106 protein-coding genes and 3 tRNA genes (2 of these 109 running past the window's edge) are annotated in these 111,038 nt (G+C 63.2%); 52 read left to right on the top strand and 57 right to left on the bottom strand.

What is annotated here, in order from left to right; genetic code table 11:
• A protein-coding gene (locus AC2FNA_RS01900) for a TRAP transporter large permease (RefSeq protein ID WP_496824011.1) crosses the window boundary here: on the top strand, positions 1-854 show its 3' portion. 406 nt of this gene lie to the left of the window's left edge; 854 of the gene's 1,260 nt are visible here — the last part of the coding sequence; the start codon falls outside the window, past its left edge; its stop codon occupies positions 852-854.
• A 25-nt stretch (positions 855-879) separates the two neighbouring features.
• Here the strand turns inward: AC2FNA_RS01900 and AC2FNA_RS01905 are convergent, their stop codons facing one another.
• On the bottom strand, positions 880-1,452 hold the full coding sequence (locus AC2FNA_RS01905; protein WP_496824012.1) for a hypothetical protein: 573 nt from the start codon (positions 1,450-1,452) through the stop codon (positions 880-882).
• Positions 1,453-1,570: 118 nt separating this feature from the next.
• Between AC2FNA_RS01905 and AC2FNA_RS01910 the strand changes: the two genes are divergently transcribed.
• A complete protein-coding gene (locus AC2FNA_RS01910; protein ID WP_496824014.1) occupies positions 1,571-2,587 on the top strand; it encodes a GT-B fold glycosyltransferase domain-containing protein in 1,017 nt (338 codons plus the stop codon).
• 56 nt (positions 2,588-2,643) lie between these two features.
• Here the strand turns inward: AC2FNA_RS01910 and AC2FNA_RS01915 are convergent.
• A tRNA-His gene (locus AC2FNA_RS01915) sits at positions 2,644-2,720 on the bottom strand.
• A 46-nt stretch (positions 2,721-2,766) separates the two neighbouring features.
• Positions 2,767-3,249 (bottom strand): GNAT family N-acetyltransferase, encoded by a 483-nt coding sequence (locus AC2FNA_RS01920; protein WP_496824016.1) that lies wholly within the window; start codon positions 3,247-3,249, stop codon positions 2,767-2,769.
• Between the two features lie 78 nt (positions 3,250-3,327).
• On the opposite strand from AC2FNA_RS01920, the gene AC2FNA_RS01925 reads away from it, so the two are divergent.
• A complete protein-coding gene (locus AC2FNA_RS01925; protein WP_234136517.1) occupies positions 3,328-3,519 on the top strand; it encodes a DUF6324 family protein in 192 nt (63 codons plus the stop codon).
• Positions 3,520-3,595: 76 nt separating this feature from the next.
• Here AC2FNA_RS01925 and AC2FNA_RS01930 read toward each other — a convergent pair whose 3' ends face one another.
• Together AC2FNA_RS01930 and AC2FNA_RS01935 are read right to left on the bottom strand one after the other, a co-directional pair.
• Entirely contained in the window at positions 3,596-4,042 is a 447-nt protein-coding gene (locus AC2FNA_RS01930) for an MmcB family DNA repair protein (protein WP_496824018.1), read from the bottom strand.
• A 278-nt stretch (positions 4,043-4,320) separates the two neighbouring features.
• Positions 4,321-4,626 carry a hypothetical protein gene (locus tag AC2FNA_RS01935; RefSeq protein WP_496824020.1) on the bottom strand — a complete coding sequence of 102 codons (306 nt, stop codon included), beginning with the start codon at positions 4,624-4,626 and terminating at the stop codon, positions 4,321-4,323.
• 96 nt (positions 4,627-4,722) lie between these two features.
• On the opposite strand from AC2FNA_RS01935, the gene AC2FNA_RS01940 reads away from it, so the two are divergent.
• The gene (locus AC2FNA_RS01940; protein ID WP_496824022.1) at positions 4,723-5,499 is read left to right on the top strand and encodes a response regulator transcription factor; all 777 of its coding nucleotides are present in this window, start codon (positions 4,723-4,725) and stop codon (positions 5,497-5,499) included.
• Between the two features lie 174 nt (positions 5,500-5,673).
• On the opposite strand, the gene nusB is transcribed toward AC2FNA_RS01940, so the two are convergent.
• The 5 genes from nusB to AC2FNA_RS01965 form a co-directional block, all read right to left on the bottom strand.
• Positions 5,674-6,156 (bottom strand): transcription antitermination factor NusB, encoded by a 483-nt coding sequence (nusB, locus tag AC2FNA_RS01945; protein ID WP_234220053.1) that lies wholly within the window; start codon positions 6,154-6,156, stop codon positions 5,674-5,676.
• Positions 6,153-6,704, bottom strand: coding sequence for a 6,7-dimethyl-8-ribityllumazine synthase (locus AC2FNA_RS01950; RefSeq protein ID WP_496824024.1), 552 nt, complete (start codon positions 6,702-6,704; stop codon positions 6,153-6,155). The genes nusB and AC2FNA_RS01950 overlap by 4 nt, the downstream gene beginning before the upstream one ends.
• Before the next feature lies 1 nt (position 6,705).
• The gene (ribB, locus tag AC2FNA_RS01955) at positions 6,706-7,827 is read right to left on the bottom strand and encodes a 3,4-dihydroxy-2-butanone-4-phosphate synthase (protein ID WP_496824026.1); all 1,122 of its coding nucleotides are present in this window, start codon (positions 7,825-7,827) and stop codon (positions 6,706-6,708) included.
• 198 nt (positions 7,828-8,025) lie between these two features.
• Entirely contained in the window at positions 8,026-8,565 is a 540-nt protein-coding gene (locus tag AC2FNA_RS01960; RefSeq protein ID WP_496824027.1) for a hypothetical protein, read from the bottom strand.
• A 36-nt stretch (positions 8,566-8,601) separates the two neighbouring features.
• Positions 8,602-9,189 (bottom strand): riboflavin synthase, encoded by a 588-nt coding sequence (locus AC2FNA_RS01965; RefSeq protein ID WP_234145089.1) that lies wholly within the window; start codon positions 9,187-9,189, stop codon positions 8,602-8,604.
• A gap of 171 nt (positions 9,190-9,360) precedes the next feature.
• Here AC2FNA_RS01965 and AC2FNA_RS01970 point away from each other — a divergent pair, with 171 nt between their 5' ends.
• The 3 genes from AC2FNA_RS01970 (at position 9,361) to AC2FNA_RS01980 (ending at position 13,889) form a co-directional block, all read left to right on the top strand.
• Complete coding sequence (locus AC2FNA_RS01970) at positions 9,361-10,653, top strand: capsule polysaccharide biogenesis protein (protein WP_496824030.1); 1,293 nt, start codon at positions 9,361-9,363, stop codon at positions 10,651-10,653.
• A gap of 95 nt (positions 10,654-10,748) precedes the next feature.
• The gene (locus AC2FNA_RS01975) at positions 10,749-11,882 is read left to right on the top strand and encodes a polysaccharide biosynthesis/export family protein (protein WP_496824032.1); all 1,134 of its coding nucleotides are present in this window, start codon (positions 10,749-10,751) and stop codon (positions 11,880-11,882) included.
• Between the two features lie 3 nt (positions 11,883-11,885).
• Positions 11,886-13,889, top strand: a complete 2,004-nt coding sequence (locus tag AC2FNA_RS01980) for a capsule polysaccharide biogenesis protein (protein ID WP_496824033.1) — start codon at positions 11,886-11,888, stop codon at positions 13,887-13,889.
• Positions 13,890-14,093: 204 nt separating this feature from the next.
• Here AC2FNA_RS01980 and ribD read toward each other — a convergent pair whose 3' ends face one another.
• From ribD to AC2FNA_RS02045, 13 genes are all read right to left on the bottom strand, one after another.
• On the bottom strand, positions 14,094-15,182 hold the full coding sequence (gene ribD, locus AC2FNA_RS01985) for a bifunctional diaminohydroxyphosphoribosylaminopyrimidine deaminase/5-amino-6-(5-phosphoribosylamino)uracil reductase RibD (protein WP_496824035.1): 1,089 nt from the start codon (positions 15,180-15,182) through the stop codon (positions 14,094-14,096).
• A 2-nt stretch (positions 15,183-15,184) separates the two neighbouring features.
• Entirely contained in the window at positions 15,185-15,655 is a 471-nt protein-coding gene (nrdR, locus tag AC2FNA_RS01990) for a transcriptional regulator NrdR (protein WP_234136505.1), read from the bottom strand.
• A gap of 128 nt (positions 15,656-15,783) precedes the next feature.
• Entirely contained in the window at positions 15,784-16,194 is a 411-nt protein-coding gene (locus tag AC2FNA_RS01995) for a secondary thiamine-phosphate synthase enzyme YjbQ (RefSeq protein WP_496824037.1), read from the bottom strand.
• 19 nt (positions 16,195-16,213) lie between these two features.
• Positions 16,214-16,627, bottom strand: a complete 414-nt coding sequence (locus AC2FNA_RS02000; protein ID WP_496824039.1) for a hypothetical protein — start codon at positions 16,625-16,627, stop codon at positions 16,214-16,216.
• Between the two features lie 360 nt (positions 16,628-16,987).
• Positions 16,988-18,970: an RNA polymerase sigma factor RpoD gene (gene rpoD / locus AC2FNA_RS02005; RefSeq protein WP_496824041.1), complete on the bottom strand. Its 1,983-nt coding sequence runs from the start codon at positions 18,968-18,970 to the stop codon at positions 16,988-16,990.
• Between the two features lie 111 nt (positions 18,971-19,081).
• Positions 19,082-21,031, bottom strand: a complete 1,950-nt coding sequence (dnaG, locus tag AC2FNA_RS02010; protein WP_496824042.1) for a DNA primase — start codon at positions 21,029-21,031, stop codon at positions 19,082-19,084.
• A 92-nt stretch (positions 21,032-21,123) separates the two neighbouring features.
• Positions 21,124-21,420 carry a hypothetical protein gene (locus tag AC2FNA_RS02015; RefSeq protein ID WP_496824043.1) on the bottom strand — a complete coding sequence of 99 codons (297 nt, stop codon included), beginning with the start codon at positions 21,418-21,420 and terminating at the stop codon, positions 21,124-21,126.
• 35 nt (positions 21,421-21,455) lie between these two features.
• Entirely contained in the window at positions 21,456-22,001 is a 546-nt protein-coding gene (locus tag AC2FNA_RS02020) for a sarcosine oxidase subunit gamma (RefSeq protein ID WP_496824045.1), read from the bottom strand.
• Positions 21,994-24,927 (bottom strand): sarcosine oxidase subunit alpha family protein, encoded by a 2,934-nt coding sequence (locus tag AC2FNA_RS02025; RefSeq protein ID WP_496824047.1) that lies wholly within the window; start codon positions 24,925-24,927, stop codon positions 21,994-21,996. Before AC2FNA_RS02025 ends, AC2FNA_RS02020 begins: the two co-directional genes overlap by 8 nt.
• Entirely contained in the window at positions 24,924-25,187 is a 264-nt protein-coding gene (locus tag AC2FNA_RS02030) for a sarcosine oxidase subunit delta (RefSeq protein ID WP_496824049.1), read from the bottom strand. Before AC2FNA_RS02030 ends, AC2FNA_RS02025 begins: the two co-directional genes overlap by 4 nt.
• 55 nt (positions 25,188-25,242) lie before the next feature.
• The gene (locus AC2FNA_RS02035) at positions 25,243-26,496 is read right to left on the bottom strand and encodes a sarcosine oxidase subunit beta family protein (RefSeq protein ID WP_496824051.1); all 1,254 of its coding nucleotides are present in this window, start codon (positions 26,494-26,496) and stop codon (positions 25,243-25,245) included.
• A 208-nt stretch (positions 26,497-26,704) separates the two neighbouring features.
• Entirely contained in the window at positions 26,705-27,604 is a 900-nt protein-coding gene (locus tag AC2FNA_RS02040) for a hypothetical protein (protein ID WP_496824053.1), read from the bottom strand.
• Between the two features lie 123 nt (positions 27,605-27,727).
• Positions 27,728-29,158: a Glu/Leu/Phe/Val family dehydrogenase gene (locus AC2FNA_RS02045; RefSeq protein WP_496824055.1), complete on the bottom strand. Its 1,431-nt coding sequence runs from the start codon at positions 29,156-29,158 to the stop codon at positions 27,728-27,730.
• 325 nt (positions 29,159-29,483) lie between these two features.
• On the opposite strand from AC2FNA_RS02045, the gene AC2FNA_RS02050 reads away from it, so the two are divergent.
• Genes AC2FNA_RS02050 through AC2FNA_RS02060 form a run of 3 tightly spaced genes read left to right on the top strand, consistent with a single transcriptional unit; the run spans position 29,484 to position 32,243 of the window.
• On the top strand, positions 29,484-31,157 hold the full coding sequence (locus AC2FNA_RS02050; RefSeq protein ID WP_496824057.1) for a pilus assembly protein TadG-related protein: 1,674 nt from the start codon (positions 29,484-29,486) through the stop codon (positions 31,155-31,157).
• Entirely contained in the window at positions 31,154-31,687 is a 534-nt protein-coding gene (locus AC2FNA_RS02055) for a TadE/TadG family type IV pilus assembly protein (protein WP_496824058.1), read from the top strand. The genes AC2FNA_RS02050 and AC2FNA_RS02055 overlap by 4 nt, the downstream gene beginning before the upstream one ends.
• Before the next feature lie 4 nt (positions 31,688-31,691).
• The gene (locus AC2FNA_RS02060) at positions 31,692-32,243 is read left to right on the top strand and encodes a TadE/TadG family type IV pilus assembly protein (RefSeq protein WP_496824060.1); all 552 of its coding nucleotides are present in this window, start codon (positions 31,692-31,694) and stop codon (positions 32,241-32,243) included.
• Between the two features lie 3 nt (positions 32,244-32,246).
• On the opposite strand, the gene AC2FNA_RS02065 is transcribed toward AC2FNA_RS02060, so the two are convergent.
• Positions 32,247-32,732 (bottom strand): hypothetical protein, encoded by a 486-nt coding sequence (locus AC2FNA_RS02065; RefSeq protein ID WP_496824062.1) that lies wholly within the window; start codon positions 32,730-32,732, stop codon positions 32,247-32,249.
• 100 nt (positions 32,733-32,832) lie between these two features.
• Here AC2FNA_RS02065 and AC2FNA_RS02070 point away from each other — a divergent pair, with 100 nt between their 5' ends.
• Entirely contained in the window at positions 32,833-34,014 is a 1,182-nt protein-coding gene (locus AC2FNA_RS02070) for a 4Fe-4S double cluster binding domain-containing protein (protein WP_496824064.1), read from the top strand.
• Positions 34,015-34,127: 113 nt separating this feature from the next.
• Positions 34,128-35,039 carry a pirin family protein gene (locus tag AC2FNA_RS02075; protein ID WP_496824066.1) on the top strand — a complete coding sequence of 304 codons (912 nt, stop codon included), beginning with the start codon at positions 34,128-34,130 and terminating at the stop codon, positions 35,037-35,039.
• Positions 35,040-35,114: 75 nt separating this feature from the next.
• Here AC2FNA_RS02075 and AC2FNA_RS02080 read toward each other — a convergent pair whose 3' ends face one another.
• The gene (locus AC2FNA_RS02080) at positions 35,115-35,699 is read right to left on the bottom strand and encodes a TetR/AcrR family transcriptional regulator (RefSeq protein WP_496824067.1); all 585 of its coding nucleotides are present in this window, start codon (positions 35,697-35,699) and stop codon (positions 35,115-35,117) included.
• Positions 35,700-35,801: 102 nt separating this feature from the next.
• On the opposite strand from AC2FNA_RS02080, the gene AC2FNA_RS02085 reads away from it, so the two are divergent.
• The 12 genes from AC2FNA_RS02085 (at position 35,802) to AC2FNA_RS02140 (ending at position 46,073) form a co-directional block, all read left to right on the top strand.
• Positions 35,802-36,074 (top strand): hypothetical protein, encoded by a 273-nt coding sequence (locus tag AC2FNA_RS02085; RefSeq protein ID WP_496824069.1) that lies wholly within the window; start codon positions 35,802-35,804, stop codon positions 36,072-36,074.
• A gap of 101 nt (positions 36,075-36,175) precedes the next feature.
• Positions 36,176-37,462 (top strand): homoserine dehydrogenase, encoded by a 1,287-nt coding sequence (locus AC2FNA_RS02090; protein ID WP_496824071.1) that lies wholly within the window; start codon positions 36,176-36,178, stop codon positions 37,460-37,462.
• Positions 37,463-37,558: 96 nt separating this feature from the next.
• Positions 37,559-38,512 carry a class II fructose-bisphosphatase gene (gene glpX / locus AC2FNA_RS02095; RefSeq protein ID WP_234170086.1) on the top strand — a complete coding sequence of 318 codons (954 nt, stop codon included), beginning with the start codon at positions 37,559-37,561 and terminating at the stop codon, positions 38,510-38,512.
• A 108-nt stretch (positions 38,513-38,620) separates the two neighbouring features.
• Positions 38,621-40,360: a single-stranded-DNA-specific exonuclease RecJ gene (gene recJ / locus AC2FNA_RS02100; protein WP_496824073.1), complete on the top strand. Its 1,740-nt coding sequence runs from the start codon at positions 38,621-38,623 to the stop codon at positions 40,358-40,360.
• Positions 40,361-40,471: 111 nt separating this feature from the next.
• Positions 40,472-40,546, top strand: a tRNA-Glu gene (locus AC2FNA_RS02105).
• A 189-nt stretch (positions 40,547-40,735) separates the two neighbouring features.
• Positions 40,736-40,810 (top strand) — tRNA-Glu (locus tag AC2FNA_RS02110).
• A 133-nt stretch (positions 40,811-40,943) separates the two neighbouring features.
• A complete protein-coding gene (metA, locus tag AC2FNA_RS02115; RefSeq protein ID WP_496824075.1) occupies positions 40,944-41,882 on the top strand; it encodes a homoserine O-acetyltransferase MetA in 939 nt (312 codons plus the stop codon).
• 6 nt (positions 41,883-41,888) lie between these two features.
• Complete coding sequence (locus AC2FNA_RS02120) at positions 41,889-42,836, top strand: alpha/beta fold hydrolase (protein ID WP_496824077.1); 948 nt, start codon at positions 41,889-41,891, stop codon at positions 42,834-42,836.
• Positions 42,837-42,890: 54 nt separating this feature from the next.
• On the top strand, positions 42,891-43,760 hold the full coding sequence (gene ppk2 / locus AC2FNA_RS02125; protein ID WP_496824079.1) for a polyphosphate kinase 2: 870 nt from the start codon (positions 42,891-42,893) through the stop codon (positions 43,758-43,760).
• Positions 43,753-44,364, top strand: coding sequence for a TetR/AcrR family transcriptional regulator (locus tag AC2FNA_RS02130; protein ID WP_496824080.1), 612 nt, complete (start codon positions 43,753-43,755; stop codon positions 44,362-44,364). Before ppk2 ends, AC2FNA_RS02130 begins: the two co-directional genes overlap by 8 nt.
• A gap of 67 nt (positions 44,365-44,431) precedes the next feature.
• Complete coding sequence (locus tag AC2FNA_RS02135; RefSeq protein WP_496824082.1) at positions 44,432-45,175, top strand: FkbM family methyltransferase; 744 nt, start codon at positions 44,432-44,434, stop codon at positions 45,173-45,175.
• Between the two features lie 466 nt (positions 45,176-45,641).
• Positions 45,642-46,073: a VPLPA-CTERM sorting domain-containing protein gene (locus AC2FNA_RS02140; protein ID WP_496824310.1), complete on the top strand. Its 432-nt coding sequence runs from the start codon at positions 45,642-45,644 to the stop codon at positions 46,071-46,073.
• Here the strand turns inward: AC2FNA_RS02140 and AC2FNA_RS02145 are convergent.
• Together AC2FNA_RS02145 and AC2FNA_RS02150 are read right to left on the bottom strand one after the other, a co-directional pair.
• Positions 46,011-47,129: a reverse transcriptase domain-containing protein gene (locus tag AC2FNA_RS02145; RefSeq protein ID WP_496824084.1), complete on the bottom strand. Its 1,119-nt coding sequence runs from the start codon at positions 47,127-47,129 to the stop codon at positions 46,011-46,013. The genes AC2FNA_RS02140 and AC2FNA_RS02145 overlap by 63 nt on opposite strands.
• A gap of 265 nt (positions 47,130-47,394) precedes the next feature.
• Positions 47,395-47,817 carry a hypothetical protein gene (locus AC2FNA_RS02150; protein ID WP_496824086.1) on the bottom strand — a complete coding sequence of 141 codons (423 nt, stop codon included), beginning with the start codon at positions 47,815-47,817 and terminating at the stop codon, positions 47,395-47,397.
• Between the two features lie 117 nt (positions 47,818-47,934).
• Here AC2FNA_RS02150 and AC2FNA_RS02155 point away from each other — a divergent pair, with 117 nt between their 5' ends.
• The 3 genes from AC2FNA_RS02155 to AC2FNA_RS02165 all read left to right on the top strand — a co-directional run bounded on the left by AC2FNA_RS02155 (position 47,935) and on the right by AC2FNA_RS02165 (position 49,781).
• A complete protein-coding gene (locus tag AC2FNA_RS02155) occupies positions 47,935-48,567 on the top strand; it encodes a hypothetical protein (protein WP_496824088.1) in 633 nt (210 codons plus the stop codon).
• Between the two features lie 195 nt (positions 48,568-48,762).
• The gene (locus AC2FNA_RS02160; protein ID WP_496824090.1) at positions 48,763-49,050 is read left to right on the top strand and encodes a DUF6626 family protein; all 288 of its coding nucleotides are present in this window, start codon (positions 48,763-48,765) and stop codon (positions 49,048-49,050) included.
• A 152-nt stretch (positions 49,051-49,202) separates the two neighbouring features.
• The gene (locus AC2FNA_RS02165) at positions 49,203-49,781 is read left to right on the top strand and encodes a tyrosine-type recombinase/integrase (protein ID WP_496824091.1); all 579 of its coding nucleotides are present in this window, start codon (positions 49,203-49,205) and stop codon (positions 49,779-49,781) included.
• A gap of 397 nt (positions 49,782-50,178) precedes the next feature.
• On the opposite strand, the gene AC2FNA_RS02170 is transcribed toward AC2FNA_RS02165, so the two are convergent.
• The 5 genes from AC2FNA_RS02170 to AC2FNA_RS02190 all read right to left on the bottom strand — a co-directional run bounded on the left by AC2FNA_RS02170 (position 50,179) and on the right by AC2FNA_RS02190 (position 56,366).
• Entirely contained in the window at positions 50,179-52,119 is a 1,941-nt protein-coding gene (locus AC2FNA_RS02170; RefSeq protein ID WP_496824093.1) for an acyltransferase family protein, read from the bottom strand.
• A 169-nt stretch (positions 52,120-52,288) separates the two neighbouring features.
• On the bottom strand, positions 52,289-53,683 hold the full coding sequence (locus AC2FNA_RS02175; protein ID WP_496824095.1) for a tyrosine-type recombinase/integrase: 1,395 nt from the start codon (positions 53,681-53,683) through the stop codon (positions 52,289-52,291).
• Positions 53,684-53,851: 168 nt separating this feature from the next.
• Positions 53,852-54,334, bottom strand: a complete 483-nt coding sequence (gene rpsI, locus AC2FNA_RS02180; protein ID WP_234136480.1) for a 30S ribosomal protein S9 — start codon at positions 54,332-54,334, stop codon at positions 53,852-53,854.
• A gap of 5 nt (positions 54,335-54,339) precedes the next feature.
• Positions 54,340-54,798: a 50S ribosomal protein L13 gene (gene rplM / locus AC2FNA_RS02185; protein WP_011047426.1), complete on the bottom strand. Its 459-nt coding sequence runs from the start codon at positions 54,796-54,798 to the stop codon at positions 54,340-54,342.
• A gap of 164 nt (positions 54,799-54,962) precedes the next feature.
• Positions 54,963-56,366, bottom strand: a complete 1,404-nt coding sequence (locus AC2FNA_RS02190) for an aminotransferase-like domain-containing protein (RefSeq protein WP_496824097.1) — start codon at positions 56,364-56,366, stop codon at positions 54,963-54,965.
• 101 nt (positions 56,367-56,467) lie between these two features.
• Between AC2FNA_RS02190 and AC2FNA_RS02195 the strand changes: the two genes are divergently transcribed.
• A complete protein-coding gene (locus AC2FNA_RS02195; protein ID WP_234136478.1) occupies positions 56,468-56,695 on the top strand; it encodes a DUF1127 domain-containing protein in 228 nt (75 codons plus the stop codon).
• A 63-nt stretch (positions 56,696-56,758) separates the two neighbouring features.
• On the opposite strand, the gene AC2FNA_RS02200 is transcribed toward AC2FNA_RS02195, so the two are convergent.
• Positions 56,759-57,202, bottom strand: a complete 444-nt coding sequence (locus AC2FNA_RS02200) for a PaaI family thioesterase (RefSeq protein WP_496824099.1) — start codon at positions 57,200-57,202, stop codon at positions 56,759-56,761.
• Positions 57,203-57,260: 58 nt separating this feature from the next.
• On the opposite strand from AC2FNA_RS02200, the gene AC2FNA_RS02205 reads away from it, so the two are divergent.
• The 3 genes from AC2FNA_RS02205 to gluQRS all read left to right on the top strand — a co-directional run bounded on the left by AC2FNA_RS02205 (position 57,261) and on the right by gluQRS (position 60,584).
• Complete coding sequence (locus AC2FNA_RS02205; protein ID WP_496824101.1) at positions 57,261-58,046, top strand: enoyl-CoA hydratase; 786 nt, start codon at positions 57,261-57,263, stop codon at positions 58,044-58,046.
• A 320-nt stretch (positions 58,047-58,366) separates the two neighbouring features.
• Positions 58,367-59,716, top strand: a complete 1,350-nt coding sequence (gene trmFO, locus AC2FNA_RS02210) for a methylenetetrahydrofolate--tRNA-(uracil(54)-C(5))-methyltransferase (FADH(2)-oxidizing) TrmFO (RefSeq protein ID WP_496824103.1) — start codon at positions 58,367-58,369, stop codon at positions 59,714-59,716.
• A 28-nt stretch (positions 59,717-59,744) separates the two neighbouring features.
• On the top strand, positions 59,745-60,584 hold the full coding sequence (gluQRS, locus tag AC2FNA_RS02215) for a tRNA glutamyl-Q(34) synthetase GluQRS (protein ID WP_496824105.1): 840 nt from the start codon (positions 59,745-59,747) through the stop codon (positions 60,582-60,584).
• 3 nt (positions 60,585-60,587) lie between these two features.
• Here gluQRS and hisI read toward each other — a convergent pair whose 3' ends face one another.
• On the bottom strand, positions 60,588-60,947 hold the full coding sequence (hisI, locus tag AC2FNA_RS02220; protein ID WP_496824106.1) for a phosphoribosyl-AMP cyclohydrolase: 360 nt from the start codon (positions 60,945-60,947) through the stop codon (positions 60,588-60,590).
• A 67-nt stretch (positions 60,948-61,014) separates the two neighbouring features.
• On the opposite strand from hisI, the gene AC2FNA_RS02225 reads away from it, so the two are divergent.
• On the top strand, positions 61,015-61,467 hold the full coding sequence (locus tag AC2FNA_RS02225) for an iron-sulfur cluster assembly scaffold protein (RefSeq protein ID WP_496824107.1): 453 nt from the start codon (positions 61,015-61,017) through the stop codon (positions 61,465-61,467).
• 316 nt (positions 61,468-61,783) lie between these two features.
• Here AC2FNA_RS02225 and AC2FNA_RS02230 read toward each other — a convergent pair whose 3' ends face one another.
• The 5 genes from AC2FNA_RS02230 to sciP all read right to left on the bottom strand — a co-directional run bounded on the left by AC2FNA_RS02230 (position 61,784) and on the right by sciP (position 67,561).
• Entirely contained in the window at positions 61,784-61,906 is a 123-nt protein-coding gene (locus AC2FNA_RS02230) for a hypothetical protein (protein WP_011047417.1), read from the bottom strand.
• A 115-nt stretch (positions 61,907-62,021) separates the two neighbouring features.
• Positions 62,022-64,112 carry an ATP-dependent DNA helicase RecG gene (gene recG / locus AC2FNA_RS02235; RefSeq protein WP_496824109.1) on the bottom strand — a complete coding sequence of 697 codons (2,091 nt, stop codon included), beginning with the start codon at positions 64,110-64,112 and terminating at the stop codon, positions 62,022-62,024.
• Entirely contained in the window at positions 64,109-66,328 is a 2,220-nt protein-coding gene (gene ligA, locus AC2FNA_RS02240) for an NAD-dependent DNA ligase LigA (protein WP_496824111.1), read from the bottom strand. Before ligA ends, recG begins: the two co-directional genes overlap by 4 nt.
• Before the next feature lie 138 nt (positions 66,329-66,466).
• On the bottom strand, positions 66,467-67,183 hold the full coding sequence (gene ctrA, locus AC2FNA_RS02245; protein WP_234136469.1) for a response regulator transcription factor CtrA: 717 nt from the start codon (positions 67,181-67,183) through the stop codon (positions 66,467-66,469).
• 99 nt (positions 67,184-67,282) lie between these two features.
• Positions 67,283-67,561 (bottom strand): CtrA inhibitor SciP, encoded by a 279-nt coding sequence (sciP, locus tag AC2FNA_RS02250; RefSeq protein ID WP_496824113.1) that lies wholly within the window; start codon positions 67,559-67,561, stop codon positions 67,283-67,285.
• Between the two features lie 130 nt (positions 67,562-67,691).
• Here sciP and mnmA point away from each other — a divergent pair, with 130 nt between their 5' ends.
• Positions 67,692-68,837, top strand: a complete 1,146-nt coding sequence (gene mnmA, locus AC2FNA_RS02255; RefSeq protein WP_496824115.1) for a tRNA 2-thiouridine(34) synthase MnmA — start codon at positions 67,692-67,694, stop codon at positions 68,835-68,837.
• On the top strand, positions 68,827-69,318 hold the full coding sequence (locus tag AC2FNA_RS02260) for a GNAT family N-acetyltransferase (RefSeq protein WP_496824117.1): 492 nt from the start codon (positions 68,827-68,829) through the stop codon (positions 69,316-69,318). Before mnmA ends, AC2FNA_RS02260 begins: the two co-directional genes overlap by 11 nt.
• A gap of 17 nt (positions 69,319-69,335) precedes the next feature.
• Here the strand turns inward: AC2FNA_RS02260 and lpxB are convergent, their stop codons facing one another.
• The 13 genes from lpxB to pyrH all read right to left on the bottom strand — a co-directional run bounded on the left by lpxB (position 69,336) and on the right by pyrH (position 81,435).
• Positions 69,336-70,493: a lipid-A-disaccharide synthase gene (lpxB, locus tag AC2FNA_RS02265; protein WP_496824118.1), complete on the bottom strand. Its 1,158-nt coding sequence runs from the start codon at positions 70,491-70,493 to the stop codon at positions 69,336-69,338.
• Positions 70,493-71,287 carry an LpxI family protein gene (locus AC2FNA_RS02270; protein ID WP_496824120.1) on the bottom strand — a complete coding sequence of 265 codons (795 nt, stop codon included), beginning with the start codon at positions 71,285-71,287 and terminating at the stop codon, positions 70,493-70,495. The genes lpxB and AC2FNA_RS02270 overlap by 1 nt, the downstream gene beginning before the upstream one ends.
• A 1-nt stretch (position 71,288) precedes the next feature.
• Entirely contained in the window at positions 71,289-72,074 is a 786-nt protein-coding gene (lpxA, locus tag AC2FNA_RS02275; RefSeq protein ID WP_496824122.1) for an acyl-ACP--UDP-N-acetylglucosamine O-acyltransferase, read from the bottom strand.
• On the bottom strand, positions 72,071-72,544 hold the full coding sequence (gene fabZ / locus AC2FNA_RS02280) for a 3-hydroxyacyl-ACP dehydratase FabZ (protein WP_234136461.1): 474 nt from the start codon (positions 72,542-72,544) through the stop codon (positions 72,071-72,073). Before fabZ ends, lpxA begins: the two co-directional genes overlap by 4 nt.
• 81 nt (positions 72,545-72,625) lie before the next feature.
• Entirely contained in the window at positions 72,626-73,171 is a 546-nt protein-coding gene (locus AC2FNA_RS02285; protein ID WP_496824124.1) for an OmpH/Skp family outer membrane protein, read from the bottom strand.
• A 34-nt stretch (positions 73,172-73,205) separates the two neighbouring features.
• Positions 73,206-75,569: an outer membrane protein assembly factor BamA gene (bamA, locus tag AC2FNA_RS02290; RefSeq protein ID WP_496824126.1), complete on the bottom strand. Its 2,364-nt coding sequence runs from the start codon at positions 75,567-75,569 to the stop codon at positions 73,206-73,208.
• A 128-nt stretch (positions 75,570-75,697) separates the two neighbouring features.
• Positions 75,698-75,823: a hypothetical protein gene (locus AC2FNA_RS02295; RefSeq protein ID WP_496824128.1), complete on the bottom strand. Its 126-nt coding sequence runs from the start codon at positions 75,821-75,823 to the stop codon at positions 75,698-75,700.
• A gap of 99 nt (positions 75,824-75,922) precedes the next feature.
• Complete coding sequence (rseP, locus tag AC2FNA_RS02300) at positions 75,923-77,293, bottom strand: RIP metalloprotease RseP (RefSeq protein ID WP_496824130.1); 1,371 nt, start codon at positions 77,291-77,293, stop codon at positions 75,923-75,925.
• Positions 77,294-77,297: 4 nt separating this feature from the next.
• On the bottom strand, positions 77,298-78,485 hold the full coding sequence (dxr, locus tag AC2FNA_RS02305) for a 1-deoxy-D-xylulose-5-phosphate reductoisomerase (RefSeq protein WP_496824131.1): 1,188 nt from the start codon (positions 78,483-78,485) through the stop codon (positions 77,298-77,300).
• A complete protein-coding gene (locus tag AC2FNA_RS02310) occupies positions 78,485-79,267 on the bottom strand; it encodes a phosphatidate cytidylyltransferase (RefSeq protein ID WP_496824133.1) in 783 nt (260 codons plus the stop codon). The genes dxr and AC2FNA_RS02310 overlap by 1 nt, the downstream gene beginning before the upstream one ends.
• Complete coding sequence (uppS, locus tag AC2FNA_RS02315) at positions 79,264-79,995, bottom strand: undecaprenyl pyrophosphate synthase (RefSeq protein WP_496824135.1); 732 nt, start codon at positions 79,993-79,995, stop codon at positions 79,264-79,266. The genes AC2FNA_RS02310 and uppS overlap by 4 nt, the downstream gene beginning before the upstream one ends.
• A gap of 10 nt (positions 79,996-80,005) precedes the next feature.
• On the bottom strand, positions 80,006-80,569 hold the full coding sequence (gene frr / locus AC2FNA_RS02320) for a ribosome recycling factor (protein WP_234136454.1): 564 nt from the start codon (positions 80,567-80,569) through the stop codon (positions 80,006-80,008).
• Between the two features lie 110 nt (positions 80,570-80,679).
• Entirely contained in the window at positions 80,680-81,435 is a 756-nt protein-coding gene (gene pyrH, locus AC2FNA_RS02325; protein ID WP_496824136.1) for a UMP kinase, read from the bottom strand.
• A 116-nt stretch (positions 81,436-81,551) separates the two neighbouring features.
• Here pyrH and miaA point away from each other — a divergent pair, with 116 nt between their 5' ends.
• From miaA to AC2FNA_RS02355, 6 genes are all read left to right on the top strand, one after another.
• Positions 81,552-82,427: a tRNA (adenosine(37)-N6)-dimethylallyltransferase MiaA gene (gene miaA, locus AC2FNA_RS02330; RefSeq protein WP_496824138.1), complete on the top strand. Its 876-nt coding sequence runs from the start codon at positions 81,552-81,554 to the stop codon at positions 82,425-82,427.
• Positions 82,428-82,468: 41 nt separating this feature from the next.
• Entirely contained in the window at positions 82,469-83,275 is an 807-nt protein-coding gene (locus tag AC2FNA_RS02335) for a helix-turn-helix transcriptional regulator (RefSeq protein ID WP_496824140.1), read from the top strand.
• A 228-nt stretch (positions 83,276-83,503) separates the two neighbouring features.
• Positions 83,504-85,171, top strand: coding sequence for an ABC transporter substrate-binding protein (locus AC2FNA_RS02340; protein ID WP_496824142.1), 1,668 nt, complete (start codon positions 83,504-83,506; stop codon positions 85,169-85,171).
• A 144-nt stretch (positions 85,172-85,315) separates the two neighbouring features.
• Positions 85,316-86,362, top strand: coding sequence for an ABC transporter permease (locus AC2FNA_RS02345; RefSeq protein WP_496824143.1), 1,047 nt, complete (start codon positions 85,316-85,318; stop codon positions 86,360-86,362).
• Positions 86,363-86,376: 14 nt separating this feature from the next.
• Positions 86,377-87,579 (top strand): ABC transporter permease, encoded by a 1,203-nt coding sequence (locus AC2FNA_RS02350; protein WP_234145040.1) that lies wholly within the window; start codon positions 86,377-86,379, stop codon positions 87,577-87,579.
• A gap of 106 nt (positions 87,580-87,685) precedes the next feature.
• Complete coding sequence (locus AC2FNA_RS02355; protein ID WP_496824145.1) at positions 87,686-89,773, top strand: dipeptide ABC transporter ATP-binding protein; 2,088 nt, start codon at positions 87,686-87,688, stop codon at positions 89,771-89,773.
• 85 nt (positions 89,774-89,858) lie between these two features.
• On the opposite strand, the gene AC2FNA_RS02360 is transcribed toward AC2FNA_RS02355, so the two are convergent.
• Complete coding sequence (locus tag AC2FNA_RS02360; RefSeq protein WP_496824146.1) at positions 89,859-90,437, bottom strand: lytic transglycosylase domain-containing protein; 579 nt, start codon at positions 90,435-90,437, stop codon at positions 89,859-89,861.
• A gap of 208 nt (positions 90,438-90,645) precedes the next feature.
• Here AC2FNA_RS02360 and ssb point away from each other — a divergent pair, with 208 nt between their 5' ends.
• Complete coding sequence (ssb, locus tag AC2FNA_RS02365) at positions 90,646-91,170, top strand: single-stranded DNA-binding protein (RefSeq protein WP_496824148.1); 525 nt, start codon at positions 90,646-90,648, stop codon at positions 91,168-91,170.
• A 15-nt stretch (positions 91,171-91,185) separates the two neighbouring features.
• Positions 91,186-92,256 (top strand): site-2 protease family protein, encoded by a 1,071-nt coding sequence (locus AC2FNA_RS02370; RefSeq protein ID WP_496824150.1) that lies wholly within the window; start codon positions 91,186-91,188, stop codon positions 92,254-92,256.
• 11 nt (positions 92,257-92,267) lie between these two features.
• On the opposite strand, the gene aroB is transcribed toward AC2FNA_RS02370, so the two are convergent.
• Together aroB and AC2FNA_RS02380 are read right to left on the bottom strand one after the other, a co-directional pair.
• Positions 92,268-93,380, bottom strand: coding sequence for a 3-dehydroquinate synthase (gene aroB, locus AC2FNA_RS02375; RefSeq protein ID WP_496824152.1), 1,113 nt, complete (start codon positions 93,378-93,380; stop codon positions 92,268-92,270).
• Position 93,381: 1 nt separating this feature from the next.
• Positions 93,382-93,969 carry a shikimate kinase gene (locus AC2FNA_RS02380; protein ID WP_234145034.1) on the bottom strand — a complete coding sequence of 196 codons (588 nt, stop codon included), beginning with the start codon at positions 93,967-93,969 and terminating at the stop codon, positions 93,382-93,384.
• A gap of 78 nt (positions 93,970-94,047) precedes the next feature.
• Between AC2FNA_RS02380 and AC2FNA_RS02385 the strand changes: the two genes are divergently transcribed.
• The 5 genes from AC2FNA_RS02385 (at position 94,048) to AC2FNA_RS02405 (ending at position 99,699) form a co-directional block, all read left to right on the top strand.
• A complete protein-coding gene (locus AC2FNA_RS02385) occupies positions 94,048-94,197 on the top strand; it encodes a hypothetical protein (RefSeq protein WP_496824154.1) in 150 nt (49 codons plus the stop codon).
• A gap of 28 nt (positions 94,198-94,225) precedes the next feature.
• Positions 94,226-95,737, top strand: coding sequence for a hypothetical protein (locus AC2FNA_RS02390; protein ID WP_496824156.1), 1,512 nt, complete (start codon positions 94,226-94,228; stop codon positions 95,735-95,737).
• 3 nt (positions 95,738-95,740) lie between these two features.
• The gene (locus AC2FNA_RS02395; RefSeq protein ID WP_496824158.1) at positions 95,741-96,700 is read left to right on the top strand and encodes a tyrosine recombinase; all 960 of its coding nucleotides are present in this window, start codon (positions 95,741-95,743) and stop codon (positions 96,698-96,700) included.
• A 63-nt stretch (positions 96,701-96,763) separates the two neighbouring features.
• The gene (locus AC2FNA_RS02400) at positions 96,764-98,071 is read left to right on the top strand and encodes an HlyC/CorC family transporter (RefSeq protein ID WP_496824160.1); all 1,308 of its coding nucleotides are present in this window, start codon (positions 96,764-96,766) and stop codon (positions 98,069-98,071) included.
• Entirely contained in the window at positions 98,068-99,699 is a 1,632-nt protein-coding gene (locus tag AC2FNA_RS02405) for an MFS transporter (RefSeq protein WP_496824162.1), read from the top strand. Before AC2FNA_RS02400 ends, AC2FNA_RS02405 begins: the two co-directional genes overlap by 4 nt.
• On the opposite strand, the gene AC2FNA_RS02410 is transcribed toward AC2FNA_RS02405, so the two are convergent.
• Positions 99,683-100,897: a DUF2254 domain-containing protein gene (locus AC2FNA_RS02410; protein ID WP_496824164.1), complete on the bottom strand. Its 1,215-nt coding sequence runs from the start codon at positions 100,895-100,897 to the stop codon at positions 99,683-99,685. The genes AC2FNA_RS02405 and AC2FNA_RS02410 overlap by 17 nt on opposite strands.
• Positions 100,898-101,054: 157 nt before the next feature.
• On the opposite strand from AC2FNA_RS02410, the gene AC2FNA_RS02415 reads away from it, so the two are divergent.
• Entirely contained in the window at positions 101,055-103,463 is a 2,409-nt protein-coding gene (locus tag AC2FNA_RS02415) for a GcvT family protein (protein ID WP_496824166.1), read from the top strand.
• A gap of 31 nt (positions 103,464-103,494) precedes the next feature.
• Complete coding sequence (locus tag AC2FNA_RS02420; RefSeq protein WP_496824167.1) at positions 103,495-104,091, top strand: nucleotidyltransferase family protein; 597 nt, start codon at positions 103,495-103,497, stop codon at positions 104,089-104,091.
• 89 nt (positions 104,092-104,180) lie between these two features.
• Here AC2FNA_RS02420 and AC2FNA_RS02425 read toward each other — a convergent pair whose 3' ends face one another.
• Entirely contained in the window at positions 104,181-107,996 is a 3,816-nt protein-coding gene (locus AC2FNA_RS02425) for a Hint domain-containing protein (protein ID WP_496824169.1), read from the bottom strand.
• A 420-nt stretch (positions 107,997-108,416) separates the two neighbouring features.
• On the opposite strand from AC2FNA_RS02425, the gene AC2FNA_RS02430 reads away from it, so the two are divergent.
• The 3 genes from AC2FNA_RS02430 to AC2FNA_RS02440 form a co-directional block, all read left to right on the top strand.
• Entirely contained in the window at positions 108,417-108,740 is a 324-nt protein-coding gene (locus AC2FNA_RS02430; RefSeq protein WP_496824171.1) for a hypothetical protein, read from the top strand.
• Positions 108,741-108,834: 94 nt separating this feature from the next.
• On the top strand, positions 108,835-110,271 hold the full coding sequence (locus AC2FNA_RS02435; RefSeq protein WP_496824173.1) for a DegQ family serine endoprotease: 1,437 nt from the start codon (positions 108,835-108,837) through the stop codon (positions 110,269-110,271).
• Between the two features lie 163 nt (positions 110,272-110,434).
• Positions 110,435-111,038, top strand: partial view of a response regulator transcription factor gene (locus AC2FNA_RS02440; RefSeq protein ID WP_496824174.1) — the 5' portion only. It continues 77 nt past the right edge of the window; the window shows 604 of its 681 coding nt (coding positions 1-604); the start codon lies at positions 110,435-110,437; the stop codon falls past the right edge of the window.

The following is a 111,038-nucleotide window of genomic DNA, read 5'->3' on the forward strand; positions in this document are numbered from 1 at the left end:
CCACCGCCGCCGGCGGGCTGCTGGCACCGGTGATCCCGCCCTCGATGCTGTTCGTGATCTATGGCGTGCTGGCGCAATTGCCGATCGGGGATCTGTTCATCGCGGGCATCATCCCCGGCCTGATCATGGCGGGCTCGTTCTTTGTGGTGGTGGCGCTGATCGGGCTCAGCCAACAGTTTCCCAAGGGCGACTGGATGACCATGCCGCAGGCCTTGCGCGCCCTGCGCGACGCCCTGCCCGCCTTTCTGATCCCGCTGGCCATTGTCGGCGGCATCCTTTTCGGCATCGCCACCCCCACCGAAAGCGCCGCCGTCGCCTCGCTGATCGCCTTTGGCGTGGGCTGGCTGGTCTATCGCGAGATCCATATCCGCGATCTGGGCGCCATGTTCGCGCGCACCGCCACCAATTCCTCGCTGGTGATCTTCATGATCGCGGCGGCCAATGTGTTCGGCTGGGTGGTGATCTACGAGGAACTGCCGCAGAAGCTGGCGGCGTTTCTGTCCACCGTCACCTCAGACCCGTTCACCTTTCTACTGATCGTCAACCTGTGCCTGCTCTTTGTGGGCATGCTGATCGACGGCATCGCGGCACTGATCCTGATCACGCCGATCCTGCTGCCGATCGCGATGAACAGCTATGGCATCAGCCCCTATCAATTCGGGGTGGTGATCAGCCTGAACCTGGTGTTGGGCCTGCTGACGCCGCCGGTAGGCGTGGGTCTCTATATCGCCTCGGCCATGTCAGGGGTGCGCCCCTTTACCATCTTCACCGCGCTTTGGCCGTTCCTGCTGGCGGTGGCGGTGGTGCTGGTGATGCTGAGCTATTTCCCCATCCTGAGCACCGCGCTGATTTGACCACCCTCGATAGCGGCATGACCCGTCAGGGCATCAGCACCTGTGCACGCGCGAAACTGGCACTGTCGGCGCTCAGATCGTCATAGATCAGTTCGACATCAATTTGCGCCACCGAACCCGCAGGGAAACTGCGGAATGGCAGCCCATCGCTGTCGATGATCGCATTGGGCGCGGCGGTTTCGGCATGACAGGGCGGCAGGGGCCAGATCTCGGGCGCGGCCCCGTTGATCGAGACCGACATCTGCGCCAGCCCGCAGCGCCAGGACCACAGATGCGTGACATAGAGCAGGTCCTGCCCGTCATAGTCGCGCAGCGCCACCCAGTTGCCGCGCGTGGCATTCAGGATCGGCTTCACTTCGGTCGCGGTGGTGAACTTGCCGCTGGGCACCTGCGGCTCGGCCACCAGTTGGGGCGCGGGCGACAGAAAGGCCGGCGTCGCGGGGGCCTCGGCTGTTGGTTCGGGCTTCAGGAACGCAGGGGCCGCAGGCGCGTCGGCAGGGGCCGTAACAGCGGCGCTTTCGGTTGGCGTCGGCGCCTTGCCCTCATCCTGGGACGACTGCGCCGCGCCGGCGATGAGGAAAAGCAGAATATCGAGCATCTGGAACGGGCCTTTCAAAATCAGTTGGCGGGAAATCCGGGCTTTTGGCGCCCGGCCCCTGCCCCTATACTACGTCAAAACAGGGGCGCCGCATCACCAAATCCGGCGGCGGGCAGAGATGACAAAACAACAGGTCGCGAAAACGACGGAGCGCAGACCCTTTAACATCGTGGTGGTGGGTCAGAACAACCGCCTGCAATACGAGGCGGTACTGTTTGCCGCCTCGCTGCGCCATTCGACACCCGATTTTGACGGCCGCCTGTTCGTCGCCCACCCACAGCCCGGCCCGAAATGGGATGAGGACCCAAGCATCCAGAGCGACGAGCTGCGCGCCGCGCTCGACATGCTGGGGGCCGAGCTTTTGCCGTTTGACAACAAGGTTTTCGGCCAGACCTATCCGCATGGCAACAAGATCGAGGCGCTGCTGGCCCTGCCCGAGGGTGAACCTTTTGTCTTTTTCGACACCGATACGCTGATCACCGGCGACCTGATGTCGGTGCCCTTCGATTTCAGCCGCCCCACCGCCTCGCTCAAACGCGAGGGCACCTGGCCCCAGCCCACTCTCTATGGTCCCGGCTATACCGAGATCTGGCGGGCGCTTTACACCAGGTTTGGGCTGGATTTCGAAAGCTCGCTGGATTTCGATCAGCCAGACGAATACTGGCGGCGCTATCTCTATTTCAACGCCGGTTTCTTCTATTATGAATGCCCCCACAAGTTCGGGCACCGGTTCCTGACCTATGCCCGCTCGATCCGCGATACACCACTGACCGAACTGGTCTGCCAAAGCCTCAATCCTTGGCTCGACCAGGTGGCGCTACCGCTGGTAATCCATTCGTTTGGCGGCGGGCGCGACAGCCTGCCCGAGGGGCTGCTGGACGGAACGGTCAGCTGCCACTATCGCCTGTTCCCGCTGCTCTACGCGCGCGAGACCGATCGGGTGGTCGAGGTGCTGGAAGAGGTCTGCGCGCCCAACAAGATCAAGAAAGTGCTGAAGAATTACGAACCGCTAAAAAAAATGGTCTATCAGGGCAAGGGGGAAAAGATCCGCGAGATGTTCGACCGCGAGAACCTGCCGCACAAGGAACAGGCAATCCGCAACCGGATCAAATCCAAGGGGCTGTGGCTGCGTTGAAACGCGGCAGGGGCGCCAGAATGCGCACCATCATGCGATATGGGGGAAGCCGTTTATGGTACCGCCTCCCTGGCTTGAACAGGGGACCTCTGGATCCACAATCCAGCGCTCTAACCAACTGAGCTAAGGCGGCACCGTGAGGGGCGATGTACCCAACCGGGTTGCGGATTGCAAGAGGGTCAGAGTGTAATTTTCCAGCTTTGTTCGACCAGGTCGACGCCAAAGGAATGGACCGGTTTGCTGTCGACCAACTGCCAACCGGTGGCCGCGTAAAGGGCACAGGCGGCGCGGTGGCTTTCATGGGTCCAAAGCTGCATTTGCACATAACCCTTGCTGCGTGCAAAGCCCATGCAAGTGTCGATCAGACGCCGGCCCAGGCCCCGCCCGCGCGCCTCGGGCACCAGCAGGAACAGGCGCAGCTTGGCGGTGCTCTCGTCCAGCCGGACACAGAAGATGCTGCCCAGCCGCTGACCATCCGCCTCGGCGATCCAGCCTTGTTCGCGATCGGGGTCGTGATTGGCGATGAAATCGTCGAGGATGCGCGCAACCAGCGGCCCGAAACTGTCATCGAACCCCTCGTCCTGCGCATAGAGCGTGCCATGCCGCTCGACCAACCAGGGGGCGTCTTCAGGGCGAAAGGGGCGAAGGTTGATCGTGTCCATGGGATATCAGACCCCGGAACCGGCTTGATTCTCAACCCGGCCCGGTCTAGTCCGGCAGCAGTTTTCCCGGAGGACGAGATGGGCATCAATACCGAACGCGATATCGAGGCGAATCTTCAGATCGGCCCGACCGATGCCGGGATGGTGCGGCTCTTTGTCGAGGCGCACGGAGTCGAGGTGCCGATGGATTTCGATCCCGAGGAGGCCGAGGAAATCGCGGATGAAATCCGCGCCGCCGCACAGGCCGCCCGCCTGATGTCCAAACGCTGAGGCGGCGCCGGAAAACGACACGTTTTCCGGGCCGTTTTCCGGTGCGGAAAACGGCGCTGGCCGCTCTCGACGCGCTTCATTCGAAAATCCCGTGGCCCTCGGGGTCGCGCAGCGCCTGCAGGCGCCGTGCCGCATGGGTGGCGAATTTCTGGATCAGCACCTTACGCCGGGCCGGGGCGAGCTTTTGCTCGGGCGCCATCCGCACGATCTCTGCATCATAGGCATCGGCAATCAGCAGCCCGCTTTCCGCAGGCAGCAATTCGGCCGGAAATTCCACATCCACCGCCCAGAAATAGCGGTCACACCACTCCAGATACCCCTGCCATTTCGAATCCGCCTGAAAATCGGCGCGGCTCGACTTGCATTCGACCACCCAGATCTCGCCCTTGGGGCCCAGCCCCATCACATCGACACGCAGCCCGCGGGCGGGCACGAACTCTTCGACCGAGACGAATCCATGCGCCCTGAGGTGACGTGAAACGCCACGCGCCAGCCGCTGTCCGGGTAACAAATCCAGTGTCATGGGCACATGGTGAACAATAGGTGAACAAAATTCAAGCCCGTTCCCGTCATCTGCCCCCTTGCGGGCGGTAGCGGTGCGCCCTACCTATGGGGGCGGCGGGTTCTGCCCTTCTCGTGACAGGTAGCATTCCGGTGGCCTTAAACATTTCCGAGGGGGCTGGCTCTGTTCAGGTCCTGGCCTGATTACCTGGCGCCCACCTGTATATACAGGTCCTCGGGAATCGAACCGCACGGTCGACACTTGGTGGTTCCCGCCGCATACCACCCGATGACCCGGGATCAGCCCCGCTGCGCGGCCGCTTCCTGCCGGGCCGGCACCGGGCGCAGGTCGGACACCTTGCTGCCACCGCGCGGCGGCGTGTCGTCCTCGGCCAGGCTCATGATCTTCCAGGCGAATTGCACCCCGGCAAAGACGATCCCGTTCATGAACCACAACATGAACACGGCAAGCAGCGCCGAATCGGACCGGGCGATCAGCCCCCGGAGGCCAGCGATATCGAGCCACAGGAGACCCGCGATGAACACCGCCGATATCGAGAAACCAACCAGAACCTGGGTGATGTAGAGACGGATCAGACGGGGCATGGTCTTACTCCTTGTTGTTTCTTCTCATCTTAGCGCAGAATGATCTGAAAGGCAGGGTATCCCAGCGTATCTGCGACAATATATGCCGGAGACGGAATGCGAAATCTCACCGAGTTTGCGCTCGATCTTTTGGAAAGCCTCTCGCACATCTTCGACGACGACGCCCGCTGGGAGCACACGGTTGCCCGCCTGAACGCCTTTGGTTTCAAGGCGCTCAACATGGGGCAGTTTACTCCCAAGACCGGGATCCTGCACTGGGCGCACAGTTCGATGGCGCCGGACTGGCTGAAAACCTATGCCGAGGGCGGCTATTCGGATGCCGATCTGGTACTGGCCCAGACCGTCCAGGGGCCGGAAAGCCTCTATATCGATTCGGGCCGCCGCTTGCAGGAGAGCAACTCGACCACCGCCACGGCGCTTTATTCGGGGTTGGTCGAACATGGGTACCGACATGTCTTTAGCCTGGTGGTGCCCTGCCCCGGCAATCTGGCCATGCTTGTGGCGCTGTTTACCGATCACCCCGAAGCCGGGGCCTGGATGACCGAACAGGCCACCGGAATGCGTATCCTGGCCACCGTGATCGGCACCAATCTGGGTCCAGGAACCGCCCGGGGCTTGCGCCCCGGACAGGACCTGACCCCGATTCTGGGCACGACCGCGCCCCTGTCGCGCCGTGAAAGCGAGGTGCTGCATTTGCTGGCCGACGGCCTGCGCAACGAACAGATCGCCGACGCGATGAAGATCAGCGAGATCACCGTGCGCATGCACCTGAAATCGGCCCGCGACAAGCTGCGCGCACCCACGCGCGAGGCGGCGCTGGTTCGTGCGGTGCAGATGGGACTGCTGACCAATCCCCCCTATCGGAACAGATAGGTATCCACCGCCGGGTCCGTAAGCTAGCGTTCACGGGCCGGGTATCAGTCGTGAGTGGTGGCCCCGGTGAATTTTATCCAAATATTTCAATATGCGGCGGCGGTGTAGTCCCTTGGACAACCCGCCGCCGGTTTGCCTGCTCTTCGCGCCGCCAACACAAGGCGACAAGGCGCTTCAGAACGCCTCGGGACGCGCCTCGCGCGCCATGTGATCCAGCACCGCGTTCACGAAACTGGTCTCACGCCCCTCGGGAAAAAACGCGCGCGCGATATCGACGAATTCGGTGATCACCACCTTGGGCGGTGTGTCGTTCTGGCTCAACTCGGCCCCCGCGGCGCGAAACAATGCACGCAGCGTCGGGTCGATCCGCGCGATCGGCCATTTCGCCACCAGCGCGCGGTCGGTCATCTGATCGATAAGCGCCTGATTGTTGACAGCTTCGCCCACCAGCGCGCGAAACAGCTTCGTATCCCCTTCGGCCAGTTCGTCACCCTCGTAGACGGCGCCGAAACGGTGGTCGAGAAACTCGGACACGACGGATTCGACCGTCTGGCCCGAATGCTCCATCTGGAACAGCGCCTGCACGGCATAAAGCCGCGCGGCGGATTTCATCTGGCGTTTCCGGTTGACCGGTTTGGGGGTGTCGCTCTGGCTCATGCGGTGCGGGATCCGTTCTTGTCCTCGGCGAGAAGAATGTCCTCCGCCTTGGGGCGGAAACCCACATCCTTTCTCGAAGCGCCCCACTTACGTCCGAGCGCGATCAGATGCAAGGCCGCAGCAGCCGCGCCGCCACCCTTGTTCATCGCCGCCGGATCGGCACGCACCTCGGCCTGGGGGCGGTTCTCGACCGTGAGGATGCCGTTGCCGATGCACAGGCCCTGAAGCCCCATCAGCTGGATCGCGCGGCTGCTGTCGTTGCAGACGGTGTCGTAATGGGTGGTCTCGCCCCGGATCACGCAGCCAAGCGCCACGTAGCCGTCGAAATTGCTCTGCCGGTCGGCCATGGCGATGGCGGTGGGCACCTCAAGCGCGCCGGGCACCTCGACAAGGTCCCAGCTGCCGCCCACCGCCTCGATCTCGGCCTTGGCGCCGGCGACCAGATTGTCGGCGACATCCTTGTAATAGGGCGCCACCACGATCAGCAGTTTCACCGGCTTGTCGAATTCGGGGCGCGGCAGGGTGTAATGGGTCTCGTGTCCGGCCATGTCAGGCGTCCTTCAGAATGGGGCGGGTGCCGACGATGGTCAGGCCATAGGCGTCGAGCCCGAGATACTTGGTTTGCGGAGAGTCGGTAAGCAGAACCAACTCGTGCAGGCCCATCTTGGACAAGATCTGGGCGCCCAGACCGGTCTGCTTGATGGTGCGCACGCCGTCCTCGTCGCTGGCATAAAGCGCGTTGCGCGGCTGGCGGAACAGGCAGACGACGCCGCGCCCTTCGGCGGCGATCTTCTCCATCGCGCGGGGCAGTTCCTGCGTCGGCTTGGGGCCGAGGCCCAGCACATCGGACGCCTCGTGCAGCGCATGGGTGCGGGTCAGCACCGGTTCGGGGGTCGAGATGTCGCCCTTGACCAACACCACATGTTCGATGCCGTGGGTCTGGTCGGTAAAGATGCGCATCTCCCACGCGCCACCATATTCCGAGGTGACGGTGCTGCGGGATGTTTCGTCCACCAGATTGTCGTTGCGGGCACGATAGGAGATCAGGTCGCTGATGGTGCCGATCTTCATTCCGTGCCGCTCGGCGAAATCGACCAGGTCCGGCAGGCGGGCCATGGTGCCGTCTTCCTTCATGATCTCGCAGATCACGCCCGAAGGGTTCAGCCCGGCCAGACGCGAGATATCCACCGCCGCCTCGGTATGACCGGCGCGCACCAGCACCCCGCCCCGTTTGGCGCGCAGCGGAAAGATATGGCCGGGTGTGGCCAGGCTTGCCATGGTGTTCTGTTCGTTGATCGCGGTGGCAACCGTCAGCGCCCGGTCGGCGGCGGAAATGCCGGTCGACACCCCCTCGCGCGCCTCGATCGAGACGGTGAAGGCGGTTTCGTGGCGAGAAGAGTTGTTGACTGCCATCATCGGCAGGCCGAGACGGTCGATCCGGTCGGCGGTCATCGGCAAGCAGATCAGCCCGCGCCCATGGGTGGCCATGAAATTGATCGCGGCGGCATCGGCAAACTCGGCGGCGATGCACAGGTCGCCCTCGTTCTCGCGGTCCTCGTGATCGACCAGGATATACATCCGGCCCTTGCGCGCCTCGTCGATGATCTCCTCGATCGGACTGATCGCGTCGCGCAGGCGGGCCTCGACGGGTCCGGGCGTCTCAAAGCTCATGGGGCGGCCTTTCAGCTGTCTTGTCTGCCTGCGCAGATAGACCACCGCGCGCGCGAATGCCAGTGCACAAACGGCAGGCAAGGTGCGGGACGCGGCGTTCAGGCCTGGCTGCGGGGGGTGGATTGGGGGCGCTGCCCCCGGCGCCTGTGGCGCCTCCCCCGGAGTATTTTTGGCGAAATGAAGGGGCGAAGGTCTACGCTAGCCCGCCTGATGGGCGAAATACTCGGCCGAGGGCAGGTATCCAGCCGCGCGCCCGGCGGCGGCCCAGTCGGCCTCGAGCGGGGCGTCACCGATGATCAGCACGCCCGAGGCGGGCAGGCGCTGACTGTGGATCAGCCCCTGCACCCGGTCGCGCATCTGCGCCCAGCTGTCGGAAAGATGCGGTGCGCGATCGGCGGCGGCCAGTGCGCGATTGGTCGCCAGCACCGCCTGTGGCGTGGCGGGAGGATACACCAGGGTCAGGCGCGTGGCGCTTTTCACCTGTTCGATCTGACGCGCTTCGGGCGCGGCAATCTCGCCGTCCGAGCCAAAGATACGCAGCGCGTTGGACGAGAACAGCAGGCCCAGGATATCCTGGCCCGAATACTGCCGTACCTTTGCATAGGTGCGGTAGGTCATACCCAGTTCAGCCGCTCGGCGCATGCGCATCCGCAAAACCAGCATCGGGATTGCCTCAGGCATCAGCGCCTTTTGCGCCTGCCGCCAGGCATGGGTGCGCCAGAGGCGCCCGCTCTCCATCGACGGACCCCCATTATGCCCGATCCCGGCCATGGCTTAGAGCGCCTCGGCCAGCCGCGCCACGTAGCGCGCCAACATGTCGATTTCCAGGTTGACCCGGTCACCTACCGCCACGCTGCCCCAGGTGGTCGCCTCTTTGGTATGAGGGATGAAGTTGATGCCGAATTCGGCCCCCTCGACCGCATTCACGGTCAGCGAGGTTCCGTTCAGCGCCACAGACCCTTTGGGCGCGATGAAACGGGCCAGTTCAGCGGGTGCACGCAGGGTGACGCGGGTGCTGTCGCCCTCGTCGGCGATGGCCACAACCTCGGCCACCCCGTCCACATGGCCCGACACGATATGGCCGCCCAGCTCGTCGCCCACCTTGAGCGCGCGTTCGAGATTCAGCCGCTTGCCGACCGACCAATCGCCCAGATTGGTCTTGGACACGGTTTCGGCGCTGATCTCGACATCGTACCAGTCCTCTCCCAACGCGATCACGGTCAGGCAGACCCCGTCGCTGGCGATCGAGGCGCCGATGTCGATACCCCCAGTATCGTATCCGGTGCGGATGCGCGCACGCAGGTCGCCGCGCTGTTCCAGTTCGACCACGGTGCCGATATCGGTGACGATGCCCGTAAACATGGTTCTTACCCTTGCTATGCCATTCCTGAACCGGGGTAGCGCCCCGCCGGGCGCACGGCAAGCCCCCGCTTGCTCCGCTGCCCCGCCCCGGTCATAGTTTCGCCCGATTGGCCGGTCAGGATGTCGGCCATGCCCAACAACCGGGCGGCGTTAACCATGAAAGGCGCAGGTATGCCCGCACCGACCCAGACCAGACGGGTCTTTCTGTTCCTTCAGGGGCCGCATGGCCCCTTCTTCCACGCGCTTGGCCGGATGCTGCGCGCGGCGGGAGCCGAAGTCTGGCGCGTGGGGTTCAACGCGGGCGACCGTGCGTTCTGGTTCCATCCGCCAAGCTTCATTCCCTACAAGGGCGCGCATGAGGACTGGCCGCAAGCGTTCGAGGAGTTGCTGGAGCGCAAGGGCGTCACCGATATTGTCCTCTACGGCGATACCAGGCCCATCCATGCCAACGCGGTCACGGCGGCCCGGGCGCGCGGTCTGGGCATACATGTGTTCGAGGAAGGCTATCTGCGGCCCTATTGGGTCACCTATGAGCGCGAGGGCTCGAACGGCAATTCACGCCTGATGCAAATGACGCTGGAGGACATGCGGGCGGCGTTGGCGCTGTCGGATCTGGAAACGCCGCTGCCGCCTTCGCATTGGGGCGACATGCGCCAGCATATCTTCTATGGCGCGCTCTATCACTGGTTCGTCATGTTCACCAATCAAGGCTATCGCCGGTTCAAGCCGCATCGCGACCTGCCGGTAACAAAAGAATTTCAGCTTTACCTGCAAAGGCTGCTGCTGATGCCTGTGCTGGCGGTCGAACGGATGCTGGCCACCGCGCGGATCCGCAATGGCGGTTTCCCCTATCACCTGGCCCTGTTGCAGCTGGAACATGACAGCTCGTTCCAGCAACACTCGCCCTTTTCCACGATGACCGATTTTCTGGAAGAGATCTTTGACGGCTTTGCCCGCGGCGCCCCCCGGCACCACCATCTTGTCGTCAAGGCGCATCCGCTGGAGAACGGTCGGGTGCCGCTCAGGCGCGAGGTGCGGCGACTGGCCCGCCAGCATGGACTGGCCGGTCGGGTCCACTACGTGCGTGGCGGCAAGCTGGCTCAGCTCTTGAACGATGCGCGCAGCGCGGTCACGGTGAACTCCACCGCCGGCCAGCAGGTGTTGTGGCGCGGTATCCCACTCAAGGTGTTCGGCCGCGCGGTGTATGACAAACCCGAATTCGTCTCGACCCAGCCCGCAACCGAGTTCTTTGCCGCCGCCAACCGGCCCGACGCCCGCGCCTACAAGGAGTATCGCCGCTATCTGCTGGAAACCAGCCAGTTGCCGGGCGGCTTCTATTCGCGCAAGGGTCGGCGCCAGTTGCTGCGACAGGTCGTCGACATGATGCTGTCACCGGAAGATCCCTATGACGCGTTGAAATCAGGCAAAGCGGCACCTCGGCAACAGTTGCGTCTGGTGAACTGAAACCAGATGCAGCCGGGACTGGATTTTTCATCCGGATTCCGATAGTTTGACAAAAAAACTGAGGCAGAAACATATAAGGTCGAGGAGACCGAGCAGTGAAACTGATCCCCGTCCGCTGGGCGAAGCCCGTTCTTGTGCTGGCTGCGATGTCTGTCGCGGCCTCATGTTCGTTGCCGAAAGTCGGCCCCAACAAGCGGGAAATCTTCGCCGGATCCGTTCAGAAGGAGGGCGACGCCTTTATCGTCGCCGTCAATGACCGCGTCACCCGTGCCACCGCCGTCGTGCCGGCGCTGGGCTTTTCGGATTCGTTCAAAAATGCATCCCCCCTCACCTCGGACACGATCAGGCCCGGTGACGTGCTGGGCCTGACCGTCTGGGAAAACGTCGATGACGGGCTGCTGGCCAACGAGGCCACCAATGCCACCATCCTTGACGAAGTGCAGGTGGACAGCGCCGGTTTCATCTTTGTGCCCTATGCCGGGCGTCTGCGTGCCTCGGGCAATACGCCCGACCAGCTGCGCGAGATCATAACCTCCAAGCTCGAAGAGCAGACCCCCGATCCGCAGGTGCAGGTGCGCCGCCTGGCCGGTGACGGCTCGACCGTGTCGCTGACCGGCGCGGTGGGCGGTCAGGGCATCTATCCGATCGAACGCCCCACCCGCACCCTATCGACCATGCTGGCCCAGGCTGGCGGCGTGACCATCCAGCCCGATATCGCCGAGGTGACCGTGATCCGCGGCAACCAGCAGGGCAAGGTCTGGTATCAGGATCTGTTCAATCATCCCGAGCTGGACATCGCCCTGCGTGGCGGCGACCGCATCCTGGTCGAAGAGGATACCCGCTCGTTCACCGCGTTGGGAGCCACCAACACCCAGGCGCGCGTGCCGTTCGAAACACAGGACCTGTCGGCGCTTGAGGCGATCGCCCAGGTCGGCGGCCTGATCTCGGCGGCCTCGGATCCGACCGGCGTCTTTGTCTTCCGCAACGAACCGGCCGAGATCGCCGGCCAGGTGCTGGGCCGTGACGACCTGCAAGGCGCGCAGCGCATGGTCTATGTGTTGAACCTGACCGAGCCGAATGGCCTGTTCACCGCCCGTGATTTCGTGATCCGGGACGAGGATACGCTCTATGTCACCGAGGCGCCTTATGCCCAGTGGACCAAGACCATCTCGCTCATCTCCGGCGGCCTGACCCCGCTGGCCAACCTGCAGACGATCGCTGGCGGCTGACGTATGTCGCCCAGTGGCAAGAACCGGGCAGCCGGGGGCGAGCGCTCTCGGCTGTTCGTTTATAACGGCGGCTTTCTGACTCAGCGCCGCCTGCGCCGGATCCTGTCGCTGGCCGGATACGACATCCGGCTCGGCCTGCCGGGTGACGGCGACCCGGTTGGCATCTGGGGCAACAGCCCGACCGCCCATCGCGGGCTTGCCGTGGCCGCACGCCGTTCGGCCCCCCTGCTCCGGGTCGAGGACGCCTTTCTGCGCTCGCTCTTTCCCGGCCGCGCGGGTGAGCCACCCCTTGGCTTGCTGCTCGACCGAGCGGGCGTGCATTTCGACCCCACAACGCCCAGCGATCTGGAACAGATGCTGGCAACCTACCCACTAGACGATACCGCGCTGCTCAACCGGGCACGTGACGCCATGGTGCGCATCCGCGAAAGCCACCTGAGCAAGTATTCCGCCACCGATCCCGACCTGACACCGCCCGAACCGGGCTATGTGCTGGTGGTCGACCAGACCCGAGGCGACGCCTCGGTCACCGCCAGCAAGGGCACCGATGCGCTGTTTCGCGAGATGCTGGTCTTTGCGCAAGAGGAACATCCCGGTGCAAGGGTGCTGATCAAGACCCACCCCGAAACCGCCGCCGGATTCCGCCCCGGTTATTACGGTGACAGCGATGCCACTGCGCGGGTCAGCCTTTTTGATGCGCCCGTCAGCCCCTGGGCGCTGCTCGAAGGCGCGGTGGGAGTCTATACGCTGTCTTCGCAACTGGGGTTCGAGGCGATCCTGGCCGGGCACAAACCCCGCGTCTTTGGCCAACCCTTTTACGCGGGCTGGGGGCTGACGCTGGACGAACACCCGGTGCCCCGCCGCGAGCGCCGCCTGACCCGGGCGCAGCTCTTTGCTGCCGCGATGATCCTCTATCCCACCTGGTACGATCCGTTTCGCGACCGGCTGTGCGAGCTTGAAACCGTGCTCGACACGCTCGAGGCGCTGACCCGTGCCTGGCGGCAGGACCTCACCGGCTGGACCGCCGGCGGGATGCGACTGTGGAAGCGCAAGCCGCTGAAACAAATGTTCGGGCAATACGGCAAGGTCAGTTTCACCGACAGCCCAGCCCCAAGCGACCCCCGCCCGCATATGGTCTGGGCCGCCCGCGCCTCCGGTGTCAACGAGATCACTCGGGTCGAGGACGGGTTCCTGCGCTCTCGCGGGCTGGGCGCAGAGCTGGTCCCCCCCCTGTCACTGATCACGGATGAAAGCGGCATCTACTACGATCCGACCCGGCCCAGCGATCTGGAAACGCTGATCGCCCGCCGCGCGACCCTGCGCAACGATCAACGCCAAAGGGCCGAGACGCTGGTCCGCACGCTGACCACGGCGCGCATCAGCAAATACAATCTCGGCGGCACCCTGCCTGATCTGCCCCCCGGCCACCGCATCCTGGTGCCCGGCCAGGTCGAGGACGATGCCTCGATCCTGACCGGCACCGGCGAGATACGCAGCAATCTCGAGTTGTTGCGGGCCACCCGCGCCGCCAATCCCCAGGCGGTGATCGTCTACAAGCCACACCCGGATGTCGAGGCGGGGCTACGTGTCGGCGGCATCGAGCCCGGAGAGCTGGCCGACGTGGTCGCAACCAAAGCCGACCCGATGCAGCTTCTGGATAAGGTGAACGAGGTCTGGACGCTGACCTCGCTCTTGGGGTTCGAGGCGCTTCTGCGCGGCCTGCCGGTGACCACTCTGGGGGCGCCGTTCTACGCCGGCTGGGGACTCACGCGCGACCTGGGTCCAGTGCCGGCCCGGCGCCAGGCCCGGCCAGACCTGGCCGGTCTCGTCCATGCCGCGCTGATCGACTATCCGCGCTACTGGGATCCGCGTACTGGCCAGCCTTGCCCGGTCGAGGTCGCCGCCCAACGCCTCGCCTCGGGCGCCATCCCCCATCCCGGCGCCGCCAACCGGCTGCTGTCAAAGCTGCAAGGTCTGCTGGCCACCCATGCCCATCTGTGGCGTTGAGATCCGCATCACCTGCGCCCGTGACAAATTCGGAGATGAGTATTTACAACCAGAAAGAAGCAGCAGTCCCTTCACTTTGCTCCAAATACTCCCGCCGGAGGCATCCGCCCTTGCAAGAACACTCTTCTCCCGGAAACCGGCGATGCCAAGCCTCAAAGCCCAAGATAAAGCGCGCCGAAGGCGCTCAATGGGATCAAGGCAGGGTTATGGGCGCTGCCAGCGGTGCAGGATGTCGGCGCCGATGGCGCGAGCCTCAATCAGGTTGAACCGCGCCGCCTCTGACAGCTGCTCCAACCCCAGCACGCCCACGGCGGGCAATCCCTCGGCCCCGATCGCGAGACCTGCGGTAAAGCCCACCAGTTCATCGACCAGATCGGCCGCCAAAAGCGAGGCGGCAAGCGACGCGCCGCCTTCGCAGAACACACGCGTAAGCCCCTGCCCACCCAGTTGCCGCAGCAGGTCGGTCGCGCTGATCTGGCCGGCCTCGACCGCACAGGGGATCAGCCGTGCGCCGGTACCTTCCCAGGCGCGGGCGCGGTCGCCATCCACGCCGGGCCCATGGCAAAGCCAGACCGGCACCTGCCGCGCGGTCCGGGCCAGCTGGCTCATCAGTGGCAGGTCGAGATAGCGCGACACCACCACCCGCACCGGCTGTTGTGCCACGCCCATGTCACGCACCGTCAGCGAGGGGTCATCTGATCGCGCTGTCCCCGCCCCCACCAGCACCGCATCGTGACGCGCGCGCATGGCATGCACCGCGCGCCGCGCCTCGGGGCCTGTGATCCATTGGCTTTCGCCCGAGGCGGTGGCAATACGACCGTCAAAACTACTTGCCAATTTCAGGGTGACCCAGGGCCGGCCGAGCTCGGTATTCAGGAAGAAGCCCGCAAGATCGCGCGCCGCCTCGGCTTCACCGATGCCGACCGACACTTCGATCCCGGCCTCGCGCAGCATTTCAAACCCGTTCCCCGCCACGCGCGGATCGCTGTCCTCGATGGCCGCGACCACCCGTGCCACACCGGCACCGATCAGTGCCTCGGCGCAGGGCGGCGTCTTGCCGTGATGGGCGCAGGGTTCCAGCGTGACATAGGCGGTGGCGCCGCGCGCCGCGGCGCCCGCCTGGGCCAGTGCCACCACCTCGGCATGGGGCCGCCCGCCCGGCTGGGTCCAGCCCCGCCCGACGATGCGACCCTCGTTGACGATGACGCAGCCCACCGCCGGGTTGGGCCAGCAGACACCCTGCCCACGCCGGCCCAGCGATAGGGCCAGCGCCATGTATCGCGCGTCAGACATGCTCACTCTTCGGTTGGCGGGCTTGGCGGGCGCAGTTCATGAACGAAGTCCTCGAAATCGTCTGCCGCCTGGAAGTTCTTGTAAACGCTGGCAAAGCGCACATAGGCAACGGTGTCGATCCGGGCCAGAGCTTCCATCACGATCTCGCCGATCTTCTTCGACGGAATATCTGTCTCGCCCATGCTTTCCAGCCGCCGCACGATGCCGGAAATCATCTGGTCGATCCGCTCGGGGTCGATGGGGCGTTTCTGCATCGAGATGCGGATCGAGCGTTCCAGCTTGTCGCGGTCGAAATCCTCGCGTTTGCCGCTGGACTTGATCACGACGAGATCTCGCAGCTGCACCCGTTCATATGTCGTGAACCGGCCGCCACACGCGGGGCAGAACCGGCGTCGGCGGATCGAAACATGATCCTCTGCCGGGCGTGAATCCTTGACCTGAGTGTCGATATTTCCGCAAAACGGGCAGCGCATCCGCCGTCTCCTCGTCCGTTAATCCGCCTCTTTTGTGAACGCTTCGGCTCACTTATCCACAACTATAGGACCAACGCTAGGATTTGGGTAGAGGAGATTTGCAGCCCCAACATAATGGGCGGCAAGCGTCAGGCGAAATGGGCGGCGATCCGTCGATCATGGGGCGCAAGGCGGTGTTCGACCAGATAGATGCCCTGCCAGGTGCCCAGCAGCATCGCCCCCGCCCGCACCGGAATGCCCAGCGACACCGGCATCAGCGCTGCCTTGATATGGGCGGGCATGTCGTCGGGGCCTTCGTAAGTATGGCGCAGATAGGCCATCGAGGGGTGGTCGGCGGGCGGCACGAGACGGTCGAAAAAGGCGGTCAGATCGGTCTGCACCTCGGGATCGGCGTTTTCCTGGATCAGCAACGAACACGAGGTATGCCGCACCATCAGAGTCAACAGCCCGTCCCCCTGCCCCGTGAGCCAGCGGCTCACCTCGCCGGTAAACTCGTAGAGGCCCACGCCCCGGGTCGAGATCGAAAACTCGGTCAGCACGGCACCCGCGCCCTTGGCCTCAGGGCCGCACCGGGCCAAACTCGCAATAGCTGTTGCCCTGATTGACGGTCATGTTGTCCCCGACCTTCAACCCGGTGCGGATGGTGGTCAGCTCGTTTTCCAGCGGCGTCACGCCCACCGCCTCGGGCGTCATCGAGAATTGCACCGCCGTCTTGCGCCCGGTGGTCACGCTGGGCCCGCGCCCGCGCACCAGATAGATGCGGTCATTCCAGCCCGCACCCAGCTCGCGCCGGGCATATTCCGAGGCCGCGCACCAGAAATCGCCGACCCGCTGCTTGCCGCGCGGAACAACCTCGAACACCGCGTCATTGACCGGCAGAACCCGGTGTCCCATCCGCGTGGTCAAGGCCTGGGCTTGAGCGCCGGTCACCAGAATTGCGGTCACCGTGAGAATCTTTGTCAGTCCGGTCATGGTCTCGATCCGTTTTGCTTATATGCTCTATCTAGGGTGCATCTGTGGACAGAGACAGGGGAGAGCACGCAGAAATTACCCCGCCGCATTGATTTGCCGCAGGAAATTTAGACAAGAACGGCGCCTCTGGCCTCTCTGATGAAACAGGGGCGCTGCCCCTCTGGAGCCCTTGGCCCCATTCACCCCGGGATATTTTGGGCAAGAGGAAGCGGAATGCATGCTCTGTCGCAAAAAAGGGGCACGTCCGACCAAGCGTTGCGACAGAGGCAACTGCACAGGATTGGCAGACGGCGTTGCGCTCTGTTCATGTCGTGCAAGCCGCGCCCCAAAAGAAAACGCCCCCTTGCGGGGGCGCCTTGATCACTGATCCAGGAAGCTGCGCAGCTTGCGCGAGCGGCTGGGGTGTTTCAGTTTCCGGAGCGCCTTGGCCTCGATCTGGCGGATGCGCTCGCGGGTGACGCTGAACTGCTGGCCCACCTCTTCCAGCGTGTGGTCGGTGTTCATGCCGATGCCAAAGCGCATGCGCAAAACCCGTTCCTCGCGCGGGGTGAGCGAGGCCAGCACGCGGGTCGTGGTTTCCTTGAGGTTTTCCTGAATGGCGCTGTCCAACGGCAGAACGGCATTCTTGTCCTCGATGAAATCGCCCAACTGGCTGTCTTCCTCATCCCCGATCGGGGTTTCGAGGCTGATCGGCTCCTTAGCGATCTTCATCACCTTGCGGACCTTTTCCAGCGGCATCTGCAGCTTTTCGGCCAGTTCCTCGGGCGTGGGTTCGCGGCCGATCTCGTGCAGCATCTGGCGCCCGGTGCGCACCAGCTTGTTGATCGTTTCGATCATGTGCACCGGGATACGGATGGTGCGGGCCTGATCGGCGATGGAGCGGGTGATCGCCTGACGGATCCACCAGGTCGCGTAGGTCGAGAACTTGTAGCCTCGACGATACTCGAACTTGTCCACCGCCTTCATCAGGCCGATGTTGCCTTCCTGAATGAGGTCGAGGAATTGCAGGCCGCGGTTGGTGTATTTCTTGGCGATGGAGATCACCAGGCGCAGGTTGGCCTCGACCATTTCCTTTTTCGCCTGACGGGCCTCTTTCTCGCCCTTCTGCACCTGTTGCACGATGCGGCGGAATTCCGAGATATCCAGACCCACATACTGGCCGACCTGGGCCATGTCGGCGCGCAGCTCTTCGACCTTGTCGCTTGAGCGTTCGATGAACATCTGCCAACCGCGACCGGGCTTTTCACCCATCTCGGCCAGCCAGTTCGGGTCCAGTTCGCGCCCGCGATAGGCGTCGATGAATTCCCGGCGGTTGATACGGGCCTGGTCGGCGAGCTTGACCATCGAACTGTCGATGGACATGACCCGCTTGTTGATACCGTAAAGCTGGTCGATCAGCGCCTCGATACGGTTGTTGTGCAGGTGAAGTTCGTTCACCAGCAGCACGATTTCCGAGCGCAGCGATTGATAGGTCGCCTCGTCGTTGTCACTGAACGAACCATCCTCGTTCAATGTGGCCGAGATACGGCTGTCCTGCATCTCGCTCAGCTGCGCATAGTCGGACGAGATCCGCTCGAGCGTGATCAGCACCTTGTCCTTGAGCGCGGCCTCCATCGCGGCCAGCGACATGTTGGCCTGATCGTCCTCGTCATCGTCGTCTTCGGTGGCAATCGGGTTGCCGTCGGCGTCGTATTCCGGCGTTTCCTCGCGCTGCGGCTTGGCGGTCTGCACGGCGCTGGTGGACACCACCGGCTCTTCGTCCTCGTCATCCAGCTGGTTGCCGAACGTGGCCTCCAGGTCGATGACGTCGCGCAGCAGGATGTCTTCGGAAAGAAGTTCGTCATGCCAGATCGTGATCGCCTGAAAGGTCAGCGGGCTTTCGCACAGCCCGGCGATCATCGTGTTCCGACCCGCCTCGATCCGCTTGGCGATGGCGATTTCGCCCTCGCGGCTGAGCAGTTCGACCGACCCCATTTCGCGCAGATACATGCGCACCGGGTCGTCGGTACGGTCGAGCTTCTCGGTCTGGGCGCCCGCGAGCGCAACCTCGCGATTGCTTTCGGTGGTGACCAGATCGGTCGAGCCCTTCTGCTCTTCCTCCTCGACCTCCTCGTCCTCGATGATGTTGATGCCCATCTCGGAGAGCATCGACATCACGTCTTCGATCTGTTCGGAACTCACCTGATCCGGCGGCAGCACCTGGTTGAGCTGATCGTAGGTGATGTAGCCCTTTTCCCGGGCCTCGGCGATCATCTTCTTGACTTGTGCCTGACTCATGTCGAGCGAGACTTCGTCTTCCTGGTCTTCGGGCTTCTGGTCTTCGGCGGTGTCCTTGGCGGCCATTCAGTGCTCCTGCAGGGATGGGCGATTCGTGTAAGCCGAATCATTAGTGCTCAGAATTGATTCGGCCACCCGTTTACCGGTTTTATTTTGCCTTTTCCTTAGGAAAACGCCCTAGCGGCGTTTCCGGCGAAAATCGATTCCCGCCATGATCGCGTCAAAGGCCTCGCGTTCGTCGCGCTTGATTCGCGCGCCATTGTCGGCCACGTCGAACAGCGCCTTGTCCTCGTTCTGGCTGCGCGCAGCGCGCTGTTTCTCTTCGGCGGCCTGTGCAACGCGCCAAGTCAGCGACTCGTCGGCATCCTCGGCGATGTCCTCTCGGGCCTCCTCGATCTCGGCGTCATACCCCCTCAGCGCCTGGAGTTTTGCGAGTTCCTCCGCCAGCGTCATTTCCGCCAGCTCAACATCGCCCGGTCTGCGCACACAGGGGATAATCTGGACATGGCGCAGCGCGTAGAGGTTTTCAAGGGCCTCGGGGCCGAGATTGTCGTCAATCCTGTCACGCAGCCCCTGCGGGTCGTCAATCCCGATGCGCAGCGCCAGATCGCGCAGCATCGCCAGGTCGGCATCGCGGCAGTCGAGCCGTTCCAGCGCGTGTTCGAACCGCACGATCACCTCAGGTGTGGCAATGGCGGCTGCCAGGATCACCGTCTCGCGCAGCCGGATCTGCGCCGCGTCGTCGGAGCTGGCCAAGAGCGAGGCCCGCGTGCCCGGCGTGGCCGCAACCGGCGCCGCCTTCCATGTACCGCGCGGCTGCCAGGGCTGTTTCGGGCCGCGCTGTGGCCGGAACAGCTGCCAGCGCAGGTCCTTGATCTCCTGCCCGTAATGGGCGCGGATCGAGGGGTCGCGGATCAGCTTGATCTTGTCGCGCAGCGCCTTGTCCAGCGCCGCCTTGCGCTCGGGGCTGTCGAACACGCGGCCTTCGGTCTCGCGCTGCCACAAGAGCTGCACCATGGGCCGGGCCTGATCCAGCACGCTTTGCATGGCTGCGGCTCCTTCGGCGCGGATCAGGTCGTCGGGGTCCTTGCCCTCGGGCATTATTGCAAAACGGACCGACTTCCCCGCTTCCAGCAGCGGCAGCGCCAGATCGACCACCCTTAGCGCCGCACGTAGCCCGGCAGTGTCGCCGTCGAGCGCCACGATGGGTTCATCCGCAATACGCCAGATCATCTGCAACTGATGCTCGGTGACGGCCGTGCCCAGCGGCGCCACCGCGGCGCCGAACCCGGCCTCGGACAGCGCGATCACGTCCATATAACCCTCGGCCACGATCAGCGGCTGGCCCTGCCCCGCCGCCGTCCGGGCGGGACCGTGGTTGAACAGGCTGCGGCCCTTGTCGAAGAGCGCGGTTTCGGGCGAATTCAGGTATTTGGCATTGTCCTTGGGATCCATTGCCCGCCCACCAAAGGCGATGCAGCGCCCGCGCGCATCCCGGATCGGGAACATGATCCGGTTGCGGAAGGTGTCATAGGGCTTGCCGCCCTTGGTCGAAGGCTTGGCCAGCCCTGCACCGATGATCAGCTCCTCGCCCACGCCTTTGCCGCGCAGGTGGTCCCACAACCCCTGCCAGCCATCGGGGGCAAAACCGATCTCCCAGCGTTCCAGCGCCTGTGCGCTGAGGCCGCGCCGGGCCAGATAGTCGCGCGCCGCTCCGCCGCCCCCGGCGCTCAGGTTCAGGCGGAAGAAGCGCACCGCCTGTTCCATCACCTCGGCCAGCTGGCCGCGGTGGTCCTGTTTCTCCTGCGCCTTGGGGTCGCGCGCGGGCATCGTCATACCGGCCTCGCGGGCCAGGATCTCGACCGCCTCCATGAAACCGACATTCTCGGTCTGCTGGACAAAGGTCAGCGCGTCGCCCTTGGCCTGACAGCCGAAGCAATAATAGAACCCCTTGCGGTCATCCACGTGGAACGAGGCCGACTTTTCATGGTGGAACGGACAAGGCGCCCACATGTCGCCCTTGCCCTGGTTCGACTTGCGCATGTCCCACATGACCTTGCGCCCGACAACCTGTGTCAGGCTCAGGCGGTTTCGCAGCTCGTCCAGAAATCCGGGGGGCAGTGACATGGGACCACGATGGCAGAAAGCGCAAGGCGCGCCAAGCGGGCGGCGCGCCTTATCCACAGCGAAGACGGCCCATCAGGGCCGGACAAGCGCGCCTATTGCTTGAGGCAAAGCTCCAACCAGGCGGCCGACAGGTCCTGATCGCGCACATCGCGCATCTTCTGCTGATAGACCCAGGGCGCGATCAGCGGGATGGCGGCGTTGTAATTGTCGGGCCAGGTCGGGTTGGTGGCGGCCACCGCGGCGGGCACGTCACGTTCCTTGACCCGGTCCAGCCGCGCTTTCTGGATCGCAGCCACCACATCGGCCTGATATTGGCAGCTCTGCTGCTTGGTCTCGGCCGCCGCCAGCGGCGAGGCCGCAAGCAGCGCAACAAGGGCGTAACGGTTCATGGGTCGTCTCCCGGGATTCGAAGGTTCCCCGGACCTTACCCGCGCGCGACCACCGCTTCCATCGCCGATTTCAGGTCATGCAGCAGGGTTTGCGCCATCGAGCGGAACACCATCAGCAGAAATCCGCCATCCTCCAGCCGCGTGACCGAGCCCGCCATATGCCCGATCCGGCAACGCGCCGTGGCGCCCGGACCAAATCCGGGCGCGCGCAGATCGACCGGCACCAGCCGCGCCAGAACCGCCTCGGCGCCGGTGCCGTCAAGACGCACCACCGTCCAGGCATCCGACTGATCGACCAGCACACCCGGCCCGGCCAGCTCCGCATCCGGCGCGGCGCCGGTCAGCAACACGCTGTCATGGCCGAACCAGATCGCACGCGCGTCACCTGCCGCCGTGGCCCGGCCCGCGCCGGGCCAGTCCAGCCCATGCGCCGCGCCCAGCGCCCTGGCCAGTGCGGCCCCCTGCCCTTTGCGCGGCGACAGCGCCGTCATATGGCCCGGTTCCACCTCGCTCACCGTCATGCCGCCGATACTCAGCGGCAATTGCCCCGCACAGGGCGTCTTTGCGAACAACCTATCCACGCATCCGCCCTCCCTCGGGGTCAAAGAAAACCGGACTGACCACCTCGCAATAGGTGGTCACCCCGCGCAGCCCGTCGACCATCTTGACGATCTCTCCGATCCGCTCGGGCCCATCGGCCAGAAAGCCCAGCCCGATCATGCAGCCCAGAACCGGCGAATGGCAAACCGAAGTCACATAGCCCTGATCATGCTCGCGCCGGGCGGCATCCTCTTGCCGATAGAGATGCGCGCCCGCCAGCAGCTTGCCCTCGGCGGCGATGGGTTTAAGCCCCACCAGACGCTCGCGCCCCGGCTCCTCCAGCCCCGGACGCTGCGCCATGGTCTTGCCGATACAATCCTTCTTGGCCGAGACCATGCCGCCCATGCCGATGTCATACGCGGTGACGCGGCCATGGATCTCGGCATGGGTGATGAAGCCTTTCTCGATCCGCAGCACGTTCAGCGCCTCCATCCCGTAGGCGCCGCCGCCCAGCGCCTCGGCCCGACGGACCAGCAGGTCAAACAGGCTGGCGCCATAGCGCGCGGGCACCGCGATCTCGTACCCCTCCTCACCCGAGAAAGAGATCCGGAACAGCCGGCCGACAACCCCCAGGACCGACACCGCGCCGCAGGACATGAACGGCCAGTCGGACGGATCGATCGGCGTGTCCATCAGCCCGTTCAGCACCTCGCGCGCCCTGGGGCCAGCGACGGCGAACTGCGCCCATTGCTCGGTCACTGAACAGATCGACACGTCCCACTCGGGATAGAGGCCCTGGGTCACGAATTCCAAATGCGCCATCACCTGTCCGGCGGCGGCGGTGGTGGTGGTCATCAGGTAATGATCCTCACCCAGCCGCGCAGTGGTGCCGTCATCCATCACATGACCGTCCTCGCGCAGCATCAGCCCATAGCGCACGCGCCCGACTTTCAGCGTCGAGAACATGTTGGTATAGACGAAATCCAACAGCCGCGCCGCGTCCGCTCCCTGAATGTCGATCTTGCCCAGGGTCGAGACATCGGCCACACCCACCGCGTTGCGCACGTAACCGACCTCGCGGTCGCAGCTCTGCTGCCAGTCGGTCTCACCCGGCTGCGGGAAATAGCTGGGCCGGTACCACAGCCCCGCCTCGATCATCGGTGCGCCGCGCGCCACAGTGGCGGCGTGCGAGGTGGTGAAGCGCTCGGGCTGGAACCCCTTGCCCTCACCCCCCGCGCCCAGCGCCGCGATGGCAATCGGGCTGTAGGGCGGGCGAAACGTGGTGGTGCCGGTCTCGGGGATGCCGCGCCCGGTGGCATCAGCCAGCACCGCCAGCGCCGCCACGTTCGAGCTCTTGCCCTGATCTGTCGCCATGCCCTGCGTCGTATAGCGCTTCATATGCTCGACCGAGCGGAAGTTCTCGACCGCCGCCTGTTTCACATCCTTGACCGTCACGTCGTTCTGAAAGTCGAGCCAGGCGCGCCCGCGCCCCGGTACCGCCCAGAGCGGCTCCAGAGCATAGGGCGTATCCTCGGCCACCGGCAGTGCGCCTTGCGCCGCCTTGATCCCCAGCGCGCCCAGAGCCTCGATTGCAGCCTCGGCCCCCTCGCGCAGACAGGCCATGGTCGAAAAGGCGCCGTTGCAGGCGCCTGCCGCGCGCAGGCCGGGCACCATGCCCGCCACCGGCACAAAGGCTGCAATGTCGCGGCGCCATTCGGGCCGCCCGTTCATGTGGCAGGTCAGGTGCAGGCTGGGGTTCCAGCCGCCCGACATGGCCAGGCAATCGGTGGCGATGCGTTCTTCGCCGCCGGGGTGGCGAACGGTGATCCGCTCCAGCCCCTGACGCCCGCCGCTGCCACAGACATGACCGCCCCGGATCATCCGCACCCCATCAAGGCGCGGCGCGTCATGGCGGCTGTCGATCAGGGCCGCCACATGCACCCCCGCCGCCAGCAGGTCGCGCACGGTACGATGGGTATCGTCATTGTTGCCGAACACGGTGACCGCACGGCCCGGGCTGACGCCCCAGCGGTTCAGATAGGCACGCACCGCGCCAGCGGTCATGATACCGGGCCGGTCATTGTCGGCAAAGGCGATGGGGCGTTCCAGCGCGCCCGCCGCCAGCACCGCGCGCCGCGCCACGATACGCCAGAAACATTCCAGCGGCGCGCCCGCGCCCCGGTCGGCGCGGTGATGCGAGACCCGCTCCAGCGCCGCATAGGTGCCCTGATCATAGGCGCCCGCGATGGTGGTGCGCGTCATCAGGCGCACATTCTCCATCCCGCGCAGCTCTGCCAGCGCCTCTTCGGCCCAGACCGCCCCCGGCTTGCCGTCGATCTCATAGGTCTCGGCCAAGAGGCGCCCACCCATGCGCGCGTCCTCGTCGGCCAGGATCACATCGGCCCCGGCCCGGCCCGCCACAAGCGCGGCCATCAACCCCGCAGGCCCGGCCCCGATCACCAGCAGATCACAAAAAGCAAATGCGCGCTCGTAGCGGTCGGTATTGTCCTGCCCAGACAGCGCGCCCAGCCCGGCGGCGCGGCGGATCACCGGCTCATACAGTTTCTCCCAGAAACTGCGTGGCCACATGAAGGTCTTGTAATAGAACCCCGCCCCCAGGAACGGCGCAGCCAGGTCATTGATTGCCATCAGGTCAAAGCTCAGCGAGGGCCAGCGGTTCTGGCTCTGCGCCTCCATCCCCTCATAAATCTCCTGCACCGTGGCGCGCACATTGGGGTCCTGTCGCCCACCGTGTCCCACCGTAACCAGCGCGTTGGGCTCTTCGCTGCCCGCCGTCAGAATGCCGCGCGGGCGGTGATACTTGAACGAGCGCCCGACCAGCCGGACCTCATTGGCCAGCAAGGCCGAGGCCAGCGTGTCGCCCTGATACCCGCTGTAGCCCACCCCGTCGAAGGTGAACGAGACCGGCCGGTCCCGCTCGATCAGCCCCTTGTCCTGAACCCTCATCGCCGTGCCTCCGAGGCCAGTTCGCAGCCCAGCACCTCATGGGTCAGCGTGTTGCGGGTGACCACCAGCCAGGCGCCGCAGCCATAGTGGTGATGCCACAGGTCGCGGGTCTCCCCGGCCGGGTTCTCGCGCAGATGCACATAATCGTCCCAGGCCTCGGCCCCTGCCTCAGGCGCCGGACGCTCCAGCGCCAGCGCGTGGCCCTTATAGGAAAACTCGCGGCTGTCACGACCGCCGCAATGCGGACAGGTAATCCTCATCGCCGTCCCCCAATCTTCATTCCGCCAAAAATACTCATATCCGGCCTCTCCCCCCTCAATGCAGGTTGTGTTGAGAGCCGGTGCCCTCTTCATCCAGGATGCCGCGCCCGGTGCGGAAGCGGTCCAGCTGGAACCGTGTTGCCGCCGGGTGGTACTGGTCCGTTGCCAAGAGATGCGCAAACACGTTGCCCGAAGCCGGTACCGCCTTGAACCCGCCGTAGTTCCAGCCGCAATTGACATAAAGCCCGTCGATATGGGTGCGGTCGATGATGGGCGAGCCATCGGGAGACATGTCCATGATGCCGCCCCAGCTGCGCAGCACCCGCGCCTTGCCGATCATCGGCATCAGCGCCATGCCCGCCTCCATCACGTGCTCGACCGTGGGCAGGTTGCCGCGCGCCGCGTAGGAGGCATAGAAGTCAAGGTCGCCGCCAAAGACCAGCCCGCCCTTGTCGGACTGGCTGATATAGAAATGCCCCATGCCAAAGGTGATCACGTGGTCGATCACCGGTTTCAAGCCCTCGGTGACAAAGGCCTGGAGGATATGGCTCTCGATCGGCAGGCGCATGCCCGCCATCGCCGCCACCTGACTGGAGCGGCCCGCCGCCACCATCGCCACCTTCTTGGCGCGGATCGGGCCGCGCACCGTCTGCACGCCCGTCACACGCCCGTTCTCGACGTCGATCCCCGTCACCTCGCAATTCTGGATCAGGTCGACGCCGCGACTGTCCGCCCCCCGCGCATAGCCCCAGGCCACCGCGTCATGACGGGCGGTGCCGCCGCGCGGGTGATAAAGCGCGCCATAAAGCGGAAAGCGCTGATCGTCGAAATTGAGGAACGGTACCTTGGCGCGCAGTTCCTCGCGCCCCAGCAGGATGGCATCGTCGCCCTGGCTCAGCATCATGTTGCCACGGCGCGCCGCCGCATCGCGCTGGCCGTCGGAATGGAACAGGTTCAGGATGCCGCGCTGCGAATGCATCACGTTGTAGTTCAGGTCCTCTTCCAGCCCCTCCCAAAGTTTCAGCGAATGCGAGTAGAATTCGGAGTTGCCCTGAAGAAAGTAGTTGGCCCGCACGATGGTGGTGTTTCGGCCAATGTTGCCCCCACCGATATAGCCGCGCTCCAGCACTGCGACATTGGTCAGCCCGTGATTGCGCGCCAGGTAATAGGCGGTGCTCAGCCCGTGGCCGCCGCCGCCGATGATGACAAGGTCATATTCCGGCTTGGGAGCCGGGTCGCGCCAATGCGGCCGCCAGCCCTTGTTGCCGGTCAGCCCCTCCTTCAACACCCGAAGGCCCGAAAACCGCATCGCCGTCTCTCCCAACCTGGTATCGCCGTCATAACGAGTAACACTGATGGGCAAGGTCTCAAGGCCGTAATCGACAGAGACTGGTCTGTCCGCGACTAATCCTGTCGCTCACACGACAGAGACCAATCCCGGCAACGTCGACCCGAAGCCAAGTCAAACCATATCGGGGATCAGAGGTGCCGGTTCAGCGGCCTCGGGGTCCGCGCGATCAGAAGCGGATCCGAAAGGCAATGCCTGCGACCGGAGCGGTGCCATAGGATTGGCGACTGATTTCAGCCCCTGCGGCATTCTCCAGCTTCAGTTCCCCGTCCAGTTCGACCCCCGCGAAAACCGTCAGGCTGGTTCCAGGATTGGGCGCATAGTCCAGCGACAGCACGACCGGGATGCTGGTTTCCTCGCCCACGCCCCCCGGAGCGGGGCCGCTTCCGTCCAGCCGGAACCGCACGCTTTCCGACCGGGCGCCCAGCGAAAGGCGCATTTCATCTGACAGGGCATAGCTCAGGGACAACCCCGGCCCCTGCGTCGCGCCAAGACCGGTCCCGGTGCTCAGCGACCAGCGGTCGTCTATCTGCCAGTCGACCAGCAAAGCCGGAAAGACCTGCAACCCGCTGTCACCCAATTCGGAGAAAGCGCCAAAAGCGGGGCCGATCCTGAGACGGTCATTCACCTGCCACGCCAACCCCGCGAACATGCCCCAGGTACGCCCGTCCGAGGCGCTGGCCCCGGCTTCGTAGTTCCACCGCACCTGCGGCGCAAGGAACAGGCTGGTTCGATCACCAACCGGCAGGCGCAGGGGGGCCGAGACCCGGATATCGCGAATATCCCCCCAGGGCTGAACCGCGACTCCGCCCGAAAAATCGTAATCGACCTGCCCGTAGCTGACCAGCAGACCGGCCGAAGCACCGCTATCGAAACGGTAGAGAGCCCCGGCCCGCAGGAATGTGCGCGCCGCCGACATTTCGCCGCCACCCGAGAGACCGGCCTCGCCCTGATAGAGCGCCATACCATCGACAACCGGCGCCCAGCCTGATTTCGGCTGCGCCTGTCCGGCCTGCGCTCCGAGGAGCGAAAGCAACGCAATTGAGATCGCGTAAAATATTCTGGGCATGGGACACTCTTTCGATGCAAGACTCTGAATAGGATAGCGCCCGGATACCCCCTGCCCAGCCCACCGGCTGCGGAAACGAAAAAGGCGTACCGAAGTGCGCCTTTCCCAACACGGTCGCCGGGTTCAGAGGCCCTTGGCGCGATAGCTCTTGGCGACCCGGTCGATCGAGACCAGATAGGCGGCGGTGCGCAGATCCTCGACATCGCCCCGTTCATGCCAGACATCGCGCATGGCCTGATAGGCGATGCGCATGGTGTCATCTAGCCCCGAGCGCACCAGCTCCAGTTCGTCGGCGCCGCGCAGGTATTTCTCCTTGAACTGCGGCGTCATCGACCAGGCATCGCCCAGATAGCGGTCCAGCCGTTCCAGCTCGTCCACCACCAGCTGGTGGCGCGCCTCTTCCTGGCGGCGCTGCATGCGGCCGAACCGGATATGGCTGAGGTTCTTGACCCACTCGAAATAGGACACCGTCACACCGCCCGCGTTGGCATACATGTCGGGAATGATCACGCATCCCTTCTTGCGCAGGATCTCGTCGGCACCGGCGGTGACCGGGCCGTTGGCGGCCTCGATGATCAGCGGCGCCTTGATCCGGTCGGCATTGTTGAGGTTGATCACCCCCTCCAGCGCCGCCGGGATCAGGATGTCGCACTCCTCTTCCAGTACCTTGGGGCCATCGGTCACATGAGTGCCGTCCGGGAAACCGGTAACGCCGCCATGCTTGACGATCCAGTTGTGCACCGCCTCGACATCCAGCCCCTCGTTGCTGACCAGGGCACCGTCGCGCTCGATAATGCCGGTGATAACACAGCCGTCTTCCTCGCTCAGGAACTTGGCCGCATGATAACCCACATTGCCGAGGCCCTGCACGATGACGCGCTTGCCGTCGAGCTTGCCCTCGAGGCCCGATTTGCCAACCCCGACGCGGTCGCGGAAGAATTCCTGCAAGGCGTATTGCACGCCGCGACCGGTGGCCTCGACCCGGCCATGGATGCCGCCCGCATTCAGCGGCTTGCCGGTGACACAGGCGCGCGCGTTGATGTCGGTGGTGTTCATGCGTGCATATTGGTCGGCGATCCAGGCCATCTCGCGCTCGCCCGTACCCATATCGGGGGCAGGCACGTTCTGGGACGGGTTGATCAGGTCGCGCTTGGCCAGCTCATAGGCAAAGCGGCGGGTGATCTGTTCCAGCTCGTGCTCTTCGTATTGCCGCGGGTCGATACGCAACCCTCCTTTCGAACCGCCAAAGGGCGCCTCGACCAGGGCACATTTATAGGTCATCAGCGCCGCCAGCGCCTCGACCTCGTCCTGATTCACCGCCATCGCGTAGCGGATACCACCCTTGACCGGTTCCATATGCTCCGAATGGACCGAACGATAGCCGGTAAAGGTCTGTATCTGGCCGCGCAGGCGCACACCGAACCGGACCGTGTATGTGGCGTTGCATACCCTGATCTTCTCTTCCAGTCCCGGCGGCAGGTCCATCAGGGCCACCGCCCTGTTGAACATCATATCCACGCTTTCTCTGAAACTGGGCTCGTTCTTGCGGGTCATTAACCAAAAACCTCCATGACCTTCTCCGACTCGGGTGATGACACCTTGTCGCAGGCAACATATGACGCTTCGTCACAGGAGTGCGACATTTTTAATCGCTTGAAGAAATCGAAACCGGTCAAAACGGCGATTCGAGCGGGTATCTGGCTTCATTGTCAGCACAGGGGAAACAAAGCCGACGCAACCAGTCGGAATGTCTTTAACACACGGTTAACATTCACCCTTTCGGGCGAATTGCGCCCCAATCCTGCCATCTTTGCCGGGCACAAACCGTAAGTGGAACTGTGATCTCCGGCTGGGGTTCTGCCGGGAAGGTAGGTGGAAGATGTTCGATACGCTGATCAGCATCGGTGCGGCAACGCGTCGTGTTCATACCCGGCTCAGGGACCGCGGCCATGCATTTGCGCGCGAAGAAGACGGGCTGATGACCGTGATGGCGCTGTTTCTGTTCCTGGCCCTTGTCGGTGCCGCGGGAATAGGCGTGGACCTGATGCGCTATGAGCAGAAACGCGCCGCATTGCAATATACGATGGACCGCGCCGTTCTGGCCGCGGCCGACCTCGACCAACAGGTTTCGCCCGAAACCGTGGTGCGCTCGTATCTCGAAAAGGCCGGGTTGCTCGAATATCTCTCCAGCATCTCGGTTGAAGAGGGTCTCGGCTATCGAAAGGTTTCCGCGACCGCCACCGCAGATCTGCCCACCCATTTCATGAAACTCTCGGGCTATGACACCCTGACGATTCCCGCCGCCAGCACCGCCGAGGAAAGCATCGGAAACGTTGAAATCTCGCTGGTGCTCGACGTGTCGGGTTCGATGAACAGCAGCAGCCGGCTCTATAACCTCAAGAACGCGGCCAAGGAATTCATCGATCACATGCTGTCCGCGACCGAACCGGGCGCGGTTTCGATCTCGATCATTCCCTATGCAACCCAGGTCAATGCCGGCCCCGACATCCTGCCCTATTACAATGTCAGCACCGAGCACACCTACTCGCATTGCGTGAACTTCATCGATGACGAATTCAGCCAGCCCGGCCTCTCGCGTGTGACGCCGCTGGAACGGACGATGCACTTCGACCCGTTCACCTATTCCAAGGATCCGATTACGACGCCGGTCTGCCCGGTGCGCGCGAGCACCGCGATCCTGCCGTTCACCAACAACCAGACGGTGTTGGAAAACTATATCGACGGGATGACCGGTCGCGGCAACACCTCGATCGATATCGGCACCAAGTGGGGGGTCGTCATGCTGGATCCCGGCACCCAGAGCGTGATCAGCGGCCTGATCGCCGACAACAAGGTTCCCGCGATCTTTCAGGGTCGCCCCAGCGCCTATGACTCGGGCGATGTGCTCAAGGTGCTGATCGTCATGTCGGACGGTGAGAACACCGACCAGTACATGCTGAACCCGTCGCTGCGCACCGGAAACTCACCGGTCTGGTACAACGCGGCCGAAGATGTGATCAGCGGGTCGCCCGACAACAACACCACCGATGCGTTCAGCATCTATCACGACAACGGCGGCGACTCTTACTACTGGCCGGACCAGAACCGCTGGTCGGACCACCCCTATGGCAACGGTCAGAGCGAGGTCTGCGGCTACAATTCCAATGGCCAATACAACTGCGCCATGCATGACGAGCCGGGAACCGCCGTTCAACTGACCTATGCCGATCTCTTTGCCAAGGTATCGCTGGCCTATAACGCCTATTACAACTTCGAATTCACCAGCAACGCCTGGGCGGAATGGTACACTGCCGCCATGACGCACAAGGAGGCCACGGCCAAGGACCAGCGCACGGACCATGTCTGCGACGCGGCCAAGGACGAGGGTATCATCGTCTATACCGTCGGCTTCGAGGCCCCCGCGAACGGCCGCCGCGTACTCAAGCGCTGCGCCAGCTCGGACAGTCACTACTATGATGCCGTAGGGCTGGAGATCAGCGACGCCTTCACCTCGATCGCCTCGTCGATCCGCAAGCTGAGGTTGACACAATGATACGGCGACTGAGCACTTTCCTGCGCCGGTTCCGCAAGGGCGAGGACGGCAACGCAACGGTGGAATTCGTTATCGTGTTCCCGGCGGTGATCGGGGTGATGCTGGCGGGGGTCGAGTTGACCTTCATGACGCTGAACCACGCGATGCTGGAACGGGCGGTGGATATTGTGGTGCGCGATCTGCGCCTGAACACGGGCTCCAACCCCGGTCACAACGAGCTCAAGTCGCGGATCTGCGACAAGGCCGTGTTCATCCGCAGCTGCAGCACCAACCTCAAGCTCGAGATGATCCGCCAGGACCCCTATGCCGGTATCACCCTACCGGCAACGCCGGACTGCACCGACCTGTCCGCCGAGGCGCGCCCGGTGCGTAACTTCGAGAACGGTCAGGCCAACGAGCTGATGGTGCTGCGGGCCTGTGCCAAGATTGACCCGATCTTTCCGACCTCGACGCTGGGGGCGACGCTGGCCAACGAAGAAGGTCAGTATGCCCTGACCGCCATGTCGGTCTTTGTGCAGGAGCCGTTGTAACGCCATGCTGATGACACGCATTCTAAACTCTCTGCGCCTGTTCCGCCGTAACGAAGAAGGTTCGATCGCGGTCGAGGCACTGCTGACGGTGCCGATGCTGTTCTGGACCATCATGATCGGCTATACCTATTTCGATGGGTACCGTGAGGCGGCCTCGAACGTGAAAGCCGCCTATACGATCGGCGATCTGATCTCGCGCGAGACGCGCACCATTGACGATGCCTATATCGATTCGATGGTCGATCTGTTCGAACATATGGTGCAGGACACCGACAATCTTCAGGTTCGCATCTCGCTGCTGCGCTATGACCAGAAGCAGAACCGGCACCGGGTACGCTGGTCGGCCAATCGCGGCTTTGATGGTACGTTGAGCAACGCCAATGTCGCTACGGTCAGCCCGCGCCTGCCGCCGATGTCCGATCAGGACACGCTGATCCTGGTCGAAACGAGGAACGTTTACCGATCACCCTTCCGGGTCGGGCTGGAAGACACCGACATGGAAACCTTCATCTTTACCCGTCCGCGTTTCACCAACGAGATCGCCGGCAGCGTCTGACGCTTAGCGCGGCAAGGTTCCATCGCGTTCCGCCATCATGGCCGAGAGCATCTCGGCCATGAATTTCGTCTGCGACCCGGGGGTGACGCCGCCGATGCCGATCCGGCGGCCCATCCGCCACCACAGGCCCGGCTGCCATATGCGCCCGCCCGGCACAGAGGTACGCAGCAGGAACCCGTTCGACGGCTTGAACGCAAAGACGCCCCGGTCCAGGGCCTCGATATCGGCAATGCGCGCGATCACGGTGCCGTCACTGCCGCGCAATTCCGTCGCAGTCATCTCGACCCGCCCCGCCGTCGCCTGGAACATGCGCTGCGCCAGCCACAGCGTCAGCGCCCCCAGCACGATCAGAAAGACCTGCCAGACCAGCGCGGGCGGTGTTACGACCGCCACATAGATCAGCAGCGCGCCCAAAATCGTCAGCACCGCCAGCGCCAGCCAGCGCCGGGGCGCCGATGCCTCGATCGTAGCTAAAACCTCATCCTGCATCTGCTTGCGTCCCCTTGTCCGTTGCGCCTGCATAACCGATTGCGCAGGCGCCGAACAGGCATCTTGCCCTACCCACAAACCCCGAGTTAGCGTGGTGGCCATGAGCTATCCCGCCAACCGGCCCGACCGTACCCGTCCGACCGATGCCGCCGCCGGGATCGAGACCACCGAGGCGTTCGAGCGCTTTTCCCAGCGCAATGACGTGTTCACCCGCGCCATGTGGGATCCGTCGGTGCGGTCGAAACAAACGGATGCCTTCTTTGCCTCCTACCGGATGGAGGCGGCGCCGCGCCGGGGCGATGGGTTCACCCAGCGTGATTTCGCGCTGCGCAACGCCGCCTGGCTGATCTCGGACGTGGTCACCAACCGGTTTGCTGCCGAGGGGCGGCGCGAGGGGTTCCAGGCCCCGATCAGCTATGACACGCCGGTGGCGCCGCAACAGGTCGAGGTCGACGATCCCGCCGCCATGCGCGCCGAGATCAAGCGCGTCGCTCACTTCTTTGGTGCCGATCTGTGCGGCGTGACCGAGCTGGACGAACGCTGGCACTATACCACCCGCGTCGATACCCGCGACATGAGCGAGGCGCCGTTGGGCCTGCCGGAGGGTCTGACCTCGGTCATCGTGCTGGGCCACGAGATGGAGCGCGACCTGGTGGCCACCTACCCCTCGGCGTTGGCCGGGGCCGCCACCGGGCGCGAATACAGCCACGAGGCAGCGGTGGTGATGCAACTGGCCGCCTATATCCGCAATCTGGGATACGAGGCCGTGGCCTCGATGAACGACACCGGGCTGGTGATCCCCTATGCGGTCAAGGCGGGCTTGGGCGAATATGCCCGCAACCAGATGGTGATCACGCCGGAATTCGGCCCCCGGCTGAGGTTTTCCAAGGTGTTCACGAACCTGCCACTGGCCCATGATGTGCCGCGCCCACGGGGCGTGCGCGCCTTTTGCGACATCTGCACCGCCTGTGCCGATGCCTGCCCGGTCAAGGCGCTGCCCTATGGGCCGCCCTCGGATGTGGCGCCGAATGTCTCGGCCATCCAGGGTGTGCGCAAATGGACCTCGGATGCCGAGAAATGTTTCGGCTTCTGGGCCAAGCTCGCCTCGGATTGCGCGATCTGCATGCGGGTCTGCCCGTTCAACCGCGACTATGCGCGGCGGCGCAACCGATTATGGCTGCGGCTCGCGCTGTCGCCGCTGCGCCACCTGGCGCTGCGGCTGGCGCGCGGGCACGGCAAGCGGCGCAAGCCTGCGGAGTGGTGGGCCAGAACCCGAACCTGACAATCCGGCGGCTGTGCGCCGCTGCACAAGCCCGGTGGCGCGACGCGGAATTGCCTTGGCGACCGCGCCTCCTATCTTTTCACCAGCTTTCACAGCCCAAGCGAGACCCCACCATGTCCATTCGTCCCATCCTTGAAACCCGCCGCGCAACCCCCGCGCTCGAAGGTGCGGGGGTCAAGCTGCACCGCGCCTTTGGCTTTCATGACCCGACCGAGCTGGACCCGTTCCTGCTGTTTGACGATTTCCGCAACGAACATCCGCAGGATTACCTGCGCGGGTTTCCATGGCATCCCCATCGCGGCATCGAAACCATCACCTATGTGCTGGCTGGCACGGTGGAGCACGGGGATTCGCTGGGCAATACAGGCACGCTGGGCGCGGGCGACGTGCAATGGATGACCGCCGGGTCGGGCATCCTGCATCAGGAGATGCCGAAAGGAAATCCGCAAGGGCAGATGCACGGTTTCCAGCTTTGGGGCAACCTGCCCGCCAGCCAGAAGATGACGGCACCCCGCTATCAGGATGTGGCCGGCAGCGAAATCCCCGAGGTGATCGACGATGACGGCACAAGGGTACGGGTGATCGTCGGTAGCTTCTGGGGCAAGACCGGCCCGGTGGACGGGATCGCCGCCGATCCGCAATATCTCGATGTCTTTGTTCCGGCGGGGGTGAAGAAGACGTTCCGGATCGACACCTATCGCCGCGCCTTTGCCTATGTGTTCGAAGGCGCAGGCGCGTTTGCCGATGCCTCGGCGCCAACCGGTGTGCTGCTGGAAAAGGAGGTGGCGGGCGAGGAGGTCAATATCCGTGACCTGTCCGGCGACCGCACCCTGATCCGCTTCGGCACAGGCGACGAGGTGACGGTGCAGGCCGGGCCGGAGGGGGTGCGTTTCCTGTTGATCTCGGGCGCGCCGATCGCCGAGCCGGTGGCCTGGCACGGGCCGATCGTGATGAACACGCAGGAAGAGCTGATGCAGGCCATGCGCGACCTGCGCAACGGCACCTTCATTCGCCCCGCGCATTGAGGCGCGCGGAATTCTGCAAGAATTCCGGCCCGGAAAACATGCGTTTTCCGGGCCGTTTTCCGAAACGGAAAACGACTAGGCCGCCACCGCCTTGCGCACCATATCCCAATAGATGCCTTCCACCTGGTCGAGCGACAACCGCCCCTCGGCCCGGTACCAGGTATTGACCCCGTTCAGCATCGCGATCACCGCCAGCGTCGCGATCTTGGTATCGGGCACCGCAAAGGCGCCCTCGGCGACCCCGGCCCGCAGGATCGCCTCCAGATCATCCTCATAGCATCTCCGCAGCCCTTCGATGGTCGCGAAATTCTCGGGCGTCAGGTTGCGGAGTTCCATATAGGCGATGAAAACCTCGTCGGGCCTGTTCAGGTGGAACCGGATGTGAAAGCCCACGAAATCGCGCAACCGGGTCAGCGCATCGCCACGCACCCGATCTTGGCGCGCCGACAGGAGTTCGTCCATGTGCCGGTGCATCAGCCCAAACAGCAGGCTCTGCTTGTCCGGTGTATAGTTGTAGAGCGCGCCCGCCTGCACCCCCACCTCGCCGGCGATCTGGCGCATCGACACCGCGGCAAACCCGTGCCGCGCAAACAGCCTGAGCGCCGCGTCCTGAATGCGCGGGCCGGTGATATCGGAATGAGAGCCTTGGGTACGTGCCATGGGGTCACGCTATCTGAACATACGTTCAGATAAAAGCCCCGCTTGCGCCGCAGCCCGCAATTTACGACAAAAGGGGCACCCTTCAACAGGTCCGGTGGCCGCATGCCTAGATCCGCATTTCTTTCTTTGCTGCTGCTGGCGGCGGCCTGCACACAGGTGCCTGAGTTGAACGAGCGGATCGGCCCCGATCTGCGCAAAGCGGAATTTCCCAAACTGGTGCCACTGGACGAGGCTCTTGGCCCGCCCGCCGACCCCGAGGGCGAGGCCCTGGCGGTGCAGAAGTCCCTCGAAGCGCGCCGCGACGCCTTGGCCCAGCGCGCCCGGCGCCTGCAAGAGGCGACCGACCAAGACACCTCGCAGACTGAGACCGAATAACACGCCCGACGATTGCACGCCCGCCCCGAACGGGCTAAGGCACGCGGCAAGGGACCGGCCCGGCAGGACCGGTCCAGGCACGAGCAGAAAGGACAGACAGCATGAAACCGGCATTGCGGCTTGGGATCGCGGGATTGGGAACCGTGGGCGTCGGCGTTGTGCGCATCATCCGCCGTCAGGCCGATCTGCTGGAGGCGCGCACCGGGCGCCGGATCGAGATCGTGGCCGTTTCGGCCCGCGATGCGGGCAAGGACCGGGGCATCAACCTGTCCTCTTACGCGTGGGAAACCGACCCGGTCGCCCTCGCCCGCCGCGACGATGTCGATGTGTTCGTCGAATTGATGGGGGGCGAGAACGGCCCCGCCAAGGCCTCGATCGAGGCCGCGCTCGCTACCGGCAAGGACGTGGTCACCGCCAACAAGGCGCTGCTGGCCATCCATGGCCAGGCCCTGGCCGAACAGGCCGAGAACGCAGGCCGGGTGATCCGGTTCGAGGCCGCGGTCGCCGGTGGCATCCCGGTGATCAAGGCCCTGACCGAAGGGCTGGCCGGCAACGAGATCACCCGCGTGATGGGGGTCATGAACGGCACCTGCAACTATATCCTGACGCGGATGGAATCGCAGCGTAAAGGCTATAACGCGCTGTTTCAGGAATGCGCCGAACTGGGCTATCTCGAGGCCGATCCGACGCTGGATGTGGGCGGGATCGACGCGGCGCACAAGCTGGCACTGCTGGCCGCAATCGCCTTTGGCACCAAACCGCATTTCGACGGAATCGACATCGAGGGGATCGAGCGCATCAACCTCGAAGATATCGCCTATGCCGCCGATATGGGCTATCGGATCAAGCTGCTGGGCGTGGCCCAGCGCAGCGGGCGCGGGCTGGAACAGCGGATGCGGCCCTGTCTGGTGCCGGCGGACTCACCGCTTGGCCAGCTCGAGGGCGGCACCAACATGGTGGTGATCGAGGGCGACGCCGTGGAACAGATCGTTCTGCGCGGCCCTGGCGCGGGTGAAGGCCCCACGGCCAGCGCCGTGCTGGGTGATATCTGCGATATCGCGCGCGGCTTCCGCCTGCCGGTCTTTGGCCAGCCCGCCGCCACGCTGGCCGAGGCTGACAGCGCGCAATCAAACTCTCCGGCGCCGTATTACCTGCGCCTGCTGCTGCCCGACCGTCCGGGTGCGCTGGCCAAGGTGGCCGCCGCGCTGGGCGATGCCGGGGTCAGCATCAACCGGATGCGCCAGACCGGCCATGACAGCGCCGAGGCGCCGGTGGTGATCGTCACTCACAAGACCCAGCGCGCCGATCTGGACGCCGCACTCAATGCCATGACGGCGGCGGGTGTTCTGGCCGCCGAACCTGTGGCGCTGAGAATCGAGGCGGTCTGACCCGCCCGAACCGTTTTCGCAAACATGCTTGTGGAACCCCGCCGCGCTGCGCTAGAGGGTCAGTAAGCCATCTGCAAGGAATTATTCATGTCCTCCATGCCCGAATTTCATGACCGTATGCTTTCCCTGGGTCTCGCGCGCGTGGCCGAACAGGCCGCGCTGGCCTCGGCCTCGCTGATCGGACGCGGCGACGAGAAGGCCGCCGACCAGGCCGCGGTGAACGCGATGCGCGAACAGCTGAACCTGCTCGACATCGCCGGTGTGGTGGTGATCGGCGAAGGCGAACGCGACGAGGCGCCGATGCTGTATATCGGCGAGGAAGTGGGCACCGGCAACGGTCCGGGCGTCGATATCGCGCTGGATCCGCTGGAAGGTACTACGCTGACCGCCAAGGACATGCCCAACGCGCTGACCGTCATCGCCATGGGCCCGCGCGGCTCGATGCTGCACGCGCCCGACGTCTATATGGACAAGCTGGCCATCGGCCCGGGCTATGCCGATGGCGTCGTGTCGCTCGACATGTCGCCGCGCGAACGGGTCGAGGCGCTGGCAGCGGCCAAGGGCTGCAAGCCGTCAGACATCACCGTCTGCATTCTGGAGCGTCCGCGCCACGAGGCGATGATCGCCGAAGTGCGCGAAACCGGCGCGTCGATCCGGCTGATCACCGATGGTGACGTCGCCGGGGTGATGCATTGCGCCGAGGCCGAGACCACCGGCATCGACATGTATATGGGCTCGGGCGGCGCGCCCGAGGGGGTGCTGGCGGCGGCTGCGCTGAAATGCATGGGCGGGCAAATATTTGGCCGGCTCCTGTTCCGCAACGATGACGAGCGCGGCCGCGCCGCCAAGGCCGGCATCACCGATCTGAACCGCGTCTATACCCGCGACGAGATGGTGACGCAGGACGTGATCTTTGCCGCCACCGGGGTGACCGGCGGGTCGCTGTTGCCGCGCATCAAGCGCGAGCCCGGCTGGGTCGAGACCACGACGCTGCTGATGCGGTCCAAGACCGGCTCGGTGCGGCGGATGAGCTATCGTACCCCGGTCTGAGCCTTTGGCGGGGAATGCGGCTGACGCCGCAGCCTCCGGCGGGAGTATTTGAGGCGAAATGAAGGGCCGGGTCCGGGGCGGGTCCGGCCTTTGCGCATGAGGTGAGTGGTGAGCTATCTGGGCATCGAACAGTCCCTGAGCGGGCGGCGCTGGGTCGGCCCCGATCTCGAGACCGAGCGGGCGGCGCAGATGATGCGGCAGCAGACCGACCTCCCGCAGGCGGTGTGCCAGGTGCTGGCCCGGCGCGAGGTCCCGGCGATCGAGGCGCGCGGCTTCCTTGACCCCAAGCTCAAGGAACTGCTGCCCGATCCGCGCAAGCTGAAGGATATGGAAATCGCGGCGACACGGTTCCTGGCCGCGGTGGCCCGGCGTCAGCGGATCGCGGTCTTTGCCGATTACGACGTGGATGGCGGCAGTTCGGCGGCGCTGCTGATCTGCTGGCTGCGCGAGATGGGGTTGGGAGCCACGCTGTATGTGCCCGACCGTATCGACGAAGGCTATGGCCCCAACGAGGCCGCGATGGCGGACCTGGCCCGGGGCCATGACCTGATCGTATGTGTCGATTGCGGCACGCTCAGCCATGGCCCGATCGCCGCCGCCAAGGGCGCCGATGTCATCGTGCTGGACCACCATCTGGGGGCCGAGACCCTGCCCGACTGCGTGGCGGTGGTGAACCCCAACCGACAGGACGAGAGTGGCGATCTGGGCTATTTCTGCGCCGCCGGCGTGGTATTCCTGATGCTGGTCGAGGCAGGCCGCCAACTGCGCACGCGTGGGCAACGCGGGCCGGACCTGATGGCGATGCTCGACCTGGTGGCGCTGGCCACCGTGGCCGATGTGGCGCCGCTGATCGAGGCGAACCGGGCGCTGGTGCGCCAGGGGCTGAAGGTGATGGCGCAGCGGCAGCGGCCCGGCCTGGTGGCGCTGGCCGATATCGCGCGCATGGACGCCATGCCCAACACCTATCACCTGGGCTTTCTGCTGGGGCCACGCGTCAATGCCGGGGGCCGCATCGGGCAAGCCGATCTGGGCGCCCGCCTGCTCGGCACCGACAACATGAGCGAGGCGCAGGCCCTGGCCGAGCGGCTGGACCTGCTCAATACCGAGAGGCGCGAGATCGAGACCGCCGTGCGCGCCGCAGCACTGGATCAGGCCGAAACCCGCGGGCTTGAGGCGCCGTTGGTCTGGGCGGCGGGCGAGGGCTGGCATCCGGGCGTGGTGGGCATTGTCGCCTCGCGCCTGAAGGATGCCGCCAACCGGCCCGCCATAGTCATCGGTTTCGACGGCGACGAGGGCAAGGGCTCGGGCCGCTCGGTGGCGGGTGTCGATCTGGGCGCTGCAATCCAGCGGCTGGCATCCGAGGGGCTGCTGGTCAAGGGCGGCGGTCACAAGATGGCCGCCGGGCTGACGGTGCTGCGCGACCGGCTGGAGCCGGCGATGGAACGGCTGTCAGAACTGCTGGCCAAACAAGGTGCGGGCCAAGGCGGGCCGGCGGATTTGCGGCTGGACGGCGTTCTGATGCCGGGGGCGGCCACGGTCGAGCTGCTGGAACAGATCGAGCTGGCAGGCCCTTATGGCGCCGGCGCCCCTGCCCCGCGCTTTGCCCTGCCCGACCTGCAAATCCGCTTTGCCAAACGGGTCGGCGCATCGCATTTGAAACTGTCGCTGGCCGACGGGATGGGCGGCGGGCTGGACGCGATCCTGTTTGGCGCCTTCGATGGCGAGATCGGTCCGATGCTGGAAAACCACGGCGGCGCCCGGTTCCATTTCGCGGGCCGGCTCGAGATCAATTCCTGGGGCGGCAGGCAGAGCGTGCAGTTGCGTGTCGACGACGTCGCGCGCGCCTGAGCAATTGAAAACAAAGACTTTTCAGGGCCTTGCAAAAAAGTTTCACAAATTGCGTTTTTCCGCTTGCGAGGGGCAAGGGGACACCATAAAACGCCCTCCACAAGCCAGCGTGGCCCGTTCGTCTATCGGTTAGGACGCCAGGTTTTCAACCTGGAAAGAGGGGTTCGATTCCCCTACGGGCTGCCATTTCTCCCTGATATCCTCTTGGTCTACCCCGCATCGCCGCCGATGCAGCGGCTGTTCCGCTTATGTTGTGCTGCCCGAATGCGGGCCTTTCCAGAGCAGCCAGGCAGGCGACAAATGCCGAGAGAATTTCGCATTTCCCCTCTTGCGCCGTGCCGCGACTCTCCGTAAAAGCCGCCTCACGCCAAGCGCGGCCCGTTCGTCTATCGGTTAGGACGCCAGGTTTTCAACCTGGAAAGAGGGGTTCGATTCCCCTACGGGCTGCCATTTCACCCGATCAACAGGCCCTTGCGGACAGCCCGGTCATCGAGCGCGGCGTGGCAGCCACAGGACCGTGATAGGGGCTGGCACTTTTGCATGTGATGGCTTACCTCAAAATCTCGGAAAGGAAGCCCGCGACATGCCTATCAAGATCCCCGCACATCTGCCCGCCTATGACATTCTGACCCGCGAGGGGGTCATGGTCATGTCCGAGGACCAGGCCGCGCGGCAGGATATCCGGCCCCTGCGGATCGGGCTTCTGAACCTGATGCCCAAGAAGATCCAGACCGAGACCCAGTTCGCCCGTCTGATCGGCGCCACGCCGCTGCAGATCGAACTGAGCCTGATCCGGATGACCGAGCATCAGACCAAGACCACCGCCGCCGAACATATGGAAGAATTCTATCGCCCCTTTCAGGAGGTGCGCGACGAGAAGTTCGACGGGCTGATCATCACCGGCGCCCCGATTGAACATCTGGAGTTTTCGGACGTCACCTATTGGGACGAATTGCGCGAGGTGTTCGCCTGGAGCCAGACCAACGTGCATTCAACATTCGGCGTCTGTTGGGGCGGGATGGCAATGATCAACCATTTCCACGGCATCCGCAAACATATGCTGGACCACAAGGCATTTGGTTGTTTCCGGCACCGTAATCTGGACCCGGCCTCGCCCTATCTGCGCGGATTCTCCGATGATTTCGTGATCCCGGTCAGCCGCTGGACCGAGATGAAACAGGCCGAGATCGACGCGGTGCCCGAGCTGGTGACACTGTTGGGCAGCGACGAGGTCGGCCCCTGCCTGGTCGCCGATCCGGAGCATCGCGCGCTCTATATCTTCAACCATTTCGAATATGACAGCGACACGCTCAAACAGGAATATGACCGCGACGTCGCGGGCGGCACCGCGATCAACGTGCCGATCAACTATTATCCCGACGACGATCCCTCGCGGCAGCCGCTCAACCGCTGGCGCAGCCATGCGCATTTGCTCTATGGCAACTGGATCAGCGAAATCTACGAGACCACGCCCTATGATATGGCGCGGATCGGGTTGGAATCCACCGACCTGCGGGGCTGAGCGGTCATGCGGGTGCTGCTGATCCTATTGTTGCTGGCGGGGGGATTCTGGGCGCTGACCCTGTGGCGTGCCGCCCGGCACGAGGCACGCGCGCAGGCCAGCCATCCCCCGCAGGGCCAGTTTGTCACCGTGGACGGGACGCGCATCCATGCCGAGGTCATGGGCAGCGGCCCGGAACTGGTGATGATCCACGGCTCGAACGGCAATACCCGCGATCTGAGCTTTGTACTTGCGCCGATCCTGGCCGGGCATTTCCGCGTCATCCTGCTGGACCGGCCCGGGCTGGGCTATTCCGATCCTGCCCCCGCCGGGGCCGAGGATATCGCCGGTCAGGCGCAGCTGTTGATGCGGGCGGCGGTGCAACTGGGCGCCGAACGTCCCATCGTGCTGGGCCACAGCTATGGCGGCGCGGTGGCGCTGGCCTGGGCGGTGCATCACCCCGACCGGCTGGCGGCGCTGGTACCGGTGGCCGCCGCGTCGAACCCCTGGACCACGCCGCTCGACCTGCTCTATCGGATCACCTCGACCCGGCTGGGCGCGGCGGTGGCAGTGCCACTGATCACCGCCTATGTGCCCGACAGCTATGTCGCCCGCGCGCTGGACGACGTCTTCGCCCCGCAACCGGCACCCGCAGGCTATGACGCGCATTTCGGCCCCGGCCTGTCCCTGCGTCGCGGCTCGCTCAGGGCAAATGCGCGACACCGGGCCAGCCTGTTGGAGGAAATCAAGGCGCTGCATCCGCGATATCGCGAAATCGCGGTGCCCACCGAGATCGTGCATGGAACCGAAGATGACACCGTGAATTTCGACCTGCATTCGGCCACCCTGTCGCGGCAGATCCCCGGCGCGGTGCTGACCGCCCTGCCCGGCATCGGCCACATGCCCCAACATGTGGCGGCCGAGACAGTCGCCGAGGCGGTCCTGCGCGCCGCGACACGTGCGGGTTTGCGTTAATCGCCAACAGCTTCCATATTGAACCCAAACGGCAGCACAAGGGAGCGCGGGCAAATGATGGGCGCGGCAACAGGCGAGATTTCCCGCTATTTCAACGACAAGGCGCCAAAGGACATCCGCCGCGCCATCGAGAAGGCGGACAAGGACGATATCCTGAACCCCAGCTATCCCTATGACGCGGAAATGTCATCGAAAGCCTACCGGGCCGAGATGGAGGCCTTGCAGATCGAACTGGTCAAGCTTCAGGCCTGGATCAAGCAGAGCGGCGCCCGCGTCGCCATCCTGTTCGAAGGGCGTGACGCCGCCGGCAAAGGCGGCACCATCAAGCGGTTCCGCGAGAACCTGAACCCGCGCGGCGCCCGGGTGGTGGCGCTGGCCAAACCAACCGAGGCCGAGCGCAGCCAATGGTATTTCCAACGCTACATCCAGCATCTGCCCTCGGCGGGGGAATTGGTTTTCTACGACCGCAGCTGGTACAATCGCGGCGTGGTCGAACATGTGTTCGGCTGGTGCAGCGAAGACGAGCGCGAGCGCTTCTTTCGCCAGGTTCTGCCCTTTGAACATGACCTGACCGATGACGGCATCTATCTGTTCAAGTTCTGGCTGAACGTGGGCCGCGCCGAACAGCTGCGCCGGTTCCACGACCGCGAGCGCGACCCGTTGAAACAATGGAAGCTGAGCCCGGTCGACATTGCCGGGCTGGACAAATGGGAGGCCTATTCCGCCGCCATCTCGCAGACCCTGACCCGCAGCCATTCCGACAGGGCGCCCTGGACCGTGATCCGCTCGGACGACAAGAAACGCGCGCGGCTGGCGGCGATCCGCACCGTGCTTGCGGGCATCGACTATGACAACAAGGACCGGGACGCGACCGGCCAGCCCGATGCGGCGATCTGCGGAGGCCCCGACATCTGGAATGCGTAAGCAGGGCTATCATCACGGCAATCTGAAACAGGCGCTGATCGACGCGGCGCTGGAGTTGATTCGCGCCAAGGGTCCAACCGGGTTCACCCTGTCCGAGGCCGCCAAGACCGCCGGGGTCACCCCCGCTGCAGTCTATCGCCATTTCGACGGGCGCGAAGAGCTGATCGCCGAGGCCGCCCGCCAAGGGTTCGAGATCTTTGCCGACCTGATGCAATATGCCTATGACAAGGGCCAGCCCTCGGCACTGGCCGCGTTCGAGGCGACAGGCCGCGCCTATCTGGCCTTTGCCCGCAAGCATCCGGGCCATTACATCGCCATGTTCGAAAGCGGCATCTCGGTCAACCGCAGCCCGGAACTGGCCGCCGCCGCCAATCGCGCCAAAGCGGTGCTGGAACAGGCCGCCGCCGATCTGAGCGACCACATTCCCCCCGAAAAACGACCGCCCGCCGCCATGGTCTCGGCCCATATCTGGGCGATGAGCCACGGGGTGGTCGAGCTCTACGCCCGCAATGCCGGCGCCACCGCCCCCTTTGCGCCCGAGGATCTACTGGAATCCGGGGTCGGAATCTATCTGCGCGGGCTGGGCCTGATCCCGCCCGACTGACAAAGCCCCTTGTCTCGGGTGGGGTGTCCCGCTACCCAGACAGGGACATTGACGGAGTAAACTTGCCGTGAGCCATTCGATTTCCAACACCACCCTTGTCCGCCGCGACCGCCTGCGCCAGTTGCAACAACGGGAAAAAGCCTGGTTCGACCTGGAATTCCTCAAGGCCATGGCGCCCGACGATCGCAGCCGCTGCATCGACCTGTTGGACCAATCGAAATCGCAGCTGCGCCAGGACCTGTTCGCGCTGTGCCAGACCGGGTTCAAAGAGGGCGGTTTCTTTGTCGAATTCGGTGCCACCGACGGGATCGAGCTGAACAATTCCTACCTGCTGGAGACCGGCTTCGGCTGGAGCGGCATCCTGGCCGAACCGGCACGCGGCTGGCATGCCGCGCTCAAGGCCAACCGCGCCGCCACCATCGAAACCCGCTGCGTCTGGCACACATCAGGCGAAACGCTGGGCTTTACCGAGGCGCCGCGCGGCGAAAACTCGGGCATCTCGACCTTCGTCAAATCCTCGCGCCGCATCCGCGGCCAGAACTACAAGGTCGAAACGATCTCTCTGGTCGAGCTGCTGGAAACCCACAAGGCGCCCGCGCATATCGACTATATCTCGATCGACACCGAGGGCAGCGAGTTCGACATCCTGAACGCCTTCGACTTCGACCGCTGGACATTCGGGGTAATGACAGTGGAACACAACCACGCCCCCCAGCGCGAGGACATCCACGCCCTGCTGACATCCAAGGGGTATCGCCGGGTGCTGCCAGACATCTCGCGCTTTGACGACTGGTACCTGCGCGACGGGTGAGACCTCCCCTTTCTGGTTCGGACTGGATGGCCGCTGGTTCGCGCGTGATTTTGCGTTTTTTGGAGAAGCGTCGAGTTTCGCGCGTAATCAGTGCGGCGGCCGGGTTTTGCGCGCCATCAGACGGCGGCAAACAGGCGGAACTGGCGATGGGCGGGGAACGGTCATTCGCTAGTTCGATCATCAGAAGCAGCTTTGAAGCAGCTTTGCGGACAATCCCGTCGTTAGCACATTTACGACAATGTCCGCTTAACGGGAGGCTGTCACGTGCGGCCTCAAAGCCGGTTGGCTGTAGCTGCACGACAGTCTTGCTCAGTGCTCGACACTGTTTATGAAAATGGTTGCTTCCTTTCCGAAGACTTGGCGAGTACGATGATGATCTATCGGACATTATTCGTACACATGTGACTGGGGGATTAAGATGTTACGGATGAAAACTTTCGTTGCTTCGTTTTGCTTGGCGCTTGGGATGTCAACCGCAGGTTACGCTGCGACAATAACGGGGGCGTATTCGGGAATCACGCGGCTCGAGATTTATTTCGATGATAGCAATCTCAACGGCTTGTTGGATTTTCCGGAGTTCACGGGTTGGAGGGGTTTCGATGAATACTCTGACGATGAGCAGATTTTCCCATTACTTTTCGCCATCGGTAGTGCAGAGCCGCTCCCGGCGATCGCGGTACAAGGTGGGCCCGCCGTTTGCGCCCTCGAATTATTCTGCTTCACATCACAAGGTAATGGCGGTTTTTTCCAGATCGGCCCCGACCCGAATTGGAGGTTTACTTCCGACGCCGTCCCCCTCCCCCCGGTCCCACTACCCGCCGGGCTCCCGCTGCTGCTAACCGGTCTCGCAGGCTTCGCGGGATTGCGGTTGAGAAAGAAACGGGCTGCCAGGGTCTAAGTCGCCAAGCCCACCCCGGAACCATGCGTTCCAGCGCGTGAGATACTGCCCTAGGGGCGTCGGTTGGGTCCGATGCCCCTTTTGCTCGTAAAGCCGGGCGGCAGTCTCTGTCATCTTGGCGACGGTTTTCTCGGCCGCGCTCAGCACATCGTCGAGGAAGTGATACCCCAGAAAGTCAAAGCCCTTCGAGACGCGCCCGATGAAGGTCTTTTCGGGGTGAATGTCGAGGCGCAGGCCGTTCAGCACGAACCGCACCACCGCCATCGCCTTGCGGATTTTCCACCGGGTCGGGGCAAGAATGAGAATGTCATCCATGAACCGGACATAGAACAGACCGCTGCGTTCAAAACGCTGGTCCAGCTCATATAAGTAGAATGACGCCATCAGCGGGCTGAGAGGGCAGCCAAGCGAAATGCCGCGCCTGATGTCGACGAAGTTGCCGCCATCACAAATACTGCGCCGCAGGTATTGACCCAGGAGGTTCATCACCGTCCGGTTGGTGATATGCTCCGCCAACCTGTCCAGAAGCCGGTGATGGTCGATGCTGGCGTAGTAGGATTTGACATCCGTGCGCAGAACATACCCGTGATGGGGCAAATGTTGCACGACCTGCCGGACGGCCTGCTTAGCCCCACCATGGCCTTTGATGTGTGTGCAGGAGGGCGATGAAGGCAGCACGTTGGCCAGACACAGGCTCATGGCCTTGAGCACCAGCGCATCGCGCGAGGTCCAGACATCGACGCTGGAGCCGTCTTTCAACTCGATACGGTCGAGAGCCTCAAAGCGATAGTTGCCGGTCAGCAGATGCTGCTGCAGCCGTTGCTTCTCCGAAGCCCAGTTGTGCCGAAACCACCAGATGTCAGCATTTGCGGGATAGTCCCGCCTCCGGTGGCAGAGCCACGCGTAGGCTTCCTCCAAGACGTCATTCGAGGTAATTCGTACGATCAGCATACCAGACGTTCGCGCGGGCTGTAGAAAACGCCAATATGGGCTCAAACCAGTCCCATGCTGCAAAGAGATCAAATGACCGGTCGCGGCTGTTTCATGGTTCTGCAAAGCCTCTCCCTGCACATCGCTTGTTACCGAATGGCATCGACCAAGGCCTCGATCAGTTCTGCAATGCAGAGCCATCGCCCCCCACACCCGACAACGAAAAAGGCCGCGCACTGCGCGGCCTTTTCCATGTTCTGGGTCCGAAACTTAGCGCTTCGCTAATCTGGCAGCTTGCTTTTACACTATTTTTCATAATCTTACGCCACCAAAAAAGCGCACGTTAAACATTTGTTAATCAAGCACAGCGCACTGTGCTGAAAGTTATTAGCTAACTGGAACGCGATTTCGTTGCCAAAGCAATAGCCTTGTCCAGCTCACCCGTTTCTGCAGCTTTATTGAACACCTCAAGCACAGCTGCAACCTCCTCCAACTTGTCCACAAACACAGCGTTGCTCTTGCCGTTGATGTTCAGAATGCGAGTTCCGTACCTGCACTGCACGTACCAGCCATTGTCCTGCTCAAAGAACCACGGTCGAACACGTTTTTCATGTGCCACCTTTACACGCTCACCAGCTTCGTTCTGCTGCCAACGCTTCACGCTGACCGTATATTCCTTGCCCGCCAGCGCAGCATCCAGCACCTTGTTCTGCTCCTCAATAGCGGCAAGCAACTTTTCGCGCCGCGCAATCACAGGATCGTTTTGAGTATTACGCTGAACGGTTTTCAGGTTCAGTTTTGCAAGATGTGACATAGTTTCATATCCTCTTATCATATTGATAATATGAAACTATTTTCTCTTACCCTATTGAGCTACCGAAAATATTTCGCCTTTGCAGTCAAAGGATAAATAACTGCGAAGGAGACAAAAATGTTCGGTGGAAAACAGGTAAACAAGGCATGGGAAGAATGGTTAGCGCAAGACGACTGGGATTTATTTGCGACACTTAACTTCGGCCATCTATCATTGCTCGACGGCAATAAGACTGACGCGGCGGGTAAGTTGTGGCGCAGCTGCTTAGCGACTTTGGACTACGCGATTTATGGCCGTACAAAAAAGAACCAGCCGCGCTTCAACCGTGTCGCATTCCGACAATACGGCGCCAACGGCACAAACCCGCATGTTCACATTCTGGCTAAATCGCCCATCGACGTGAACGAGTTTTGCATAGCTTGGAACGCGATTTGGGCATCACAATTTGCCCCTGCCGCCAGCCCGGTAAGTAACTCAATCGCTCCTCTGATCACAAAAACAGGCGCTATAGGCTACGGACAACACGAAGAATTTAAACAAGATATAGGCTCATACGACGAACGACTAAGTTACATAAATTCAGGCCCCCAGCATCTTGTGCGCACAGATGCACTCACAAGGCTTCGAGCAAAGGCTACAAACAAATTTTTAGTCAAGGCACGTTTAGCACTTCCCGATCACATCAAGACTTCACAGGCAAATTTTGAACGACGCGAACGCTTTAGGGCGGCAGCAATGTTGCGTCCTTGAGCTTCGCTTCAAGCAGCTTCGATCTCAAAGCAACGCGACTTAGTTTTCTAGCTCGCATTTGTTGGCGTGCTCGAAAGCAGGCAGTGGACCCAACGGCAGACAAAGGAGATCACATCCTAGTTCTTTTCCAAAACAACAACAGCTCGAACAGCAACAGTGAAACACAGAGGTTAAATACTACGGAGGCAGGAACAGATGATATTACTTGAAACGACATACAGGCAGCTACGCAGCGCAGGACTTGTTGAAAGCGGCGAAGCATTCAGCAGCGCATACTTGGGCAAGAACAAGAACTGGTTTTCATATCAAAAGCACACAGGGCGCGATTTCAGCGTAGATGCTGCTGTGCAGTGTTTACGCGCCATACGCTGCCAAAAGCACAATCCAGCTCTGCCCAGGACACAGCAACGCGCTTTAGCTGTTATCGAAAGCCAGCTGCTTGCTCATCTCAACCATGAGCACTGCATTGCTGAGGTATGCTGAGCAGAATGTTATAGAATATGTATTCCTTAACATTTCCTTCCAATCGCCAACAAAAACAAAGACTTGCTGTTTCAGGCTTTTTCGGTCGCTCTCTAAAATGTTTGAATTTACAATCACTTACAACAGAACCACACATATTTGGGAACTATAGGATGAAACAAGCAAAGCTGCTCACACAACAAGAACGCAAACGACTGGCAGCTGTGATCGACAGCAAACGTCATGCAACACGCAATCATACAGCTGTGGCGCTCAGCTTTTACGCTGGGCTTCGAGCTTGCGAGATTGCTGCACTGCGCATTGGCGACGTGTTCGATGCTGATGGAGCTGTGCGTGACACGATCCATTTGCGGGCAGCACAGACGAAAGGCAATGAGGCGGCAACAGTGCTTGTTAACAAACGTCTAGCCCAGCATCTGCGCAAATATGCTGCTCAATACCCTGCTCGCGTTGCCAAGCCAGACGCTGCTTTGATGTTCTCAGCCAAAGGCGGTGGCTTTACAGCGCAGACAATCGTCAACCTGTTCCAGGGTCTCTACAAAGCAGCTGGTATAGCTGGCGCAAGTTCACACAGTGGTCGGCGTCAGTTTGTGACAGAACTTGCTGACAAAGGCATTAACGCACGTGTGATCCAAGCACTTGCTCGTCACAAACATCTCAACACCACCATGCGCTACATCGACTTGAACGAAAACAAGCTGCGCAGTGCCGTTGAGCTGGTGGATTACTGAAAAAGGCACAGCAGTATTTGCACTATGTCTCTCGGCTCTTGCGTCAAATCTCCAACCAAGCAGCATAGACTGATGAAGATCGTGCAGATTTGGGCAAAATCTTAACGGCACTAGTCAGTTGAAACAGGCTTAACAGGCCTTTTTGCATCCAGCTTGCGCTCCTTACTGCGCAGCCGCGTCAAGTTTGTCTCCCAGTCCGTTTTCTTCTTCGCAGCCTTACGCTTTTTAGGCTTGGCTCCCAGAACTTCCCATATGTGCAAAATCACCACCTCAAATCTGTAAGTACTTCCCAGCAAGATTTTGCAGCACAAAAAAATAAAGACCACAGAACCCAGCTCCGGCTAAGTCTATTTATGCATCTTGACCAAGCCCTTATGCAGAGCCAGCTTACATCAAATTATCGTTCCCTTATTATATTTTTGAAAGGATCAAAATTTCTGCCTATCGCTTCCGACCCGAAGTTTGAAAAATGGCCTGTATCTCTGTACATCGGGCTGTTTTCGATAGCTGATCGACAAACCTGATTTTCACATAGAAATTTTTCAAGGTTTAGGACTACGTAGTCTTCTGATAGTAAATCAAGCACGCGCTGAACTTTTAGCCGATCGGTAGAAATTTCCGATAATGGATAATCGCATAAGTCCACGCTCTTACCACTCCAAATCTTCCCTACACCACAATATCCCAGATCAGTACCATTTGTCGGCGGCGGCGAAACAAAAATTGCTTTAGCTCCTGTGGCTTCAATTCGTATAGCAGTTTCCCTTAAAACTTCTGCCAACTCGTATTCATTGTTAATAGTAACAGAATTTCCACTCGCGTCATAGTGTACTCGGCCCACTCGATTGTACGGACTGGACATAATCACATATTTATAGCTGCTTTTTTCAATATGATCTAAGACTTGGCTATTAAACGATATGCACTCCTGTGCAGACGTAACACTTCCATTGAGCCCAATCGTCGAATTAGGCATACATTGACTTAATGCAAATTGCCTAATTCCTAATGAGCTCGCCTCAAAGTTATTCGAAAGCATTCCATATAAATGCATAGCGTAACTATCGCCCCAAAGTAAAACTCCTGGAGACTTTTTACTGGAACATTCTGGATTGTCTAAGATACTTTCAATATTTCGCTTTTCGATGCACGCCCAACTTATCCCTGGGTTACCAGCAAGAAAATGCTCCAACTCTACAAATGCCAAACCACTCGGACCTACACGTTGGTTCCATCCTTGTGCAAAGTGCCCAGCCAAACCAATGGTAACGAATATTGCTCCAATCGTACCACTAGCAGCGAAAACACCGCTCCGCGTCGCAAGTATAGGATTTGCACGTTTCCTAAACGGTTGTTCAATAAAGTACCAAGTTGCCCAAGCAAGCAAAAATGCTGCAACTGCAAGTGTCGCCATTAAATATTGGCTAGGCTCATTTAGGCTGCGCAGGCGTGCAAATGCAAACAAGGGTTGGTGCCACAGGTACGCGCTATAGGAAATTATTCCTATCCCCACAAAAGCGCGCATCGAAAGCAACCGCGCAACCCATGTCTCCGGAGCAGCAAACAAGATCACCAGCATCGTTCCGCCTACAGGCACTAAGGCGTATACGCTTGGAAATGGTGTGCTTGCATCATAGTAAAATATTGAAACCACGATCAGAAATAAGCCTGCGGCGCTCAACAAGTTATTAGACCACTGCGCTCGTCCGAAGGTAATAAATGCACATATCGATCCTGCTAGTAGTTCCCAGGCACGTGTTGGCGCGAGGAAGAAGTTTGCACTGGGTGAATTTCGCCAACCCCACTCAGCCAGAAGTAAACTGAACACAGCGATTGCGATCACGCTCCAAAACACACGCTTCCGACCAAAGCGCCAAACTAAGAGGAGGAAGACGGGGAACAACAGATAATACTGCTCTTCGACTGCCAAGCTCCATGTATGCAGCAACGGCTTTAACTCGGCAGCATGCGCAAAGTATCCAGTTTCACGCCAAAACAGTATGTTAGATGCAAAAAAGACAACGGCAACGATACTTTGAGCAAAGTCTTTTAACTGTGATGGCAGCATCCACATGTAGGCAAAAGGCAAGCACGCCAGCATGACGAAAAACAGAGCAGGCAAAATTCGTCTTGCTCTACGCTCGTAGAAGCGCGCAATCGAAAAGTTACCCTTTTCAAGCTCTCCAATCAGTATGCTCGTGATGAGATAACCGCTGATTACGAAAAATACGTCTACTCCAACGTATCCGCCGCTAAACACACTGAAGCCAGCGTGGAAAAGTATCACCGGTAGAACGGCTACAGCACGTAGACCGTCAATCTCTTGCCTGTAACGCATACCACAACACTGCTGCTTGTCTCAGTTTGACGGTTAAGTACGATAGGGAGAAAAAAACGTCTAGCAACACATAAGCGCGCCCTACCACCGTCATCGTACCCGTTTGCGTGTGCAGACAGCGGACCAAGACCTAGACGCGCTGTATGAAGCTGTTTGGCGCCTTAGCTGTTTAGCGCCTGCGCTGCGCAGCCTCACGCATAGCGTCAAGCTTGCTCTGCGCCCTTGCCCGCTCAGTGTTGCCCGTTGCAGCCACATTGCTGTGCGCATATTCACCACCACCAATCAGCACATCAACATCCATCATGATGCCCTTACGTACGTAGTGGTCTTCAATCTGCTTTCGGCTTGTTCCCATGTTTGTGCAGAGCATGTCATAGACCGCGGCGTTGTAACCAAGCTCTACGAACCGTTGTTCCGCATAATAATGTCGGAAGCTGTAAGCTGTGCGTCTTTGACCGTTTTCATCGTAAAGCAAACCAATTTCCTTCAGCATTTTCGGCAGCGTTTTGTAAAATCCCTCGTTCTTCTTGCCGTTCGCGTAGCAAAACACCCAGTCTTCTGCATCTGTATGCCCAGTCAGTTCGCGTAACTGCTTGTAAACAGCTACCACCGAGCTTTGCGAACTTACGATCCGCTCACCAGTTTTGGTGTTTTTTGGCACTGAAATTTTAAGGTACTGCGTTTCGGTAACGTCGCTGCGGTCAACACGAACATGCTTGTGTTTCAGCTGCAAAACCTCACCAGTGCGCATACCTGTTCCAGCAAGAAAATGAATGTAGCACTTTAGAAGCTGACGGTTGAACTTGTGCGCGGAGTTAACTCGCGTGTCATTTACGCCCCTGCCTTCTACCCATTTGTCCAAATACGCATCCAAACGCTTGAACTCTTGCGCTGAAAACGATGGCCGACGATTAGGTGCGATACCTTTACGAGCAAACGGATTTTCGATGATTGGCATGTGTGACAGCAGCTTCATGCTGTTTGCCCAGCCAAATATCTCACGCAATGCGCTCTGCTCCATATCCATGCTTTTTTTGGCTGGTTTGAGCACGTGATTTGGATGACGTTTACGTTCTGCTTCATCAGCCCGCGCCCAATACGTCATGCGCCAGGTCCAGTAACCTTGCACAAACGCTTGCGTCATTTCCTCAAGCTTCATCGAGCCAAAGTACGGTAGCCAGTAGCGTTGCGCGTGTTTTTCGTACCAGCCAACACGCTGTGCAGGACCAGTTCTGCCTTTAGCAAAGTGATTGGCTTCCAAACGTTGCCGTTTGTCAGCCCACCAAATCACATACAGATCTTCAAACGTCAGCTGCTTTACTGGCTCTTTTTTCTTAGCCCGCAAGCGCAAGTCATCATACTTGTCCAAAGCGTAACGCTTTGCTTCTTCCAAGTCCGTTTCGCCAGTGCTTTCCTGTACGTACGTAACCTTGTTGCCGTACACATCGCGCATTCCCCGTACATGTATGCGCATGTGGTAGATTGGCTTTTTGGCATTGGGACGATGGAACAGAATAATTTGCCCATCTTTCAGCTCTACCTTGTTCAAGTAGCTCTTGCTCATCGCCCTACCGTCAGCATCATTTCTTTGTAAAATATGTGTAAGTTCAGCACCTTAATGTGTCTATGATTTGTTGCTTGTAAAACTTTTGTAAGCCAACCATGAAAAGAAAAAGCGCAGTAAAAACTGCGCTTTTCCAATAGCTTAATGATCTTAGCGTTAGTGAAATTCTTAACGCTTCGAGAACTGGAACGAACGGCGGGCTTTACGCTTGCCGTATTTCTTACGCTCGACCACGCGGCTGTCGCGGGTCAGGAAGCCGGCGGCCTTGAGCGCGCCACGCAAGCTGGGGTCGTACAGCTGCAGCGCCTTCGAGATGCCGTGCTTGACCGCGCCGGCCTGACCGGTCAGGCCGCCGCCCTTGACGGTCGCCATCACGTCGAACTGGCCTTCGACACCAGCCACCTGGAACGGCTGGCGCAGGATCAGCTGCAGAACGGGGCGCGCGAAATAGGCGTCCTGGTCCTTGCCGTTCACCACGACCTTGCCCGAACCCGGCTTGATCCAGACGCGGGCGACCGCGTCTTTCCGCTTGCCGGTGGCATAGGAGCGGCCCAGCTCGTCGCGAACGGGTTCGCGCGGCTCGTCTGCGGCCACGGTTTCGAGGCCTGCAACGGCGCTCAGCTCTTCGAGAGTGTTGATCTGATCAGCCATCGGTTTCAGCTCCGGGTGTTTTTCTTGTTCATGGACTTGACGTCCAGAACTTCGGGGGCCTGGGCTTCATGCGGGTGCTCGGTCCCGGCATAGATGCGCAGGTTGGTCATCTGCTGACGCGACAGGCGGTTGCCCGGCAGCATGCGCTTGACGGCCTGATAGACCACGCGCTCGGGGTGGGCCCCCTCGAGAATCTGCTGCTTGGTGCGCGACTTGATGCCGCCCGGGTGGCCGGTGTGCCAGTAGAAGTGCTCTTCGCGCTTCTTGCCGGTGATCTGCACCTTGTCGGCATTGATGACGATGACGTTGTCGCCCATGTCCATATGCGGGGTGAACGAGGCCTTGTGCTTGCCACGCAGGCGCATGGCGACGATCGAGGCGAGGCGGCCCAGAACGACACCCTCGGCGTCGATCAGGATCCACTTCTTGTCGATGTCTGCAGGAGTTGCAGAGAAGGTTTTCATGGCAGGATGGTCCTGTTTGATGTGAAAGACCGGCCTTTACGACCGGCCCTAATCCGATGGGCGGTTTCTAAGGAGATGTATGGGGCGGGTCAAGCGCATGTTGCGCGATTTAATTGCGCAAAAACAATAGTTTGCAAAATAGGTATTATTATACCCCAAGAAAATCAGACACTGATCTGCTCGGGCGGGTTATCCAGCAGCGCGCGCAACCGCATCATCGCGGCCTCGAACCGCTCCAGCGAGACATGGGCGTTCATCGCGATGCGCACCGCATTGGGCGCGCGCCCGTCGCGCAGGGCAAACTCGTCGGCCGAACGCACCTGCACCCCTGCCCGCTCGGCGGCGCGGGTAAAGGCGGCCGAGCGCCAGCCCGAGGGCAGACGCAGCCAGACAAACGGCACCGCGGAATCCCAGACCAGATCGAACCCGCCCAGCGTGTTGACCGTGACGCGCACATATTCGGCCATGCGCCGCTGCACGGCGCGTGCCAGATCGCGGGCGCGCGGATCACTCAGCATCAGCCGGGTCAGTTCCGCCAGCGGTTGGGCCAGCCCGAAATAGCCATATTCGGCCGAACGGCGCAGCCCCGCGCTCTGCCCTTCCGCAGCGATGGCGAACCCCACCCGCAGCGCCGGGGTCAACGTCTTTGAGATGGACGAGACATGCCAGCCCCGCTCGGGCGCCAAGGCGCGATAGCTGGGCGCCTGCGGTTCTCCCATCCTATAACAATCGTCCTCGATGATCTGCAGGTCATGCTTGCGGGCGACCTCGACCACCTCCTTTCGGCGCTCCAGCGGCGAGCGGCAGCCGGTCGGGTTCTGCACCTCGGGTGAGACGCAGATCGCCTGCGCCGGGGTCTGGCGCGCGGTCAGGTCCAGCGACATCGGGTCAATGCCCCATTTGTCCATCCGCACCCCGATCACATCCGCCCGCATCAGTTCAGCCGCGCGACGGAACCCGGCATAGGACAGGTCCTCGACCAGAACCACCGGCTTGGGCCCCTTGAACACGGTCTGGAACACAACGCAAAGCCCGTTCTGTCCACCATGGGTCAACACGATATCATCCGCCGTCAGTGGCCCCAGCGGCAGATCGGACATCCAGTCCGCCACCGCCTGGCGCACCCCGGCATAGGCATCGCGGGTGGGATAGTTCAGGAACATCGCCGGATCAGCCTGCGCCACCTTTTGCAGACATTCGCGGATCAGCGCCACCTGCCCCATATCGGCCAAACGCGGGCTGAACAGGCTGACATTGTTGTCATTCCGCTCATCCAGAAGATAGAGCTGCCGCGACCAGACATCATCCAGCACCGGGCGTTTGGGCGGCGCCACGAATGTGCCGCGCCCCACCTCGGCATTCAGCAGCCCCTCGTCGGTCAGGATCGTATAGGCCCGCGCCACGGTTCCGGGGGTAATGCCCAGTTTATAGGCAAGCTCCCGCACCGGCGGCAGTTTCACCCCAACCTCCAGGTCCTTGGCATCAATCGCTTTTCGGATGACGTCGGCAACCAGAGTGTACTTGGCGCCTTTGGCCTGCGGCAAGGAGTCGGGCCAAATTGTACCCATTACAATCTTTCCTTTGATCTTGGGACAATTTCGAATGTATCAAACATATGTACCAAGTAAATGAAACTTGTGTCAATACAATTTTTGAAAGGACCCATGTCATGACCCGCATGATGCATTCGCCCGCTCTGATGCTGCTGAACGCCAGCCCCCGGCTGCCGCTGATCGCCGCTCTTGCCGTGCGTTTCGCCGCGACCGTGACCAAATGGGAACAACGTCGGCGAACCCGGCTCAATCTGGGCAAGCTCGACGATCACCTGCTGCGCGATGTGGGTCTGACCCGACAGGCCGCCCGCGACGAGGCTGCCCGCCGCTTCTGGCAGGGCTGAAACGGAATCCCCAGTCCCTTCATTGGGACCTCTTCACTGGCCGGGGCTTGCCCCGGCCTTTTTTCATCCAAACTGCGCGGCGGCAGAGCCCTGCGGCGGGATCGAATAGGTCATGCTGGCCCGCGCAACCGGCTTGTCGGACCCTTCTGAGAACATCAGGATATCGCCTACCGCCAACGAGCGGCCAAGTTTCAGCAGGCGGCACTGCGCCACGATCTGGGCGCCGCCCTCGGGCTTGCGCATGAAGTCCATCGAACAGCTGGTGGTCACCGCCAGCGCCTGCCGCCCCAGCCGCGCCAGCACCATCGCATAGACGCAGACATCGGCCAGCGCGAACATCGACGGCCCCGAGATGGTGCCACCCGGGCGCAAATGCCGCTCGGCGGTCAACAGCCGCATGGTGATCGTGTCCTCGGTCAGATCGTCGATGGCGAAATCCTCGCGCACCTGCGGGAACACCTCGGCCAGGTATTGCGACAATTCCTCCCGGTTCAGTGCCAACGCCATGCTTTCCCTCCTCGTCTCCTGCGCCTAGAGTTGCCCCGAGTTTGGCAGGGAGGGCAAGATGGCAATTCTGGAACGTCGCGACACGGGGGCGGTGGCCCATCTGACCATGAACGCGCCCGAGCGGCTGAACGCGCTCAGCGACGAGATGCTGGCGGCGCTTCAGGCCGAGTTCGACGCGCTGCGCGACGACGCGCGCATCCGCGCGGTGATGCTGTCCGGCGCGGGCAAGGCGTTCTGCGCGGGCCACGACCTGAAACAGATGACCGCCGGGCGTCAGGCCGAGGATGGCGGCAAGGCCTATTTCAAGGATCTGTTCGACCGCTGCGCCCGGATGATGATGACCATCCAGTCGCTGCCCCAGCCGGTGATCGCCCAGGCCCATGGCATCGCCACCGCTGCCGGCTGCCAGTTGGTCGCGACCTGCGACATGGCCGTCGCCGCCGAGGGCACCCGGTTCGGCGTCAATGGCGTCAATATCGGCCTGTTCTGCTCGACCCCGATGGTCGCGCTCAGCCGCAATATCCCGCGCAAGCAGGCGTTCGAGATGCTGACCACCGGTCAATTCATCGAGGCCAGCCGCGCCGCCGAACTGGGGCTGGTCAACCGGGTGGTGCCCGCCGCCGATCTCGAGGCCGAAACCCGCGCGCTGGCCGACACCGTGGCGGGCAAGCTGGGCGCGGCGGTTCGGATCGGCAAGGAGGCGTTTTATCGCCAGCAAGTGCTGCCGCTGGATCAGGCCTATGCCTATACCGGCGAGGTGATGGTGGAAAACATGCTCTATCGCGACACCGCCGAGGGAATCGCCGCCTTTATCGAGAAGCGCGACCCCGATTGGCGCCAGTAATCGGATCATCGCACCAATCCACGGGAATTGTTTCCAAATTTGCGCTTTCAATCGGGGCAACACTGTGGCAAAGCTGGGGCAGGGTAAATGCCTTGACGACTTTTGGGTCGCCGTGGGCGGAAGGTCCCTCCTAGCCGGCTCTCTCTCCGGCATTGACATTCCCGCAGCGGCGACCCCAAAAATCTCCCGTCTTTGATCCGCCACAATTGCCGCGCTGGCCAAACGCGTGACGTATTTTCGGTTGACAGCGCCTTGGACAGGCGAAAGAGGGCCACACTCGATCATTGCACCATGCCGCGCCCTGCCCTATGTGGCAGACCATGACAGACAGATTGCATATCGTGGGCGGCGGCATGGCCGGGTCCGAGGCCGCCTGGCAGGCGGCACAACAGGGTATCGACGTGGTAATCCACGAGATGCGCCCCACCGTCGGCACCTTCGCACATCAGACCGGCAACCTGGCCGAGATGGTCTGCTCGAACTCGTTCCGCTCGGATGATGACGAACAGAACGCCGTGGGCCTGCTGCACTGGGAGATGCGCGCGGCGGGCGGGCTGATCATGTCCGCCGCCGATGCCCACCGCCTGCCTGCCGGAGGCGCGCTGGCAGTGGATCGCGACCCGTTTGCCGAGACCGTGACCGCCCGGCTGCACGCCCATCCCCGCGTCTCGGTCACCGCCGAGGAAGTGACCGAACTGCCCCGCGACGGGCACTGGATCTTTGCCACCGGCCCGCTGACCTCGCCCACGCTTGGCGCTGCCATCCAGGCCGAGACCGGGGCCGAGGCGCTGGCCTTTTTCGACGCCATCGCGCCCATCGTCTATGCCGACACGATCGACATGTCGCGCGCCTGGATGCAATCGCGTTATGACAAGGGCGAGACCGAGGAAGAGCGCACCGCCTATCTGAACTGCCCGATGGACCGCGACCAGTACGAGGCCTTCATCGACGCGCTGCTGGCCGCCGACAAGACCGAGTTTCACGAGGGCGAGACCGCAACCTATTTCGACGGCTGCCTGCCGATCGAGGTGATGGCCGAACGTGGCCGCGAAACCCTGCGCCATGGCCCGATGAAGCCGGTTGGCCTGACCAATCCGCACCAGCCCGACGTCAAACCCCATGCGGTGGTGCAGCTGCGCCGCGACAATGCGCTGGGTACGCTCTATAATATCGTGGGCTTTCAGACCAAGATGAAATACGGTGCCCAAACCGCTGTTTTCAAAACCATTCCCGGCCTGGAAAACGCCAGCTTTGCCCGTTTGGGTGGCATCCATCGCAACACCTTCCTGAACTCGCCGACCCTTCTGGATGCGCAGATGCGGTTGAAATCGCGCCCCAATATCCGCTTTGCCGGGCAGATCACCGGGGTCGAGGGCTATGTGGAAAGTGCGGCCATGGGCCTTTTGGCCGGGCGGCTGGCCGCGGCCGAGATCCAGGGTCGCAACCTGCCCGAGGTGCCGCAGGACAGCGCCATGGGCGCGCTGATCCACCACATCACCGGCGGCGCCGAGGCCAAGACCTTTCAACCGATGAACGTCAATTTCGGCTTGTTCCGCCCGGTCGACGGGCTGAAGGGCGGTCGCCGGGGCCGCAAGGACCGTTACAAAGCCTATACCGATCGCGCCAAGGAAGCCTGGTCCACCTGGCTAACCGAGGCTCAGAACGGGTAAATATCATGCGCTTTCTTATTGAAAAAACATGACTTTTACCACCCGCTTTGCACCATCCCCCACCGGCCCGCTGCATCTGGGTCATGCCTATTCGGCAATCCTGGCCCATGACATGGCCCGCGCCGCCGAGGGCAGGTTCCTGTTGCGGATGGAAGATACCGACCTGCAACGCAGCAAACCGGAATGGGATGCGCAGATCATTGACGACCTGACCTGGCTGGGCCTGACCTGGGACGGCCCCATACTGCGCCAGTCGCAGCAGCTTTCCTCATACGACTTTGCCCTGCGCGCGCTTGCCGATCTGAACCTGCTCTATCCCTGCTCGTGCAGCCGCAGCCAGATACAGGCCGCGCTGGCCGCCCCGCAAGAGGGCGTCACGCATGAGGTCTATCCCGGCCTCTGCAAACACCGCCCGATGGCAAGCCGACAGGACGGCGACGCGCTGCGCCTGCATCTGGACCAGGCGCTGGCATTGTTTGACGGCGCCTATCCACAATTCACCGAAACAGGACCTCGCCATGCAGGTACCCACCAAATCGACCCGGAACAGGCCATGGCCCGGATCGGCGATGTCGTCCTGTCCCGCAAGGGCGAAGATATCGTCGCCTATTTCCTGGCCTCGGCGCTGGATGACGTGGCTCAACGCATCACTCATGTAATCCGGGGCGAGGACCTGTTCGACTTCACCGCGATACAGGTCATTCTGCTGGCGCTTCTCGACCTGCCGATCCCGATCTATCACCATCACCGCCTGATCCGGGACGAGATCGGCAAGCGGCTGGCCAAGCGCGACGATGCCCGCGCCATTGCGAAATACCGGGCCGAGGGCGCCAACCCCGCCGAGATCCGCGCCATGGTCGGGCTCTGAGCGTCAGACCATCGGCGCCATCAGCTCCACCTCTTCACCCTCGCGAACAGCGTTATAGAAACAGCTGCGCCGGTTGGTGTGACAGGCCGGGCCGGTCTGACGTACCGTGACCAGCAGGCAATCGCGATCGCAATCGACGCGGAAATCCACCAGTTCCTGCACATGGCCCGAACTTTCGCCCTTGACCCAGAAGCTTTGACGCGAGCGCGACCAATAGGTCACCCGCCCGCTTTCCAGCGTGCGCGCCACCGCCTGGGCATTCATCCAGGCCATCATCAGAACCTCACCCGTGGCGGCATCCTGCGCGATGGCCGGAATCAGCCCCGCAGCGTCATACTTTAGTGTCGAAGGGTCGAAGGACATGGCCAAAAACCTTTTGCATCCGGATGTTCGCCCACTATGTATGGGGAACAGCGAACGAGGGAAAGCCATGTCCGGCGAGACCGATCTGATCAAGCTCTATTCCGGCCGTATCCTGGCGCTGGCGGCGGATATCCCGCATCTCGAGCGGCTGGACAGCCCCGACGCCACCGTCAAGAAACGCTCGCCGCTTTGCGGATCCACCGTGACGGTGGATGTGAAGCTGCGCGACGGGCGTATCGACCAGTTCGGCCAGGACGTGAAGGCCTGCGCGCTGGGTCAGGCCGCCGCCGCCGTTGTGGGCGCCGCGGTTGTAGGCACCACCCGCGCCCAGATCGAGGCTGCCCGCGACCAGCTCAAGGCGATGCTGAAACAGGATGGGCCGGTGCCCGATGCCCCTTTTGACGGGCTCGAAGTTCTGATCCCCGCGCGCGATTACAAGAATCGCCATGCCTCAATCCTGTTGACGCTGGAGGCGACGGCCGAGGCGTTGGAACAGGCCGAACGCGCAAACTGCGCCTGACCGGATCAGGGGGCGCTGCCCCCGTCGCCAAAGGCGACTCCCCCGGAGTATTTCCGGCGGAATGAAGATACCGGTAGTGCTGCTTCTTTCTGGTTCCAAATACTCCGGAGCGCGAGGCGGAGCCTCGCAAAAAAACCGCCGCTCCTCCCGGGCAGGAGGGCGGCGGCAGGTTGTGCGGGTCTCGTATGGGGTCCGGTCCGCGACGCCATGAGCCGAGGCGCGGCCCAGGAAGGGTCTTGGGATAGGCAGGTCACCCTTGCATCGAATGGGACAGGATGCGCGCGGAAACCGGGTACGAGATCGCAGGCAGAAACAGTCAGAACGTGCCGGGCAGCAGCAGAGCCGCAACCAGCATCACCACCAACGAGGCGGCCCCGGCGGCATCCTGCAACAGGGTATGCTGCGAGCGGCTCAGGACGGTCTTGATCTGGGTCAGCATCGGCTCTCTCCTCCGGCGTGTCAGTTAATCCTTTGTTGACCTTTTGTTCTCACATCTCGCCGAGTCGGTAAAGAACTTTTTAAGAACATTTGTGAACTTTTAGGGGGAGTCGGGCTCAACCCACTGAAATCAAACGGATCGCCTGATCCTGTTTCATCAGCCACAGCAGGATACGGGCGGCACGGCCGCGCTCGCTGTTCAGCTCGGGATCCTGGGCCAGAAGCGCGCGGGCATCCGTCTGCGCCGTGGCCATCAGCGCGGTATGCCGTTCCAGATCGGCGATACGAAATTTTGGCAGGCCCGATTGCGCGGTCCCGATCAAATCGCCAGCGCCGCGCATGTCCAGATCGGTCTCGGCGATGCGGAACCCGTCCTCGGTCTCGCGCAGAACCTCAAGCCGGCGACGGCCGCCCTCGGTCAGGGGCGGTTGATACATCAGCAGACAGGTCGAGGCCGCTTCGCCTCGCCCCACCCGGCCGCGCAGCTGATGCAGCTGCGCCAGGCCGAAAATCTCGGCCCGTTCGATCACCATGATGGTGGCGTTGGGGACGTTCACCCCCACCTCGATCACCGTGGTGGCGACCAGAACCTGGGTCTCGCCCGCCTGGAACGCGGCCATGGCAGCGTCTTTCTCGGCTGGCGGCATCTGACCATGGACCAGCCCGACCACGCCCTCGCCCAGCACCGCGCGCAGGCGCTTGAACCGGTCCTCGGCCGCGGTCAGGTCGCTGACCTCGGATTCGTCCACCAGCGGGCAGACCCAATAACATTGCCGCCCCTCAGAGATGGCGCGGCGCAAATGATCGATTACCTCATCCATCCGCTCGGTGCTAATCACGGCTGTGCGGATCGGTTTGCGCCCGGGCGGTTTCTCGTCCAGCACCGAGACATCCATGTCGCCATATTGCGCCAGCGCCAGGCTGCGCGGGATCGGCGTGGCGGTCATCACCAGAACATCGGCGCCCATCCCCTTTTCCGCCAGTTCCATCCGCTGGCGCACCCCAAACCGGTGCTGCTCATCGACGATGGCCAGCCGTAGATCGGCAAATTCCACATCCGCCTGGAACACCGCATGGGTGCCGACCAGAATCGAGATATCGCCGCGTTTCAGCGCCGCCAGCTTGGCGCGCCGCTCGGCCCCCTTGTCGCGGCCTGTGAGCAGTTCAAGCACCACGCCCGCCTCTTCGGCCAATGGGCGCAACCCTTCGAGATGCTGGCGCGCGAGGATCTCGGTGGGGGCCATCATCACCCCCTGCCCGCCTGCCTCGACCGCGACCAGAAGCGCCATGAAGGCCACCAGCGTCTTGCCCGCCCCCACATCACCCTGCAACAGCCGGTTCATCCGCGCGGGCGCGGCCATGTCGGCGGCGATCTCCTCGATCGCGCGGGCCTGAGCGTTGGTGGGGCGATATGGCAGGCTGGCCAGCACCCGCGATTGCAGCGCGCCGGTCGCCACGCTGGAGATGCCGCGCGCCTTGCGCTCGCGTCGCCGCGCCAGCGCAAGGGTCATCTGATGGGCAAACAGCTCGTCATATGCCAGCCGCATCCGCGCCGGGGCGGTGGCGGCCACATCATCCAGCCCTTCGGGCGCGTGGGCGGCACGCATGGCGTCAGCCCAACCCGGCCAGCCCTCGCGCGCGCGCAGGGCCGGGTCGATCCACTCGTCCAGATCGGGCAGCCGCGCCAGTGCCGAACGCGCCGCCTTATAGGCGGTTTTCTGGCTGATGCCCTGGGTCAGCGGATAGACCGGTTCGAATTCCGGGATCTCGCCCGCCTCGGCCACCGGCAGGATATGGTCGGGATGGACCATGTTGGCCATGCCATCGAACAGTTCGACCTTCCCCGACACGACGCGGCGCGACCCCTCGGGCAGCACCTTTTTCAAATAGTCGCCGCGCGCATGAAAGAAGACCAGCTGGAAATCGGCCTGCGCATCCTCGACAAAGATACGATAGGCACCGCCGCGCCCGCGGGCCGGGCGATGGGCGCCGACCGTCACCTCGACCGTCAGCGTCGCGGGCAGATCAGCACCCCGGATCGTGTCGCGCCGACGCCGGTCGACAACGGAATAAGGCAGCGAAAACAACAGGTCGCGCGGGGTTTCCACATCCAGATGCGCAAACAGCTGCGCGGTCTTGGGTCCCACCCCTTCGAGCGTCTCCAGACCCGCGAACAGCGGGAAGAGCTGTTCCGGCCGCCCGCTCATAGCCCCTCGATCAGCGTCAGCCAGCCATCCTCGTCCAGGGTCTCGATCCCCAGGCTCTCGGCGGTCTTGAGCTTGGAGCCGGCGCCGGGCCCCGCCACCAGCAGATCGGTTTTCTTGCTGACAGACCCCGCGACCTTCGCCCCCAGCGCCTCGGCCCGCGCCTTGGCCTCGGCCCGGGTCATCTTTTCCAGCGAGCCGGTAAAGACCACGGTCTTGCCCGCGACCGGGCTGTCGCGCGCCGGGGCATCGGGGGGGATCACCGTCAGATGCGCGGTCAGCCGGTCAAAGGCAGCGCGCTCGTCTGTATTGGCAAAGGCATCCGACAGCGACAGGCCCAGCGTGGCGCCGATCCCGTCGACGCCGATCAGGTCGGCCCATGCGGCGGCGGCCTCGGGCGGCACCTCTTGCGCGGCGATCACGGCAGCGCGGGTATCGCTGATGCGGGCGCGGCGCCCTTCGGCCTGGGCCTGCTGGCGCTCCTGCTCCTCGGCGGTGTCGGCGGCACGATGGGCCAGTGCGGCGGGGCGGGCTGTGTCCAGTGCCGCTGCCATCGCGTCCCAGTCGCGGTAATGCAGCGCCAGATCCTTGGCGCCCACCTCGCCCACATGTCGGATGCCCAGGGCAAAGATCAGGCGGGCCAGCGGAATGCGGCGCTTATCGTCGATGGCCAGAAACAGGTTGGTTGCCGATTTCTCGCCCCAGCCCTCGCGGTTCTTCAACTGTTGTAGCCCTTCGCCATAGCGGCTGCGCAGCTCGAAGATATCGGCAGGTTCGCGGATCCAGCCGTCGGCGTGGAACTGTTCCACCTGCTTGGCGCCCAGCCCCTCGATGTCAAAGGCGGCGCGGCTGACGAAATGCTTGAGCTTTTCCACCGCCTGCGCCGGGCAGATCACGCCCCCGGTACAGCGGCGCACGGCATCGCCGTCCTCGCGAATGGCGAGGCTGCCGCACTCAGGACATTGCGTCGGGAAATCAAAGGGCTGCGCATCCTCCGGCCGCTTGCTCAGATCGACATCGGCGATCTTGGGAATCACGTCACCGGCGCGATAGACCTGCACCCAGTCGCCGACGCGGATATCCTTGCCGTCGCGAATCTCTTGTCCCCGGCTGTCGCGCCCGGCGATGTAATCCTCGTTATGCAGGGTGGCGTTCGACACCACCACTCCGCCCACGGTGACCGGGGTCAGCCGCGCCACCGGGCTGAGCGCACCGGTGCGCCCCACCTGGATATCGATCGCCTCGAGCCGGGTCCAGGCAAGTTCGGCCGGGAATTTATGCGCGATCGCCCAACGTGGCGTGGTCGACCGAAAGCCGAGCCGCGCCTGAAGAGACAGCTCGTCAAGTTTGTAGACCACTCCGTCGATGTCATAGCCAAGCGTCGCGCGCTGTGCCTCGATATCGCGATACTGCGCGATCATGGCCCCCAGGTCGGCGCAGCGGCGGGTTAGCGGGTTGGTCTGAAATCCAAGGCTGGCCAGCCGCCCGATCGCCTGCATCTGCGTTTCTGCCAGCGGTTCCGAGAGTTCACCCCAGGAATAGGCGAAGAATCGCAAAGGCCGCGCGCGGGTGATCGCGGCGTCGAGTTGGCGCAGCGAGCCGGCGGCGGCGTTGCGGGGATTCGCAAACAGCTTGCCGCCCTCGGCCTCTTGCCGGGCGTTGAGTGCGGCGAAATCCGCATGGCTCATATAGACCTCGCCGCGCACCTCCAGCACCTCGGGCGCGCCCTCGATCCGGGCCGGGATATCGGCGATGGTGCGGGCATTGGCGGTGACATTCTCGCCCACCTCGCCATCGCCCCGGGTCGCCGCCTGCACCAGAACGCCCTGTTCATAGCGCAGCGACAGGGACAAACCGTCGATCTTGGGCTCGGCGGTATAGGCCAGCGGCGCCTCGGAATCGAGGCCCAGATACTTGCGGATCGAGCGGTCAAAATCGGTGACGTCCTCATCGTCAAAGGCATTACCCAGCGACATCATCCGCACCGCATGGGTGACCTTGGAGAAGCCCTCGCCCGGGCGAGCGCCCACCTGTTCGCTGGGGCTGTCGGCGCGTTTGAGATCGGGGAATCGCGCCTCGATCGCGGCGTTGCGCTGTTTCAGCGCGTCATACTCCGCATCGGACATCTCGGGCGCGTTCTGGGTGTGATAGGCGAGGTTCGCCTGCGCCAGCAAACCGGCCAGCCGTTCCAGTTCCTGCGCGGCTTCAGCCTCGGTCATTTTTTCGATGGGTTCTGAAACTGTCATGGCCCCGCCCGGTCTGTCTGGTCTTTGCGACCAGTGATAGGGCGAGGCCATGGTCAGGTCCAGATCAGTCTGCGTGAGTGGTGGTGCCGCGCTGGACTCGCGACTGGCTTTTCAGGCGTTGACCGCGATCCGGGGATCGGGCAACCCGTCGGCTTGAGGATCGCGCAGCACATAGCCACGCCCCCAGACCGTTTCGATGTAATTCTCTCCTCCGGTTGCATTGCTCAACTTCTTGCGAAGCTTGCAAATGAACACGTCGATAATCTTCAATTCGGGTTCGTCCATGCCGCCATAGAGATGGTTCAGGAACATCTCCTTGGTCAGGGTGGTGCCCTTGCGCAGCGACAACAGTTCGAGCATCTGATATTCCTTGCCGGTCAGATGTACCGGCTGGCCGTCGACCTCGACCGTCTTGGCATCCAGATTGACCGAAATCTTGCCGGTGCGGATCACCGACTGCGAATGACCCTTGGAGCGGCGGATGATCGCGTGAATGCGTGCGACCAGTTCCTCGCGATGGAAGGGTTTGGTCAGGTAGTCGTCGGCGCCAAAGCCGAAGCCCTTGATCTTGCTCTCTGTATCGTCGACGCCGGACAGGATCAGGATGGGGGTTTCGATCCGCGACATGCGCAACTGGCGCAATACCTCATGCCCGTTCATGTCGGGCAGATTGATGTCGAGCAGGATCAGATCGTAATCATAAAGCTTCGCCAGGTCGATGCCTTCTTCGCCCAGATCGGTCGCATAGACGTTCAGATTGGCATGGGTCAGCATCAACTCGATGCTCTTGGACGTCGTCGGATCATCCTCGACTAGAAGTATGCGCATCTCAAGTTCTCCGCCTTAAACGCTATTCCGTACTGGAATTAACCGTGACGAATAAAGGTTAATCTGCCGTTACCGATATTCACATTATGTAAGATCAACCTAAAGTTGTCGATATCTTTTTAGCGCAGTCACCTTCAATGCATCTTTCCCGTGTTCGGCCAGGGCCGAGACCCAGCTGTTGAACTCCTCATCGCTCAAACCATAGGTCTGTTTGGCCTCTGTCAGCGTGATCAGCCCATAAATGACCCCCCGGACCACCGCGATCTTGCGCGATGCAACCCAACGGCGCGTATTGGCCGGCGGCAAATCCGCGCGCGTCATGATAGAGCCATCCGGCAGGGTGACAGATCGGGGGCCTTCAACCTTTCGCAAGAACATCACCTATCCCTTCTTGTGTCAGGGCAACATTGGCGACAGCCTACTTAATGCCGGGTGAAACCGCCCCTTGAGAGTAGTTCGGATTTTCCTATATTCTGCCGGTCTCCCTTAATCTTCAGGAGTTGCCCGGATGGCGCTGGACACCGAAACGCCGCTGAACACGCTTGGCTTTGCCAAACCGCCCTCGGAAACGCGGGTGGTCGTTGCCATGTCGGGCGGCGTCGACAGTTCGGTCGTGGCCGCCTATCTGGCCGATCAGGGCTATGACGTGGTGGGCGTCACTTTGCAGCTATACGATCATGGCGCAGCCCTGGCCAAGAAAGGCGCCTGTTGCGCCGGGATCGACATCCATGACGCCCGCCGCGTCGCCGAAGAGCGCGGTTTTCCCCATTACGTGCTGGATTACGAGAACATCTTCAAGGATGCGGTGATCGACGAGTTCGCCGACAGCTATCTGGCCGGTGCCACACCGGTCCCGTGCATCCGCTGCAATGAACGGGTGAAGTTCAAGGACCTGCTGGAAACCGCCCGCGATCTCGAGGCCGACTGCATGGCCACCGGCCATTACATCCAGCGCAAGATAGGCCCGAACGGACCCGAGCTGCATTGTGCCGAGGATGCCAACCGCGACCAGTCCTATTTCCTGTTCTCGACCACGCCGGAACAGCTCGACTATTTGCGCTTTCCGCTGGGCCACCTGCCCTCCAAGGACGCGACCCGCGAAATGGCCGCGCAATATGGCCTGGCCGTGGCCGACAAGCCCGACAGCCAGGACATCTGTTTCGTGCCCAACGGCAACTATGCCAGCGTGATCGAAAAACTGCGCCCCGGCGCTGCTGAGCCGGGCGAGATCGTGCATGCCGATGGCCGCGTGCTGGGCAGTCACGAGGGCGTCATCCACTACACGATCGGCCAGCGCCGCGGTCTGGGCATCGGCGGCCTCAGCGATCCGCTTTATGTGGTGCGTCTGGACGTGGACAAGAAACAGGTTGTCGTCGGACCCAAGGAGATGCTGGCCACCCGCACCATTCCGGTGCGCGAGATCAACTGGCTGGGCGATGCGCCCTTTACCTCGCGCCCCGAATGGCACCTGTCGGTCAAGGTCCGCTCGACCCGCCCCCCGCGCGAGGCGATCGTGCGCCCGATCAGCGAGACCGAGGCCGAGGTGGAACTGTTGACGCCCGAGGAGGGCGTGTCGCCCGGACAGGCCTGCGTTTTCTATGAAAGCGACGGCAGCCGCATCTTTGGCGGCGGCTGGATCTGGCGTGGATATTGAGTCCCTTCAAACCCCGCGCCTGACGCTCTGCCCGATGCGGGCAGAGCATGCCCCTGCCCTGCATGCCGTCTTTGGCGATCCAGAGGCGATGCGCTTCTTTGGCGAGACCCATACCGATCTGGCACAGACCGAACGCTGGGTTGCCGGGACGCTGGCCGCACCGCCGGAAAGGTGCCGCGAATACGTGCTGCTTGAGGAGGGCGAGGCGATCGGCAAGGCGGGGCTGTGGGACGTGCCCGAGCTTGGCTTCTTTCTGCGCCGCGACCGCTGGGGCCAGGGGCTGATGCGCGAAGCCCTGAGCGCGCTCATACCGCATCTGTTCGCGACCCTGCCGCTTGATCATATCCGGGCCGATGTCGACCCGCGCAACGCCGCCTCGCTGGTGCTGTTGCACCAGCTTGGCTTTGTCGAGACCCATCGGGCCAGCCGAACGATCCAGATCGCCGGGGAATGGGCGGACAGCGTTTATCTGGAACTTTAACGGAGCAATGTCGGCGGCTAGCCCGGCAACCGGTCCAGCACCGCCTGCGCCGCGCGCAGACCCGGCGGGGTGCCGCCCCGGCCCAGACGCTCCATCGTCAGGCGCATCGCCGCATCCTGCGCGGCGGGGTCGGCATGCACTGCTGCCAGCCGCGCTGCGATGTTTTCGGGCGTGCAGGCGGGGCCCAGGCATTCCGGCACCACCCGCGTCTCGCTGACCAGATTGACCAGCGTCACCGTGTCGATGGTGACCATCCGTTCGGCGATCTTCTGGGTCAGCCAGTTCACCTTGTAGGCGATCACCATAGGCGTGCCCGCTGCTGCCAGTTCCAGCGACACCGTACCCGAGGCCGCCAATGCCAGATCAGCAGCAGCAAAAGCCGCGCGCTTGCGCATGGCGGCTTGCGCAGGCGCCAGCCCGCGCGGATCGACCAGCACCGGCGCACCGGGCCAATCGGCCACGTGCTGTGCCACCTGCTCGGCCACATGCGGCACCACCGGCACCACCACCCGCATATCGGGATGCTCCGGCAGGAACCGCCTGAGTGCCGCGCCAAAGACGGGCGCCAGCCGTTCGACCTCACCCCGCCGCGAGCCGGGCAGTGCCAGCAGCACCGGCGCCGCGCCCAGCCCCAGTTCGTCCCGCAGCGCGGCGATATCCTCCCCGGTCGCCTCGGGTTCGGTCACCACCGGGTGGCCGACAAAGTCGCACTCCATCCCGGCTCGCTCCATATAGGGCGGCTCAAAGGGCAACAGCGCCAGCACATGGTCGATGACCTTGGCCATCTTGTCGGCCCGCCCGGGCCGCCAGGCCCAGACGCTGGGCGCCACGTAATGCACGGTGCGGATATCGCTCGCCTCTTTGACCAGCCGCGCCACCCGCAGGCTGAAATCGGGGCTGTCGATGGTGATCATCACATCGGGACGCATCGCCAGCACCGCCTGGGCGGTCTCGGCGATGCGGCGCTTGAGGTGGAAATATTTCGGCAGCACCTCGACCAGACCCATAATCGAAAGCTCGGCCATGGGAAAGCGGCTTTCCAGCCCCTCCGCCTCCATCGCGGGTCCACCGACCCCGTCAAACTGCACATCGGAGCAGAGCTGACGCAGGCCCGCCATCAGCGCTCCGCCAAGCCGGTCGCCCGAAGGTTCGCCCGCAAGGATAAAGACGCGCATCAGGCGTCCGGTCCCGCAACAAACAGAAAGAGGCCCAGCCGGTCACATTCCGCGATCACCCGGTCACGCTCCAGCACGATGACGCCGCCCGCTGCGATCACCAGCCCCGAGAGGCCCGCCACCACGGCGGCGGTGACGGTATCGGGGCCGATGGTGGGCAGATCGGCGCGCCGGTCCTGATCGGGTTTCGGCGCCTTGTACAGCACTCCACCGCCCGCATCGGGACGTTGGCCAAGGGTTCCCAGCATCCAGTTGGTGCCAAAGACGCTTTCGACCGCCAGCGCCTGTCCGCGATGTGCCACACAGGCCTGTCCGATATCGGCGGCCGACATGGCAGCCACGATCTCGGCGCCGCGCTTGGCATCCGCCAGCTCCGCAGGCCCCGGCTGCGCCTTGGTCGGGCATCCTGGGGGCATCAACAGATCGGGGGCGATCTCATGCGCGGCGCGCACCGCCAACCCGGCGCTTTCGAATATCCCCATCACCGCCCTCAGCGCGCCATCGTCGCCCGAGGTCAGCGCCTGCTGGATCACCGGCACCAGTGGCAGCGTCGCAGCATCGATCCGAGCCGGGTCCACCGCCGGTCGCCCCACCGCGCCGGCAAGGCAGATCTCGCTCACCCCGCGCGCCTTGAGGTCCGCCAACAGCGAGCCCAGATGCTCGATCGGGAACGGGATATCGACCGCGAGCCGTTCCGGTAAAAAGCCTTCCATCGCGCAAATCAACGGCAGTTCGGGCAGGCGGGCGACCAGTTCCTCGGGCAGCGCCCCTGTCCCTGCGATCAGCGCCAGCATGTCACTTGCCCGGCGTCAAATAGGACCGGTCGGTCTGGCCCAGAATGAACTCGGCGATCTCGCGCACATAGTCGCTGTCGAACTCCTCGCCCATGCGGCGGGCGCGATCCTGAAAGGTGCCCTCGCCCTGGGCCAGCATCTGAAAGGCGGCGCGCAACTGGGTGATGTCCGAGCGGGCCACGCCGCGCCGTTTCAGCCCGATCAGGTTCAGCCCGTCCAGCTCGCCGCGCGGCGCCTGCACCAGGCCATAGGGAATGACGTCATTGGGGACCATGGTCAGCGCACCGATGATGGCGCCGCGCCCGACCCTGACCCATTGATGCAGGCCCGAGATACCGCCGATGATGACGTCATCCTCAACAATGCAATGGCCCGCGGCGCCCGCATGGTTGACCATGATCACCCGGTTGCCCAGCTGGCAATCATGCGCCACATGACAACCCGCCATCAACAGGCAGTCATCCCCGATCCGGGTGACGCCGCCACCCCCGGCGGTGCCCGCGTTCACGGTCACATGTTCGCGAATGCGGTTGCGGGCACCGATCACGACGCTGGTTTCCTCGCCGCCGAATTTCTTGTCCTGCGGGATCTCGCCGATCACCGCAAAGCTGAAGATCACGCTGTCCTCGCCCACGGTGGTGTCACCGGTGACAACCACATGGCTCTTCAACTCGACCCGGTCGCCCAGAACTACTTTTGGCCCCACGATGCAGAACGGACCGATCACGCAATCGGCGCCGATCTGCGCGCCCTCTTCGATGATGGCGCTGGGATGGATCTGGCTCATGTGCTTTTCTCTCCGGTCAGGTCCACATAGGCCGAGAATTCGGCCTGTGCCGCCACCTCGCCATCCACAGTGGCAGTGCCACGGAACTTGAAGATCTTGCCGCCCATCTTGCCGCGCAGGGTTTCCACATGCATCTTCATGACATCGCCCGGCACAACCTTGCGGCGGAATTTGCAGTTGTCGATATTCATGAAGTAGATCAGCAACTCGCTGTCGACGATATCCATGCCCACACCCAGCATCACACCGGCGGTCTGGGCCATCGCCTCGACGATGGTGACACCGGGCATGATCGGCGTGCCGGGGAAATGGCCTTGGAAATGCGGCTCGTTCATGGTGACGTTCTTGATCCCAACGGCCGAACTGTAACCGTCGATCTCGACAACCTTGTCCACCAGCAGAAACGGATAGCGGTGCGGCAGGATCCGCTGGATCAGCTGGATATCGGCGCTCTTGGTCTCGGTGGTCATGCTGCACTGTTCCTGTTCTTGTCGGTCTTGATCCGGGATTAGCAAGACTGGCCGCAATCGGCAAGCAAGCGCAAACAGGCGCTAATCCCGACGCAGGGCGCTGCCGTCGCCAATGGCCGCGTCGATGCGGCTGATCGCGATGGCGGTGATATCGGTGGTGTCGAGGCTGAGGAATACTGTCGAGCGCTCCAGGATCACGCTGGCCCCGGTGTCGCGCATCAGCGCCGCAAGGATCGGCCGGGCCAGTTCGACAAAGGTGGCGCGGGCCTCTTCGCCGCGCGCCTCCAGCGCCTGCCGCTTGGCGGTCTGGTTCTCACGATGGGCCTGCACCTTGACGTCGAAGGCTTCGGCCAGCAGCCGGAACGCCTGCGGCTCCAGCTCGGTCCGGCGCTGGGTCAACTCCTGCTCCTCGCGGCTCAACTCGGCCACGATCCGCTCGTTCTCGGCCGCCAGAAGCGCGCCTTCGGCCTCGATCTCGTCGATGATGCGGCGGCCATAGGCGGATTTCACGAACAGGATTTCACCCGAGATGGTCAGCACCTCGTGGCGCGGCAGGCCCAACTGTTGCGCACCCACGAGCGACGGCAGTGCCATAAACAGCAGCAGGGCCCCCAAGAGGCCCCGCATTGCCTGCCCTGTTTGCCAAGGCCGCATGCCGTGATCAGAACCGCGCCTGAATGGTCAGGTCGAAGGACTGTTCCTTGTCAAAGGTCTCTTTCTTGAGCGCCTTGGAGAAGTTGAAGCGCAGCGGGCCAAAGGCGGTGGTCCAGAGCAGCGAGAAGCCGATCACATGACGGAACGAGCCATCCGCACCGACAATGGTGCCACCGGCGGTGTTGACGTCGCTCAGGTCCCAGACGTTGCCAACGTCGTAGAACACGCCGCCACGCAGACCCAGTTCCTCGGGCAGGCCCAGCGGGAATTCCGCCTCGAACCGTGCCACCGCATAATAGTTGCCGCCAATCGCGTCATCGACCCCGTTGGACAGGTCGCGCGGACCGACACCGGCGGGCTCAAACCCGCGGAAAGTGTTCGGGCCGATCACGAAACGGTCGACCGCACGGCTGAACCCGCTGCCCTGCCAGCTGAACGCGCCCAGGTCGAGCGAGGCCCGCAGCGTGATCTCTTCGTGCCAGACACGGGTCTGGGCGATGGCCTTGGCCGAGGTCTTGATATATTCGTTGTCGCCGCCCAGACCGGCCGCATCGACGCCGACCTCGAACAGCACACCCGCATTGGGGTTCAAGCCACCGATCCGGCTGTCATAGGTATAGGTCAGCCCCAACGCGCTGGATGATTTCTTGCCCTGCGCGATTTCGCTTGCGATCACCGCGCCGCTGACCGTGGTCGCGGTCCGCTGCACCATCTCGCTGGCCTCCCAGCGATAGCGCAGTTGCAGGGTCGACAACTCGCCCAGTCGGAAGGTCAGGCCGGGCGCAAAGAAGGCCCGCTCGGTGTCATAGCTGGCAAAGCTGGAATTGGTGTTCGCCACGCCGAGGTCGATGTCAAAGCGCAGGTCGCGACCCAACAGCTGCGGCTCGGTGAACGAGAGCACATATTGCTCGGCATCCTGCGCGGTCGACAGGGTCAGGCCCAGCCGCTGGCCGCGACCCAGCCAGTTGTCCTCGGTCAGGCCGATGGCCACACCGAAACCGTCCGAGACCGAGTAGCTGCCGCCGAAGCTGAGCGAGCCGGTCGGCTTTTCCTCGACATCCACATCGACGATGACCTGAGCCGGGGTCGATCCCTCGCGGGTTTCCACGTTGGCATCGGCGAAGAAGCCCAGCGCGCGAATGCGCTCGGCGCTTTCGCGAATCTCGCGCGGATTGAACGGGTCGCCTTCGACGGTGCGGAACTGACGACGGATCACCTGATCCAGCGTGGTGGTGTTACCCTCGATATCGATCCGTTCGACAAAGATGCGCGGTCCCTTGACCAGCGCGAATTCGATATCCAGCGTCAAATCGCGGTCGTTGCGCTTGATCCGAGGTTCGACCCGCAGGAAATCGACCCCGTTCTTGAGGCCCAGACGCTCCATACGGGCGATCGAATTCTCGACAAGGCTAGGCGAATAGACCACGCCCGGCTTGATCTTGAGCACGTCCTGATAGGCCGGTGCCTCGACACCGGGGATCTCGCTGACGGTGGTGATATTGCCAAACGAGAACTGCTGCCCCTCGGTCACATCCATGATCAGGAAGAAGGCGTCGCGTTCGCGGGTGAATTCCACGTTGGCGCTGTTGACGCGGAAATCGACATAGCCGCGCGACAGGTAGAAATCGCGCAGCACCTGTTTGTCGAATTCGATCCGGTCGGCGATGAAGGTGTCCGAGCGGATAAAGGTGCGCAGCAATCCGGCCTGCTTGGTCTCGAGAATCCGGCGCAGACGGCGATCGGAAAAGGCGCGGTTGCCGACAAAGCTGACGCGCTCGATCTCGATCGTGTCGCCTTCGGAGATCTCAAACACCAGATCGACGCGGTTGTCGCTGCGGCGGATGATGCGCGGCACCACGGTGGCGGCGACGCGGCCCTGGGTCGAATAGATCTCTGCGATGGTGGCGGCGTCGCGCTCGGCCTGTTCGGGGGTAAAGACGCGGCGCGACTGCGAACCGATGGCGCCTTCGAGCGTCTCATCCTTGACCCGACGGTTGCCCTCGAAATTGATCCGGTTGATGGTCGGATGCTCGACCACCTTCACCACCAGAGTGTTGCCTTGCGGAATCAGCTCGACTGTTTCGAAAACGCCACTGTCAAGCAAACGCTGATAGGCATCGTTGAGCGCCCCGGCCGAGACCGTCTTGCCCCGTTCGATTCCCATCCGGGCGACGATGGTCGAGGTCTCGATACGCTGGTTTCCGTCGACCTGAACCGTATTGAACCGGTAATCCTGCGCCTGCGCGTCCTGCGGCAGGGCAGTAAAGGTCATTGCTGTGACAAGAAAAATTGCGGAGACGGAATTCAACAACATATGGCGGCTGGAAATGCCCGTACCGCAGTATGTACCTGCGCCTCTCCCGTTATGCATCTTTTTTCAACCCAGTTTGCAGCAGTCTTTCATCTGTCAGTACCGGGATTGGCCGGGGTTGTCAAAAGCCCAAAACGAAAGACGCGGCCTCGAGGACCGCGTCTTGTACATGAGAGCGAGAGAGCGGGTCAAAGACTGCCCAGATAGGCCCCCAGAAACAGCGCTGCCGCGATTGCGCCCACAAACAGGATACGATCCCAGTTGAGCTGCATCACCAGGCCAAGACCACGATACGATTGTTGCAAGACATGCATCTTTCACGCTCCTGCTAGTTTCCCAAGTTCTGCTCAGGTTAGCCCCTGAATGTGGCGAGACTTGGGCGCATTCACGCTTTGTTGAGAATTGACGTCTCGTCAGCAGAACAGATCGTTACTGAGCGAGAACAGCATCAGCGACAGGATGAGGGTGATCCCCAGCGCCATCAACACCCGCAGCACATTGTCGCTGGGCGGTTTGCCGGCCACTGCCTCGTAGGCATAGAACACCAGATGGCCACCATCCAGCGCCGGGATCGGGAACAGGTTGAGCAACCCCACCGCCGTCGACAGTACCGCGATGAAAGCGATGAAGCTTTGCGCGCCCTGGCTGGCCACCGCGCCCGAGGCCTGGGCGATGCCCACCGGACCCGAGATGTTGCAGGTGGAAATCTGCCCCGCGATCATGTGCCAGAGCCCAGAGAGCGAGGAGTAGACGATATCGCCGGTGCGGCTGACCCCGGTGGCCAGCGCCGCCAGCGGGCCGGGCGTTTCGGTCGCCGGATCAAAGGCCTGACCGCTGGCCACACCGATCCGCCAGTTGGTCTCGTACCCGCCTTCGGGCTTGGGGCTGTCGGTGCGGCGTGGCACCAGCAGCAGTTGGAGCATCTCGCCCTCGCGCCAGACATCCAGCAGCAGCGGCTTGCCGTCCGACCCCTCGACGATGTCCTTGAGCTGACGGAAGGCCACGATCGCTTCGCCGTCGATAGCGCGGATCACGTCGCCCGAGCGCAGCCCGGCATCCTGCGCGGCGCTGCGCGGCACCACAGAGCCGACGAGCGCCGGGAAGAACTGCGGACCGGTCGCCGTAACCTCTGCCCCGTCGCGCATCACGGAGTATTCAAGCTGCGCCGCCAGCGGCAGCGCGCCTTCGAAATCGCGCCAGGCGGCGCCTTCCTCGGCATCGCTGGCGAAATCCGGCCCCGGCAGCGGCACGCCGCCCACCGACAGGATGGTATCGCCGGGGCGCAGGCTGGTCTCGACACCGGGCAGATCGCGGATCTCGGCCACTGTCAACGGCTCGACCGGGGCGCCGCGGGTCATGAAGATGACCGCGAACACCAGGATCGACATTACGAAATTGAACAGCGGTCCCGCCGCCACGGTCGCCGCCCGCGCCCAAAGCGGCGCGCCATGCATGGTGCGACGCAGGTCACCGGGGTTGCGGCGATAGATCTCGGCCATGCTCTCGCCATCCTTGCCCGATGCGGCATTGGCGTCGCCCAAAAACTTGACGTATCCGCCGAAAGGCAGCAGCGCAATTTGCCAGCGGGTGCCGCGCCGGTCCACGCGGCTCCACAACACCGGTCCGAACCCGATCGAGAACACCTCGGCATGGATGCCGGACCAGCGCCCGACGATGTAATGGCCATATTCATGCACCGCGACGATGACCGACAAGGCCACCACAAAGGCCGCAATAGTATAGAGAAGGCTGCCGAATTGCGGGATCAGTCCAATAACGTCCAAAATCTTACCCTGCTCGTTTTGCCAATGCGGCGTCGACCCTTTGACGCGCCAGATGGTCTGTTTGGGTCACAGTATCAAGGGTCATTGGGGCATCAATGAGGCCGGGATCGGACTCAAACCGGTCCAGAACGACCTCGACCAGATGCGCCATGTCGAGAAAGCCGATACGCCCGGCGATGAAATGATCGAGCGCGCGTTCCTTGGCGGCGTTGAACACCGCGCCCGACAGCCCGCCCCGCGCCATCACCCGCCGCGCCAGCCGCAAGGCGGGATAGCGGGCATCGTCCGGGGCACGGAAATTGAGCTGCCCCAAAGCGGCGAGATCAAGCCGCGCCACCGGCAGGTCGCGCCGTTCCGGCCAGTGCAGCGCATAGCCGATGGCATGCCGCATGTCGGGCGCACCCAGATGCGCCATCAACGCGCCATCACGAAAGCCAACCAGCGCATGCACCATGGATTCGGGATGCACGATGACCTCGATCCGATCCGAGTCGATCCCGAAAAACTCCCGAGTTTCAATGACCTCCAGCGCCTTGTTGAACATGGACGCGCTATCGATGGTGATGCGCTGGCCCATGTCCCAGTTGGGGTGCTGGGCGGCTTCCTGGGCAGTGGCCCCGGCCAGCCGTTCCAGCGGCCAGTCGCGGAAGGCCCCGCCCGAGGCGGTGATGACGATCCGTTCGACCGCCGCCATGTCCTCGCCCACCAGCGCCTGGAACACCGCCGAATGCTCGCTGTCCACCGGCAGCAGCCGGGCGCCATGGCGACGCGCGGTTTCCAGCACCAAAGGCCCCGCGCAAACGAGCGTCTCCTTGTTGGCCAGCGCCAGAGTGGCGCCCTGTTCCAGCGCCGCCAGCCCAGGCGCCAGCCCCGCCGCGCCGACAATGGCCGACATCACCCAATCCGCCGGGCGCGCGGCCGCCTCGATCAGCGCCGCCGGTCCCGCCGCCGCCTCGACCCCGCTGCCGGCGAGCGCCGCGCGCAAGTCGTGCAGGCGCTCGGGAAAGGCGGTCACGGCCACATCAGCACGCAGCCGCCGGGCATCCGCAGCCAGTCGCGCGATATTGGCGCCACCGCTCAGCGCCACCACGTCGTAAGCGTCGGGATCGCGGGCTATCAGGTCGATGGTGTTTTGCCCGATGGAACCGGTAGCCCCGAAGATCGAGACCCTGCGCGCAGACCCCGCTTGCATCACAGCCCCCCAAGCGTACGCAGCAGCCCGGCCAGCAGTACAAAAACCGCCGCCCCCATCATCCCGTCAAACCGGTCGAGAAAGCCGCCATGGCCGGGGATCAGGTTGGAACTGTCCTTGACCCCCATCTTTCGCTTCAGCGCACTTTCAGCGATATCCCCCGCCTGGCTGGCCATCGAGGCCAGCACCGACAGCACCAGCAGACCGACGCCCAACCCTGCATATATCGCGAAGCCACCGCCAATCAGCGCGGCAGCGGCCCAGCCGCCCGCCGTCCCCGACCAGGTCTTTTTCGGGCTGACGCGCGGCCAGAACTTGGGCCCGCCGATCATCTTGCCCACGAAGTACCCCGCCACGTCGGTGGCGACCACCACCAGCACCAGCCACAGCATCCAGTCGAGGCCCATGACCTCGCGGATCCAGATGAAGCCAAGCCCGGCAAAGGCGATCCAGAGCGCGAAAACCGCGTAAAGCCCCTTGTATCGGGCCACCTGCCCGGCGCCCACCAGCGCCGGCGCCACCAGAACCGGCAGCCGGTAAAGCGGCGGAAGGTGATAGGCCAGCAGCACCGCAAATCCGGTCAGCAGCGCCATCTGCACAGCCGCCCCGGCCCGCTCGGGCGCGATCATCCGCATCAGTTCCCAGACCATCAGACCGGTCACGATAGCGATGAAGCTTTCAAACCACAGACCGCCCAGCCACAGCTCGACCCCGGCTACGGCGGCCAGCACCACGGCCGAACCCAGCCGAGCGGCCAAGTCGGACCAACGACTCTCGCTCATGCCCTGACCGCGCCGAACCTGCGGTCGCGGCTCCCATAGCTTTGGCACAGCCGGGCCAGCTCCTCGGCGGTGAAATCGGGCCAGAGCGTGTCGATGAATTCGTATTCGGAATAGGCCGACTGCCAGAGAAGGAAGTTCGAGATCCGAGCCTCGCCGCTGGTGCGGATCACCAGGTCGGGATCGGGCAGCACGCGTGTGTCAAGGTAGCGCGGCAGCGTCTCCTCGTCCACGTCCTCTGGTTTAAGCCGGCCTTCGGCAACGTCGCGGGCCAGGCGGCGGGTGGCACGGGCCACCTCGTCGCGGCCGCCATAGTTGAGCGCGATGGTCAGATGCACGCTGTCATTCTCGCGGGTCTGCTCTTCGAGCGTGTCCATCAGCGCGATCAGCTTGGCATCCAGCCGCACCCGGTCGCCGATAAAGCGCACGCGGACCCCGCGCGCATGCAGCGCCCGGGTCTCCTTGGCGATATAGCGGCGAAAGAGGCTCATCAGCCCGGCCACCTCGACCTGGGTCCGTTTCCAGTTCTCGGTCGAAAAGGCGAATATCGTCAGATACTTGATGCCCAGTTCGGGACAGGCCTCGACCACCTCGCGCACGCGGCGGGCACCGGCATGGTGGCCGAACAGGCGCGGACGGCCCCGTGCCTGGGCCCAACGACCATTGCCATCCATGATGATGGCGACGTGACGCGGGCCGGAGCCGTGCGCGGGAGCGGGGTCATGGGCCATCTGGTGCGGCTCAGACCTGCATGATTTCGGCTTGCTTGGTCTCAAGCGCGCCGTCGACCGCCTTGATCATCTTGTCGGTCAGTTCCTGCACCTCGGCCTCCCAGAACTTCTGATCGTCCTCGGACATGCCGTCGGCCTTGGCCTTCTTGATCTGGTCCATGCCGTCGCGGCGCACGTTGCGGATGGCGACGCGGGCGTGTTCGGCATATTGACCGGCAACCTTGGTCAGCTCGCGGCGGCGTTCCTCGTTCAGTTCGGGGATCGGCAACATGATGATGGTGCCGTTGAGCTGCGGGTTGATGCCCAGCCCGCTTTCGCGGATCGCCTTCTCGACCTTGCCCACCATCGACTTGTCCCAGACATTGATGGTGACCATGCGCGGCTCGGGCACGTTGACGGTGCCGATCTGGTTGATCGGGGTCATCTGTCCATAGGCCTCGACCTGGATCGGCTCCAGCATCGAGCCCGAGGCGCGACCGGTGCGCAGCGAGGCGAACTCGGTCTTGAGGTTGGCCATGGCGCCATCCATGCGGCGCTTGAGATCGTCGGTGTCGAGTTCGAAATCGTCAGACATGCTGCTCTCTCCTCTGCTTGAGGTCCTGTTTCTTGGGTCTTAAGCCATCCAGATTGGGTTGTATAGCAATCTTGGCCCACCTCCTGTGGCCAGACGCCCGACCGCTGTGGTCAGCCCTGTACCTTGGTATAGGTGCCCTCGCCCGCCAGGATGCCGCGGAAACCGCCCGGCTCGTCCAGTGAAAAGACGATCAGCGGCAGGTTGTTGTCGCGCGCCAGCGCGATGGCCGAGGCATCCATCACCTTGAGCCGCTTGGCCAGCACCTCATCATAGCTGATCTCGTCATAGCGCACCGCGTCGTCATGCAGCGCCGGGTCCTTGTCATAGACGCCGTCAACGCCGTTCTTGCCCATGAAGATCGCCTCACAGGCCATTTCATTGGCGCGCAGGGTGGCGGCGGTGTCGGTGGTGAAATAGGGATTGCCGGTGCCGGCGGCAAAGATGCAGACCCGCTTCTTCTCGAGGTGGCGCACGGCGCGGCGGCGGATATAGGGTTCGGCCACCTCATCCATCCGAATGGCCGAGATCACCCGGGTAAACACGCCCAGCCCTTCGAGCGCGGCCTGCATTCCCAGCGCGTTCATCACCGTGGCGAGCATTCCCATATAGTCGGCGGTGGTGCGCTCCATCCCCTGGGCGGCGCCGCTGAGACCGCGAAAGATATTGCCGCCCCCGATCACCATGCAGATCTCGACCCCCATGTCATGCACGGTTTTGACCTCTTCGGCGATCCGCCTGACGGTGGGCGGGTGCAGGCCGAATCCCTGATCCCCCATCAGCGCCTCGCCCGAGATCTTCAGCATCACGCGTTTATACCTGGTTTGCGAGGGATCGGACGGGGTTTCAGGGGATGTGGACGAGGTCATGTTGCGCTCCGCTTTGGCACCGGTCTATTTTCCGGCGCAAAATGGAGGAAAACCCCGATGGGTTCAATGCGGCATGGCCCCTGTCGGGCAAATGAGATGAACCGGGGCGCGCGGTCATGGCTGTAGGCCCCGCCCTGCCCCCGATCCCCGAGGGTGCACCGGTGCTGATCGCGGGGCCGACCGCCTCGGGCAAATCGGCGCTGGCGCTGGAGATTGCCGAGCGGTTCGGTGGCGTCATCGTCAATGCCGATGCCAGCCAGGTCTATGACTGCTGGCGCGCAATCAGCGCGCGGCCCTCGCCCGACGAGGAAGCGCGCGTACCCCATCGCCTCTATGGGCATCTGCCCTATGATGCGCCCTATTCCGCCGGACATTGGCTGCGCGAGGTGACACCCCTGTTGAACGGCCCCCACAGGCCGATCATCGTGGGCGGCACCGGGCTCTACTTTACCGCGCTGACCGAGGGCATGGCCGATATCCCCGCCACCCCGCCCGATATCCGGGCTGAGGCGGACACCCTGCCGCTCGACACGTTGCTGGCAGGGATCGACCTGGCCACCGCAGCCGGGCTGGACCGGATGAACCGCGCCCGAGTGCAGCGCGCCTGGGAGGTCGAGCGCGCCACCGGGCGGGCCCTGCATCTGTGGCAAGCGGACACGCCGCCGCCGCTGCTGCCACTGGCGCGCACGGTGCCATTGGTGCTTGAGGTGGACAAGCTCTGGCTGTGGGACCGGATCGCGCGCCGGTTCGACCAGATGCTGGACGAGGGCGCGCTGGCAGAGGTGGCCGCGATGGCCGACCGGTATGACCCGGCGCTGCCCGCCTTCAAGGCGATTGGCGTGCCCGAGTTGATGGCGCATCTGCGCGGTGAGATCACGCTGGACGCGGCGCGCGAATGTGCCAGCATCGCCACGCGCCAATATGCCAAGCGGCAACGCAGCTGGTTCCGCGCCCGCATGGGCGACTGGCACCACTTGCCCGCCGGCGGCTAGGCGGTTGGCATTGACCACAAGCGCTGGCAGGATCGCACCCCATGGCCCATGACCCCGCCGAGATAGCAGATATCCGCCTGTCGACGCTGGCGCAGCTGATGCCACTAGGGCGCTGGCAGCTGGAGCTTGCGCATGACCGGGGGCACCATCTGTTGCTGTGGGTGACGCGGGGCCAGGGGACCGGGCTGCTGGACGGCGGACGGATCGGGTTCGGCGCCCATAACGCGCTGTTTGTTCCGGCCCGGCACCTGATGGCGCTCGATCCGGGCCGCGGCTGTCTGGGGCAGGTGCTGCTGATCCCCGCGAACAGCGCGATCTCCCTGCCCACGCGACCGCTGCTGCTGCGCGTCCGCGCGGCGGCGGAGCAGACCGAACTGACCGGCCTGCTCGACGCGCTTTCGCGGGAGCAGACCGGCACCCGCCCGCTGCGCGACACCGCGATCGAAAGCTGGGCGCAACTGACGGCGGTCTGGTTGCGCCGTCACGCCGGACAAGACGAGCTGCGCCACCCCGGCGACCGCGCCCGCGACCTGACCCGACGCTACGGCGCGCGGCTGACCGAAACCTTTGACAGCGGCGCTACGGTGGCCGAGCACGCCGCCGCGCTGTCAGTCTCGCCCGAACACCTGACCCGCCTGTGCAAAACCGCGACCGGAATGGGGGCCGCCGAGGTGCTGCACCAGCGGCTGGACCATGCCGCACGCGGGCACCTATGCGGCGGCAACGCCGCCATCGGCGACATTGCACGGCATCTGGGATTCGCCAGTGCCGCGGTGTTTTCCCGATTTGTCAGTCGCCGTTCCGGCCTGTCTCCCCGCGCGCTGCGCGGAAGGATTGCTACGAAATAGACACTCCTGTCTATTTTAGCTGAACATATGAAGGAATTCGACGCGCGAATGTCGCTTTTTGACCAAGTTGTGACGAAACCAATCATTGACGCAGGCCGGAATCTATTGCGGAATAGGCGCATGGGGACGCCAGAATTCCATCGGACGGGAACAGACCCGCAGCAGCGCAGCCGGCGCCACACGGGCCGCAGACCGACCGCTAACTGAAAAAGTCACAGGGAGACTTTCATGACCACACACGAAACCCGCCAGCAGCCGGTACACTGGGCTGCCGAAATGCATGCGCAGGAGTTCCGCGACGGCAAACTGAGCCGCCGTGAATTCCTGACCCGCGCCACCGGCCTGGGTGTCAGCGCCGCCGCAGCCTATGGGCTGATCGGTCTGACCGCGCCGACCCCTGCTGTCGCCTCCGAAGCCAAGCAGGGCGGCACCCTGCGCGTTCAGATGAACGTGCGCGAACTCAAGGATCCGCGCACCTATGACTGGTCCGAACTGGGCAACGAAACCCGCGGCACCATGGAATATCTGGTCGAGTACAACTCGGACGGTACCTTCCGCGGCATCCTGCTGGAAAGCTGGGAGATCAACGACGACGCCACCGTCTACACCCTGAATGTCCGCAAGGGCGTCAAGTGGAACAATGGCGATGATTTCACCGCCGATGACGTGGCGCGAAACATCGCCCGCTGGTGCGACAAGAGCTCGGAAACCAACTCGATGGCGGGCCGTTTCGCCAGCCTGATCGACGCCGACAGCGGCCAGGCGATCGACGGGGCGATCGAAGTGGTCGACAGCCACACCGTGCGCCTGAACCTGCCGAGTTCGGACATTTCGCTGATCGCGGGCATGTCGGACTATCCGGCAGCCATCGTACATAGCTCGTTCAGCGAAAGCGACCTGACCAACAATGTGGGCACCGGCCCCTATGTGATCGAAGAGCTGGAAGTGGGCGTGAAATGCACCCTGGTGCGTAACGAGAACCACACCTGGTGGGGCGAGGCGGTGTTCGGCCGTCCGGCACTCGACCGGATCGAGTATATCGACTATGGCACCGACCCGTCGGCCTGGTTGTCGGCTCTGGAATCCGACGAAGTCGATATGCTGCACGAATCCGTCGGTGAATTCATCGACGTGATGGATGGCCTCGGCTACGCCAAGTCCGAAGTTGTGACCATGAGCACCGTGGTGGTGCGTCCGAACCAGCTGGCCGAAGTCGACGGCGTGAAACCCTATGCCGACAAGCGCGTGCGCCAGGCCATTTCGATGGCGGTGGACAACGCCATCTGTCTGGAACTGGGCTATGGCGGGCGCGGCGCGCCGGCTGAAAACCACCATGTCGGCCCGAGCCACCCGGAATATGCCGCCCTGCCCGCGCGCAAGCACGATCCCGCCGCGGCCAAGGCCCTGATGGAAGAAGCCGGGATGATGGATTTCGAACACGAGATCGTCTCCATCGACGACGACTGGCGCCGCAACACCACCGATGCCGTGGCCGCACAGCTGCGCGACGCGGGCTTCAAGGTGAAGCGGACGGTTCTGCCCGGCTCGACCTTCTGGAACGACTGGACCAAGTATCCGTTCAGCTCGACCAACTGGAACCACCGTCCTCTTGGCGTGCAGATCTGGGCGCTGGCCTATCGTTCGGGCGAAGCCTGGAACGAGTTCGGCTGGGCCAACCCCGAGTTCGACGCCATCCTGGCCGAGGCGCTGGCGCTGGCCGATGCCGACAAGCGGCGTGAAGTTGTCGCCCGGGGCGAGGCCCTGATCCAGGAGGAAGGCGTGACCATCCAGCCCTATTGGCGCGCGCTCTACCGCCACATGAAAGAGGGTCTGGTGGGCACCGACATGCACATCGCCTTTGAACACCACCACTACAAGTGGGGCTGGGCGGCCTGATCGGCCACCACCACCCGATATCGACCGGAGCGCGCCTTTGGGCGCGCTCCTCCAGCCGCAGCACCGCCCCGCCCTCTTCCGGGGTCCAGACGCCGAAACCAAGGGCGCGACCGCTGCGGACCAGCCTGACCAACAGGGGCTAACATGGGACTTTTCATTCTCCGTCGGTTCGGGGTGATGCTGCTGACAGCATTGTGCCTGACCTTCGTGGTCTTCTTCCTCACGAACCTCTATCCGAACCTCGAAAAACTGGCGAAAACCCAGGGCAACCAGCGGATGAGCGACGAGCAGGTGCAATCCTGGCTCGACAACCGTGGCTATAGCGACCCGCTGCTGACCAAATACGGCCGCTGGCTGGGCGTAATGCCGGGCTTTACCAAGACCCTGAATGACGGCCAGTTCGTCGGAACCTGCGTGCGGCCCGGGCTGACTCCGGAAGAGACGCCGCGGTTTTGCGGCATCGTTCAGGGCGACTGGGGGTATTCGACACGGTTCAAGGCCGATGTGGACGAGATCATCTGGAAACGGCTGGGCAACACGCTCTACCTGATGATGTGGGTGATGATCCTGATGGTGCCCTCGGCTCTGCTGGTGGGCGTGCTGGCGGGCATGCGCGAAGGATCACGTACCGACCGGACGCTATCGACTTTCTCGATCCTCAGCACGGCAACGCCGGAATATGTCTCGGGCGTGATCTTCATCGCGGTCTTCACCTCGTCGACTGTCGGGCTGAAATGGTTCAAGGGTACGGCGACCCAGGCGATGGAAAATCCGACCTTTGAAAACTTCTTCCTGCCGGTGCTGACCATCGCGCTTTATGGCATGGGCTATATCGCGCGGATGACCCGCGCCTCGATGACCGAGGTGATGACAGCGCAATACATCCGCACCGCGCGGCTCAAGGGCGTGTCCTTCCCAAATATCGTGATCAAGCACGCGCTGAGAAACGCGCTGATCGCGCCGTTCACGGTGATCATGCTGCAATTCCCCTGGCTTCTCAACGGTGTGGTCATCGTCGAGAGCCTGTTCAACTACAAGGGCTTCGGCTGGGTTCTGGTCGAAGCGGCGGGCAATAATGACATCCAGCTTTTGCTGGCGGTATCGGTGGTTTCGGTCTTCGTGGTTCTGATCACGCAGCTGATCTCGGATATCGGCTATGTCTACCTCAACCCGCGCATCCGCATTTCGTAAGGGAGGAACGGGACATGGAACCTCTCGGTACATTCGAAATCATCATCCGCGTGCTCTATCAGCTGTCTTCGGTCTGGATTGCGCTGCTGCTGCTCTTTGCCCTTTCGATCGCCTTCAAACGGCGGCTGGGTCTATATGGCAAGCTGTTTGACAGTCCGATCGGCATGATCGGCTTTGGGCTGGTGATGTTCTGGGTCTTTGTCGGCATCTTTGGCGCCATGGACCTGATCATCACCCATGACCCGCTGAGCCAGGTCTCGGGCATGAAGAACAAGGTGCCCGGCACGCCGCTGGCGGGCGCCGAGGAAGGTGAATACGCCTGGTATCTGCTGGGCGGCGACAACCTGGCGCGCGACGTGTTCAGCCGGGTGGTCAAGGGCGCCTGGATCGTGGTGCAGATCGCACCGCTTGCCACACTGTTCGCCTTCATGGTCGGCATCACCCTGGGCCTGCCTGCCGGGTATTACGGCGGTCGGCTGGACACGTTCCTGTCCTTCCTCGCCAACCTGATCCTGGCCTTTCCGGTCATCCTGCTGTTCTACCTGCTGGTCACACCCGAAATCGTGGCAACCGGCCTGCCCACCATGATGGCCATCGTGCTGTTCATGTTCCCGATCATCTTTCTGGGCGTGCTGCTGAACTCGCGCTATCGTACCCAGCCCGCGTTCCGGACACCGTTGCTGATCGGGGTGCTGGGCTTTGCGCTGTGGCTCTACCTGGCGCTGATTTCAGAGAACGGCTATCTGGTGCGCAGCATTCCGGGCCTGCCCTCGGTGCTCGACCCGTTCGACATTCCGGGCGGCATCCTGGTGGTGTTTGTTTCGGTGGTCTTCGTCAACTCGCCCACGGTGTTCCGTATCGTGCGGGGTCTGGCGATGGACATCAAGACACGCGACTATGTCGCCGCCGCCCAGACACGCGGCGAAGGCCCCTGGTACATCATGCTGTGGGAGATCCTGCCCAATGCGCGCGGGCCGCTGATCGTCGATTTCTGTCTGCGCATCGGGTACACCACCATCCTTCTGGGGACCCTGGGCTTCTTTGGCCTGGGCCTACCGCCGGAAAGCCCGGACTGGGGCAGCACGATCAACGAAGGGCGCAAGCTGTTGTCGATCTACCTGCACCCGGCCCTGCCGCCCGCGCTGGCGCTGCTGTCGCTGGTTCTGGGTCTGAACCTCTTGGCGGACGGGCTGCGCGAGGAAAGTCTGAAGGACTGACGTGATCAAGGCCGGGGGGCCAGCCCCCCGGACCCCCCCGGAGTATTTCGGGCGAAATGAAGAACAAGGGGTCGAGACGGCCCACGCTCCAACAGGGAGATGCATAATGTCGAAACTGGCGGAATATGAAGGGCCGATCCTGGAGATCGACAAGCTGTCGATTTCCTTTTTCACCCGGCTACGGGAAATTCCCGCGGTAATGGATTTCTCGGTCAGCGTGCAGCCCGGCGAGGCGGTGGGACTGGTCGGAGAATCCGGCTGCGGCAAATCCACCGTGGCGTTGGGGGTGATGCAGGACCTGGGCAAGAACGGCCGCATCGTCGGCGGCACCATCAAGTTCAAGGGCCGCGATCTGGCGCAGATGAGCGCCGACGAGCTGCGCAACATTCGCGGCAACGAGATCGCGATGATCTATCAGGAACCGATGGCCAGCCTCAACCCGGCAATGAAGATCGGCAGGCAGCTGATGGAAGTGCCGATGATCCACGAAGGCGTGTCCGCCGAAGAGGCGCGCAAACGCGCATTGGAAGTTGTGACCGACGTGCGCCTGCCCGACCCCGAACGGATGCTGAACAGCTACCCGCACCAGCTGTCGGGCGGCCAGCAGCAGCGCATCGTCATCGCAATGGCGCTGATGTCAAAACCGGCACTGCTGATCCTGGACGAGCCCACCACAGCGCTTGATGTGACGGTCGAGGCGGCCGTGGTCGAGCTGGTCAAGGACCTTGGCAAGAAATACGGCACCTCGATGCTGTTCATCAGCCACAACCTGGGCCTGGTGCTCGAGACCTGTGACCGACTGTGTGTGATGTATTCCGGAGAGGCTGTCGAACGCGGCTCGATCAAAGACGTGTTCGACGAGATGCAGCACCCCTATACCCAGGCGCTGTTCCGCTCGATCCCGCTGCCGGGTGCCGACAAGAACAGCCGCCCGCTGGTGGCGATCCCCGGCAACTTCCCCTTGCCCCACGAGCGCCCGCCCGGCTGCAACTTCGGGCCGCGCTGCGACTATTTCGAAGCCGGGCGCTGTGACGCGCAGGATATTCTGATGGAGGCGGTCCCGGGCAATGACCGCCACCACACCCGCTGCCTGAAGTTCCGCGAGATCGACTGGAACGCGCCGATCACGCTCGCGGCACAAAAGGAAAAGGGCGAGATCGGCGAGGTGGTCCTGAAGATGGACAACCTCAAGAAATATTACGAGGTCTCGGCAAACGCCCTGTTCGGCGGCGGCGAGAAGAAGGTGGTCAAGGCCAACGAAACCCTGTCCTTCGAGGCGCGCGAATCCGAAACGCTGGCGATCGTCGGCGAGTCGGGCTGCGGCAAGTCCACATTCGCCAAGGTGCTGATGGGGCTGGAAACCGCCACCGACGGGCAAATCCTGCTCGACAACCGCAACATCGAGCATATCCCGATCGAGGCACGCGATACCAAGACCGTCTCGGATGTGCAGATGGTGTTCCAGAACCCGTTCGACACGCTCAACCCCTCGATGACCGTTGGCCGGCAGATCATCCGCGCGCTCGAGATCTTCGGCATCGGCAAGAACGATGGCGAGCGCCAGCAGCGGATGCTGGAACTGCTCGATCTGGTGAAACTGCCGCGCGCCTTTGCCGAGCGGATGCCGCGACAACTGTCCGGTGGTCAGAAACAGCGCGTCGGCATTGCCCGCGCCTTTGCCGGCGGCGCCCGCATCGTTGTGGCGGACGAGCCGGTCTCGGCGCTGGACGTGTCGGTGCAGGCGGCGGTTACCGATCTGCTGATGGAGATCCAGCGAGAGCAGAAGACGACGCTGCTGTTCATCAGTCACGACCTGTCGATCGTGCGCTATCTCAGCGACCGGGTGATGGTGATGTATCTGGGCCATGTGGTGGAATTGGGCACCACCGACCAGGTGTTCAGCCCGCCCTATCACCCCTATACCGAGGCACTGCTGAGCGCGGTGCCGATCGCCGATACCTCTGTGGTCAAGGAGCATATCGTGCTCGAAGGCGACATTCCGTCCGCGATGAACCCGCCGCCGGGCTGCCCTTTCCAGACCCGCTGCCGCTGGAAATCCGAGGTGCCAGGCGGTCTGTGCGAAAAGGACGTGCCACCGGTGCGCCAGCTGGGCGGCGGCCATCAGGTGAAATGCCACCTGAGCGACGAGGTGCTGGCCAGAATGGGCCCCGTCATCAAGATCGCGGCAGAATAGGCAGAAACACGAAACCCGCAGCCTTCGGACTGCGGGTTTTCTGAAAGAACGGGGCTGTGACGGCGCCCTTTGCGAGTGGGCGGGGTCAGCTGCCCCAGATCACCTTGACGTAGTTCTTGGTCTCTTCATAGGGCGGTACGTCTCCGTATTTCTCGACCGCTTCGGGACCGGCGTTATAGGCCGCCAGCGCCAGGCGCCAGGATTTGAACTTGCGGTATTGCCGCGACAGATAGCGGGCGCCACCGTCGAGGTTCTCATACGGATCGCCCGGATCGACCCCCAGTGCCCGCGCGGTGCCCGGCATCAGCTGAGCCAGCCCCAGCGCGCCCTTGTGCGATTTGGCATGCGGGTTCCAGCCGCTTTCCTGCTGCACCAGCCGCAAGAACAGATCCTCGGGGATATTGTGGCGCCGGGCCGCGTCGCGGGCCATTTGCAGATATTCGCCCTTGTACTTGCCAGCGTACCTGCGGGTTGAAGTGCGCTCGGCGCTCGGCGGTTGCAGGCGCGAGGAGCTTTCGTATTGGCTCGCAGCCCTGGTATCCAGTAGTCGCGCCTGTTTCTGGAACAGGTCGCGCCGGTTCTTGGTCGAGAACATGTCCGCACTCGCAGGCAGGCCCGACAGGGCAACCGCGGCCACCATGAAACCGGAAAAGAGTCTGCGCATTGGAAATAACCTGTCCGTAACCCCTTGCCGGCAACTATAGCTGGTTTGGCGGTGAAGAAAACCCTGCGTGCACGCTGGCGCAGATCAGGCGAATCGAGCTACCGGTTTCCCTCTGCCCACGCGCGCGTGTAGGGTCTGTCGGGACGGGTCGGCAAGATTCGGGCCGATCACAACACAAGATGTAACAAGAACAGGAGACGGGGAACCCATGGCTGGCTCGGTCAACAAAGTCATTCTGGTGGGAAATCTGGGCCGCGACCCCGAGGTGCGGACATTTCAGAACGGGGGCAAGGTGTGCAACCTGCGCATCGCCACTTCTGAAACCTGGAAGGATCGCAATACGGGCGAGCGGCGCGAACGGACCGAATGGCATTCGGTCGCCATCTTCAACGAAGGTCTGGTTCGCGTTGCCGAACAATATCTGCGCAAAGGGTCCAAGGTTTATCTGGAGGGCCAGTTGCAGACGCGCAAATGGCAGGATCAGTCCGGCCAGGACCGCTATTCCACCGAGGTGGTGTTGCAGGGCTTCGGCTCGACGCTGGTGATGCTCGACGGGCGCAGCGAAGGCGGTAGTGGCGGCGGCTATGGCGGTGGTCAGGGCGGCGGTTACGGCGGCGGTTATGACAGTGGCCCGGCGGGCGATCCCTATGGCGCGCCCTCGGGCGGCGGCAACCAGGGCGGCGGGCGTGGCCCGGCATCGGGCGGCATCGACGACGACGAGATCCCGTTCTAGACCCGGAGGCATATCATGACATGGTCCTTCACTCTCGGCCGTCTCTTTGGCTCGGAACTGAAGGTCCATGTCACCTTCTTTCTGCTCATCGCCTGGATCGGCATTTCGGCCTATCAGATGGGCGGCTGGCCCAGCGCGTTAGAAAATACCGGTTTTGTACTGGCTCTGTTTGCCTGTGTGGTGGCGCATGAATATGGCCATGCCCTGACCGCGCGCCGCTATGGCATCCGCACCCCCGATATCACGTTGCTGCCCATCGGCGGGCTGGCCCGGCTGGACAAGATGCCCGAGAAGCCGGGGCAAGAGATCATGGTGGCGCTGGCCGGTCCAGCGGTGAATGTGGCGATCTGGGCGGCGCTCACCCTTGTTGGTGTCGATACCAGGTTCGAGACGCTGACCGCCATCGACAGCGCCGAACCCGATTTCCTGGGCCGGCTGGCGATGCTCAACCTGTTCCTGGCGGTGTTCAACCTCATCCCCGCTTTTCCGATGGATGGCGGGCGCGTCCTGCGTGCCGCGCTCAGCCTGACGATGGACCGGGTGCGCGCCACCCGCATCGCCGCCGCTGCCGGGCAGCTGGTAGCGCTGCTTTTCGGCTTTGCCGGTCTCAGCGGCGGCAATCCGGTACTGGTGCTGATCGCGGTGTTCGTCTTTATTGCTGCCAATGCCGAGGCGCAGGATGTCGCCATGCGCGCCGTGACCCGCCGCCTGCTGGCACGCGACGCGATGATCACCCGCTTCGAGGTGCTGGGTCCCACCGACACGCTGGCCACCGCCGCGCAGGCGGTGCTGCACACCACTCAGCATGAGTTTCCGGTGCTGGATGGCGATGGGAAACTCTTGGGATTTGTGACACGGGCGCGGCTGTTTGCGGCGCTTGCCTCGGATCATCCACGCTCGGACTCGGCGGAAACCGTGATGGAGCGTGACATCCCGCAGGTTACGCTTTCCAGCGGGTTGGAGACGGTGCTGGATGCCCTCTATCAGGGGGCGCCGGCGGTCGCCGTCACCACGACTGATGGGCGGATGCTGGGTTATGTCACCCGCGAGAACGTGGGCGAGTTGATGGTGATCCAGGGGCGGTAAATGCCGCCCTTTCAGCAGGTTGCCAGCGCATCCTCAAGCACGGACAGCACCGCCGAGCGCGGGACGTCCGAGGTGACGAAGGCCTTTCCGATGCCGCGCGCCAGGACAAAGCGCAACTGGCCATCCACCACCTTCTTGTCCTGTGCCATCAGGTCGACCAACGCCGCTGCACCCGGCAGATCGCCGGGGATATCGGCAAGATCGGTCTTCATCCCCATTGCCTTGAGATGCGAGCGCACCCGGCTTGGGTCCTCTTGCGAGCAAAGCCCCAACCGCGCCGACAGTTCGAACGCCAGCGCACAGCCGATCGCCACCCCTTCGCCATGCAACAACCGGTCGGAATAACCGGTCGCTGCCTCGAGCGCGTGGCAGAAGGTATGACCGAGGTTCAAAAGCGCCCGGTCACCCTGTTCGGTCTCGTCGCGGGCGACGATATCGGCCTTCATCTGAACCGAGCGGGTCACCGCCTCGACCCGCGCGGCCATGTCGCCCGCGGCCAGCGCCGGGCCCTGCCCTTCGAGCCAGTCAAAGAACCCGGCATCGCCCAGCAGCCCGTATTTCACCACCTCGCCATAGCCAGCCAGAAAGTCGCGCGCCGTCAGCGTGCCAAGCACCGAAGTATCGGCCAGCACCAGCGAGGGCTGGTGAAAGGCGCCGATCAGGTTCTTGCCGTGGGTGGCGTTGATACCGGTCTTGCCGCCAACCGAACTGTCCACCTGCGCCAACAGCGAGGTCGGGATCTGCACGAACCGCACGCCCCGGCGCAGAATGGCGGCAGCAAAACCCGCCAGATCGCCGATCACGCCACCGCCAAAGGCCACAACGATATCGTTGCGCTCGACCTTCTCGGACAGCAGCCAATCGACCGCGCGTTCCAGATGCGGCCAGCTTTTGGTGGCCTCGCCCGGCGGCAGCGCCAGCGCCTGCATCGTGATCCCGGCGGCAGCCAGACCTTCACGCAGCGCCTCCAGATGCAGGCTTGCCACCGTCTCGTCGGTCAGCACGCAGACCCGGCGCCGTTTCAGCAGGGGCGCAATGCGCGCGCCCGCCTCGGCCAGCAGCCCCGGCCCGATTTCCACATCATAGCTGCGCGCCCCCAGCGCGACATGCACCGTGTTCATCATGTCAGCTCAGTTCCAATACATCCTTGCGCGTTGCCAGCGCCGCGATCACCCGGTCGACCATCTGCTCGATCGAGGTTTCACCATCCGAAATCACGCAGAGATCGGCCTCGGAGTAAAGCGGCACCCGCGCCTCATAAAGCGCGCGCAAGGTCGCACGCGGATCGGCGGTGCGCAGCAGCGGGCGGGTGTCCTTGTGCCGGACCCGGTTCCAGAGCACCGAAAGATCGGCCTTGAGCCAGACCGACACGCCGCGCTCGGAGATCATCCGGCGATTCGCTTCGGCCAGAAAGGCGCCGCCGCCGGTGGACAGCACGCAGGGCGCCCCCTTCAGCAGCCGCCCGATGACCTGGCTCTCTCGGTCGCGAAAGAACGCCTCGCCGTCACGCTCGAAAATCTCGGGGATCGACATGTTTGCCGCGTTTTCGATCTCGGCGTCGCTGTCCAGAAAGGGCACACCCAGACGCTGCGCCAGGGCACGGCCCACAGCGGTTTTACCCGCCCCCATCATGCCCACCATGACGACGGTCTTGTGCAGCGCGGCGGCGCCACCATCTATTGTTTTGGCCGAGTTATGCTCAATTTTGCTCATTGTCCTCTGAATGACGTGATCTTGTGAAAAAGGCCAGTTATAACTTGGGCAAAAGAACGAAAGAGGCAGCGTGAAATCATGGGTCGTCTGATCAAATTCCTGGTCTACATTGTGTGTCTCTGTGCAATCGGACTGATCGGATATGCCTATCTGGGTCCGTTCTTCGGGGTCGATTTCTCGGCTCCGCAGACCGAACAGCGCCTGCCGGTGGTGTTGGATGCCGACTAGGAACAAGGCGATCCTTGGACCTGTCGGGATGGCCGTGCTTCTGTTCTGCTTGCCTGTATCGGGTTTGACCCAGCAGGCGCCCTTGTCGGCAATCGACTGGCTGGCCAACCCCGCCCCCCAGACCCTGCCCGGCACCGTGCTGCTGGAACCACCGGTTACACAGAGCGGGTTGCTGCCGCAGATCGAGGTTACCCCGCTCGAGGCGCTGCCAATGCCGCTGGGACTGGTCTCGACCAAGCTGACTGGCCTGCCGCTGGACCTGTGGCAGGGCAGCGACCCGGTGTTGCTGGCCGAGCGACTGATGCGGGTGCCGGTACGCGACAACCCGGCGATGCAGACCCTGCTCTATACGCTTCTCTTGTCGGAAACCCGCCCCCCCTATGCCAGCCCGCAGGCCGCGGAAACGATGCTGCTGGCGCGGGTGGATCGCCTGATGCAGCTGGGTGCGGTGGACCCGGCGCAGGCGCTGATCCAGCTGGCCGGTCCCACCGCCTCGCAAGAGCGGTTTCGGCGCTGGTTCGACGCGACCCTGCTGACCGGGGACGAGGACAGCAGTTGCGCCGCGCTGGCCGCCAGCCCGCATCTGGCGACCGATTATGCGGCGCTGATCTTTTGCACCGCGCGTCGGGGCGACTGGACATCGGCGGCGTTGACGCTTGAGACAGCCCATGCGCTGGAGCTGCTGCCCCAGGAGACGTTGGCGCTGCTCGACCGGTTCCTCAGCCCGGAGATATTCGAGGACCTGCCGCCACCCCCTGCCCCCGAGCGCCCCGATCCGCTGACCTTTCGCCTGTTCGAGGCGATCGGCGAACCGCTGAACACGTCCGGCCTGCCGCGTGCTTTTGCCAATGCCGACCTGCGCGATCTTGCCGGCTGGAAGGCACAGCTGGAGGCGGCCGAGCGGCTGACCCGGATCGGCGCGCTGACGCCCAACCAGCTGCTGGGCCTCTATACCCAGCGCAGCCCGGCCGCTTCGGGCGGCATCTGGGACCGGGTCGAGGCAGTGCAGCAATTCGAAACAGCCTTGCAAAGCGGCAGCGCCGAAGCGGTGGCCAAGACCCTGCCCATCGCCTGGGCAGCGATGCGGCAGGCACGGCTCGAAGTGCCTTTTGCCCAACTCTTTGCCGAGGCGCTGCCCCCGCTGGACGCGCCCGAGGCCGCCGCACTCGCCTGGCGCATCCGGCTGTTGTCTCCGGGTTATGAAACGGCAGCGCATGACCCCGCGGATACCAGTGGCGACCGCGCCTTTCTTGCCGCGCTGGCCCGTGGCGTTCCCGGTTCGGTCGCCCCGCCCTCGCCCCAGGCCGGGGCCATCGCGGACGGGTTCGACAGTGCCACCGCCCTGCCCCCCGAAATGGAGGTGATGTTGAGTGACGGTCATCTGGGCGAAGCGATTCTCGAAGCGATGGACCGGTTCGGCAGCGGCGCCACCGGCAATCACGACGATCTGGGCGTCGCGCTGGCCCTGTTCCGCCGGGTCGGGCTGGAGGACACCGCGCGGCGCGCCGCGCTGCAATTGATGCTGCTGACGCGGAGTTGACCGATGCCCGCTGCCCCTGCCCATCCGCATCAATGGATCTCGACCTTTCTCGACGCGCAGGCCGCCGAACTGGGGGCAGCAAACAACACGCTGCTGGCCTATGGCCGCGATCTGAAGGATTTCATCGAATGGCTTGAGCGGCGCGGCGTCACGCTGAGCGGCGCCGACCGCGATACGGTCGAGGCCTATCTGGTCGATTGCGACGCACAAGGACTGGCGCGAGCGACCCGGGCGCGACGCCTCTCGGCGATCAAGCAGCTCTATCGCTTTGCCTTTGACGAGGGCTGGCGTGCCGATAATCCCGCCATCCAGATCAAAGGACCCGGGCGGTTGAAATCGCTACCCAAGACGCTGGAAGTGGTCGATGTCGACCGCCTGCTGGAGGCCGCCCGCCAGACCGGCCGCACCAGCGCCGACCGGCTGCGCAATACCTGCCTGATGGAGCTACTCTATGCCACCGGCATGCGGGTCAGCGAGCTGGTCTCGCTACCGGCATCGGCGGCACGCGGTGACCCGCGCATGCTGCTGGTGCGCGGCAAGGGCGGCAAGGAGCGGTTGGTGCCATTGTCCCCGCCCGCGCGCGCGGCGCTTGCGGCCTGGCTATCGGTGCGCGACGCCGCCGAAGAGGACGGTGCCCGGCGCGGCAGCGCCCGCTCGCCGCATCTGTTCCCCTCACGCGGGAAATCGGGCCATCTGACCCGTCACCGGTTCTATCTGCTGATCAAGGAACTGGCGGTTGCTGGCGGGGTCTCGCCCGACACGGTCACCCCGCATACCTTGCGACACGCCTTTGCCACCCATCTGTTGGCCAATGGCGCCGATCTGCGCACCATCCAGACCTTGCTGGGCCATGCCGATGTGTCGACCACCGAGATATATACCCATGTTCTGGACGCGCGGCTGACCGAACTGGTGCTCGATCACCACCCGCTGGCCCGCAATGGCAAGACCGATACCGACTGAGCCCTTGATCGCGCCCCCCGCCGACCCCATAACGGATGACAGTGAAACAAGTTTTCAGGACCGATGGACCCCTCAGCCCCCGCGCTCGACAGCGCCTTCTGGATCACGACCGGCGCGATCCTGTTCCTGCTCATTCTCTCCGGCTTCTTCTCGGGGTCTGAAACCGCGCTGACCGCCGCCTCGCGCGGCAAGCTACGCACCCAGGCCGACAAGGGATCGAAAGGCGCGGAAAAGGCGCTTGCGATCACCGATGACAACGAGAGGCTGATCGGTTCGGTCCTGCTGGGCAACAACCTGGTCAATATCCTTGCGGCCTCGCTGGCTACCGCCCTGTTCACCCGTGCGTTTGGCGAAAGCGGCGTGGCGCTGGCGACGCTGGTGATGACACTTCTGGTGCTGATCTTTGCCGAGGTGCTGCCCAAGACCTATGCCATCACCAATGCCGAAAAGGCCGCTGCGGCTGTGGCGCCGATCATCGGCGTGGTGGTGATGGTGTTTTCTCCGGTGGTGGCCATGGTGCGGCTCTTGGTGCGCGGGGTTCTGCGGCTGTTTGGTGTGCGTATCGACCCCGACAGCCACATCATGGCAGTGCGCGAGGAAATCGCCGGCGCGCTCTATCTCGGCCATTCCGAGGGCGTGGTGGAGAAAGAGGACCGCGACCGTATCCTGGGCGCGCTCGACCTGGCCGAGCGCACGGTCGAGGAAATCATGCTGCATCGCTCGAATATCGTGATGCTGGACGCCGATGCCGAGCCAGAAACCATTCTGGAACACTGCCTGCAAAGCCCCCATACCCGCCTGCCCGTCTATCGCGGCGAGCCCGAGAACATCATCGGCGTGGTCCATGCCAAGGACCTGTTCCGCGCCATGTATGCCCAGGTTGGCGGCAGCGAGGGTCACACCGCGCGGCTCAAGGATTTCGACATCACCCGGGTCGCCAACGCGCCCTATTTCGTGCCCGAGACCACAACGCTCGACGACCAGATGCGCGCCTTCTTGCGCATCCGTAGCCATTTCGCGCTGGTGGTGGACGAATACGGCTCGTTGCGCGGGCTGATCACGCTCGAGGATATTCTCGAAGAGATCGTCGGCGAGATCACCGATGAATTCGACCCCGATGCCGAGATGCCGGTGACCCGTGGCGACGATGGCCAGTTCCTTGTCGAGGGCGCCATGACCATCCGCGACGTGAACCGCGCAATGGACTGGTCGCTGCCCGATGACGAGGCCAATACGGTCGCCGGACTGGTCATTCACGAGGCACAGATGATCCCGACCGTGGGTCAGGTCTTTGCCTTTCATGGCTTCCGCTTCGAGGTGACGGGCCGCGAGGGCAACCGGATCACCGGGCTCAAGATCCGCCCGCTATGACCCGCGCGGGCCGGATCCGGGGCTGGTTCGACGCTGTTGTCCTCGATCTGGGCCGGCAGATGCGCTGGTCGTTCCTGCCGCCGCTGATGGTCTACTTCGCGGCCGGGGCGCAGGGGCTGACCGCCGTTGTCGGCACGTTTTTCGTCAAGGAATATCTGGATGTCTCGGCGGCCTTCATCGCCGGGCTTGCCTTCTGGGCCGGACTGCCCTGGGCGCTGAAGATGCCGCTGGGCCATCTGGTCGACCTGATCTGGCGCTGGAAGGCCTGGCTGATCTATCTGGGCGCGTCGCTGATCGCGGCCAGTTTCGCCATCATGTATGGGCTGGCCACCCGCGCCGAATGGATGCCGGGCATCATGTCGGTCACCGCCTGGTACGTGTTGGCGGTGCTGCTGGCACCCTGTGGTTATGTGGTGCAGGACGCGGTCGCCGACGCCATGTCGGTCGAGGCGGTGCCGCGCCACGATGCGCAGGGGGCCGAGCTTTCGCCCGAGGTGCAGCGTGCCCAGCACACCACCATGCAGACACTGGGACGCTTCGCCCTGATCGGCGGCGCCAGCGCGGTTGCCGCCCTGAACATCGTTCTGTTCGACGGGATCGAAACGCTGGCCCCGGCCGAGAAAGCCGCCCGCTATGGGCATATCTATGCGCTTGCCCTTCTGATCCCCTGTATCTCGATCTCGGGCGTGCTGCTGGCCGGCTGGCAGAAACGGCAGGCCATCGCGCGGATGATCGCGGGCGGAATGGACCGGATGCGTGCACTGGCCATATTCGACCCCGAGGGCGAGAAGGTGCGGTTGAACCACTGGTATTTCTCCGGAGGCGCCATCTTTGTCGCAATGACACTGACCGTCGGGCTGATGGACTTGCCGTTTTCGCAGGAGATCGTCTTTGCCGGGTCTATGGCCATCGTGCTGACCCTGATGCGGCAGCTGGTGCGCAATCTGGATCAGGCGCATGCGCGCGCCCTGATCGGCACCGCCGTCATCGTCTTCATGTTCCGCGCCATGCCGCTTAATGGCGCGGCCTCTTCCTGGTTCGATATCGACGTGCTGGGCTTTGACCAGCAATTCCTGTCGCTCTTGTACCTGATCACCTCGGTATTGACCCTGGTGGGGATGGTGGTGCTGCGGCCGATGATCGCTTCGCGCACCATCGCCGATATCGTGATCCTGCTGACGCTGGCGGCGGGGGTGCTGTCGCTGCCCGGTATTGGGTTGTATTATGGCGTCCACCACTGGACCGCCGCTATGACCGGCGGGATTGTCGACGCGCGGTTCATCGCAATCGTCAACACGGCGGTGGAATCGCCACTGGGTCAGGTGGCGATGATACCCATGCTGGCCTGGATCGCGCGCAATGCGCCCGCAAACCTCAAGGCGACGTTCTTTGCGGTCATGGCCTCGTTCACCAACCTGGCCTTGTCCGCGTCGAGCCTTGGGACCAAGTACCTCAACCAGATCTATACCGTCACCCGCGAGGTCCGCGCCGAGGATGGGACGATAACGATTCCGGCGGATTACTCGCAGCTTGGCTATCTGCTGATGACGGTGGCGGCAATCACCGTGATTGTCCCCCTGCTCACCGTCTGGCTGGTGCAGCAGAGCCGGTTCAAGAGCCGCGACTAGCCCGTTCCAGCCGGTCGCGATCCTCGACCGCGCTCAACTCCGCGAGCCCTCGCGCCAGGCTGCGCGCGGCAGAGCGGCGGGCGGCTTGTTCCAGTTCACCGTCGCTACGCGTGCCTATCGCCGCCAACGCCCGCTGCAGCGCAAGTTGTACCTCGATATTGGTGGCGCCGTCGCGGGCGATCCTGTCAAAGGTTTCGGCGAACAGGGACTCGGGCGGAAGCGGCCGCAACCAGACGCGGTCGCAAGCCGGGCTTTCGTCGACTTCATCGCGATTTGCCAGCAGCAACAGTGAGGACAGCCGGTCGATCACGGTGATCGCCGTCGATGGGTCGTTGATCCCCGGCGACAGCGCACGGCAAGCCATATCGCCCAACACCGACAGGCCGAAGAGCGGGTCCTGCACGAATGTGCGCGCGCCTTCGATCGCAAAGGCGCGGCAGGCGTCCCCGGTGACCTCTTCGTCCAGATCGCTGCAAGCGAACCGGGCCAGTTCCTGCCCCTCTTGCACGTAATCTCCGACAGAGACGGTGACATAGACCTGGGTCTCGGCTTTTTGGGCCAGTTCCTGCAGCATTTCGACAAAGATCTGCTGGACATATCCGGGCTGCGGCGCCCGCAGGACCTGCCCGCCCTCGGGCAGGTCCGTTTCCTCGGTGAGCGCGTGCGCCCCGTAGCAAGGCGTACGCGCCAAGGCGCGCAGCGACACCGCCGCGCGACGTTCAACCTGCGCCAGGGTCTCGCCGAAACTGCCCAGATCCTCCAGATGCGCGATCCAGCGGATGATCGAGACGACGATCAGGGCAATGACCAGCATCGTCATGGCAAACAGCGCCACGCTTTCCTGTTCGCCAAAGATCGGCGTGCGCCGCAGGACCATCCCGGACATGGCAAACAGATAGGCGCCGACAAAGACGGCAAGGATGGAATGGGTGGCGGTGTCATCCTTGAGGATCACATGGGTGCGCGGCCCCCATTGCGACCAGGCGGCGCGATGGGCGCCGGTCATCACCGTCAGCGAAAAGGTGGTCACCGCCAGCATGCTGGTCGCCAGTGTCGCCAGGATCGGGTCCACTGCCGCCGCGCCGATGCGGTCGGCCAGCCCCGGCGGGATCAGATCACCCAAGAGTGCCGCCAACGGGACCGACAACAGGCTGAGCGCGGCGATCAGGATGATCCGCACATAGAGCAGCCGCAGCATGCGCCGGGCAATATTCAGGAGTTTATCTCGCAAATCGCCCTCTCGAACCGGCTGCACATTTCATTTGCGACACGTCCCGTCGCAGAGCGACAAGAACCTGCGCCATATCTGCCCTGACTGATAGGTCAGACCTGTCCCTAGACTAGCGGAGACTGAAATGAAAACCACCACCCGAGTGGCCGTCATCGGCGGCGGTGTTGTCGGCTGTTCCGTCCTTTATCACCTGACCAAGCTGGGCTGGTCCGACGTGATGCTGATCGAGCGGTCCGAGCTGACCTCGGGCTCGACCTGGCATGCGGCGGGCGGCTTTCACACGCTGAACGGCGATACCAACATGGCCGCGCTTCAGGGCTATACCATCCGGCTCTACAAGGAGTTGGAAGAGATCACCGGCATGTCCTGCGGGCTGCATCATGTGGGTGGCATCACGTTGGCTGACAATCGGGACCGGTTCGACATGCTGCTGGCCGAACGGGCCAAGCACCGCTTCATGGGGCTCGAGACCGAGATCGTCGGCCCCGAAGAGATCGCCAAGATCGCACCCATCACCAATCTGGATGGAATCATCGGTGCGCTCTACGACCCGCTCGACGGGCATCTGGACCCGTCGGGGACCACCCATGCCTATGCCAAGGCTGCGCGCATGGGCGGCGCAACCATCGAAACGCACTGCATGGTGCGCGAGACCAACCAGCGCCCGGACGGCACCTGGGACGTGGTGACCGACAAGGGCACCATCCACGCCGAACATGTGGTCAACGCAGGCGGCCTCTGGGCGCGCGAGGTGGGCGCGATGGCGGGTGTCTATTTCCCGCTGCACCCGATGGAGCACCAATACATTGTCACCGACGACATCCCCGAGATCTATGAACGCGGCAGTGAACATCCGCATGTCATGGACCCCGCCGGAGAAAGCTATCTGCGGCAAGAGGGGCGCGGGCTGTGCATCGGCTTCTATGAACAGCCCTGCAAGCCCTGGGCGGTGGATGGCACGCCCTGGACCTTCGGCCACGAACTGCTGCCTGACGACTTTGACAAGATCGAGGAAAGCATTGAATTTGCTTATAAACGCTTTCCCGTTCTGGCCAGCGCCGGGGTCAAGTCGGTCATTCACGGCCCCTTCACCTTTGCCCCCGATGGCAACCCGCTGGTCGGGCCGGTGCCGGGTATGCGCAACTATTGGTCGGCCTGTGGCGTGATGGCGGGGTTCAGCCAGGGCGGCGGCGTCGGCCTGATGCTGGCGCAATGGATGATCGAGGGCGAGACCGAGCGCGATGTCACCGCGATGGACGTGGCCCGGTTCGGACGCTGGATCAGCCCCGGCTATACCCGGCCCAAGGTGATCGAGAACTATCAGAAACGCTTCAGCGTGTCATATCCGAACGAGGAACTGCCCGCCGCCCGCCCCAACCGCACCACGCCGATGTATGATATCTTTTCCGACATGGGCGCGGTCTGGGGCCAGCAATTCGGGCTGGAGGTTGCCAATTACTATGCCCAAGGCGACGAGCCGACCTATGAAACCCCCTCCTTCCGCCGCTCGGACGCGTTTGCGGCCACCGGCCGCGAGGTGCGCGGTGTGCGTCAAGGCGTGGGCATCAACGAGGTCCACAACTTCGGCAAATACATGGTGACGGGCCCGCGCGCGCGCGCCTGGCTCGACCGGATCATGGCGGGCCGCATCCCGGCGCCGGGGCGGCTGTCACTGACCCCGATGCTGAGCGCCAAGGGCAAGCTGATCGGCGATTTCACCGTTTCCTGCCTGAGCGAGACCGAGTTTCAGCTGACCGCCTCCTACGGGTCGCAGGATTATCACATGCGCTGGTTCCAGAAACATCAGGAAGACGGCGTAACCATTGAAAATATCAGCGACAAACGCAACGGATTCCAGATTGCCGGGCCAAAGGCACGGGCGGTGCTGGCCGCCTGTACCCGCGACGATGTCGACAGCCTGCGCTTCATGGATGTGCGGCGGATGGTGGTCGGCATGACCGACTGTATCGTGCAGCGGGTCAGCTATACCGGCGATCTGGGCTATGAGATCTATTGCGATCCAATGGCGCAGCGGCAACTGTGGTGGACCTTGTGGCAGGCCGGTCAGGATCACGGCATGATCCCCTTTGGCATGCGCGCGATGATGAGCCTGCGGCTGGACAAGTTCTTTGGCTCGTGGCTGCGGGAGTTCTCTCCCGACTATTCCGCCGCCGAAACCGGGCTGGACCGGTTCATCGCCTTCAAGAAAGAGGCGGATTTCATCGGCCGCGCGGCCGCCGAGGCGGAGCGCGCCGCAGGCCCTGCCCGCCGGCTCTGTGCCTTCGAAGTCGACGCCAACGACGCCGATGTCAATGCCTATGAACCGATCTGGCTGGAGGGCGCGGTGGTGGGCTTCTGCACCTCGGGCGGCTATTCGCATCACGCTGAAAAATCTGTGGCGTTGGGCTTCTTGCCCACCGACCGCATTGGCGACGGTGTGGCGGTCGAGATCGAGATCCTGGGCCAGATGCGCCCCGCGCGGGTGATCAGCCACCCGCTGTTCGATGGGAATGGTACGCGCATGCGCGGGTGACAACTCCAGCGCCAGCAGCCAGAGTTGCGGCATGAAGCCGATTCCCATCCTGTTGCTGGCCGCGGGCCGGTCCCGTCGCATGGGCGGGGCCGACAAACTGATGCAAGAGATCGACGGCATGCCGCTGCTGCGCCGGACCGCCTTGCGGGCGCTGAAAGTGGCACCGGTGATCGTGGCCGTGCCGCCGGCACCGCATCCGCGCCATGACGCGCTGGCGGGGTTGCCTGTCGATATTGTCGAGGTTCCCGATGCCGACGAGGGCATGAATGCCAGCTTGCGCCGCGCAGTTTCGGCGTTGCCGGACGAGACGCCCGCAGCCATGGTTCTGCTTGCCGACCTGCCCGACCTGACCAGTGACGACCTGACGCGGGTAATGGGCGCCATAGATTTTTCGACGAAAAATCTCATCTGGCGCGGGGCGACCGCATCGGGCCATCCCGGCCATCCCGTTGTGTTTCACCGGGCCTTGTTCCCCACGCTTCTGGAACTGACCGGCGATACCGGGGCGCAATCGGTGGCAAAGGCGCATCACGAGCGGCTGATGCTGATCCCGTTGCCGGGCGAGCATGCCCGCACCGATCTGGACACGCCCGAAGCCTGGGCAGACTGGCGCGCGAAACGGCAATAGGCGAGGCGCGAAAACCGCGCCCCGCCCTGCCCGCGCGCCCCGAGACCGCGCGGTTCAAGCTGCATATTCGGGGATGCCGAAGCCCGCTGTCAGATCAGCAGGCGGGCTTCGTGTTTCTTCAGCGAGCGGCGCGCGGCGGCATAGGCCTCGACACCTTCCCGGGTCTTCAGCTCGGGGAACAGCTCGAGCAGTTCGTCGCGCTGTGCATCGGCGAGACCGGCGAGTGACAGATCGCCCGGCTGGAAGCTCTCGGTCCAGGCCCCGTCCGACAGTACCACTTCGTGCTGGTCGAACATGAAGTGGATATAGGTCACTTCCGAGATCTCGACGATGTCGACCCCTTCGAGCCCGATCAGGTGCTTGGCCGCGACCAGAACCTCGCGCTCTTCGAAGTAGAGCGCCGTCTTGTCATTGGCCACCAGGATCCGGTGGTTGGGGCTGACGATCATGTCCCGCTCGGGTAGGCCCCCACCCAAGGCACCCTGACGGATCAGGACCGGGTTCAGATGACCGGCACGGGCCAGTTCTGCGCCGGTCAGCGTGCGGGCGCCGACCCAGCGGATTTCCTGGATACCGTTGTCGCGGGTGATCACCCGGTCGCCAACCTGCAACTCCTCGACCAGACGCTCGCCCTTGGGGGTCGCGATCTTGGTGCCCGGCGTGAAGCAAGGCAGAATGACCGTCTCGATTTCGCTGAACGTGCTGGTTCCCGTCTCGGCGCCAGCCGCATCGAAATAGCGCACGGTGCCCGCCTCGGGGTCACCTGCGTCATATTCGACGGTGACCGAGCCACCGGGAGCAGCCGCATTGGTCAGGTCGAGCACGTCCTCGTCCAGCCCGTCGGCATCCTCGCCGCCGATGATGACCTCACCCTGACCGACATTGACGAACCGGTCGTCGCCAAAGCCGCCGCCCAGAAGGTCACCACCATCGTCGGGGTTTTCGTTACTGCCAGAGAGGGTGTCGTCGCCTTCGCCACCGAACACGATGTCGCGGCCCGCGCCACCGTCGAGCGAGTCGTTGCCCTCTCCGCCGTCGATGGCGTCGCCACCTTCTTCGCCGAACACGGTGTCATTGCCCGCGCCGCCGAACACTACGTCCGTGTCCAGACCGCTGTAGACGAGATCGTCACCGGCACCGGCCAGCACCACATCCTGTTCATCGACCAGCGGCGGAACGGCATCGTCATTGTCGACCATGTCGCCTTCGGGATCGCCGGTATAGGCCAGATCAATGGTGTCGTTGCCCGATGTGCCGTCAACGATACCGTCATAGCTGTCCGGCGGGGTCGGGCCGCTACCCGGCGGCGGGGTCGGGCTTCCGCCCGGATTTCCGACCACCAGCACGTTCTCGACCTCCGAGAACTCGGCGGTGCCGGCCACGGTCAGATCGGGGTTGTAATAGGTGATGGTTCCGGATTCGCCGGTCGGATCGGTCTGGTCATAGTCGACCACGGCCAGTCCGGTCGCGATGGCGACGTCATAGTCATTGCCGCCTTCGCCGCCTTCGATCGTGTCGCCGATCCCGGCACCGATCGTGTCGCGGTCGTCGTCACCGTAAAGGACGTCGGCCTCGGACCCGCCAAGGATCACATCATTTCCAGTGCCGCCGTGGATCTCGTCCTCGCCGTGCCCCCCCAGCAGGGTGTCATTGCCGTCGCCGCCTTCGATGCTGTCCTGGTCGATCCCGCCATCGACAAGATCGTCGCCCGCACCACCCAGGATGGTGTCGTTGTCGTCCTGACCATACAGCGTGTCGTTGCCGTCGCCGCCATCGATGAAATCGAGCCCGTTGGTGGTCTCGGGATCGGCGGGGCCATCGGTGCCATCGTCGCGGATGTTGAGATTGTCCGGGAAGCGCGGGTCGAGACCGCCATAGACCACGTCGTCGCCGGTGCCGGCCAGGATCGAGTCCGCGCCCTCGCCGCCCACGATCATGTCGGCGCCGTCGCCGCCTTCGATGGTGTCGTCATCCAGGCCGCCGTCGATCGTGTCGTTGCCGCCACCGCCGGTGATCCGGTCGGTGTCGTCACCGGTTAGGATCATGTCATTGCCTTCGCCGCCATCCACGGTGTCACGATCGTCGTCCACAACCGGATCCGCCGGAACCGCAGGCAGGCCGTTATACGAGGGGAAGCCGCGGTCGGGCAGATTGCCCGACAGGCTGCCCGAGGTATCGATCACATCGTCGCCATCGCCGCCCTCGACGCTGTCATTGCCGTCGCCGCCAGTCAGCGTGTCATCGCCGCCCTGGCCGATCAGCGTATCATCGCCATCGCCGCCAGTCAGGCTGTCATCACCATCCGCGCCGGTATCGGCATTCGGGACATTGAAAAAGACATCCGAGACGGAGATTTCGCTGGGATTCGCGCCGGCCTGGGCATGTTCGATGGTCAGGCGCGAAACCGGACCCGGAATGGTGACCAGGATCGAGTAATTCGCGTTGTTTGCCCCGGCATAGCCGCCGTCGCCGGTGGCGGTCTCGTTGCCCGGCACGCCGTCGGTATCGCTCTCGGTGACATTCAGGCCGCCGGCGATGTTCACCGTGATCGGGTCGCCGTTGACATCAAAAGCCTGCACGCGGGCCTGGCCGTCGCCGTCGATATCGTTGATGCGGAACGAGACATTGGTGACCGGGTCCGAGAAGTCGAGCTGATAGCCGGCCGTATTGGTCTGCCCGTTCAACTCCGATTCCATGGCGCTGTCGTCAGTCGCAGCGGGGCCGTTGGTGTCAATATTCCCGACAAATTGCTCTTCGGTCGAAAATTCGGTGGTGACCGCCGGATCGGCATTCAGAACCGAGAAGGTGACATCGACGCCGCCGGTGTTCTGGGTGAAGCCGCCGCTGAGGTCGTCGCCATCATCCACATCTCCGCCGTCATCCGGATCGGGTGCGCGGAACCATTCGAACACCTCGCGGGTGCTGCCTCCGGCGCCGCCGCCGGGTGCATTGTCATCGCCGATAAGCAGGTCGTCGCCAGACTCACCGTTCACCGTGTCGCTGCCGCTGCCGGCATATACGGTGTCATCGCCCAGACCCGCATCGATGCTGTCATCGCCCGCGCCACCGTCGACCACGTCATCGTCGGGACCATGGGTCGGGTCGACCGCGTCACCGCCGTCGATCACGTCGCCTTCGGGGTCACCAGTATAGGCCAGGTCGATGGTGTCGTTGCCGGGGGTGCCGTCAACGATACCATTGGGTTGGCCGATCACCGGTGCATCCAGCACCGCCACATAGTCGACACCGCCAAAGAAGTTCTGGTCGAAATCGCCTGCTGTCGCCTCGCGGGCACCGATGGAAAAGCTCTGTTCGCTGTTGGTGGTCACATCGAGCGTCATGCCGGTCTGATCGCTGGACACGGTGGTCTCGGTGCCCTGGGTCTCATTCTCCACACGCATGTCGAGTCCGTTGTCGGACCAGGCATAGGTCACGGTGACCACATCGCCGATGTTATAGAAGTTCGAGCCGGTGCTCAGAACCTCTTCGATCCCGTTCGAGCGATGCAGAACCTCGACCACGCCCTCGTTGGTCACACGCACCTCGAAATAACCGCTGTCGGCGCCCGGGGTGGTGCCGGCGCCATCATCGACGTTACCGGAATCCTCGGCGCCGCGGCTGACCACCGTATAGGGACCGCTGCCGGGATGGCCAAAGACGCGGAACGAGGTGATCAGAGAGCCTTCATCCAGGTCGAACTGATCGTCATCGCCATCATTGACGTCCATCCGTTGATCCGGCTGACCGGTATACATCCAGCCCGCGCTGAAGTCGGGGCTGTTCACCGGAGTGCCGTCCTGCGCGATTCCGTCCCCCAGGCCGGTATCGTTGGTTTCCGCACCGGGGCGGAAATCCCACAGACCAATCAGGTTGGCCGAATACGGATTGTCAAAGTTCGTCGCCATACCAATCTCCTTCCCGGCACACCTGCACCGATCGCGTCCCTACGCGAAAAACCTAAGTTAACCGGGCGATGACAGGGTCAGTCGCGACTGCACCACTTGTGATCCCGGTCGGGCAGAGAAAGCTGGCGCGACGCCAAGCGGCGCTGTTTCGATACGCCGCAACGTATCGAGTAAACCTTCGCCACAAACGACCTCAAAGCCGTTGCGCGAACGCGCATCTTTCCCGCGTCTTCAAGACGCCAAGTTGTGCGGTCGCCCCCGTGACCAACAGACATCGCCCCCCCAGTTGGGCTGCATCTATAATTACCGGAGGCGTCGAAGCGGACAAAGCGAAAAAGGGTCTAAAATTCGCCCTATTCCGATCCGGCCTCGCCCCTGAGCGTCCGGGAACGGCTGGCCATATCAACTTTTGGTTGATTATTGTTTCACAAGCCTCATCTCGCAAATGGAGAGATCGGCCTTGTTTCCTCCGCAGAACCCCGGTTTGCTTCGGTTGCCGCGCCGCCGCTCACCGAGGAGTTGTTTCTCTTTCGAGAACAGTACGCAACCACCGGCACCGGCATCACCCGCGCCACTCCCCGCCATATTTGTAAACAGGTCAGTGATCAATCGTCCCTGTTGGTAAAGTTCTTTGAAGGAACGGGAACAATCCTGCGTGAGATTTGCTCGAATCAAGTTCAATTTATCCACATCCGCATGATCCGCCGCCCTGCATGCCGCCTGCGATCGGTGAAGGCGGATTAAGAAATCTTAATCCCTGCCTCAGCCCCACCTCAGAATGCACGGCTATCTCTGATCCGAACCCGGCCCGGACCGGACATCGAGACAGGAGATCAAGATGAACATTCGCATGTCCCGCAAGCTGACCCCCTCGCTTCCCAACTGGGCGGCCGCCCCCGCATTGGGCGCGCTGCTGATGGCCACGACCGCCCTGCCCGGCCATGCAGACACGGCGCTGGCCGATCTGGTCGAACAGGTCGCCCCCAGCGTGGTGACCGTGCTGGCCAGCCAGAACGCGGCGCCGCGCCCGACCGGCGCTCAGCCTTCGCCCTTCGAGGGCACCCCGTTCGAGGAGTTCTTTCACCAGTTCGGCGGCCCGCGCGGCATGCCGATGCCCGATAGCGGCCCACGCCAGGGGCTCGGCTCGGGCTTCATCCTTGATGCCGAGGGCTATATCGTCACCAACAATCACGTGGTGGACGGCGCCGACCGGGTCACTGTCCGCCTCAGCGATGACCGCGAATTCACCGCCCAGGTGGTCGGCACCGACCCGCTGACCGATCTGGCGCTGCTGCGGATCGATGCAGGCGAGGCGCTGCCCGCCGTCACGCTGGGTGACAGCGACGCGATCCGCGTGGGCGAGGATGTGGTGGCCGTGGGCAATCCCTTTGGCCTCAGTTCGACCGTGACCACCGGCATCGTCTCGGCCAAGGGGCGCAATATCTCGGACGGACCCTATGCCGAGTTCATCCAGACCGACGCCGCCATCAACAAGGGCAATTCGGGCGGACCGCTGTTCAACATGGCGGGCGAGGTCGTGGGCGTGAACTCGGTGATCTATTCGCCCTCAGGCGGTTCGGTGGGTCTGGGCTTTGCCGTCACCTCGAACATCGTCGATCACGTGATCTCGGACTTGCGCGAGGACGGTCAGGTCGATCGCGGCTGGCTGGGCGTGTCGATCCAGAACCTTGGTGCCGATATCGCCGCCGCGCTGGGCCTTGACGGGACCACCGGTGCGTTGGTGTCCGAGGTCGTGGCCGATGGCCCCTCGGACGGCACCCTGCGCCCCGGTGACGTGATCGTCGCCTTCGAAGGCAAACCGGTGCGCAGCAGCGCCGACCTGCCCCGGCTGGTGGGCGCGACCGAATCCGGTACCCGTGCCAGTATCCGGGTGATGCGCGATGGCAAGGCGCAGGATATCACCGTCACCATCGGCACCCATCAGGCCAGCGCCGAGGTGATCCCGGCCAGCGCCGACGGCCCGGCCGACGCGCCCGGCCTGGGCCTGACCGTCTCGCCGCTGAGCGACGAGGCCCGCAAGGGCGCCGGGCTGGACAGCGACACCGGCGGCGTACTGATCACCGATATCGCGCCCGACGGCCCCGCCGCCCGCGCCGGTTTGCGCCCGGGCGACGTGATCCTGCGGCTGGGCGGCAGCGATACCATCAGCCCGGCAGCACTGGCCAAGGCGCTGGAGAGCGAAAAGACCGATCCGGCGCTGATGCTGATCAACCGGAGCGGCAACCAGATCTTCCTCGCGGTCAAAATCACCTGACCCACAGGTCGCTGACCCGGCCGTGCCCCCGCGCGCCGGGTTTGGATCCGGGCCATGTTATGTGCCTTTCGGCCCCGGATCTGCCGGGCGCGTCCCATCCGCGCCCGGCACGTGCATTTGCGGCCTTGCCCCTGTATATCCGTCACAAAAGAGGACCATTGAGATGAGCCGACGTGTGCTGATCGTCGAGGATGACGCCGAAACCCGCGAGTTCCTGGCCAAAGGTTTTGCCGAAGAAGGCTTTGCCGTGGAATGTGCCGCGGACGGGCGCGAGGGGCTTTATCATGCCACCGATGGCGGTTTTGACGCGATGGTGCTGGACCGGATGCTGCCCGGGCTTGACGGGCTGGCGCTGATCAAGTCGGTTCGCGCCGCCGGGCTGAACACTCCGGTAATCATGCTGACGGCGATGAGCGCGGTGGACGAGCGCGTCAAGGGGCTGCGCGCGGGCGCCGACGACTACCTGGTCAAACCCTTCTCGTTTCAGGAGCTGCTGGCCCGGGTCGAGGCGCTGCTGCGCCGCCCGCAGGACACGCAAGAAGCTGCGATGCTGACCTGTCGCGATCTGGAGATGGACCTGATGCGCCGCAAGGTGACCCGCGCCGGGCGCGAGATCACCCTGACCCCGCGCGAATTCCAGATCCTCGAATTCTTCCTGCGCCGCAAGAACCGGGTGATCACCCGCACCATGCTGCTGGAGGGGGTCTGGGATTACCATTTCGACCCCAACACCAATATCGTTGACGTGCACATCTCGAAACTGCGCC

The organism is Ruegeria sp. YKSD163 (assembly GCF_059612905.1).

What these genes read in the sequence shown, in the direction of transcription:
- AC2FNA_RS01905 (WP_496824012.1), bottom strand. Translation starts at nt 1,452, where the DNA reads ATGCTCGATATTCTGCTTTTCCTCATCGCCGGCGCGGCGCAGTCGTCC.
- AC2FNA_RS01910 (WP_496824014.1), top strand. Translation starts at nt 1,571, where the DNA reads ATGACAAAACAACAGGTCGCGAAAACGACGGAGCGCAGACCCTTTAAC.
- AC2FNA_RS01920 (WP_496824016.1), bottom strand. Translation starts at nt 3,249, where the DNA reads ATGGACACGATCAACCTTCGCCCCTTTCGCCCTGAAGACGCCCCCTGG.
- AC2FNA_RS01925 (WP_234136517.1), top strand. Translation starts at nt 3,328, where the DNA reads ATGGGCATCAATACCGAACGCGATATCGAGGCGAATCTTCAGATCGGC.
- AC2FNA_RS01930 (WP_496824018.1), bottom strand. Translation starts at nt 4,042, where the DNA reads ATGACACTGGATTTGTTACCCGGACAGCGGCTGGCGCGTGGCGTTTCA.
- AC2FNA_RS01935 (WP_496824020.1), bottom strand. Translation starts at nt 4,626, where the DNA reads ATGCCCCGTCTGATCCGTCTCTACATCACCCAGGTTCTGGTTGGTTTC.
- AC2FNA_RS01940 (WP_496824022.1), top strand. Translation starts at nt 4,723, where the DNA reads ATGCGAAATCTCACCGAGTTTGCGCTCGATCTTTTGGAAAGCCTCTCG.
- nusB (WP_234220053.1), bottom strand. Translation starts at nt 6,156, where the DNA reads ATGAGCCAGAGCGACACCCCCAAACCGGTCAACCGGAAACGCCAGATG.
- AC2FNA_RS01950 (WP_496824024.1), bottom strand. Translation starts at nt 6,704, where the DNA reads ATGGCCGGACACGAGACCCATTACACCCTGCCGCGCCCCGAATTCGAC.
- ribB (WP_496824026.1), bottom strand. Translation starts at nt 7,827, where the DNA reads ATGAGCTTTGAGACGCCCGGACCCGTCGAGGCCCGCCTGCGCGACGCG.
- AC2FNA_RS01960 (WP_496824027.1), bottom strand. Translation starts at nt 8,565, where the DNA reads ATGGAGAGCGGGCGCCTCTGGCGCACCCATGCCTGGCGGCAGGCGCAA.
- AC2FNA_RS01965 (WP_234145089.1), bottom strand. Translation starts at nt 9,189, where the DNA reads ATGTTTACGGGCATCGTCACCGATATCGGCACCGTGGTCGAACTGGAA.
- AC2FNA_RS01970 (WP_496824030.1), top strand. Translation starts at nt 9,361, where the DNA reads ATGCCCGCACCGACCCAGACCAGACGGGTCTTTCTGTTCCTTCAGGGG.
- AC2FNA_RS01980 (WP_496824033.1), top strand. Translation starts at nt 11,886, where the DNA reads ATGTCGCCCAGTGGCAAGAACCGGGCAGCCGGGGGCGAGCGCTCTCGG.
- ribD (WP_496824035.1), bottom strand. Translation starts at nt 15,182, where the DNA reads ATGTCTGACGCGCGATACATGGCGCTGGCCCTATCGCTGGGCCGGCGT.
- nrdR (WP_234136505.1), bottom strand. Translation starts at nt 15,655, where the DNA reads ATGCGCTGCCCGTTTTGCGGAAATATCGACACTCAGGTCAAGGATTCA.
- AC2FNA_RS02000 (WP_496824039.1), bottom strand. Translation starts at nt 16,627, where the DNA reads ATGACCGGACTGACAAAGATTCTCACGGTGACCGCAATTCTGGTGACC.
- rpoD (WP_496824041.1), bottom strand. Translation starts at nt 18,970, where the DNA reads ATGGCCGCCAAGGACACCGCCGAAGACCAGAAGCCCGAAGACCAGGAA.
- dnaG (WP_496824042.1), bottom strand. Translation starts at nt 21,031, where the DNA reads ATGTCACTGCCCCCCGGATTTCTGGACGAGCTGCGAAACCGCCTGAGC.
- AC2FNA_RS02015 (WP_496824043.1), bottom strand. Translation starts at nt 21,420, where the DNA reads ATGAACCGTTACGCCCTTGTTGCGCTGCTTGCGGCCTCGCCGCTGGCG.
- AC2FNA_RS02025 (WP_496824047.1), bottom strand. Translation starts at nt 24,927, where the DNA reads ATGAGGGTTCAGGACAAGGGGCTGATCGAGCGGGACCGGCCGGTCTCG.
- AC2FNA_RS02030 (WP_496824049.1), bottom strand. Translation starts at nt 25,187, where the DNA reads ATGAGGATTACCTGTCCGCATTGCGGCGGTCGTGACAGCCGCGAGTTT.
- AC2FNA_RS02035 (WP_496824051.1), bottom strand. Translation starts at nt 26,496, where the DNA reads ATGCGGTTTTCGGGCCTTCGGGTGTTGAAGGAGGGGCTGACCGGCAAC.
- AC2FNA_RS02040 (WP_496824053.1), bottom strand. Translation starts at nt 27,604, where the DNA reads ATGCCCAGAATATTTTACGCGATCTCAATTGCGTTGCTTTCGCTCCTC.
- AC2FNA_RS02045 (WP_496824055.1), bottom strand. Translation starts at nt 29,158, where the DNA reads ATGACCCGCAAGAACGAGCCCAGTTTCAGAGAAAGCGTGGATATGATG.
- AC2FNA_RS02050 (WP_496824057.1), top strand. Translation starts at nt 29,484, where the DNA reads ATGTTCGATACGCTGATCAGCATCGGTGCGGCAACGCGTCGTGTTCAT.
- AC2FNA_RS02055 (WP_496824058.1), top strand. Translation starts at nt 31,154, where the DNA reads ATGATACGGCGACTGAGCACTTTCCTGCGCCGGTTCCGCAAGGGCGAG.
- AC2FNA_RS02060 (WP_496824060.1), top strand. Translation starts at nt 31,692, where the DNA reads ATGCTGATGACACGCATTCTAAACTCTCTGCGCCTGTTCCGCCGTAAC.
- AC2FNA_RS02065 (WP_496824062.1), bottom strand. Translation starts at nt 32,732, where the DNA reads ATGCAGGATGAGGTTTTAGCTACGATCGAGGCATCGGCGCCCCGGCGC.
- AC2FNA_RS02070 (WP_496824064.1), top strand. Translation starts at nt 32,833, where the DNA reads ATGAGCTATCCCGCCAACCGGCCCGACCGTACCCGTCCGACCGATGCC.
- AC2FNA_RS02075 (WP_496824066.1), top strand. Translation starts at nt 34,128, where the DNA reads ATGTCCATTCGTCCCATCCTTGAAACCCGCCGCGCAACCCCCGCGCTC.
- AC2FNA_RS02080 (WP_496824067.1), bottom strand. Translation starts at nt 35,699, where the DNA reads ATGGCACGTACCCAAGGCTCTCATTCCGATATCACCGGCCCGCGCATT.
- AC2FNA_RS02085 (WP_496824069.1), top strand. Translation starts at nt 35,802, where the DNA reads ATGCCTAGATCCGCATTTCTTTCTTTGCTGCTGCTGGCGGCGGCCTGC.
- AC2FNA_RS02090 (WP_496824071.1), top strand. Translation starts at nt 36,176, where the DNA reads ATGAAACCGGCATTGCGGCTTGGGATCGCGGGATTGGGAACCGTGGGC.
- glpX (WP_234170086.1), top strand. Translation starts at nt 37,559, where the DNA reads ATGCCCGAATTTCATGACCGTATGCTTTCCCTGGGTCTCGCGCGCGTG.
- metA (WP_496824075.1), top strand. Translation starts at nt 40,944, where the DNA reads ATGCCTATCAAGATCCCCGCACATCTGCCCGCCTATGACATTCTGACC.
- AC2FNA_RS02120 (WP_496824077.1), top strand. Translation starts at nt 41,889, where the DNA reads ATGCGGGTGCTGCTGATCCTATTGTTGCTGGCGGGGGGATTCTGGGCG.
- ppk2 (WP_496824079.1), top strand. Translation starts at nt 42,891, where the DNA reads ATGATGGGCGCGGCAACAGGCGAGATTTCCCGCTATTTCAACGACAAG.
- AC2FNA_RS02130 (WP_496824080.1), top strand. Translation starts at nt 43,753, where the DNA reads ATGCGTAAGCAGGGCTATCATCACGGCAATCTGAAACAGGCGCTGATC.
- AC2FNA_RS02140 (WP_496824310.1), top strand. Translation starts at nt 45,642, where the DNA reads ATGTCAACCGCAGGTTACGCTGCGACAATAACGGGGGCGTATTCGGGA.
- AC2FNA_RS02150 (WP_496824086.1), bottom strand. Translation starts at nt 47,817, where the DNA reads ATGTCACATCTTGCAAAACTGAACCTGAAAACCGTTCAGCGTAATACT.
- AC2FNA_RS02155 (WP_496824088.1), top strand. Translation starts at nt 47,935, where the DNA reads ATGTTCGGTGGAAAACAGGTAAACAAGGCATGGGAAGAATGGTTAGCG.
- AC2FNA_RS02160 (WP_496824090.1), top strand. Translation starts at nt 48,763, where the DNA reads ATGATATTACTTGAAACGACATACAGGCAGCTACGCAGCGCAGGACTT.
- AC2FNA_RS02165 (WP_496824091.1), top strand. Translation starts at nt 49,203, where the DNA reads ATGAAACAAGCAAAGCTGCTCACACAACAAGAACGCAAACGACTGGCA.
- AC2FNA_RS02170 (WP_496824093.1), bottom strand. Translation starts at nt 52,119, where the DNA reads ATGCGTTACAGGCAAGAGATTGACGGTCTACGTGCTGTAGCCGTTCTA.
- AC2FNA_RS02175 (WP_496824095.1), bottom strand. Translation starts at nt 53,683, where the DNA reads ATGAGCAAGAGCTACTTGAACAAGGTAGAGCTGAAAGATGGGCAAATT.
- rpsI (WP_234136480.1), bottom strand. Translation starts at nt 54,334, where the DNA reads ATGGCTGATCAGATCAACACTCTCGAAGAGCTGAGCGCCGTTGCAGGC.
- rplM (WP_011047426.1), bottom strand. Translation starts at nt 54,798, where the DNA reads ATGAAAACCTTCTCTGCAACTCCTGCAGACATCGACAAGAAGTGGATC.
- AC2FNA_RS02190 (WP_496824097.1), bottom strand. Translation starts at nt 56,366, where the DNA reads ATGGGTACAATTTGGCCCGACTCCTTGCCGCAGGCCAAAGGCGCCAAG.
- AC2FNA_RS02195 (WP_234136478.1), top strand. Translation starts at nt 56,468, where the DNA reads ATGACCCGCATGATGCATTCGCCCGCTCTGATGCTGCTGAACGCCAGC.
- AC2FNA_RS02200 (WP_496824099.1), bottom strand. Translation starts at nt 57,202, where the DNA reads ATGGCGTTGGCACTGAACCGGGAGGAATTGTCGCAATACCTGGCCGAG.
- AC2FNA_RS02205 (WP_496824101.1), top strand. Translation starts at nt 57,261, where the DNA reads ATGGCAATTCTGGAACGTCGCGACACGGGGGCGGTGGCCCATCTGACC.
- trmFO (WP_496824103.1), top strand. Translation starts at nt 58,367, where the DNA reads ATGACAGACAGATTGCATATCGTGGGCGGCGGCATGGCCGGGTCCGAG.
- gluQRS (WP_496824105.1), top strand. Translation starts at nt 59,745, where the DNA reads ATGACTTTTACCACCCGCTTTGCACCATCCCCCACCGGCCCGCTGCAT.
- hisI (WP_496824106.1), bottom strand. Translation starts at nt 60,947, where the DNA reads ATGTCCTTCGACCCTTCGACACTAAAGTATGACGCTGCGGGGCTGATT.
- AC2FNA_RS02225 (WP_496824107.1), top strand. Translation starts at nt 61,015, where the DNA reads ATGTCCGGCGAGACCGATCTGATCAAGCTCTATTCCGGCCGTATCCTG.
- AC2FNA_RS02230 (WP_011047417.1), bottom strand. Translation starts at nt 61,906, where the DNA reads ATGCTGACCCAGATCAAGACCGTCCTGAGCCGCTCGCAGCATACCCTG.
- recG (WP_496824109.1), bottom strand. Translation starts at nt 64,112, where the DNA reads ATGAGCGGGCGGCCGGAACAGCTCTTCCCGCTGTTCGCGGGTCTGGAG.
- ligA (WP_496824111.1), bottom strand. Translation starts at nt 66,328, where the DNA reads ATGACCGAGGCTGAAGCCGCGCAGGAACTGGAACGGCTGGCCGGTTTG.
- ctrA (WP_234136469.1), bottom strand. Translation starts at nt 67,183, where the DNA reads ATGCGCATACTTCTAGTCGAGGATGATCCGACGACGTCCAAGAGCATC.
- sciP (WP_496824113.1), bottom strand. Translation starts at nt 67,561, where the DNA reads ATGTTCTTGCGAAAGGTTGAAGGCCCCCGATCTGTCACCCTGCCGGAT.
- mnmA (WP_496824115.1), top strand. Translation starts at nt 67,692, where the DNA reads ATGGCGCTGGACACCGAAACGCCGCTGAACACGCTTGGCTTTGCCAAA.
- lpxB (WP_496824118.1), bottom strand. Translation starts at nt 70,493, where the DNA reads ATGCGCGTCTTTATCCTTGCGGGCGAACCTTCGGGCGACCGGCTTGGC.
- AC2FNA_RS02270 (WP_496824120.1), bottom strand. Translation starts at nt 71,287, where the DNA reads ATGCTGGCGCTGATCGCAGGGACAGGGGCGCTGCCCGAGGAACTGGTC.
- lpxA (WP_496824122.1), bottom strand. Translation starts at nt 72,074, where the DNA reads ATGAGCCAGATCCATCCCAGCGCCATCATCGAAGAGGGCGCGCAGATC.
- fabZ (WP_234136461.1), bottom strand. Translation starts at nt 72,544, where the DNA reads ATGACCACCGAGACCAAGAGCGCCGATATCCAGCTGATCCAGCGGATC.
- AC2FNA_RS02285 (WP_496824124.1), bottom strand. Translation starts at nt 73,171, where the DNA reads ATGCGGGGCCTCTTGGGGGCCCTGCTGCTGTTTATGGCACTGCCGTCG.
- bamA (WP_496824126.1), bottom strand. Translation starts at nt 75,569, where the DNA reads ATGCATAACGGGAGAGGCGCAGGTACATACTGCGGTACGGGCATTTCC.
- AC2FNA_RS02295 (WP_496824128.1), bottom strand. Translation starts at nt 75,823, where the DNA reads ATGCATGTCTTGCAACAATCGTATCGTGGTCTTGGCCTGGTGATGCAG.
- dxr (WP_496824131.1), bottom strand. Translation starts at nt 78,485, where the DNA reads ATGCAAGCGGGGTCTGCGCGCAGGGTCTCGATCTTCGGGGCTACCGGT.
- AC2FNA_RS02310 (WP_496824133.1), bottom strand. Translation starts at nt 79,267, where the DNA reads ATGAGCGAGAGTCGTTGGTCCGACTTGGCCGCTCGGCTGGGTTCGGCC.
- uppS (WP_496824135.1), bottom strand. Translation starts at nt 79,995, where the DNA reads ATGGCCCATGACCCCGCTCCCGCGCACGGCTCCGGCCCGCGTCACGTC.
- frr (WP_234136454.1), bottom strand. Translation starts at nt 80,569, where the DNA reads ATGTCTGACGATTTCGAACTCGACACCGACGATCTCAAGCGCCGCATG.
- pyrH (WP_496824136.1), bottom strand. Translation starts at nt 81,435, where the DNA reads ATGACCTCGTCCACATCCCCTGAAACCCCGTCCGATCCCTCGCAAACC.
- miaA (WP_496824138.1), top strand. Translation starts at nt 81,552, where the DNA reads ATGGCTGTAGGCCCCGCCCTGCCCCCGATCCCCGAGGGTGCACCGGTG.
- AC2FNA_RS02335 (WP_496824140.1), top strand. Translation starts at nt 82,469, where the DNA reads ATGGCCCATGACCCCGCCGAGATAGCAGATATCCGCCTGTCGACGCTG.
- AC2FNA_RS02340 (WP_496824142.1), top strand. Translation starts at nt 83,504, where the DNA reads ATGACCACACACGAAACCCGCCAGCAGCCGGTACACTGGGCTGCCGAA.
- AC2FNA_RS02345 (WP_496824143.1), top strand. Translation starts at nt 85,316, where the DNA reads ATGGGACTTTTCATTCTCCGTCGGTTCGGGGTGATGCTGCTGACAGCA.
- AC2FNA_RS02350 (WP_234145040.1), top strand. Translation starts at nt 86,377, where the DNA reads ATGGAACCTCTCGGTACATTCGAAATCATCATCCGCGTGCTCTATCAG.
- AC2FNA_RS02355 (WP_496824145.1), top strand. Translation starts at nt 87,686, where the DNA reads ATGTCGAAACTGGCGGAATATGAAGGGCCGATCCTGGAGATCGACAAG.
- AC2FNA_RS02360 (WP_496824146.1), bottom strand. Translation starts at nt 90,437, where the DNA reads ATGCGCAGACTCTTTTCCGGTTTCATGGTGGCCGCGGTTGCCCTGTCG.
- ssb (WP_496824148.1), top strand. Translation starts at nt 90,646, where the DNA reads ATGGCTGGCTCGGTCAACAAAGTCATTCTGGTGGGAAATCTGGGCCGC.
- AC2FNA_RS02370 (WP_496824150.1), top strand. Translation starts at nt 91,186, where the DNA reads ATGACATGGTCCTTCACTCTCGGCCGTCTCTTTGGCTCGGAACTGAAG.
- aroB (WP_496824152.1), bottom strand. Translation starts at nt 93,380, where the DNA reads ATGATGAACACGGTGCATGTCGCGCTGGGGGCGCGCAGCTATGATGTG.
- AC2FNA_RS02380 (WP_234145034.1), bottom strand. Translation starts at nt 93,969, where the DNA reads ATGAGCAAAATTGAGCATAACTCGGCCAAAACAATAGATGGTGGCGCC.
- AC2FNA_RS02385 (WP_496824154.1), top strand. Translation starts at nt 94,048, where the DNA reads ATGGGTCGTCTGATCAAATTCCTGGTCTACATTGTGTGTCTCTGTGCA.
- AC2FNA_RS02390 (WP_496824156.1), top strand. Translation starts at nt 94,226, where the DNA reads ATGGCCGTGCTTCTGTTCTGCTTGCCTGTATCGGGTTTGACCCAGCAG.
- AC2FNA_RS02395 (WP_496824158.1), top strand. Translation starts at nt 95,741, where the DNA reads ATGCCCGCTGCCCCTGCCCATCCGCATCAATGGATCTCGACCTTTCTC.
- AC2FNA_RS02400 (WP_496824160.1), top strand. Translation starts at nt 96,764, where the DNA reads ATGGACCCCTCAGCCCCCGCGCTCGACAGCGCCTTCTGGATCACGACC.
- AC2FNA_RS02405 (WP_496824162.1), top strand. Translation starts at nt 98,068, where the DNA reads ATGACCCGCGCGGGCCGGATCCGGGGCTGGTTCGACGCTGTTGTCCTC.
- AC2FNA_RS02410 (WP_496824164.1), bottom strand. Translation starts at nt 100,897, where the DNA reads ATGCTGCGGCTGCTCTATGTGCGGATCATCCTGATCGCCGCGCTCAGC.
- AC2FNA_RS02415 (WP_496824166.1), top strand. Translation starts at nt 101,055, where the DNA reads ATGAAAACCACCACCCGAGTGGCCGTCATCGGCGGCGGTGTTGTCGGC.
- AC2FNA_RS02420 (WP_496824167.1), top strand. Translation starts at nt 103,495, where the DNA reads ATGAAGCCGATTCCCATCCTGTTGCTGGCCGCGGGCCGGTCCCGTCGC.
- AC2FNA_RS02425 (WP_496824169.1), bottom strand. Translation starts at nt 107,996, where the DNA reads ATGGCGACGAACTTTGACAATCCGTATTCGGCCAACCTGATTGGTCTG.
- AC2FNA_RS02435 (WP_496824173.1), top strand. Translation starts at nt 108,835, where the DNA reads ATGAACATTCGCATGTCCCGCAAGCTGACCCCCTCGCTTCCCAACTGG.